Source organism: Blastocatellia bacterium (genome assembly GCA_016713405.1).
GTDB lineage: Bacteria > Acidobacteriota > Blastocatellia > Chloracidobacteriales > JADJPF01 > JADJPF01.
In genome coordinates, this window is record JADJPF010000027.1 from 115343 (window position 1) to 230685 (window position 115343).

Annotated in this window: 99 protein-coding genes, 2 tRNA genes, 1 other RNA gene and 5 pseudogenes (2 of these 107 running past the window's edge); 68 read left to right on the plus strand and 39 right to left on the minus strand. The window is 33.9% G+C overall.

The window, feature by feature from the left end; all coding sequences use genetic code 11:
* Nucleotides 1-946 carry the 3' portion of an FHA domain-containing protein gene (locus IPK14_26230; GenBank protein ID MBK7996742.1) on the plus strand. Its footprint begins 284 nt before the window's first position, so 946 of the gene's 1230 nt are visible here — the last part of the coding sequence; its start codon lies beyond the left edge, outside the window; it ends in the stop codon at nt 944-946.
* Nucleotides 947-949: 3 nt separating this feature from the next.
* Here IPK14_26230 and IPK14_26235 read toward each other — a convergent pair whose 3' ends face one another.
* Nucleotides 950-2104, minus strand: coding sequence for an ankyrin repeat domain-containing protein (locus IPK14_26235; GenBank protein MBK7996743.1), 1155 nt, complete (start codon nt 2102-2104; stop codon nt 950-952).
* Between the two features lie 366 nt (nt 2105-2470).
* Between IPK14_26235 and mgtE the strand changes: the two genes are divergently transcribed.
* A complete protein-coding gene (mgtE, locus tag IPK14_26240; GenBank protein ID MBK7996744.1) occupies nt 2471-3865 on the plus strand; it encodes a magnesium transporter in 1395 nt (464 codons plus the stop codon).
* A gap of 73 nt (nt 3866-3938) precedes the next feature.
* On the opposite strand, the gene IPK14_26245 is transcribed toward mgtE, so the two are convergent.
* Nucleotides 3939-4928 (minus strand): DUF4349 domain-containing protein, encoded by a 990-nt coding sequence (locus IPK14_26245; GenBank protein ID MBK7996745.1) that lies wholly within the window; start codon nt 4926-4928, stop codon nt 3939-3941.
* A gap of 132 nt (nt 4929-5060) precedes the next feature.
* Here IPK14_26245 and trpC point away from each other — a divergent pair, with 132 nt between their 5' ends.
* The 15 genes and pseudogenes from trpC (at nt 5061) to IPK14_26320 (ending at nt 19989) form a co-directional block, all read left to right on the plus strand.
* Nucleotides 5061-5843 (plus strand): indole-3-glycerol phosphate synthase TrpC, encoded by a 783-nt coding sequence (gene trpC, locus IPK14_26250; GenBank protein ID MBK7996746.1) that lies wholly within the window; start codon nt 5061-5063, stop codon nt 5841-5843.
* Nucleotides 5844-5870: 27 nt separating this feature from the next.
* Complete coding sequence (locus IPK14_26255) at nt 5871-6230, plus strand: hypothetical protein (protein ID MBK7996747.1); 360 nt, start codon at nt 5871-5873, stop codon at nt 6228-6230.
* 61 nt (nt 6231-6291) lie between these two features.
* Nucleotides 6292-6978, plus strand: a complete 687-nt coding sequence (locus tag IPK14_26260) for a phosphoribosylanthranilate isomerase (protein ID MBK7996748.1) — start codon at nt 6292-6294, stop codon at nt 6976-6978.
* A 9-nt stretch (nt 6979-6987) separates the two neighbouring features.
* Nucleotides 6988-8237 (plus strand): annotated as a pseudogene (gene trpB / locus IPK14_26265) (tryptophan synthase subunit beta).
* Complete coding sequence (locus IPK14_26270; protein ID MBK7996749.1) at nt 8234-9022, plus strand: tryptophan synthase subunit alpha; 789 nt, start codon at nt 8234-8236, stop codon at nt 9020-9022. The pseudogene trpB and the gene IPK14_26270 overlap by 4 nt, the downstream one beginning before the upstream one ends.
* Nucleotides 9023-9286: 264 nt before the next feature.
* A complete protein-coding gene (locus IPK14_26275) occupies nt 9287-11827 on the plus strand; it encodes a protein kinase (protein MBK7996750.1) in 2541 nt (846 codons plus the stop codon).
* A gap of 153 nt (nt 11828-11980) precedes the next feature.
* Nucleotides 11981-12574: a metallophosphoesterase gene (locus IPK14_26280; GenBank protein MBK7996751.1), complete on the plus strand. Its 594-nt coding sequence runs from the start codon at nt 11981-11983 to the stop codon at nt 12572-12574.
* Nucleotides 12490-12717, plus strand: coding sequence for a hypothetical protein (locus IPK14_26285; GenBank protein MBK7996752.1), 228 nt, complete (start codon nt 12490-12492; stop codon nt 12715-12717). The genes IPK14_26280 and IPK14_26285 overlap by 85 nt, the downstream gene beginning before the upstream one ends.
* 200 nt (nt 12718-12917) lie before the next feature.
* On the plus strand, nt 12918-13916 hold the full coding sequence (locus IPK14_26290; protein MBK7996753.1) for an FHA domain-containing protein: 999 nt from the start codon (nt 12918-12920) through the stop codon (nt 13914-13916).
* 19 nt (nt 13917-13935) lie between these two features.
* Nucleotides 13936-14271 (plus strand): hypothetical protein, encoded by a 336-nt coding sequence (locus IPK14_26295; protein ID MBK7996754.1) that lies wholly within the window; start codon nt 13936-13938, stop codon nt 14269-14271.
* 163 nt (nt 14272-14434) lie between these two features.
* Nucleotides 14435-15259, plus strand: coding sequence for a TonB family protein (locus tag IPK14_26300; GenBank protein ID MBK7996755.1), 825 nt, complete (start codon nt 14435-14437; stop codon nt 15257-15259).
* A gap of 467 nt (nt 15260-15726) precedes the next feature.
* Nucleotides 15727-16122, plus strand: coding sequence for a hypothetical protein (locus IPK14_26305; protein ID MBK7996756.1), 396 nt, complete (start codon nt 15727-15729; stop codon nt 16120-16122).
* Between the two features lie 38 nt (nt 16123-16160).
* Nucleotides 16161-17216: a PAS domain-containing sensor histidine kinase gene (locus tag IPK14_26310; protein MBK7996757.1), complete on the plus strand. Its 1056-nt coding sequence runs from the start codon at nt 16161-16163 to the stop codon at nt 17214-17216.
* Nucleotides 17209-18600, plus strand: a complete 1392-nt coding sequence (locus IPK14_26315) for a sigma-54-dependent Fis family transcriptional regulator (GenBank protein ID MBK7996758.1) — start codon at nt 17209-17211, stop codon at nt 18598-18600. The genes IPK14_26310 and IPK14_26315 overlap by 8 nt, the downstream gene beginning before the upstream one ends.
* A 225-nt stretch (nt 18601-18825) precedes the next feature.
* Complete coding sequence (locus tag IPK14_26320; GenBank protein MBK7996759.1) at nt 18826-19989, plus strand: response regulator; 1164 nt, start codon at nt 18826-18828, stop codon at nt 19987-19989.
* A 66-nt stretch (nt 19990-20055) separates the two neighbouring features.
* On the opposite strand, the gene IPK14_26325 is transcribed toward IPK14_26320, so the two are convergent.
* Together IPK14_26325 and IPK14_26330 are read right to left on the minus strand one after the other, a co-directional pair.
* On the minus strand, nt 20056-21525 hold the full coding sequence (locus tag IPK14_26325) for an alpha/beta fold hydrolase (protein ID MBK7996760.1): 1470 nt from the start codon (nt 21523-21525) through the stop codon (nt 20056-20058).
* Nucleotides 21526-21690: 165 nt separating this feature from the next.
* Entirely contained in the window at nt 21691-22134 is a 444-nt protein-coding gene (locus IPK14_26330) for a hypothetical protein (protein MBK7996761.1), read from the minus strand.
* A 222-nt stretch (nt 22135-22356) separates the two neighbouring features.
* On the opposite strand from IPK14_26330, the gene IPK14_26335 reads away from it, so the two are divergent.
* Together IPK14_26335 and IPK14_26340 are read left to right on the plus strand one after the other, a co-directional pair.
* Nucleotides 22357-23019, plus strand: coding sequence for a lytic transglycosylase domain-containing protein (locus IPK14_26335; protein ID MBK7996762.1), 663 nt, complete (start codon nt 22357-22359; stop codon nt 23017-23019).
* Nucleotides 23020-23150: 131 nt separating this feature from the next.
* The gene (locus tag IPK14_26340; GenBank protein ID MBK7996763.1) at nt 23151-24758 is read left to right on the plus strand and encodes a ribonuclease J; all 1608 of its coding nucleotides are present in this window, start codon (nt 23151-23153) and stop codon (nt 24756-24758) included.
* A 65-nt stretch (nt 24759-24823) separates the two neighbouring features.
* On the opposite strand, the gene IPK14_26345 is transcribed toward IPK14_26340, so the two are convergent.
* Entirely contained in the window at nt 24824-26851 is a 2028-nt protein-coding gene (locus IPK14_26345) for an SUMF1/EgtB/PvdO family nonheme iron enzyme (GenBank protein MBK7996764.1), read from the minus strand.
* A 370-nt stretch (nt 26852-27221) separates the two neighbouring features.
* A complete protein-coding gene (locus tag IPK14_26350; protein ID MBK7996765.1) occupies nt 27222-29897 on the minus strand; it encodes a patatin-like phospholipase family protein in 2676 nt (891 codons plus the stop codon).
* Between the two features lie 201 nt (nt 29898-30098).
* Between IPK14_26350 and IPK14_26355 the strand changes: the two genes are divergently transcribed.
* From IPK14_26355 to IPK14_26410, 12 genes and pseudogenes are all read left to right on the plus strand, one after another.
* Nucleotides 30099-31013, plus strand: coding sequence for a cobalamin-binding protein (locus IPK14_26355; GenBank protein ID MBK7996766.1), 915 nt, complete (start codon nt 30099-30101; stop codon nt 31011-31013).
* Between the two features lie 2 nt (nt 31014-31015).
* A complete protein-coding gene (locus tag IPK14_26360; protein ID MBK7996767.1) occupies nt 31016-31549 on the plus strand; it encodes an iron chelate uptake ABC transporter family permease subunit in 534 nt (177 codons plus the stop codon).
* Between the two features lie 43 nt (nt 31550-31592).
* Nucleotides 31593-31772 (plus strand): iron chelate uptake ABC transporter family permease subunit, encoded by a 180-nt coding sequence (locus tag IPK14_26365; GenBank protein MBK7996768.1) that lies wholly within the window; start codon nt 31593-31595, stop codon nt 31770-31772.
* The gene (locus IPK14_26370) at nt 31766-32035 is read left to right on the plus strand and encodes an iron chelate uptake ABC transporter family permease subunit (GenBank protein ID MBK7996769.1); all 270 of its coding nucleotides are present in this window, start codon (nt 31766-31768) and stop codon (nt 32033-32035) included. The genes IPK14_26365 and IPK14_26370 overlap by 7 nt, the downstream gene beginning before the upstream one ends.
* 68 nt (nt 32036-32103) lie before the next feature.
* A complete protein-coding gene (locus IPK14_26375; GenBank protein ID MBK7996770.1) occupies nt 32104-34029 on the plus strand; it encodes a DUF4178 domain-containing protein in 1926 nt (641 codons plus the stop codon).
* Nucleotides 34030-34053: 24 nt separating this feature from the next.
* Entirely contained in the window at nt 34054-34239 is a 186-nt protein-coding gene (locus IPK14_26380; protein ID MBK7996771.1) for a hypothetical protein, read from the plus strand.
* Nucleotides 34240-34268: 29 nt separating this feature from the next.
* The gene (locus IPK14_26385) at nt 34269-34475 is read left to right on the plus strand and encodes a DUF350 domain-containing protein (GenBank protein ID MBK7996772.1); all 207 of its coding nucleotides are present in this window, start codon (nt 34269-34271) and stop codon (nt 34473-34475) included.
* Between the two features lie 6 nt (nt 34476-34481).
* Nucleotides 34482-35989, plus strand: a pseudogene (locus IPK14_26390) (polyamine aminopropyltransferase).
* On the plus strand, nt 35986-36438 hold the full coding sequence (locus tag IPK14_26395; protein MBK7996773.1) for an NAD(P)/FAD-dependent oxidoreductase: 453 nt from the start codon (nt 35986-35988) through the stop codon (nt 36436-36438). The pseudogene IPK14_26390 and the gene IPK14_26395 overlap by 4 nt, the downstream one beginning before the upstream one ends.
* Nucleotides 36439-36498: 60 nt before the next feature.
* A complete protein-coding gene (locus IPK14_26400) occupies nt 36499-37125 on the plus strand; it encodes a hypothetical protein (protein MBK7996774.1) in 627 nt (208 codons plus the stop codon).
* Nucleotides 37126-37167: 42 nt separating this feature from the next.
* Nucleotides 37168-37662: a hypothetical protein gene (locus tag IPK14_26405; GenBank protein ID MBK7996775.1), complete on the plus strand. Its 495-nt coding sequence runs from the start codon at nt 37168-37170 to the stop codon at nt 37660-37662.
* A 144-nt stretch (nt 37663-37806) separates the two neighbouring features.
* The gene (locus IPK14_26410) at nt 37807-40551 is read left to right on the plus strand and encodes a response regulator (GenBank protein MBK7996776.1); all 2745 of its coding nucleotides are present in this window, start codon (nt 37807-37809) and stop codon (nt 40549-40551) included.
* Between the two features lie 52 nt (nt 40552-40603).
* Here the strand turns inward: IPK14_26410 and IPK14_26415 are convergent, their stop codons facing one another.
* Entirely contained in the window at nt 40604-41992 is a 1389-nt protein-coding gene (locus tag IPK14_26415; protein MBK7996777.1) for a protein kinase, read from the minus strand.
* A 197-nt stretch (nt 41993-42189) separates the two neighbouring features.
* On the opposite strand from IPK14_26415, the gene IPK14_26420 reads away from it, so the two are divergent.
* On the plus strand, nt 42190-43269 hold the full coding sequence (locus IPK14_26420; protein MBK7996778.1) for a hypothetical protein: 1080 nt from the start codon (nt 42190-42192) through the stop codon (nt 43267-43269).
* Here the strand turns inward: IPK14_26420 and IPK14_26425 are convergent.
* Both IPK14_26425 and IPK14_26430 read right to left on the minus strand, forming a co-directional pair.
* On the minus strand, nt 43244-43723 hold the full coding sequence (locus IPK14_26425) for a hypothetical protein (protein MBK7996779.1): 480 nt from the start codon (nt 43721-43723) through the stop codon (nt 43244-43246). The two genes, IPK14_26420 and IPK14_26425, sit on opposite strands and share 26 nt — an antisense overlap.
* 1 nt (nt 43724) lies before the next feature.
* Nucleotides 43725-44708, minus strand: coding sequence for a KpsF/GutQ family sugar-phosphate isomerase (locus IPK14_26430; protein MBK7996780.1), 984 nt, complete (start codon nt 44706-44708; stop codon nt 43725-43727).
* Between the two features lie 56 nt (nt 44709-44764).
* Between IPK14_26430 and IPK14_26435 the strand changes: the two genes are divergently transcribed.
* The 9 genes from IPK14_26435 (at nt 44765) to dnaX (ending at nt 51901) form a co-directional block, all read left to right on the plus strand.
* The gene (locus IPK14_26435; GenBank protein ID MBK7996781.1) at nt 44765-45721 is read left to right on the plus strand and encodes an SDR family oxidoreductase; all 957 of its coding nucleotides are present in this window, start codon (nt 44765-44767) and stop codon (nt 45719-45721) included.
* A gap of 215 nt (nt 45722-45936) precedes the next feature.
* Nucleotides 45937-46347 carry a hypothetical protein gene (locus tag IPK14_26440; GenBank protein ID MBK7996782.1) on the plus strand — a complete coding sequence of 137 codons (411 nt, stop codon included), beginning with the start codon at nt 45937-45939 and terminating at the stop codon, nt 46345-46347.
* Between the two features lie 23 nt (nt 46348-46370).
* On the plus strand, nt 46371-47417 hold the full coding sequence (locus tag IPK14_26445; protein MBK7996783.1) for a tetratricopeptide repeat protein: 1047 nt from the start codon (nt 46371-46373) through the stop codon (nt 47415-47417).
* An 83-nt stretch (nt 47418-47500) separates the two neighbouring features.
* The gene (locus IPK14_26450) at nt 47501-48961 is read left to right on the plus strand and encodes an NCS1 family nucleobase:cation symporter-1 (GenBank protein MBK7996784.1); all 1461 of its coding nucleotides are present in this window, start codon (nt 47501-47503) and stop codon (nt 48959-48961) included.
* A 130-nt stretch (nt 48962-49091) separates the two neighbouring features.
* Nucleotides 49092-49520 carry a nucleoside deaminase gene (locus IPK14_26455; GenBank protein ID MBK7996785.1) on the plus strand — a complete coding sequence of 143 codons (429 nt, stop codon included), beginning with the start codon at nt 49092-49094 and terminating at the stop codon, nt 49518-49520.
* Nucleotides 49521-49534: 14 nt separating this feature from the next.
* A tRNA-Ser gene (locus IPK14_26460) sits at nt 49535-49616 on the plus strand.
* Between the two features lie 114 nt (nt 49617-49730).
* Nucleotides 49731-49817, plus strand: a tRNA-Ser gene (locus IPK14_26465).
* A 47-nt stretch (nt 49818-49864) separates the two neighbouring features.
* Nucleotides 49865-49961: signal recognition particle sRNA small type (gene ffs, locus IPK14_26470), an RNA gene on the plus strand.
* Between the two features lie 59 nt (nt 49962-50020).
* On the plus strand, nt 50021-51901 hold the full coding sequence (dnaX, locus tag IPK14_26475; protein MBK7996786.1) for a DNA polymerase III subunit gamma/tau: 1881 nt from the start codon (nt 50021-50023) through the stop codon (nt 51899-51901).
* Between the two features lie 25 nt (nt 51902-51926).
* Here dnaX and IPK14_26480 read toward each other — a convergent pair whose 3' ends face one another.
* On the minus strand, nt 51927-53843 hold the full coding sequence (locus tag IPK14_26480; GenBank protein MBK7996787.1) for a tetratricopeptide repeat protein: 1917 nt from the start codon (nt 53841-53843) through the stop codon (nt 51927-51929).
* A 285-nt stretch (nt 53844-54128) separates the two neighbouring features.
* On the opposite strand from IPK14_26480, the gene IPK14_26485 reads away from it, so the two are divergent.
* A complete protein-coding gene (locus IPK14_26485; GenBank protein MBK7996788.1) occupies nt 54129-54983 on the plus strand; it encodes a hypothetical protein in 855 nt (284 codons plus the stop codon).
* Nucleotides 54984-55074: 91 nt separating this feature from the next.
* Nucleotides 55075-56595 carry a phosphate--AMP phosphotransferase gene (locus tag IPK14_26490; protein MBK7996789.1) on the plus strand — a complete coding sequence of 507 codons (1521 nt, stop codon included), beginning with the start codon at nt 55075-55077 and terminating at the stop codon, nt 56593-56595.
* Between the two features lie 77 nt (nt 56596-56672).
* Here the strand turns inward: IPK14_26490 and IPK14_26495 are convergent, their stop codons facing one another.
* Nucleotides 56673-57200, minus strand: a complete 528-nt coding sequence (locus tag IPK14_26495; protein MBK7996790.1) for a hypothetical protein — start codon at nt 57198-57200, stop codon at nt 56673-56675.
* An 11-nt stretch (nt 57201-57211) separates the two neighbouring features.
* Nucleotides 57212-58204, minus strand: a complete 993-nt coding sequence (locus IPK14_26500) for a DUF1521 domain-containing protein (GenBank protein ID MBK7996791.1) — start codon at nt 58202-58204, stop codon at nt 57212-57214.
* A gap of 371 nt (nt 58205-58575) precedes the next feature.
* Here IPK14_26500 and IPK14_26505 point away from each other — a divergent pair, with 371 nt between their 5' ends.
* The gene (locus tag IPK14_26505) at nt 58576-58965 is read left to right on the plus strand and encodes a protein kinase (GenBank protein ID MBK7996792.1); all 390 of its coding nucleotides are present in this window, start codon (nt 58576-58578) and stop codon (nt 58963-58965) included.
* The gene (locus IPK14_26510; GenBank protein ID MBK7996793.1) at nt 58938-60233 is read left to right on the plus strand and encodes an FHA domain-containing protein; all 1296 of its coding nucleotides are present in this window, start codon (nt 58938-58940) and stop codon (nt 60231-60233) included. The genes IPK14_26505 and IPK14_26510 overlap by 28 nt, the downstream gene beginning before the upstream one ends.
* Here the strand turns inward: IPK14_26510 and IPK14_26515 are convergent.
* Nucleotides 60230-62926, minus strand: a complete 2697-nt coding sequence (locus IPK14_26515) for a protein kinase (protein MBK7996794.1) — start codon at nt 62924-62926, stop codon at nt 60230-60232. The genes IPK14_26510 and IPK14_26515 overlap by 4 nt on opposite strands.
* Nucleotides 62927-63209: 283 nt before the next feature.
* Between IPK14_26515 and IPK14_26520 the strand changes: the two genes are divergently transcribed.
* Nucleotides 63210-63347, plus strand: coding sequence for a hypothetical protein (locus IPK14_26520; GenBank protein MBK7996795.1), 138 nt, complete (start codon nt 63210-63212; stop codon nt 63345-63347).
* On the opposite strand, the pseudogene IPK14_26525 reads toward IPK14_26520, so the two are convergent.
* The 4 genes and pseudogenes from IPK14_26525 to IPK14_26540 form a co-directional block, all read right to left on the minus strand.
* Nucleotides 63305-63502, minus strand: a pseudogene (locus IPK14_26525) (hypothetical protein). The gene IPK14_26520 and the pseudogene IPK14_26525 overlap by 43 nt on opposite strands.
* A gap of 11 nt (nt 63503-63513) precedes the next feature.
* Nucleotides 63514-63906 (minus strand): hypothetical protein, encoded by a 393-nt coding sequence (locus tag IPK14_26530; GenBank protein ID MBK7996796.1) that lies wholly within the window; start codon nt 63904-63906, stop codon nt 63514-63516.
* A gap of 45 nt (nt 63907-63951) precedes the next feature.
* Complete coding sequence (locus tag IPK14_26535) at nt 63952-65400, minus strand: hypothetical protein (GenBank protein MBK7996797.1); 1449 nt, start codon at nt 65398-65400, stop codon at nt 63952-63954.
* Nucleotides 65401-65467: 67 nt separating this feature from the next.
* Nucleotides 65468-66643 (minus strand): aminotransferase class I/II-fold pyridoxal phosphate-dependent enzyme, encoded by a 1176-nt coding sequence (locus IPK14_26540; GenBank protein MBK7996798.1) that lies wholly within the window; start codon nt 66641-66643, stop codon nt 65468-65470.
* Between the two features lie 218 nt (nt 66644-66861).
* Between IPK14_26540 and hemB the strand changes: the two are divergent.
* From hemB to IPK14_26585, 9 genes and pseudogenes are all read left to right on the plus strand, one after another.
* Nucleotides 66862-67831 (plus strand): annotated as a pseudogene (gene hemB, locus IPK14_26545) (porphobilinogen synthase).
* Nucleotides 67832-68233: 402 nt separating this feature from the next.
* A complete protein-coding gene (locus tag IPK14_26550) occupies nt 68234-69229 on the plus strand; it encodes an amidohydrolase family protein (GenBank protein MBK7996799.1) in 996 nt (331 codons plus the stop codon).
* Between the two features lie 7 nt (nt 69230-69236).
* Nucleotides 69237-72023: an amidohydrolase family protein gene (locus tag IPK14_26555; GenBank protein MBK7996800.1), complete on the plus strand. Its 2787-nt coding sequence runs from the start codon at nt 69237-69239 to the stop codon at nt 72021-72023.
* Between the two features lie 113 nt (nt 72024-72136).
* Nucleotides 72137-75553 carry a serine/threonine-protein kinase PknK gene (locus tag IPK14_26560; GenBank protein MBK7996801.1) on the plus strand — a complete coding sequence of 1139 codons (3417 nt, stop codon included), beginning with the start codon at nt 72137-72139 and terminating at the stop codon, nt 75551-75553.
* A 38-nt stretch (nt 75554-75591) separates the two neighbouring features.
* Nucleotides 75592-77571, plus strand: coding sequence for an SUMF1/EgtB/PvdO family nonheme iron enzyme (locus tag IPK14_26565; protein MBK7996802.1), 1980 nt, complete (start codon nt 75592-75594; stop codon nt 77569-77571).
* A gap of 54 nt (nt 77572-77625) precedes the next feature.
* Nucleotides 77626-78492, plus strand: a complete 867-nt coding sequence (locus tag IPK14_26570; protein ID MBK7996803.1) for a TIGR02452 family protein — start codon at nt 77626-77628, stop codon at nt 78490-78492.
* Nucleotides 78483-79649 carry a HEAT repeat domain-containing protein gene (locus IPK14_26575; protein ID MBK7996804.1) on the plus strand — a complete coding sequence of 389 codons (1167 nt, stop codon included), beginning with the start codon at nt 78483-78485 and terminating at the stop codon, nt 79647-79649. Before IPK14_26570 ends, IPK14_26575 begins: the two co-directional genes overlap by 10 nt.
* Nucleotides 79650-79704: 55 nt before the next feature.
* On the plus strand, nt 79705-80406 hold the full coding sequence (locus tag IPK14_26580; GenBank protein ID MBK7996805.1) for a hypothetical protein: 702 nt from the start codon (nt 79705-79707) through the stop codon (nt 80404-80406).
* Nucleotides 80407-80491: 85 nt separating this feature from the next.
* Nucleotides 80492-83116: a HEAT repeat domain-containing protein gene (locus IPK14_26585; GenBank protein MBK7996806.1), complete on the plus strand. Its 2625-nt coding sequence runs from the start codon at nt 80492-80494 to the stop codon at nt 83114-83116.
* Here IPK14_26585 and IPK14_26590 read toward each other — a convergent pair.
* Genes IPK14_26590 through IPK14_26610 form a run of 5 tightly spaced genes read right to left on the minus strand, consistent with a single transcriptional unit; the run spans nt 83096 to nt 87118 of the window.
* Nucleotides 83096-84505, minus strand: coding sequence for an alpha-amylase (locus tag IPK14_26590; GenBank protein MBK7996807.1), 1410 nt, complete (start codon nt 84503-84505; stop codon nt 83096-83098). The two genes, IPK14_26585 and IPK14_26590, sit on opposite strands and share 21 nt — an antisense overlap.
* Nucleotides 84502-85494 carry a DUF3108 domain-containing protein gene (locus IPK14_26595; GenBank protein ID MBK7996808.1) on the minus strand — a complete coding sequence of 331 codons (993 nt, stop codon included), beginning with the start codon at nt 85492-85494 and terminating at the stop codon, nt 84502-84504. Before IPK14_26595 ends, IPK14_26590 begins: the two co-directional genes overlap by 4 nt.
* A gap of 18 nt (nt 85495-85512) precedes the next feature.
* Complete coding sequence (locus IPK14_26600; GenBank protein ID MBK7996809.1) at nt 85513-86079, minus strand: isoprenylcysteine carboxylmethyltransferase family protein; 567 nt, start codon at nt 86077-86079, stop codon at nt 85513-85515.
* Nucleotides 86028-86498: a glycosyltransferase family 9 protein gene (locus IPK14_26605; GenBank protein ID MBK7996810.1), complete on the minus strand. Its 471-nt coding sequence runs from the start codon at nt 86496-86498 to the stop codon at nt 86028-86030. The genes IPK14_26600 and IPK14_26605 overlap by 52 nt, the downstream gene beginning before the upstream one ends.
* Nucleotides 86456-87118: a hypothetical protein gene (locus tag IPK14_26610; GenBank protein ID MBK7996811.1), complete on the minus strand. Its 663-nt coding sequence runs from the start codon at nt 87116-87118 to the stop codon at nt 86456-86458. Before IPK14_26610 ends, IPK14_26605 begins: the two co-directional genes overlap by 43 nt.
* A gap of 198 nt (nt 87119-87316) precedes the next feature.
* Here IPK14_26610 and IPK14_26615 point away from each other — a divergent pair, with 198 nt between their 5' ends.
* From IPK14_26615 to IPK14_26630, 4 genes are all read left to right on the plus strand, one after another.
* Nucleotides 87317-87901, plus strand: coding sequence for a histidine phosphatase family protein (locus tag IPK14_26615; GenBank protein ID MBK7996812.1), 585 nt, complete (start codon nt 87317-87319; stop codon nt 87899-87901).
* Between the two features lie 94 nt (nt 87902-87995).
* Nucleotides 87996-89792: an ATP-binding protein gene (locus IPK14_26620; protein MBK7996813.1), complete on the plus strand. Its 1797-nt coding sequence runs from the start codon at nt 87996-87998 to the stop codon at nt 89790-89792.
* 21 nt (nt 89793-89813) lie between these two features.
* Nucleotides 89814-90191, plus strand: coding sequence for an acyl-CoA thioesterase (locus IPK14_26625; GenBank protein MBK7996814.1), 378 nt, complete (start codon nt 89814-89816; stop codon nt 90189-90191).
* Nucleotides 90192-90290: 99 nt separating this feature from the next.
* Complete coding sequence (locus IPK14_26630) at nt 90291-90812, plus strand: hypothetical protein (protein ID MBK7996815.1); 522 nt, start codon at nt 90291-90293, stop codon at nt 90810-90812.
* Here the strand turns inward: IPK14_26630 and nirD are convergent.
* The 9 genes and pseudogenes from nirD to IPK14_26675 form a co-directional block, all read right to left on the minus strand.
* Nucleotides 90809-91117, minus strand: a complete 309-nt coding sequence (gene nirD / locus IPK14_26635; protein MBK7996816.1) for a nitrite reductase small subunit NirD — start codon at nt 91115-91117, stop codon at nt 90809-90811. The genes IPK14_26630 and nirD overlap by 4 nt on opposite strands.
* Before the next feature lie 16 nt (nt 91118-91133).
* On the minus strand, nt 91134-91622 hold the full coding sequence (locus tag IPK14_26640) for an acetyl-CoA carboxylase biotin carboxyl carrier protein subunit (GenBank protein MBK7996817.1): 489 nt from the start codon (nt 91620-91622) through the stop codon (nt 91134-91136).
* 12 nt (nt 91623-91634) lie between these two features.
* Nucleotides 91635-93145: pseudogene (gene accC, locus IPK14_26645) on the minus strand (acetyl-CoA carboxylase biotin carboxylase subunit).
* 33 nt (nt 93146-93178) lie between these two features.
* On the minus strand, nt 93179-93892 hold the full coding sequence (locus IPK14_26650; GenBank protein MBK7996818.1) for a hypothetical protein: 714 nt from the start codon (nt 93890-93892) through the stop codon (nt 93179-93181).
* 35 nt (nt 93893-93927) lie between these two features.
* Nucleotides 93928-94641 carry a CDP-alcohol phosphatidyltransferase family protein gene (locus tag IPK14_26655; protein ID MBK7996819.1) on the minus strand — a complete coding sequence of 238 codons (714 nt, stop codon included), beginning with the start codon at nt 94639-94641 and terminating at the stop codon, nt 93928-93930.
* Nucleotides 94642-94745: 104 nt separating this feature from the next.
* Nucleotides 94746-95231, minus strand: coding sequence for a tetratricopeptide repeat protein (locus IPK14_26660; GenBank protein ID MBK7996820.1), 486 nt, complete (start codon nt 95229-95231; stop codon nt 94746-94748).
* 7 nt (nt 95232-95238) lie between these two features.
* Nucleotides 95239-95769, minus strand: a complete 531-nt coding sequence (locus IPK14_26665) for a hypothetical protein (protein MBK7996821.1) — start codon at nt 95767-95769, stop codon at nt 95239-95241.
* Nucleotides 95711-96967: a serine/threonine protein kinase gene (locus IPK14_26670; protein MBK7996822.1), complete on the minus strand. Its 1257-nt coding sequence runs from the start codon at nt 96965-96967 to the stop codon at nt 95711-95713. The genes IPK14_26665 and IPK14_26670 overlap by 59 nt, the downstream gene beginning before the upstream one ends.
* Complete coding sequence (locus IPK14_26675; protein MBK7996823.1) at nt 96946-97371, minus strand: protein kinase; 426 nt, start codon at nt 97369-97371, stop codon at nt 96946-96948. Before IPK14_26675 ends, IPK14_26670 begins: the two co-directional genes overlap by 22 nt.
* A gap of 245 nt (nt 97372-97616) precedes the next feature.
* On the opposite strand from IPK14_26675, the gene IPK14_26680 reads away from it, so the two are divergent.
* From IPK14_26680 to IPK14_26720, 9 genes are all read left to right on the plus strand, one after another.
* The gene (locus IPK14_26680; GenBank protein ID MBK7996824.1) at nt 97617-98885 is read left to right on the plus strand and encodes a hypothetical protein; all 1269 of its coding nucleotides are present in this window, start codon (nt 97617-97619) and stop codon (nt 98883-98885) included.
* A gap of 75 nt (nt 98886-98960) precedes the next feature.
* On the plus strand, nt 98961-100073 hold the full coding sequence (locus tag IPK14_26685; GenBank protein ID MBK7996825.1) for a hypothetical protein: 1113 nt from the start codon (nt 98961-98963) through the stop codon (nt 100071-100073).
* A gap of 89 nt (nt 100074-100162) precedes the next feature.
* Nucleotides 100163-101272, plus strand: coding sequence for a hypothetical protein (locus IPK14_26690; protein ID MBK7996826.1), 1110 nt, complete (start codon nt 100163-100165; stop codon nt 101270-101272).
* A gap of 30 nt (nt 101273-101302) precedes the next feature.
* On the plus strand, nt 101303-101857 hold the full coding sequence (locus IPK14_26695; GenBank protein ID MBK7996827.1) for a hypothetical protein: 555 nt from the start codon (nt 101303-101305) through the stop codon (nt 101855-101857).
* Nucleotides 101841-102794 (plus strand): hypothetical protein, encoded by a 954-nt coding sequence (locus IPK14_26700; GenBank protein ID MBK7996828.1) that lies wholly within the window; start codon nt 101841-101843, stop codon nt 102792-102794. The genes IPK14_26695 and IPK14_26700 overlap by 17 nt, the downstream gene beginning before the upstream one ends.
* A 68-nt stretch (nt 102795-102862) precedes the next feature.
* The gene (locus IPK14_26705) at nt 102863-103792 is read left to right on the plus strand and encodes a hypothetical protein (GenBank protein ID MBK7996829.1); all 930 of its coding nucleotides are present in this window, start codon (nt 102863-102865) and stop codon (nt 103790-103792) included.
* Between the two features lie 205 nt (nt 103793-103997).
* Entirely contained in the window at nt 103998-106175 is a 2178-nt protein-coding gene (locus tag IPK14_26710) for a VWA domain-containing protein (GenBank protein MBK7996830.1), read from the plus strand.
* A 3-nt stretch (nt 106176-106178) separates the two neighbouring features.
* Complete coding sequence (locus IPK14_26715) at nt 106179-106757, plus strand: TIGR00730 family Rossman fold protein (protein MBK7996831.1); 579 nt, start codon at nt 106179-106181, stop codon at nt 106755-106757.
* A gap of 5 nt (nt 106758-106762) precedes the next feature.
* On the plus strand, nt 106763-108175 hold the full coding sequence (locus IPK14_26720; GenBank protein MBK7996832.1) for an adenylosuccinate synthetase: 1413 nt from the start codon (nt 106763-106765) through the stop codon (nt 108173-108175).
* Nucleotides 108176-108295: 120 nt separating this feature from the next.
* Here the strand turns inward: IPK14_26720 and IPK14_26725 are convergent, their stop codons facing one another.
* From IPK14_26725 to IPK14_26760, 8 genes are all read right to left on the minus strand, one after another.
* The gene (locus IPK14_26725; protein ID MBK7996833.1) at nt 108296-108793 is read right to left on the minus strand and encodes a hypothetical protein; all 498 of its coding nucleotides are present in this window, start codon (nt 108791-108793) and stop codon (nt 108296-108298) included.
* A gap of 103 nt (nt 108794-108896) precedes the next feature.
* Entirely contained in the window at nt 108897-109772 is an 876-nt protein-coding gene (locus IPK14_26730) for an ATP-binding cassette domain-containing protein (protein ID MBK7996834.1), read from the minus strand.
* A 13-nt stretch (nt 109773-109785) separates the two neighbouring features.
* Nucleotides 109786-111183: a M48 family metalloprotease gene (locus tag IPK14_26735; GenBank protein ID MBK7996835.1), complete on the minus strand. Its 1398-nt coding sequence runs from the start codon at nt 111181-111183 to the stop codon at nt 109786-109788.
* 206 nt (nt 111184-111389) lie between these two features.
* Complete coding sequence (locus tag IPK14_26740) at nt 111390-111893, minus strand: phosphatidylglycerophosphatase A (protein MBK7996836.1); 504 nt, start codon at nt 111891-111893, stop codon at nt 111390-111392.
* A gap of 36 nt (nt 111894-111929) precedes the next feature.
* Complete coding sequence (locus IPK14_26745; GenBank protein MBK7996837.1) at nt 111930-112199, minus strand: WG repeat-containing protein; 270 nt, start codon at nt 112197-112199, stop codon at nt 111930-111932.
* Entirely contained in the window at nt 112196-113038 is an 843-nt protein-coding gene (locus IPK14_26750; GenBank protein ID MBK7996838.1) for a WG repeat-containing protein, read from the minus strand. The genes IPK14_26745 and IPK14_26750 overlap by 4 nt, the downstream gene beginning before the upstream one ends.
* Before the next feature lie 41 nt (nt 113039-113079).
* On the minus strand, nt 113080-113847 hold the full coding sequence (locus IPK14_26755) for a hypothetical protein (GenBank protein MBK7996839.1): 768 nt from the start codon (nt 113845-113847) through the stop codon (nt 113080-113082).
* Nucleotides 113848-113851: 4 nt separating this feature from the next.
* A protein-coding gene (locus IPK14_26760) for an Hsp70 family protein (protein ID MBK7996840.1) crosses the window boundary here: on the minus strand, nt 113852-115343 show its 3' end. 2189 nt of this gene lie beyond the right edge of the window; 1492 of the gene's 3681 nt are visible here — the last part of the coding sequence; its start codon lies off the right edge, out of view; its stop codon occupies nt 113852-113854.

A 115343-nucleotide genomic window follows, 5' to 3' on the forward strand; every position in this document is an offset into this window, starting at 1 on the left:
TCAAATAACTTTTACTATTGAAGAAGATCAAGCTGTTCCACAAATGATGAAAGCTCCTGCTGCTACACAAAAGGCTGCTAGTCCAGCTACAGTATCAAACACAACAAATACAGGGTTTGCTGCTGGAGGTTCTCGACCATTAGAAGCAATCAAAACAGATGCTTTAGGTGCAAATGATGATCCAGGAGCTACTTTTGCATCCTTACCTACAAGTTTCCAAGATGTTATTCGTGGCTTAGAACCAGGTGAAGAAAGTTCTTATTTAGTAATGGTAGGTGGAAAAAGAGATGGTCAAAGAGTTGAATTAAAGGGAAGCACAAGTGAAGTATTTGTTGGACGTGGTGCTAATTGCCAAGTACAAATAGATCATGCTTCTATTAGCCCTACACATGCTAAAGTTAGAATGGATTGGGCTGGAATTACAGTTTATGACCTAAATAGCCAAACAGGGGTTTTTATTAATGGGGTACGTATTGCTAGTAGTCGTAAACTTCATAATGGAGATGAAATTTCTTTTGGTATTCCTACTAGTGCTGGTGGCATAAAATTAATACTTTATGACCGCAATTCTATTTCTGGGGACAATTGGATAGGTGTTCCTCCACCAATCACAATAAAAAATAATGAGCCAACAGAAAATAAGGAAAGTAAAGGTTCAGATAAAGCTAAAGTAGAAGAAAAACCTATCAGTAAAGATGCTGCTTCAGCAGCAAAAGCAGAAATTACTGCAAAAGAGCCAGAAAAAGCAGAAAAAAAAGTAGAAAAAACAGAAGCAAAAGCTGATGAAACTCAAGTACAAGCAGGAGAAATAGAAGAGCCTGCAAAAAATATGCTGGATATGAACAGAGTATTAGTTGCTGGTTTAACTATCAGAGATATTTTATTTATTAGTATGCTACTGGTTTTTGTTCTAATTTTCTTTGTTATAGGCTTAAGCTTTTTATAAATTTTACTTGCTTTGCTTTGTTAGAATTTCCAAAAGCTCTGTATTTTCTTCATTTAAGTTTGAAACAATAGAAAAAACATCTTCACCTTGAGAAGTTTTATAACTTGTAGATGCTCCATAATTCAACAATATTTGCATCAATTCTTTATTACCAAAACTAGCTGCAATCATTAGTGGGGTTTTTTCGTTTGTATTATTCTTAAGTTCTGTTACTGGGTTATTACTATCTACTTTAGCCCCTTTAGCAAGTAAACTTAATACTATTTCAGGGTTTTGATTTACTGTTGCCCAATATAAAGCTGTTTCATTTCGATTGTTAGCCATATTTACATCTACGGGATACTGAAGTAGAAACTTTATATTTTCTATTTCCCCTCTTTTACTTTCATGTATTAATGGAGTCATTCCTTGAGGATCTATTAAGTTTGGATCTGCTCCATACTTTAATAACATTTCAGCAATATCAAAACGTTTATTTTTTAATGCAGTAGTTAAAGACGTTGAGTTTAGGGTAGTGTTAGGATCAGCGTTGTGTTTAAGTAAAAATTCTACTATATCCAAATTTCCCCTAGAGACAGCTAAAAATAAAGGGTTATTAATTCTAGTTAGGTTTGGATTAACATTAGCTCCTGCTAAAACCAAAATTTTTGCTAACCAGTTTTGTCTTCTATCTACTGCATAAATTAAAGGTGTTTGGCGAATATTATCAGGCTTGTTTAAGTCAGCACCAGCTATAATTAGCCATAAAGCTGCATTGTAATTTCTAGCATCAATTTGGCAAGCAAGACAATTCTTACTTAAGAAATTTTGCCCAAATAGCCTCATTCCAATTACACTAGCACTCAACATTACAAACAACATTACTAAAACAACAACAAAACGTTGAAAAATATGTTTAATAATAGGGGTTGATTGTTTATCTTTTGTTTCGGAAATAGGAAGAAATTTTTGTGTAAGTGATTTTAAGATTATGCTGCTAGGTAACATTGCAAGCACTATTACTAGTAACCAAATAAAAACTATATTTAACCAACTAGCTGAACCATAATAAACTGCTGGAATAATAGCAAAGATACTTATTGTTGCTAATAACATTTTTTCTAAAAGAAAATTTATTAATCCACTTGAATTATTGCTAATTTTTTTTGCTGTATTCATAAAATCCTCAAAATAAATGGAATACCACCCACACTAAATTAAAACAAACGGCGAATTTAAACTAATCTTAAGAATATTTACTTACTAAAAATAAGAATTGCTATTTGAGATATGTTAGTTGAAACAAAGTTTATCATAATTTATATGCTAAGCGATGATTAAATCTTAAATAAATGGATGAGGAATAGAATATTAATTAAAAACATCAGAAATTGGTTAGCATATATTTACACTCTTATAGAATAAGAGTTAAATTAGAGGTTTTCGTACTGCCGGCCCCATCATTTTAGCTAAATTTTACTTGCCCTAGAAAAATTTAGTATCCCAGTCTAGCTAATGCGGTTGTACACAGAATAAGGAGGTAATATGTCAAAAAGTAAAAACACTATGACTCCTGATCTGCTAGCGCATCTTCGGGAACAAGTTAAATCTAATCCCCAAACCGTTACAGAAGTTATTGATCAAATTAAAGCTCCTGATGCAGCAGAATTAATTAATGAGCTTAACTTAGAAGATGCAGCTATGACATTGATGATGTTACCTATAGAAGAATCATTAGCCATTTTTAATGAACCCAGTTGCGAACGTCGGCATGAAATAATGGAAATCCTAGAAATAGATCGGGCAGCAGAAATCTTAAGAAGAATGTCTTCTGATGAACGTACTTACGTAATTAGAAGAATTTCCCCAGAAAATCGCGCAAAGTTAGTTCCTACACTTCCAGAAAATTTACAAGCTGAAATGCGCTTATTGTTGCAATTTCCTCCTACTACTGCTGGGGGAATTATGTCTACAGAATATGTGCATCTTAGCCCAGATAGTTCTGTTGGAGAAGCTATAAACCATGTTAGAGCTAATAGTAAACAACGCCTTCATATCTATTCTTGTTATGTTTTAGATGATGATGGGCAACTTTTAGGGGCTGTTTCATTACGGGATTTAGTAGTAGCAAATCCATCTAAATCTATTCGGGAAATAATGCGTAAATATCCTATTTCAGTACATTGTTTAGATGACCAAGAAAAAGTTGCTCGTGCTTTGGCTAAGTATAATTTATTAGCTATTCCTGTGGTAGATGACAATAAAAGAGTGCTAGGATTTGTAACTATTGATGATGCTTTAGATGTGATTATTGAAGAACATACAGAAGATTTACATAAGATGGGAGGGATGCAAGCATTAGAAGAGCCTTATTTAGCTAATTCTGTTTTTGATATGGTAAAGAAAAGGGCTGGGTGGTTAGTAATTCTTTTCTTAGGTGAAATGTTGACGGCAACAGCAATGGGATATTTTGAAGAAGAATTATCCAAGGCTATAGTCTTAACTTTATTTATTCCTTTAATTGTATCTAGTGGAGGAAATTCTGGCTCACAAGCTACAAGTTTAATTATTCGCGCTATTGCTCTAAATGAGGCTAAAGCAAGTGATTGGTGGCGGGTAATGTGGAGGGAAATCTGTTCTGGCTTAATGTTAGGTGCTATTTTAGGTGGACTAGGATTTATCCGAATTGCAGCCGTCTCAATGTATTCAACTGCTTATGGCCCATATTGGTTTTATGTTGCATTAACTTTAGCTTTTACTTTAGTAGGAATAGTTTTACTTGGAACTTTAGCTGGCTCAATGCTCCCATTTGTACTTAAACGTGTTGGTTTTGACCCAGCAGCAGCCTCTGCTCCATTTGTTGCTACTTTAGTTGATGTAACAGGTATAGTAATTTACTTTACTATTGCTTCTTTAATTTTAAGAGGAAAACTGTTGTAAATATTTGTTAGTTTTTGCTATTAAGCTTGTAGTCTCAACTAATTACAAGCTTAATAGCGATATAAGTAAAGACTTAATTTTTATCAACATTAATTGGGTTTGACTGGTTTTGTACCGTAGTATTTCGTCTATACCAAGATCTACGAACTAATTTAAAGACAAAATATAAAGGCAAAACAATAAAGATAAATAATGGAACTAATAAGCCAACAAAGCGAATCAAACCTAAGAAAACATCTTGAGCTATTTCAATAGCATCTGAAACAGCATCTTTTAATTTGTACATAAATCCCCTGCTTGTGCCGCTTACCAAAGGCTGAGGAGTTTGTAATGTTATGGTAATAGTTGAAAGACTAGCTTGATTTTCTAAAAAACGCATTCGTCCTTCAATACGTTCAATTTCTGTGCGAACATTATTTAAGTTATTTTGCACTTCTAACATATCAGAAACTTTAGTAGCCTTTTTAAGAATCTCTAAAAATTGGTCTTCTAGTGCGTGTTTAGCTTTAAGACGCGCTGTTAAATCAACAAACTCTTCTGTCACATCTTGACCAGAAGCTTTTTCTCGTAACAATCTACCAGCTAAAGCGCGAATCTGCTTTAATGTGTCGTCAAATTTGGCAGCAGGAACACGAATAATTACAGTCATTCTTTGACCATTTTCCCCTATTTGCTGACTTTCAGAGGTGACAATAAAACCGCCTTGAGTATTGGCAATGGCAGAAATTTGAATATAAGCTTCCGCAGGTTTTTCTAATTCTAGGTCTAATTCAGCATTACGAATAATTTTACGCTCAATAACTTGATTGGTTGATGCTTGAGCCGTTGAAAATGAAGTAGACTCTTCATTTGGTGCAGGCATTGCAGCAGGGCCGCCTTCACTTGCTACACCACCTATAACGCCTTCCGCTTTACCCATAGGCGCAGGCATACTTTTTGCGCCACCACCGCCTTTACCATAAGAGCTATAGTTTTCATTTGAAGGTGCATAAGAATCTTTTGATGAACTACCACAAGAAGTTAGTAAAATTATTAGTGCAATAAAAAGAATGAATTTTTTCATGTTTCCTCCCTAGAAACCTAACTGTAAATCTGACATTTAGGATTAAACATTTTAACCATCTTAAATTATAGTTAACTTTTCATATAGTCGCTTAAGTAAAAAAGTAGTTCCTAGTTTATTGCAGGAGAATTTATGGATATCTTAAATAAAATTATTGCTAAAAAGCGAGAAAGATTAATACTTGCTAAAGAAAAAATGCCTTTGGATGAATTAAAAGAAAAATGTGTAAAACGTGATAAAGCACGTTTTTATAATGCTTTAATAAAATCTCAAGTAAATATAATTGCAGAAATAAAAAAAGCCTCCCCATCAAAAGGCATCATCTGTGAAAATTTTGACCCTACTATGATTGCTAAAGATTATGAAAATGGGGGTGCTAGTGCAATTTCTGTGTTAACAGAAGAAGATTTTTTCCAAGGCTCATTAGATATTCTAAAAAATGTGCGTAACACAGTTAAATTACCAATTTTGCGTAAGGATTTTATTTTTGACCCTTATCAAGTTTATGAAGCTGCCCTTGTAGGAGCAGATGCTTTTTTATTGATAGCAGCAATTTTAGAAGAAAAAGAAATAATTGAATTAGTTGAATTAGGTATAGAACTTGGATTAGACGCATTAGTTGAAATTCATAGTGAACAAGAACTAGAAAAAGTGCTAGACTCTCAAATAAAGATAATTGGTGTTAATAATCGCAACTTAAAAAATTTTACTGTGGATATAGATGTTTCCTTGCAACTTGCAAAACGAATGCCAAAAAATGCTATTTGGGTAAGCGAAAGCGGGATAAATAACGTAGCAGATATAACTAAATTGCAAGAAGTTGGCTACCACGCTTTTCTAATAGGAGAACAGTTGATGCGCTCGCAAAAACCAAAAGAAGCTTTGCAGGAATTGTTACCCAAAAAGCATCTATAGCCAATTAAGTTGTAAGGAGCTAAAAGTATGACAACCCCAAACACCCCAATTCAATTTTCTGAGGATGACCGTCAACTACTAAGGCAAGTTTTAGGAATAGTTCAAAACCTGGATGTAAGACTTTCTATAGTAGAAGAAGACAAAAAATATCAAACTACACCTAGTTTGTTAAATGCTTTTCGGCATGTTTTAGAGGAACAACTAGAAGCACAATTAGAAGCACAACTAGAAGCACATCTAAAACCTATCAAAGAACAATTAAATAAACTAGAAAAGGAATTTCGTCACTATAAGACACAAACTAGATTAGAAATAGCCAACTTGAGTGCAGATCTAAGTATTGTAGAAGAACGTGTAGGAGTCTTAGAAACAACTAATAAATCTTAGGTATATATAATTAGCAATGACTAATTTTATGTACTATTAACCTGTCTGACAAGGAGCAACTATGGTGAAAGTAAAAGTCTGTGGAATAACTAGTTATGACGATGCTATAGCTGCATTAGATTTAGGTGCAGAAGCAATAGGTTTTAATTTTTATAGTAAAAGCTCTCGCTATGTTGCTCCAGCAAATGCACGCGAAATTGTAGATAAACTGCCTCCATTTGTAAATTTAGTAGGCGTATTTGTTAATGAATTTAACCTAAGTGCAGTTAAAAGTATTGCAGAAATGGTTAAATTAAGCACAATTCAACTTCATGGAAATGAAAGTGCAGAATATTGCTCACAATTAACAGGTTGGCGAGTAATTAAAGCATTAAGAGTAAATGAAAATTTTGATCCAGGGCATGTTAAAGATTTTCGTGTTAGTGCTATTTTGTTAGATGCTTATTCAGCCGACACTTATGGAGGAACAGGAACGCTTTTTGACTGGCGTTTAGCTTTGGCAGCAAAACATTATTGCCCTAGAATAATTCTAGCTGGTGGCTTAAAACCAGAAAATGTTGTAGCAGCAATTAGAACTGTAAAGCCTTATGCTGTTGATGTTTGTAGCGGTGTAGAAGAATCTCCAGGACGTAAAGATAAAGTCTTGCTTCATACTTTTATGCAGGAAGTCCAACGTGGTCGTCAAGAAATGATGAAATCAACTACATCAAAATTATCCAGAGCTATTATTGATGAAGCACTTAGGTAGGTTTATTTAATGGACATATTAGAAAAAAATACTGACAAGGAAATAAAAGTTAATGATTTTACTAGCTGGCCTGATAGTAGTGGTCATTTTGGGCGTTATGGTGGTTGTTATGTCCCGGAAATCTTGATGTATCCATTAGAAGAGCTAATTTTAGCTTATCAGGAAGCACAAAAAGATCCAAAATTTATTACTGAACTAAGACATTTACTTAAGGTTTATGTTGGTCGTCCTACCCCATTATTCTTTGCTAGCCGTTTAAGTGAATATGCTGGTGGTGCAAAAATTTACTTGAAACGAGAAGACCTTAATCATACAGGCGCACATAAAATTAATAATGCACTCGGGCAAATTTTGCTTGCTCGTCGTATGGGTAAAGAAAGAATTATTGCTGAAACAGGTGCAGGCCAACATGGAGTTGCTACAGCAACAGTTTGTGCTTTAATGAACATGAAATGCCGTATTTATATGGGTACAGAAGATATGCGCCGACAAGCATTAAATGTTTTTCGTATGCGGTTATTAGGTGCAGAAGTTGTAGGAGTGGAGTCTGGTAGTCGTACTCTAAAAGATGCTATTAATGAAGCTTTACGTGATTGGGTGACAAATATTAATTCTACCTATTATTTATTAGGTTCTGCTCTAGGCCCTCATCCTTATCCTAAAATGGTTAGAGATTTTCAAGCTATCATTGGTCAAGAAGCTAGAATGCAAATTTTAGAAATAGCTGGACATCTGCCAGAGCTTTTAATTGCTGGTGTTGGTGGTGGAAGCAATGCTATAGGGCTATTTTCTGCTTTTTTAGCTGACAAGGAAGTTTCTATTGTTGGTGTAGAAGCTGGCGGACGAGGTGATAAACTTGGCGAACAGTTGCCAGGTTTCATACTGATGGAGGTGGACGGCCCGGAGTTTTGCAAGGTACTTTTAGCTATTTGCTACAAAATGAAGAAGGTCAAATTGCTACTACACATTCAATTTCTGCTGGGCTAGATTATCCAAGTGTTGGCCCTGAACATGCTTATTTACACGACACAGGACGTGTTAAGTATGTTAGCGCATCTGATAAAGAAGCTTTAGAGGCATTTCAATTATTAGCTAAATTAGAGGGAATAATTCCTGCTTTAGAATCTGCTCATGCTGTTGCTTACTCAATAGAGGCAGCAGCAAAATTAAGTAAAGATGCAAGTGTAATAGTCAATTTATCTGGACGCGGTGATAAAGATGTTCATACTGTGGCAGATGTTTTAGGAGTAGGTTTATGAGTAGAATTTCAGCAAAATTTCAAATGCTAGCAGAGAAAAAACAAAAAGCTTTAATACCTTATATTACGGCTGGAGATCCTGATTTAGAGACTACAGAAGCTTTGATACTTGCAATGGAAAGGCAAGGAGCAGATATTATTGAGCTAGGCATTCCATTTTCTGATCCAATGGCTGATGGGCCAGTAATTCAACGTGCTACCGAACGAGCATTGACAAAAGGAGTAAAATTGATAGATATTCTCCGTTTGGTTGAACGAATAAGAAAAGTTAGCCAAATACCAATAGTTTTATTTAGCTACTTTAACCCATTGCTACAATTTGGTTTGGAAAAATTAGCTCAAATGGCTAAAGAGGTTGGAGTAGATGCTATTTTAGTAACAGACCTTGCTCCAGAAGAAGCAAGTGATTTTTTAGAAATATTAAAGAAATACCAATTAAATATGATTTTTTTACTAACACCAACTAGCAGTGATCAAAGAATTGAAAAAATAGTAAAACTAGCTAGTGGGTTTCTTTATGTTGTTTCTCGTACGGGTATTACAGGCATACAACAAACTCTTTCAGATTCTATTATTCCATTAGTTAAAAGAATTAGACAATTTTCTTCTCTACCAATAGCAGTGGGTTTTGGTATCTCTTCATCAGAACATATAAGAGAGGTTTGGCAATATGCTGATGGGGCAATAGTGGGTAGCAGAATTGTTTCAGAAATAGAAACTTGTCAAGAAACAACAAAAGTAGTAGAAAAAGTAGAAATATTAGTTAAAGAGTTACTAGGAAAATAGCCTAGGTAGACAAATAGAATCGTAAAGTATTAAATCTATATTTATCTATTAATTATAATAAAGAAGGTTTTTTAGTATAAAGATAAGAAAATTTTTCTCGCTATTAGCAGGAAAATAGTCTAAATTCTATAGTTTCAAGCTTGAGTCTAGAAGTTTCTAAAATTTATTTTAAGCTTGAAGGCATTATTGAAAAGTTTACAAAATATCTACCAGCTAGTAGGTTTGCGTAAAGAAAATTAATAGGCAGCATTTAGCTTTGAGGTTATGACTGGTCAACAAATCTTAAATTACAAGATGGGCAAAAAACTAGGCGAAGGTGGGCAAGGGCAAGTTTACGAAGCTGAAGATATAAAGCTACGCCGCAAAGTTGCAATTAAATTTCTTCCCTCCGAACTGGTTGCCGATGAAAAATCCCGCAAACGTTTCTTAAGAGAAGCACAACTGGCTTCTGCCTTGGATCACCCAAATATATGTACTATTTATGAAATTAATGAGTTTGAAGGCATGCATTTTATTGTAATGCAATACCTAGAAGGCAAACGACTAAAACAAATGGTACGAGGTAATCCTTTAGAAATAGAATTTGCTATTTCTATTGCTTTACAACTAGCTGATGCTTTAGCTGCTGCACATGAAAAAGGGGTTATCCATCGAGATGTTAAAGCTACAAATATTATGGTCAATGACCGGGGTCAGGCAAAAATCCTAGATTTTGGTTTAGCTAAAGCTACTACTAATATTGGAGATCATGCAGTAAGAGATTTAACACAACAAGGAGTTCCATTTGGCACTGCTGGTTATATGTCTCCAGAACAAGCTAGAGGGCTTAATATTGATAGCCGTACAGATGTATTTTCTTTAGGTGTAGTTATCTATGAAATGGTGACAGGTAAGTTGCCATTTTTAGGCAAAAGTAGTGTAGAGATAATGCATGCTGTATTACATAATGAGCCTGTGCCAGTAATGCAAATAGTTCCTGACTTACCATTACGCTTACAGCAAATTATTGAAAAAGCAATGGCTAAGGAAGTTAATCAACGTTATCAATCAATCAGAGAACTTTTTAATGACCTTAAAGCACTAGAACGAGAACTAGGTAAAACAGGAAAATATTATGAACCCACACAATTAGTTAGTCCAAGACATAAAAAGAGTTCTTGGTTAAAAGATGGGATGATGAGTTGGTTATATAAACGTTTTCGTACTTCACGCGAATCAACTATTCCTTCTCAACCTACTCCGACACCTTCAGGTATAGGGGCAAGCAATACGCCTCCAATTCCTACAAATCGTTCTACAATTGATGAACTGCCACCACTTTTTGATACTAGCCCACCATCACAGATTAGGACTAATGATGTAAAAACTAGTGGTACAGAAAAACGTCGTACAGTAGCAATAATGCCTTTTAAGAATTTAAGCGGCAATCCAGAAACAGACTTTTATAGTTTTTCTTTAGCTGATAGCGTTATCACAGAACTAGCTTCCTTAAAATCTTTAGTTGTCCGTCCTTCTAGTTATATTGCTCGTTATCAAAATCAAGAAATAGACCCACAACAAGTAGGAAAAGAATTAGCAGTTGATGCAGTGCTAATCAGCACCTACTTAAAGGCTGGAAATAGATTTCGGGTAACTCCACAACTTGTTGATATTGCTAATAATGAAATTTTATGGAGTGACAAGATTGATGTTGATTATGAAGACATCATTACAATTCAAGATAAAATTTCTCATCACATAGTCCGAGGTTTATGTATAAATATTAGTGATGCAGAAAAAGGAACTCTATTTAAGGCTAGTACTACAAATGCAGAAGCCTATGAGCTTTACTTAAGAGGTCGTAGTAGTTACTATAAATTTATTTCTCAAACCTTAGGTAAAGAAGATATTGATGTAGCAATAGATTTGTTCCAAAAAGCTATTTCTATTGATGAAGGTTTTGCGCTAGCTCACTCTGGACTAGGAAATTGTTATGTTGATTATGTATTAAAAGGTATTGGTGGGGCTAGTTACTATGAACTTGCAGAAGAAGAGTTTAATAGGGCTTTAGAACTAGATTCTCGTCTAGTTGAACCACAACTAGGAATGGTTTATGTCTCATTACTTAAAGGACGTAAAGCCCGCGCACGTGAACAAATTAAAGTTTTGCTACGAACTGCTAGTAATGATTCTAAAGTCCATGAAACAGCAGCCGACATTTTCCGGTTAGATGGACTTTATAAACCAGCAATGCATGAATATGGACAAATGTTAAGAATGAACCCTAATGATATTGTTATGGTTAGTTATAACCGTGCTAGGGTATTTCTTTATCAGCATTTGTTTTCTGATGCTGTTGGAGAGTTAGAGTCTTGTTTAGCCATAGAACCAGGTCATGGATTTACTAGAATGTTTTTAGGCCAGGTTTATTATCATATGGGTGAAGTAGATCAAGCCATTGATTTACTTAATGATGTGCTAGATAAAAATCCTGCAATGTATGGTATGAGGCCGCTTCTAGCTGCATGTTATGTTTCTCGTGGTGAAACTGATAAGGCTAGAGCCTTAATTACTCCTCAAGTTATTGATGCTGCCTCGGCTGATCAAGATGTATCTTATTGGCTGGCTTCGGTTTATGCTTTAGAAGGTTCAAAAGATAAAGCATTAAAATGGTTAAGAAAAGCTATTGAATTAGGTAATGAAAACTATCCTTGGTTTACTAAAGATCGTAATTGGGGAAACTTACGTAAAGATACAGATTATAATCAAATTATAGATGATTTACGTAAGCGGTGGGAAGAGCTAAAAACAGAATTTCAAGAGTAGTTAAGGTTTTATTAGGAAAAAACGCGGAAGTAAAAAATAATTTTTCGTGCAATAAGTTCCAAAAACCGTTAGAATAGCGATAATTACACTTTTCTCAAAAAATAAAAAATCAAAAAATTATTATTTATAGTATATGCACTAGGGGAATCCTGCATGAGAACCTACGTAATCGGTGATATTCACGGCAGATTAAGCCAATTTAAAGCTTTAGTTAATAGTTTAGATTATGATCCATTAAAAGATAGAATAATTTTATTAGGAGACTTAATTGATCGTGGAGAAGATTCTCCTGGAGTTGTTAACTATGCCATAGAATTACAGGAACAAAGCCCAAATTTTATTTGTTTACGAGGCAATCATGAACAAATGCTTTTGGATTTAATTGAATATGGGGATTTACTTTGGCTAGTACCAGAAAATGGAGGTTCAATTACAATTGCCCAATATGGTTGTAAATATATTGAAGAAACCTCAACACTTAGCCTGCAAATTCCTGTTGCCCACCTAGAGTTTTTTAGTTCCACTCAGCCATATTTTGAAGATGAAAATGCCTATTATGTACATGCTGGAATTGCTGTTGGTAAACATCCTGGTGATTGTGATGAAGATACTTTAAGATGGAAACGAGACCCAATGTTTTTCCGACGTTATAATGGGAAACCTTGCTTTTTGGTCATACTCCAACTCGTTATTTACCAGCTAATGGACGTAAGCCACATGATATTTATATCTGTGGTTCAGCCGTAGGTATTGATACAGGTTGCGGGCCTGAAGACCCTTTAAGTTGTGTTAATGTAGAAACTATGAAGGTTTATCAATCTTATATAGATGGGGAAGTTGTTAGCTATCAAGCTAAAACACTTAATATTCCTCGTGTTGCAGTTTCTTAAAATAATTAAGAAAACATAATAGCAATTAACAGAGATTTTATAAAAAACTGAGGCATACACCTCAGTTTTTTATTTTTAAGTCAAGTTTTATTGAAAAAGTGACTTTACAGCACTATTAAATTAGTTGTTTAATGTCTCTTTATTCTTTTTAATATCTAAAAATAATAAATCCCCAAAATTTTGTTTAGGAAGGTCTTTTTATGGCTAGCAATAATAGTCAAATTTTGTCCTCTATTGAAAAATATATTACTGATACTGTACGCCAGAATAATTGCTTAAATTTTGATGATATAGATCCTGTTTTACTTGTACAGCATTTAGCTAATGATTTAGTTACAAAACGTTTTATTTGGTTAGGTAATGAGACTTATGTTCCAAGTAAATTGCTAGGCGTTTTGCCAATACCAGATGCAGATAAACTCGAAGAATTAGAAGTAATGTTTAACTCTAACAAATTTGTTACATTGTTAAATGCGTATATTTCTCAATCAGGATTTAAGATGTTTGGAGTGCTAAAAATAGAAATAAAGTTTGGTTCTCATGAAAGTACTAGAGATGGAAAATTTGCTATGGAATTTTGTTGGCCAGGTGCTGAAGAAGCTGTTGAAGATGTAACTGTTAAACTAGATGAAAGCCAAGGCCGAATATTAGAAGTCTATAACCTTAAACCAGAAATACCTCGTCTAGCTCGTTTGTCTTTAATTAGTGGTGAAGTTTATCGAGATAATTACTTAATTACTAAACGAATTACTAATATAGGTAGATTACGTAATGTTGTAGATAGAGAGACAGGAAATTTAATTAGACGAAATGATTTTGTGTTTGCACGTAATACAGATGATAGTTCTCCAAATAATTCTGTTTCTCGTCAACATGCTACTATTAAATTTCAATCAGAAAAATTTTATGTTTATGATAATGGAAGTGCTAATGGTACTGCAATTGAACGGGCTGGACTTGAGCCAATAGATGTACTTCCAGGAAACCCTCTAGGCATACAATTAGAACATTATGATATTGTTCGTTTTGGAACTGCCTTAGTACGATTTGAAGATAATGCAAAAATTGGAGTTACTATTGATAGGGATGCTGTACAACCACAAGCTGAAAGCGAAGGGCCAGTAGAAACACAAACAACTATTAAGTTGACTAGAGAACAAATTGAAGCAGAAATGCGCAAACTACTTGATTCTGAATAGTAAAATTGTTGGAGTAATAATGCCTAAAAAACCTTTCAAAATTGAAGAAGGCAGTTGTGTTGTACTACATTTACATAACCCTAGGGAAAAGCTGTGGGGATTAATTACAGATATATCTATTTCAGGTATACAAATAAGAGGTATTGATCTACATACTTTTGATGATTGGGTGCGCATGATTATGCGTAATGAGCATAATATTGCTTTAACACATGTATTTTTCCCTATGTGGAGAGTAGAAAGAATAACTTTAGATGAAACTGTTGGAGAAATACCATCTCTACAAAAAGTTTTTGAGCTTAGGGTAGGTATGAGTTTAAGAGACTATTTAGGAGAAGATGACCTAATTAGCTAGAGAAAGATTTTTACTCTTAAAATAATTCTAATAAAAAAGCTCTGGATTATATTTTCCAGGGCTTTTTACTTTTTTATAAAAACCTTGGGAACTTTTTTACTTACTTAGTTGTCTATTGGAAGCAAATAGAAAAACAATCTAACTATTTAATATTGGAGGATTTATGGCACGACGAAGTATCCGACTAGAAAATATTAGTGTATCTGCACCTTGTAAGGCTGACTGGAATAAAATGTTAGGTAATGACCAAGTAAGATTTTGCCAAGAATGTAAACTTAATGTTTATAATCTTTCTGGAATGTCTAGCAAGCAAGCAGAAGATGTTATTCGAGCTAAGGAGGGTAATTTGTGTGTGCGGTTTTATCGTCGTGCTGATGGAACAGTGCTAACTCAAAATTGCCCTGTAGGATTAAAAGCTATAAAACAAAAGGTTGCTCGCACTGCTACAGCTATTATTTCAGCTACAATAGCTTTTTTTACTGGTTTAGGTGGTTGGTATAACTTGCAGCCAAATTTAGAACTAGAAAGTCCTTCTTCAGAACAACTTCTTATTCTAGGAGGCACAACAGTTCCACTCTCACCTTCAGAAAATAAGCAAGCTGATAAGCCTCAAGGAGAAATGCTAATGGGGGTTATAGTTGACACTTCTGTTCCACCACCTCCTGTAGATAATACTAATGATGAATTAGTTAATGAAGTCCCTAGTCTTGTACATCGTAGCGAAGGCATTATCAGAAATAATGCTATTAAGAGAGTTAATCCAGTATATCCAGCTTTAGCAAAAACAGCGCATGTTTCAGGTGATGTAGTTTTGAATATTGTTATTGATGAATCTGGAAAAGTTGAAAATACTTATGTAGTGTCAGGACATCCATTATTACAAAAGACTGCTATGGATGCTGCGCAAAAATGGCAGTTTAGACCAACTTTACTTGAACATACTCCTGTAAAAGTTCAGGGTAAATTAACCTTCAGATTTGTTTTATAAAGCCCAAAAGTTTGCTAATTAGTGACTATTAAAAGACAATCGACTAAGCATTGAGCAAAGGTAGATAGAGCAACTATCTACCTTTTTTGTTTTAAAAACAGAGTTTTGAAAATAATTAAACTAGATAGATATCTTAAAAAATTATAATTAATTATTTACATAGTTATAAAATACTTTATAGAATACTTTAAATATTAATAATTTGTGTTGTTTATTAGTATAAAATGTTTATACTATTTTTTCATTATACTATATTTATGTTAGGTTTTTTATTAATTTAAGTAGGGAAATAGACTAAGCGTTATGGAATTATTTTAGGTGTTATAAACAAAATTGTCTAACTAAAAGTAGAAGCCATTACACAAATAAAAAATAACTTGTCTCCAAAACTAGGTATTTTAAGTAAAGAATATGAGCAAAACCGCAACCTTAAAGTTGTGGTTTTCTTGTCTAAGGAGGATGAAATAATGATCATCAATCCCTTGCAAATAGAATTTATTGAACCTGAAGAAGAACTTTTAATACGTCAGTCAAAGATAGAATGGAGAGAAACAGTAGATACAATTAGAGATTTAATAATAGTAGAAAATATGGATGGGACAATAAGACGATGTAACAGAGTAGTGTGTAAATTTTTTAACCTTAATTTTCAAAGACTTATAGGCTTTTCATTACTAGAGCTTTTTAAGAACCATTTGCAGATTCCAATGGATTTTATAGAAGCTTTTTGGCCTAATGGAATATTTCGTGTAGGAGTTTGTCAGGTTCAAAATATAGAGGGTAATAAATGGTATGAAATAAATAACAACTCTATTGTTCATGGAGGATTTAAAAAACTTCAGTTAACGGTTGGGTACATGTAATAAAAGATATAACTGCTCATAAAACGGCTGAAATGGTTATGAAACACTTAGGTGCAGCTATAGAACAAACTGATGATTCAATATTAATTACAAATGGATGTGGGCATATAGAATATACAAATCCCTCATTTGAAAACTTAACTAATTGGGAATTTGAAGAGGTAAAAGGGCTACATTTTCTTTCCTTATTAGCTCCTTGTTCTGGAGCAGCAAAAATTGAAGCTCTAAACCAAGCTATTGAATTTAAGCAAGTTTGGCGTGGAGTTTGTGTTTTGCTTCGCAAAGATGGTTCAACCTATCAGGCTGAGATGACTGTTTCACCTGTACGCAATGAAAAAAACGATTTATTAAACTTTGTTGTTGTTGGCCGTGATGTTACAGAAAAATCTAGACTTGAATCTATGGCTGAAGCGGTAAATGCAATGGATAATGTTGGTTATATTTTTTCTGGAATTAGACATGAATTAGGTAATCCTATTAATTCCATTAAAACTGCTTTAACTGTTCTTAGAGCGGATATAGATGCTTTACCTGCGGCGCGAGTTGCTGAATTTATTGATAGAACTCTTATAGAAGTTGGCAGAGTTGAGTATTTACTAAGGTCATTAAAGACTTTTAGTATGCATGAAAATCCAAATATCCAAAGTACATCGCTTGTAGCCTTTTTTGAAAAATTCTTATCTCTAATCAAAAATGATTTTATAAAACAAGGGATCTTTATTAATTATTTTATTGAAATACCCATTGCAAATTGCCTAGTAGACCAAAGAGCCTTACATCAAATACTTATTAATTTAATAACTAATGCAGCAGATGCTCTAAAAGAACAGTCTGAGCCTATGATTAATATTGTTGTTTACCCATCTGGCTCTCAGATTGAAATAAAAGTTAAAGATAATGGTTGTGGTATGAGTGATAAGCAAATAGCGAATTTATTTAAACCTTTTTATACTTCAAAACCGCATGGAACAGGTCTAGGGCTTGTTATTGTTAAAAGAATGATAACAAAAATGAATGGAACTATAAGTATAAAAAGTTTATTGGGGATAGGAACTGAAGTAACATTATCTTTGGAGGCTTCATTAAGTGACTAAAAATCTTGTAAAAGCAAAGTTACTTATTTTAGATGATGATCAACTATTTTGTGATACCTTGAAATTGTTTTTTCGACAAGATCCAATATCTATTTCATCTGCCCATTCTATTAAACAGGCCCAAGAACTTTGTTTAGAAAATAAGTACGACGTTGTACTACTTGATAATAACCTTCCTGATGGTAATGGACTAGATCTTTTACCTAGTCTTTTTAAGGTCAATGAAAACACTAAAATTATTCTTATTACAGCTTATCCTAACTTAGATAATGCAATCGCTGCTATAAAGGTGGGAGTATATGATTATGTTTCTAAACCTATTCAACTTGAAGAATTGCGTGTTGTTGTTCAAAGAGCAACAAGAATAAAAGAACTTGAGCAGGTAGAACAAATACAAAACTATAAAGATAACTTTGAAAGTGAAAATAGTATTTTAGTAGGCGGTTCTTTGGTTTTTGATGAGATTAGGCAAATGATAAAAAAGGCTTCAAATAATCTTGCTCCTGTTTTAATAACTGGTGAAACAGGAACAGGAAAAAATATTCTTGCTAAAGCAATTCATTTTGGAAGAGCAGAAAAAACAAATGCTTTTATTAGTGTAAATTGCGCAGCATTACCAGAAAATCTTATAGAAGCAGAACTTTTTGGTGTTGAAAAAGGGGCATTTACTGGGGCCATTCAAACACGTAAAGGTGCTTTTGAAATAGCGGATGGAGGCACTCTTTTTCTTGATGAAATAGGAGAAATGCCATTTTCCTTACAATCAAAACTTTTAACTGTTTTAGAAGATAACAAAATAAAGAAAATAGGTGGAGAAATAGCAAGAAAAGTAAATGTAAGAATTATTGCTGCAACTAATGCTAATCCTGAACAAGCTATTGCTAGAGGACAATTACGTAAAGATATATTTTATCGTTTAAGTGTTATACATATACATTTGCCTCCTCTTAGAGAAAGAAAAGATGATATAGAAGACTTATGTAATTTTTTTATTAGGAAACTTGCTCCAGGACGTAATGTAAGTTTAGAAGAATCGGAAATAGAAATCCTAAAAAATTATTTATGGCCAGGAAATGTAAGAGAGCTAAAAAACTTAATAGAACGTTCTTTAATTCTTCAAGAAGGCGACTGTATTTATCCATCTTCTCTACTATTTAATAATAAAAAATCAGTGCGAAAAAATAAAATAATACAAAAAACAGATTCAGAAACCTTAAAACTTGAAGAAATAGAACGTCAACATATTCTTAAGGTGTTTGAGCTAGAAGAAAAAAACTATTCTCGAACAGCAGAAACCCTTGGAATATCTTTTTCAACTCTAAAAAGAAAATTAACCTTATATGGAATCCGCATACCTGTTCAAAATGAACACCTAGCAAAATAGCCTACTCATTTTGAATAGGTAAAACCTAATAAAACAAGCTTTTATTAAATTCTGGAAAATTCTATAACTTTAGCTCACAAAAAATAGTTTTTATTAGCCATTATTAATCAATAAGTTACACTGTTAAAACTTAAAAAGTATTACTATGTTTTATCTATGGCATAAATATTGCTGTAGGTAATGATATCATTAAACTAGCAGATTATATTGTAGGAAAAATAAATAATGATTACTGTCTTAATAGTAGATGATGAAGCATTATTCTTAGCTAGTTTAGTGGAGGGTCTTTCAAAATACTCAAATGAGTTTCAAGTAAAAACAGCATCAAATGGGCTAGATGCCTTATCAATCCTTGATAGCTATAACATTGATTTAGTAATAACAGACCTAAAAATGCCAACAATGGATGGCTTTCAATTAATAGCAGAAATGATGGAAACCTATCCGCTAATTCCAGTTGTTGTAATGACAGCTTTTGGCACTAGTACAATGGAAGATCAGCTTTCTCAATTTGGAATTCTAGGCTTTCTTGAAAAGCCTATAGATCTTTATGGGCTTACAGAGAAAATACGAAGTTATCGAGCTATTGCAATAAAAGGTCATATTCAAGGAATAACACTTTTTAGCTTTCTTCAACTTGTTGAAATAGAACAAAAAACACTTTCATTAAAAATCTTATCTGAACAAAAAGAAGGATATCTTTTTTTTGTAGAAGGAAAGCTTATACATGCTCGGTATGAAATTTATCAAGGAGAAGAAGCCGCTTGTAAAATAGTTTGTTGGGAAAATGTTGAAATAGAAATAATAGAAAAATTTAAAAAGGTAAAACCTACAATCCAAAATTCTCTTACCAATCTTTTGATGGAAGCAGCTAGGTTAAAAGATGAAGCAGATAGGCAAGCAGAAAATTTTGAAGAAAAAGATTTAATTTTTTTGGAAGATTCTCAAATTAGTACAGAAAATTACTCTAAGAGTATCAGCGAATTAACTTTAATATCCGAAAACACAATAGGAAAGGAAATAAACATGGCAGGCAATATTAATCAAACTCTCAGCGAATTTATGCAAATAGATGGAGCAATGGCAATGGCTCTGGTTGACTCTAAAAGTGGAATGGCTCTTGGAACAATAGGTAGTGGTATAAATCTTGAACTTGCAGCAGCAGGTAATAGTGAAGTAATTCGGGCTAAAATGAAAGTTATGGCAAATTTAGGTCTAAAAGATAAAATTGAAGATATTTTGATTAGTTTAGGAAGCCAATATCATCTTATTAGACCGCTATCAAACCACCCACATCTATTTATTTATATGGTACTTAATAGAGCGCAATCAAACCTTGCTCTTGCACGTCATAAGCTAGCAGAAGGTGAAAAACAACTTGAAGTTTAATTTAATAATTGTAAAAAATAGACCAGTTTCAACTGGTCTATTTTTAGTTTATTTAGTTTATTTAGTTTATTTATTAACACTTACTCTAGCTAAAATCCAATCTCCAACTTCTTTTAATGCTACAGGAGCAAAGGTTTCCTCTATTGAGCCATATTCAGTTGGCGAACCTGTTTTAGCAGTTTGAAATAGGTGATTTAAGTTAGGAAAACTTTTTATTTGAAAATCCTTGTTTTTAGCTTCTTTTAAGGCTTTTTCAATTTCTGATAAGTTTTCTTGGTAAGGAACTTGTAAATCTTTCTCTCCATTAACAGCTAAAACAGGACATTTAACGTTTTTTAATGTTGGTCTAGGGTCATATTCTAAAAAGAAACGAAACCAACTAGAAACAAAACGCCCAAGACTAGACTCTATTTGCGCATCAGTTATATCTGCTGGAATACCAAGAGCTTGTTTTTCTTCTTTGCTAAATTTAGCATAAAATTTCTTAGATTCTTCTACTAGTTTCTTTTTAGCTATAACATCATCTTTTTCTGCTTTTAAGATTTGAAAAGAAATTTCTTGTAACTCTTGACTACTTGCAATGGCCTGATCGCTTGCTCCACCTGCTTTAGCAATTAATGCACCTTGAAGTTTGATAATCTCACTACCTGTTAAACCAGGGCCAGCTAGCAAAACTATAAAAGCAATATCTGTTGACTTAGTTGCTACCATTGGAGCAATAATGCCGCCTTCACTATGACCAATTAGACCTATTTGTTTTGGGTTTATACTTTTATGAGTCTTCAAAAATTCAACACCAGCTAAAACATCTTCAGCATAATTTTCGCTAGTTTCTGTAGCAACATTCTTGGATGAACCTCCAACACCCCTGTCATCAACCCTTAATACTGCAATTCCTTGACGAGTTAAATAATCAGATAAAACTAAAAAGGGCTTATGTCCAAAAATTTCTTCGTCCCGATTTTGAGGGCCTGAACCAGTAATTAAAATTACTGCCGCAAAAGGAGCTTTACTTGCTTTTGGTAAGCTAAGTGTTCCTGCTAGCTTGATTGCATCTTTTTTGTTTTCATAGCTAACTTCTTGTTCCTCATAAGGATAAGGTGTTTTAGGGTGTTGAGGGCGATTTAGTGTAACTGGCGCGTCTTGACGCTTAAAAGTAAGTGGGAATTTACCTTGGCCTTGCTTAAATTCTCCCACAATTTCGCCATTTTCTAACTTTCCAGTAAAAGTAATACCAAATTGCTTGGCTTCAAAATTTACTGCTCCTTCTTGATAAGTAATTTTATCTATTGCTAGATCTTTTGCTCCTTGATCAATACTGTCAAAAGTTGCTGTAAAACTTCCATCATCTTTAGCTACAATCTTTAGCCCTAATCGCAGCTTAATAGCATTTATCTCTAATGTGCCTAACCAATTACCCGCAATCGTTTTCTCTGCTGGCTGTGCTAAAGCTATATTACCTAAAAGCAATATTGTAGATAATATAAAGAATAATGAAATAATCTTAGATATTGCTACTGAACTAGTTATTTGCATTTGCTTTACCTCTAATTTTTAATTGCTATTTTGTATAGTGTATACGGACACTATACACTTAAAATAATTAGAAGGCAATAAAAATATAGAAAAATTATTATAAAGTCATAAAATATTTTTAGTACTTAAAATAAATAGTTGATTATTAGGGGTTTAGTATAAAGACTATTTTTCAAGAATAATCCATTTAGCATCTTTAAGTAAAAACCGCTTTTTCATTTTTTCTAAATCACTTCCTTTGTCAACAGGAATACCAGCTTTAGGTAATTCATTTTCTTTAGGTACAAAAACAGGTAGGTCATCTTTTTCAATTACTATACCTGTAACACGAAGTTTTTTACCTTGACGAGTGCCTAAATAAAATCCTGAGGGCCAAGCATCTAAATTATCAATCCAGATATCTGGGCCATCGCCTATAAGTAAAGCTCCTAGCTTAGCGTCTACTGCTGTACCTTCTACAGTAATTTCTTTATTAAGATAATTTGCCCAATTCATAGGCCAGGCGATCAAGGATGCTCCATTGTTAATATTATTTACAGGTTTATTATTAGCACAATTGCTTAAAGACATTGCTAAAACAGCTATTAAACTAATAAAAAGTAGTTTCATAAAAATTTTTCCTTAAAATTTATCTATATTATTTTCATAAAGTAACAAAAATTTAACAGTAACAACAAGGAAAATATCTGTTAAAATCTTTTTGCCATATAAAAATTTGTTGGGCATTAGTTGACAAGGAATAAATTTAAATTGTAAAACTTACTTTTCATAAGCAACCTTTAACTAAATCCAATAATATAAATAATAACAACTAATAAATTGAGATATTACATGAAGATTTATAAAGTCGCCTTGGTAATATTATTTTTATGTTCAATCATCGCGTTAAGCGGCTATTTTTGGCATTATCATCACATTCATCAATATGATCCAATGATTACACGTATTGCTAGCCGATATGGACTTGACCCATTGCTAGTAAAATCACTTATTTATGAGGAATCATATTTTAAGAAAGATGCTCGTTCTAATGCTGGGGCCATAGGATTAATGCAGGTTACTCCAATTACAGTTAAAGAATGGACTAGACAAACCAATCAAGATGACTTAAATAAAGCTTTTCCTAATGCTAGTGAAAATAGAGATATTAAGACAAGTTCTTCAGATTTGGAAAAATTACTAACATATCCAGAAATCAATTTGCAGTTAGGATGTTGGTATCTAGATAATTTGATGAAAAGATATTCTAATTTAGATGATGCTTTACCTATGGTTTTAGCTAGTTATAATGCTGGGCCATCACATGCTCAACGTTGGCAACAACTTACTTATCAAAAGGAAAAAAATAGAAAAAATAAATATAGAGATCTTTACTTAGAACAAATAGACTTTCCAGAAACAAAACGCTATGTTAATAGTGTTTTAGTACGCTATAACAAACAAAAACAAACCTTTGAAGATTCAAATACTATTAGCTGGATTTTTAAGCAATAGGTTTGTCACCCCATTCTAAGCTATGCTATATTAGCAATTTAACTAAATAAACACTTTGTAAATAAAAGAAAGAAAAACTAGTGTCTAATAGAGTAGAGATTCTTCCAATTGGTGGCCTAGGTGAATTTGGGATGAATTGCCTAGCAATTCGTTATCAAGATGAAATTATTATTGTTGATGCTGGGCTAATGTTTCCTGACCCTCATTACTGGGGTGTAGATATTATTGTTCCAGATTTTAGCTATTTAGAAGAAAACCGCGATAAAGTGCGTGCATTAATTCTGACACATAGTCATGAAGATCATATTGGATCAGTTCCTTTTTTGCTAAAAGCAATAAATATTCCTGTTTATAGCACCCCTTATACTGCTGCCGTGCTTGCTTCTAAACTGGACGAGCATAATTTATTAGATGAAGTATTAATACATACTGTAAAACCAAAGCAAATTATTGACCTTGAACCATTTCAAATTGAATTTATTCGAGTTTCTCATTCCACTACAGATTGTGCTGCTTTAGCTATTCGTACACCTGTTGGAGTAATTATTCATACAGGAGATTTTAAGTTTGATGAAACTCCTGTTTGTGGCAGTCCAATAGATATTGCTTCGCTACGTCGATATGGGGATGAAGGAGTTTTGGCACTGCTTTCAGATTCTACTAATGTTGAACGTCCTGGCCGGATGTACTCAGAAAAAGATGTAATTCCTGCGCTTGAAAATATTTTTGATAAAACTTCAGGTAGAATAATTGTTAGTTGCTTTACTTCAAGTATTCACCGAATACAAATTATTTTTGATTTAGCCAAAACCTTTCGGCGTAGGGTGACTGTTATTGGCCGTAGCATGATCCGTAATATTGATACAGCAGAAAGCATGCGTTATTTAGATATACCTGATGGAATTTTAATTACTCCTGCTGATGCACAGCGTCTTGCACCACATCAAGTAACAATGCTAGTAACAGGTTGCCAGGGTGAACCAATGTCAGCACTTTCACGCATGGCAGTAGATAATCATAAACAAGCCAAAATACTTGCTGGCGATACAGTTGTTCTTTCTGCTAGACAAATTCCAGGTAATGAAAAATCTATTTCTCGTCTAATTAATCATTTATACAAACATCATGCTAAGGTTTATGACTCAACAAGTGGCCGTATTCATGTTTCTGGGCATGGTTCACAAGAAGATTTAGAACTAATGCTAGATGCTGTAAGACCAAAATATTTTATTCCTATTCATGGAGAATATAGACAACTTTACCAACATAAACAATTTGCTTGTCAGCTTGGTTATAAATCTGACGAAGTTCTACTGGTTGAATCTGGTGATGTTATTGAGCTACAAAAAGATTCTGTTTCTGTGGTAGGTAAAATTGCTGTTGGACGTAGATATATTGATTCTACAGGTGTTGGAGAAATAGAAGATTTAATTGTTCGTGACCGTAAGCGTTTAGCTTATGATGGAATTGTTGTTCCTATTGTTGCAATCAATAAAGCTACAGGTTTTATTGATGGAAAATTAGAAATTGTTACTAGAGGAGTTAATATTCCTGATCAAGAAAAAGAATATATAGCCAAACTATCAAACTTAATTACTCAAACAATTGCTACTTCTAGCAAAGAAGAAAAACAAGATGAAATAATAATTAAAGAAAAAATTAGAGTGGAGCTAAAACGCTTTATTCAACGTGGAACAGGATATCGACCAATGATTATCCCTGTTATCTTAGAAACTTAAAAGCCCTAGCAAACTTACTAGGGCTTTGCAAAAAAATGTTAATTTCTAACACTTCTTAGAAGAACTTATGGGGCGTTTTCTACATTAGCTCCCTTGTCATTTTTCTTACTATCTTCAGAAGTTGAATCTGCTGCTACACGAAAACCTACTTTAACATCTTTATAATCTACAGTATTCCAACTACGAAAAGTTGTAGTAACTGATTCTGTAGGAGACTTAAAATGACCTCCACGAACAATTTTATTTCCCTTAAATTTATCCTCTGCTGTAGCTTTTGAGCCTGGATATATTGAATAATCTGAGTTTGTCCATTCTGCTACATTGCCAGCCATAGCAAAAATACGGAATGGACTTTGATCCTGAGAAAGGCCAGAAGCGTTTACTGGTGCTGCTTCACCTTTTATTGCAGATTCACCAGATACGGTTCGGTTAGAAGCCCAAATTTTACCCCAAGGATAAACTCTTTCATCTGTACCCCGTGCAGCATATTCCCATTCTTCCTCTGTAGGTAAACGGAACTTACGACCAGTTTTACCTGAAAGCCATTGACAATAAGCAGTGGCATCAATCCAGCTTATATTTACTACAGGATTATTATCTGTTCCTGGCGCAAACTCATTATTTTGCCACCCTTCAGGAGCTTGATATTTAGCTTCATCTACAAACTTCTTATATTCCTTATTAGATATTTCATAAGCACTTAGCCAAAAGTCTGACACAGATATTGGATGAACAGGAGTTTGGATTAATTCTTCTTTAACTGCAGAATCTTTACCCATCTTAAAAGTATTACCTTTGATCCATACCATACCTAATCTATCAAACTCTGGTGGTAAATCGTTAGACCCACTTGTTTGTGTTGTATTAGATTTAATAACAAAAAAATAAACTCCTGCTGCACCACCACCCAAGAATAATACTAGCAGTATTACTGCTATAAGAGCTTTAGAACCTTTCTTTTCCTCTACTGCCTCTATTTGAGAATTAGTTTTAGTAAGCTTACCTGTTTGACGTGGTGTAGGCAGTGGTCGAGGTGTACTAATAGGTTGTAATGGAGAGTTACCAGTAGTAGGTGGGCCACCGCTAGAAGTAACTGCTGTTAAACCTCCTCCTGAACTAGTAGTTGCTGATTTACCACTAGCAATTAAAGCTTTGTCAAGTTCATCTGAAAGCTCATCTGCTGTTTGTTGACGGTCAGTAGGACGTTTTGCCATGGCCTTCATTACCACAGTTTCTATTTCTAGTGGTATTTTGGCGTTTACTTCTCTTAGAGGGCGAGGTAAAGCATGAATATGTTTTAGTGCTAGTGCCATAGAAGAAGCAGCAGTAAAGGGTAAGCTGCCTGTTAAAACTTGATAAAGTGTAACTCCTAAACTATATATATCTGCACGTTTGTCTAAGTCTAAGCCTTGTGCTTGTTCTGGGGACATATACTGTGGAGTTCCTACTACTAAACCAACTTCTGTAAGTGCGGGGGTGTTAGCATTTTTGTCTGGAGAAGTAACTTTGGCAATAGAGAAATCTAAAACTTTTACTTGTTCATCTGCTTTACCATAATTAAGAATAATAACATTATCAGGTTTTAAGTCTCGATGAATAACATCTTTGTTATGGGCCGCAGCAACAGCAGCACAAATTTGCTTAAAGATTTTAACTGCTTTTGAAACAGACAAAGTTTTTTCGGTTTCTATTACTTTTTGTAAACTAACACCATCAAGCAATTCCATTACAATAAAAACTGTTTGGTCTTCCGTTACCCCAAAATCCATTACTTGTATTGCATTAGGATGGTTAACTGCTAGTGCTGCACGAGCTTCACGACGAAATCTTTCTACTGCTTTAGCATCAGAAACTAAACTAGCATGTAATATCTTTATAGCTACATTAGTTTCCATTTTAGTATGTCTACCACGGTAAACATTACCCATACCACCAGCACCTATACGAGTAACGATTAAGTATTTACCTTCTAGGACTTTGCCTATAAATGGATCACTTTCTGTTGGGGCATCAATCAAAGGTGTGCCATCATTAGCACAAAATGTGTTGTTTTCAGCATAGGCGGTACTACATACGGGACACTGTTTGCTCATAGACTCTCCTGGCTAGAATCATATAGATAAGAGATTTTTTAACTAGCTAAATAGAAAAATTACTAACTTATCCCTCTGTTATGTTGCTTAATAAAACGGTAAATATATGTTTTAGAAGATTTAATAAAAAACCATAAATTGATTTGGTAAAAATTACATTTATCAAATAGGCAAATATAATAATCTATTAAAACCTATATTGCTACTTTAGTTTGTATTTTAATTAAGCGTTAACCAGTTTTTTATCATAATCTAGGTAAAGATTCTTTTCAAAACAAATTAATAATAAATTAAGCTTTTATTAAGCTAAAAATAAGGGCTGGACAAGCTTTAAAGCTCGCCCAGCCCTTATTAAATTTCTAAATCTTACTTATATTCCAAAAACAAATTTTTCACGTGCTACAACAACATCACGTAAACGGAAGCTAAGATCTCCAAAAGAAACATCATCAGCTATCCAATCATTCATTCGATCATTTCCTAAAGCTAGATTGTAGGTTTTGCCATCACTACGTCTAAATGTTACATTGTCAGAGCCTTTTTCATGTGTTGCCGTCCAAGTTGCTCCATTAGCTGTAAATGTGCGGTTAAAAGCATTACTTGCAGGACGTTCACGCAAATTAGTTCCACTAGCTTTTGGATCATTTAGTTTGCCTAAAAATTGACGGAAAAAGTCATGAGTAACTTTTACGGTTTGAGTATCTAGGCCCGGATCAATCTTTTGATCATATTCAAAACCAAATGTAGAGTTTTGTTTTGAGAAATCTTGTAAATTCCAAGTAGGAACAGCTAAAACAAATGTTCCTGGTTTAGGACGCATTGAATCATGAAAATCTCTTTGATCTGTTGCGGCTTTATCTAATAAATCTAGTCCAATTTTGGCATTTCCTATTGGATTACCAGAAATTAAATTGCCTGGAGGGAATGGTTTAGGACTACCAACATTATTTGGATCTTGATTTGCTCCATTTGGCCCATTTAATGATACTGCAATTTGAGGTAAGTTGTTTTTATGAGAATTAACTGGAAGATTGTCTAATACTCCACCATCACATAAACGAATTGTACGACCTGTTGCAGGATCAACCATTTCTACTGGATCAAATGCTCCAGGTATTGATGTAGAAGCTACAACAGCCATTGCTACTGGAGTGTTTGGAGTGTTTTCTTTGCTAAAAATAAAGAGCCGATCTTCAAGTTTAGTCATATCATTAGTTGCTTGGCTATCAGCAAGCTTAGTTGCTGTTAAATAAAGTGGCATTGGTAAATCTGCAAAAGTGACAGGACGATCTGTAATACCAGTAATTTCTCGTAGTTTTTGATCCATATAACGATAAAGCTCACGGCCTTCTAATAGTCCTGGCCCAGCTAAAGTAGCATCAAAGAATTTCTTGACTGCTGGATCCTTAGCTACATCATCAACTTGGCGTGGGTCAATTCCACCTGCTACTAATGCTGCCGCAATTGCACCAGCAGAAGTTCCACTTACACTAGCAGGAACAACTCCTAAGTTATACATTTCTTCAAAAACAGGAGCATAACGCTTGCCTTTACCGCCGCCGCCTTCTAAAGAAAGCTGGATAGGAATTGGTTCACCACCTTGAAGCGGCATCCCTAATTTAGCGCGGTTTTCCGCTACTACCTGTTTATATTCATTCATTGAACCAACTGCGCGAGTTTTACCATCTTTATCAATTAAGGTCATTCCCTTAGAAAATGTTAATGAAGATGTATTGCTGTCATTTTCAAATAACATTTTATTGATATCAGCAGGTTTATGAGGATCGCTAACAGTTGCTCTTTGACCTGCTCCACTAGTTGGGTTACTGGTTGGAAAGTTATTAGACGTTACTTTGCCATTTTCTAGCTCACCAGCAGCAAAATTAGCTGCTACCCACATTGTGCCAGGCTTAGGAAATGTTGATGTATTGTAACCATAAACACTTTGTAATTTAGCTGCTGCACTAGCATTACCATTTTTAGCAGCATTAAATAACTCTCTCATTTCTTTGGTGTTATCTACTAATTTATTTAGGTCTATTGATTTACCTACAGGATTTTTATCAGAACGGAAAATATTAATGATACCTGTTCCAATAGCTTTGCTAATTGGGCCTACATACTCGTCAATATAAGAGCCAGCCTTTTCCTTGACGTTGTAGACAAACTTAAATGCTTTATCTGCTAGATCACCTAAAGCGTCTTTAGCTTTGTTAAATACACCAGTTACAGCATTTTTAGCTTTATCTACTAGGCCCTTAAAACTAAATGAATCTACATCACTTGCTAGGTTTTGAGCTTGAGTAGCTACCGGTTCAACAGCAGTTTGAACACTTTGGGCATAATTTTTTGCTTGTGTGTTAATTTTAGCTGGAGCAAGTGCAATTTCATTATTAGCTGCCAATGCTTTTGGCAACGCCATTGCTTGACCACTAGCAATTAAATTAGTAGCTTTTTCTAATCCAGCTAGCCCAGAATTAAGATCATTTAATGCACGATTGACACCAAAATTAAAATCACCTGTACTAGTTTTGAGGGAATTAGTTAGATCTTGTAAGTTTTTAAGTAAATTATCTAACTTGCCAGCTAAATCCTGTGACTCATTAGCAATAGTTGGGCGAGTTTCAGTTAAGCTTTTTTGAGCGTTGGAAGCATGATGAAGAAAATTACTTGCATCTGTTCTAGTGCTATTTAATGCTTTTTCAATGTGGGACTGATATTTTGATACACCAACAGAAAGACGATTTACACCTTGGAGTAAGTTGTTTATTGCTGGTTGGAACTCTCGGCCAATATTTACACGAGTAGCTTCTTTGCTACCTAACTTGGAATCCAAAGCCGATCTTACAGAACTACTACTTAGATCTGTGCGAGCGCGTAAAGATTTTTCTTGTAGGTTGGTTGATGAAGGGGGAGTGGATTGCTTTTCTGCTACATTTTGTTGAACACTTTGTTCAGCAGTAGGATTTTTAGCCCCTTTAATATCATTTTGAAAATCGCAAATCATGTTTTGATTATCATTATTACCCACATTGTTTACTGACATGAAATACTCTCCTTAGTTATAGATAATTGTTATTAATTAAGGGTCAATTAAAGTTAATGAGTGAATAGCCATTCATCGGCCTGTTTATGATATCGGGGCAAAAAGAAAAAAGTTGTCAATTAACAGTTTTTTCTTTAATAAAGTTCCTCTAACTTTAACAGATTATATAAATGAAAAAACTTATTTTCTTAGAGGTAAAATTTGAAGTCAAAAATTTTTATTGTTCTGTTTTTATTTATTTTATTAGCTTGTCAAGCCGTTCCACAACATAATGATTCTACAGCAGTTAATAAACAGGCTATTGTAGATGAAATTGGCCGACAAGTTAAAATTCCAAAAGATCCTCAAAGAATAATTTCACTTGCTCCTAGCATTACAGAAATGCTTTTTGCCTTAGAATTAGGTGACAAAGTTGTAGGTGTAACTAGCTATTGTAATTATCCACAAGCAGCAACAAAAATTCCTAAAGTTAGCGACACACTTCACCCTAATTTAGAAATGATTATTTCACTAAAACCTGATTTGGTTTTAGTAACAACAGCCAGTCAGTTAGAGCAGTTTACAGCTAAAATGTCAGAGCTTGGAATTGCAGTTTTTGTAATTAAGTCCGACTCTGTAATAGGTGTATTAGGCTCTATTAAATTGTTAGGGCAAATCACAAATAAAGAGCAAGTTGCTAAAAATCTAATTGATTCATTAAATGCTAGACTAGAAAAAGTAAAACAGCAGCATTTAAATCAATCAGCTAAACCAAAAGTATTTTTTATTGTTGGTACTGAGCCATTGATCACAGTTGGACGAAAAGCTTTTGTTACAGATCTAATTAATTTAGCTGGAGGTCAATCTATTTCTGAGGATGTAGAAACGGAATGGCCTGCATATAGCATTGAAACTGCCATTTCACGCGCTCCAGAAATAATTTTATCTCCCGGTTCGCATTCAACAGAAAATGAGCCAAGCAAACTAACTTTACCAAAAGGTTTAGAAGTTACTCCTGCGGCACGCACAGGAAAAATTTATAAGATTGATGGCGACCTGTTACTAAGACCTGGGCCAAGGATTATTGATGGACTTGAGCAAATAGCAAAATTACTTTATTCAGAGGAAAAACGCTAGCTTTGAAAAAATTTGTCTACCTAACACCAAAACTTTTTTTTACTACTCTTAGCCTACTTTTTTTGCTGCTTTTAGCTTGTTTTTCCATCGCAATTTTATTTGGTAGTGAAAAAATTCCTGTCTTAAAAATTTTAGTTGCTAGTAGCAATTATTTGCTAGGTAGTCCAAGCGGTTTATCAATAGAGCTTGAAACCATTCTTTTTAGTGTCAGGCTTCCAAGAGCTATTTTAGCTATAATTGCAGGTGCAGCACTTTCGGTTGCAGGTGCAGCACTTCAAGCTTTGCTACGTAACCCACTAGCAGAACCTTATGTTTTAGGCGTTTCAAGCGGTGCTGCGCTTGGAGCAGTTTTAGCAATTATTTTGGCTGAAACATTTCCCATTAGCCAGCCTTTAGGAGCTTTTTTTGGTGCTGCAATTACAATTTTAGTTGTTTATTTGCTTGGACAAGGTAAAAGAGGCACTTCAACAGATCGATTAATTTTAGCTGGTGTAATTACTACATCATTTTTATGGGCAGCAATTATTTTTTGCTAACTGTAGCAAGTAGCGCGAAACTAAGAGGTATTGCTTTTGGCTAATGGGTGACTTAAGTTCTAGTAATAACACTTTACTTGGTATTACTCTGGTAATTAATTTTTTAGGTATAACAATAATTTTTCTACTTTCACGCTCGCTAAATTTATTAATGGTAGGTGAAGAAAGCGCGTTAAGTTTAGGTGTAAGTGTTGAAAAATTAAAATCGCGCTCTATTTGCTAGCTTCTTTATTAACAGGCGCAACCGTAGCCCTAGTAGGTTCAATAGGTTACATAGGTTTAATAGTTCCGCATATTATTCGTATGGCCGTTTCTAGTGATCATCGTTTGCTAATACCTGCTTCAGCTTTACTTGGGGCAAGTTTGTTACTTCTAGCTGATACTTTAGCGCGAATAGTAATTGCACCTAGAGAACTACCTGTTGGAGCAATCACAGCTTTAATTGGCGCACCATTATTTGTTTATCTTTTGCGTCGAAGTGCTTGATTAGAAAAACTAAGACAGTATAATTGATTTTACTTTCAAGCAAACTTTCTTATTAGCGAGGCGAAATAGTGAGTCCAGTTCAGGCTTCTTGCCCTGCGTGTGGTGCGCCGGTAGTCTTTAATGTTGACACATCTATTGTGGCAATATGTGAGTATTGCAATTCGGCATTGGCTCGTAAAGATCGCAAACTAGAAGACTTAGGAAAAGTTGCTGATCTAACAGAAACCGACTCACCTTTAGATATTGGACTTCGTGGAGTTTACCAAAATATACCTTTTGAAATTACTGGACGCGCTCAACTTGGTCATCAAGCTGGCGGGGTTTGGGATGAATGGTATGCTGCTTTTGCTGATGGTCGATGGGGCTGGATTGCCGAGGCTCAAGGCCGGTTTTATGTAACTTTTCCTTCTAATAATATTTCTCCTCAACAAATTCCAAATTTTGAACAGTTAATTTTAGGTCAAAACATTTCTTTTCCTAATACAGCCCCTTTAATGGTTGCAGAAAAAGGTGTAGCTACTGCACTTTCTGCCAAAGGTGAAATTCCTTATCGGTTTCAACCTAAAAGCCAATACTACTATGGAGATCTTTCTGGTCAGCAAGGTCTATTTGCAACTATTGATTATAGTGAACTACCACCATTAGTTTTTATTGGTCGAGAAGTACCTTTAAGTGCGTTTGGTTTTGCGCCTGGCACAGTTAAAGAAAAGGAACTGCGCCAAGTCTCAGCACTTCAATTAACTTGTCCTCATTGTTCGGGGCCTCTTACTTTACAAGTGCCTGATAAAGCAGAACGTGTTACTTGTCCTAATTGCGGATCTTTTTTAGATGTTAACCAGGGCAAACTACAATACCTAAACTTACCTAAATTACAGCCTTTAACGCCAATTATTCCACTTGGTAAAGAAGGCGATTTTGAAGGTAAGAAAATGAAGGTGCTAGGTTTTGTTGAGCGTAGTGTTACAGTTGATAATATTCGTTATCCTTGGCAAGAATTTCTGCTCTACAATGTAGAAACTGGTTTTCATTGGCTAACCTTTAGCAATAATCATTGGAATTATGTCAAACCTCTCCCACCTGGCACAGTTCAAGCTAATAAATTAATTGGACAAATTAATTTTAGTGATAAAACTTTTAAGATTTTTGATAACAGCAAAGCTTTTGTTGACTATGTTGCAGGGGAGTTTTACTGGAAAGTAACCGTTGGAGAAATGGCAGAAGTAGCGGACTATATTTCTCCTCCATTAATGCTTTCAGAAGAAATTTCTGACACAGAAATTAACTGGTCACTTGGTGCTTACTTGCCAAAAGATCAGGTAGAAAAAGCTTTTGGTTTACCTGCTGGAACATTGCCTGAGCCAATTGGAGTTGGGCCGACACAACCTTTCTATGATCCAAATGCTGGTATTGGAAAATATTGGTTAGCTTTTAGTGGGATCACAATATTTTTATGGATGTTTTTTGCTATTACTGCTAGCAATAAACAAATAATTTCTAAAAATTATACTTTTCCACCTCTTGCTAATAACACAACTGCAACACAAATAATTTTTACAGAACCTTTTGAAATACAAGGAAGAAAAAATATTTATATTACAGCTAAATCTGTTGTAGATAACTCATGGTTTTATTTTGAAGGTGATTTTATTAATGAAGAAACTGGACTTGTGCAAAATTTTTCTATGCCAATTGAATATTATCATGGTGTAGATGGTGGCGAGTCCTGGAGCGAAGGTAGCCAAACGTCGGATATGTTTATTTCTGCTTTACCCGCAGGTAAATACACCTTACGAATAGAAGCACAATGGAGTAAATGGCAAGAACAAGCACCACTTTCTTTAGAAGTACGTCAAGGCAAATCCAGGGCTTGGCACCCTATTTTGATTTTAATCTTTCTTCCAATACTGCCTATTTATGCCTTAATCAGAAGAGGCAGTTTTGAATCACAACGTTGGAAAGATAGCCCTTACAATCTAAGTAACAGCAGTGAATAAATATCTTAAAACTTTGGAAATTCTATGAATGCAAAAAGACTTTTTTTAGTATTTGGCGGCTCGATAGTTTTTCTTTATGCCGTAGCAGGTTTTTACGGCTGGGAGTTTGGCGACAACAAGCGCGAAGTTATCCCGCCTAGCGTTCGTCAATCACCTGGTGGTTATCGCTCTTTTCATTTCTGGCATTCTGGTTATAGCGGAGGAAAATAATGTTATTACTTATGATAGACCCAAATAAAATGTCAGTAGAAAGTATCTTTCTTGCACTGATTTTTGCTTTAATAGGAATGGTTTTATTTGCATTAGCATTTTTTATTATTGTAAAGGTTTGTCCATTCTCTATTCGCAAAGAAATTGAAGAAGATCAAAATATTTCTTTAGGCATTGTTATAGGTTCAGTTATTTTAGGTATTGCTATGATTTTATCGGCAGCAATTCAAGGCTAAATACTAATGATTCGTACCCCAATACTTTTTCTTAATGTGCTGATAATTGCTACTTGTGGTTTAGTTTATGAGTTATTAGCTGGCACATTGGCTAGTTATGTTTTAGGGGATTCGGTTACGCAATTTTCTTTAATTATTGGGATTTACCTTTCTGCTTTAGGTGTAGGTGCTTGGCTTTCTGGCTTTATTGAAACAAACCTAGCACGCAAGTTTATTGAAATAGAAATTGCTGTTGCAATTTTAGGTGGCACTTCAGCCCCGCTTTTATTCCTCTCTTTTGCAAAATTAAGCTACTTTCATATAATCCTTTATCTAATAGTCTTTCTAATAGGTACATTAGTAGGTTTAGAACTGCCTTTGCTAATGCGAATCTTAAAAGATAACCTGGATTTTAAGGATTTAGTCTCTCGTGTCTTAACTGTTGATTATATTGGGGCTTTAGTTGCGTCGCTTTTGTTTCCTATTTTTCTTGTTCCAAAATTGGGCTTAGTTCGTACTTCACTAGTTTTTGGTATCCTTAATGCTGCCATAGGTTTATGGGGAACTTGGACTCTACAATCATTGATAGCAAAAAAAAATTTATTGCTATAAGAATAAAAGCAACAGTTGTTATTGTACTGCTTTTAGTTGGCCTATTTGCAGCTAATAAGCTTACTTCTTTAGCTGAAGATAATATGTTTGCTGATGATATAATTTATTCACGCACAACACAGTATCAGCGAATTGTAATCACAAAAAGCCGCGCAGGATTTCAACTTTTTCTTAATGGTAACTTACAATTTAGCTCGGCTGATGAGTATCGCTATCATGAATCGCTAGTTCATCCAGCAATGTCAATTTTTGGTACACCAAAACGAGTTTTAGTTTTAGGCGGTGGTGATGGTTTGGGACTTAGGGAAGTACTTAAATATAAAGATGTTGAGTCAGTAACGCTTGTAGATCTTGACCCAGGTATGACCAACCTTTCATCTAGTTTTCCTTTAATAGCGGAACTTAATAAAAATTCTTTTGCTGACCCACGAGTAAAAGTTATTAATCAAGATGCGATGATTTGGCTAGAAGATCAAAAAGAAAAGTTTGATGTAGCGATTATTGATTTTCCAGATCCAAATACTTTTGCTTTAGGAAAACTTTATACAACTAGGTTTTATCGGTTGCTAAAAAAATCATTAAACGAAGGTGGAACGGTAGGCATTCAATGCACTTCGCCGCTTTTTGCACGGACTTCTTATTGGTGCATTATTAAAACTATTGAAGCCGCTGGATTTGCTGTCAAACCTTATCAAACGGCTGTTCCTGCTTTTGGTGTTTGGGGTTTTGCTTTAGCTAAAGTTGACCAGGATTTTGAAATTCCAAAAGAAACTCCAAAAGACCTACGGTTTCTTACTAATGAAACGCTAGCATCTCTATTTGTAATTTCTGCTGATATGGCTGCTGTTCCTGTGGAAGTTAACCGGTTAGATAACCAAGTTCTAGTTCAATACTATGAATCTGAATGGCGACGCTGGGAATGAAACTTACACGGCGCGAACTTTTAACAGCTTTTCTAAGCACACCTCTAGCTTTATCTGCTTGTCAAAATAAAAATTCAAATATTTTTCCTGAAGGTGAAATTGTTGGGCCATCAGATGATCTTGGTCATAAAATACGAGATGGACTAAAAATTACCCCACCCTCAGACAATTGGCAAAAAGTTCCGCTTGTAATTGTTGGCGCAGGTGTAGCAGGGCTATCTGCTGCTTGGCGACTACTAAAATCAGGTTTTGAAGATTTTATCTTGCTTGAAATAGAAAAAGCTCCCGGCGGTACATCTCGAAGCGGTGAATCAAAACTAGTGTCTTATCCTTGGGGAGCGCATTATATTCCTGCTCCAATGAAGGAAAACATAGCTTTGCTAGAACTTTTTAATGAAATGGAGCTTTTAGAAGGCCAAGATAGCGAAGGTCAACCCATTGTAGCCTAGCAATATTTATGTAGAGATCCTGAAGAAAGACTCTTTTATCGTGGTCGATGGTATGAAGGCTTGTATCTTTATGCAGGTGCTTCAGAAAAAGATTTAGCAGAATTTAAGGCTTTTCAACAAGAAATCTCTCGTTGGGTCGCCTGGCGAGACTTGCGTGGACGTAGAGCTTTTACTTTACCCATAGCAATGGCTTCTGATGATGCAGAAGTTACAACACTAGATAAAATTACTATGGCTAGTTGGTTAGACAAGCATAATTGGACATCTACAAGACTTCGCTGGTTAGTAGATTATTCTTGTCGGGATGATTATGGCTCAGATCTTGAAAATACAAGTGCTTGGGCAGGAATTTTTTATTTTGCTTCACGTATGAAAAAGCCTGGCGATAATGCCCAACCTTTAATGACTTGGCCTGAAGGCAATGGGCGTTTAGTTAACTATCTTTATGAAAAAGTAAAATCTAAAGTTCGTCTTGGACTTGCTGCTGTTGAAATAATTCCTGACAAAGATAAAAACATAGTTGAAGTAATTACTATTGAAAATAACACTAGTCAAGCTTTTGGATTTCAAGCTAGCCAAGTAATTTTTGCTGCACCACAATTTCTAACTCGTTATATAATCAGACCTTACCGAGAAAATCCACCTCAACATATAGCAGAATTTCAATATGGGACTTGTATCGTGTAAAATCTTTTCTTAAAAGAACGTCCGATAAATAAAAACCGTCAAATGTTTCCTTTATGTTGGGATAATGTTTTTTATGAAAGCCCATCGCTTGGTTATGTAGTAGCTACTCATCAACGAGGCTTAGATTATGGGCCAACAATTTTTACTTATTATTATCCGCTAGCTGATGCTGATGTGAAAGAATCGAGAAAACGCTTATTAAACAATGATTGGCGGGCTTGGGCCGATGTTACGCTTACCGATATTGAACAAGCTCATCCTGAAATTAGAAACTTGACCGAACGTTTAGATATAATGCGATGGGGTCACGCAATGGTTAGGCCAAGACCAGGTTTTATCTGGAGTCAAGCACGTCTTGACGCAGCAAAACCTTATCAAAATATACATTTTGCACACGCTGATTTAAGCGGTGTAGCACTATTTGAAGAAGCTTTTTATAATGGTGTTAGGGCTGCTGAAGAAGTGTTAAATGTCGCTAAAACCTCAGAAAACTTTATTTACAGTGCAGTTAGGCATAACAACATAAATAATTTGTGATAATTAGCTTGCTTATTAATTGTGTAAAAACACAAAAGGTTACTTATGAAATTCTCCTTTCAAGCAATTGTCTATAAGATTTGGCTAAGTTTTTTATTGATATTTATATGTTTTGTTGTTGGTTTGGCAGAAGAAAAAGTAGTTGTGAGTGTTGAAGATCTAGAAAAATCTACTTTACTAGAAAATTGGTCATATCAATTAGGAGATAATTTGCAATGGGCCACACCTACATATGATGATAGTAATTGGGCCAAGGGTTCTTTTCCTCTAATCAAAGAAAAGCACCTTAATCAGCAAGGTTACTGTTGGTTTCGTCTACATTTGGAATTTAGTCAAGATTTGTTAATGTCCAAAAATATTGCTCTTTTAGTTAATCAAGTTGGAGCAATAGAAGTTTATATGGATGGGGAAAAACTTCAAAAGTTTGCATTAACAAATAACAAAGTTGAGGAAAATAAAGCTGATCAGATTAGCAAAAATAATGTTTGTCTTTTTGTTCCTAAAAAGAAACATCAAGTATTAGCAATCCGCTACTTTATAAACACATCAACAGATAATTATTTTACTAATTTAGCTGTGGTCATTTTTGGATTAAGACAAGGGTTTACTGCCCAATTATTAACACCTGAAAAAGTACTAACTCAACTAAATACTTATTATCAATCATTAAACTTACAATATATTTTTATTTTTCTTACCTTTTTATTATTAATTGCTCATCTAATCATTTTTTATGTTTATCCTATAGAAAGAATCAATTTATATTATGGTATATTTCTATTTATTGGCTTAATACAACAAATATTACTTATAACAGTTAGTTTTATAAACACTAGTATACTTACATATTCTATTGCTAACATATTAATTAATCTTTTGACATTACCTTTAGTATTAGCTTTTCGATATTATTATCTTACAGCAATTTTACAAAGAGGATTTTTAGCATACCGACATTTAGCTATATTTGTTCCAATACTATTACTATCTTTGATACCTAATAGTTTTATTTACCAAACATGTATAATAATATTTTTCATTGTTGCTGTAATTTTACTAGTGGAGCTATTTGTAGCCATTAAAAGATCTTATAAAGAAAAAACACCATATATTTGGATATTTACTTCAGCTTTAATATTTTTATTAGTAGATTTAGCATTTGGGATAACTTTGCAATTAAAAGGTCAATATAGTAGTTTAACAATGGCTGTAGTTGATAGTACTTGTGGCATAGGATTTTTTCTTACAATGTCTTTTTATATTGCAGTTAAAATTAAGAGTTATTTAGAAAAACTTTACCTAACATTAGAAGAAAGAGTGCAGGAAAGAACAGAAAATTTATTAGTTTCTGAACAACGGGAAAAAAAGGCTAATCAAGCAAAAAGTATATTTTTAGCAACAATGAGCCATGAAATTCGCACACCTATGAATGCTGTAATAGGTGCAACTACTTTACTTCTCAACACTAAACTTGACTCAGAACAGCAAGATTTACTAAAAACCATACAAATTAGTGGGGAGTCTTTACTTGCTTTGATCAATGATATTTTAGATTTTTCAAAAATAGAATCTGGTAATTTAGAAATAGAAAATATTGATTTTGATTTACGCAATGCTGTTGAGGAAACTTTAGATTTAATTTCTCAAAAATGTGCTGAAAAAAGTATAAATTTAATTTACATTTATGATAATACAGTGCCTAATTTTATTTATGGAGATGTAACTAGATTAAAGCAAATTTTAATAAATTTATTAAGTAATGCTACAAAATTTACTGAAAAAGGGGAGATTATCCTTAAAATTTCATCTATTGAACAAGAAAATAACCTTTATCAAATAAACTTTAGTGTTAAAGATAGTGGTATTGGTATTGCTAAAGAAAAAATTTCTCAGCTATTTCAAGCTTTTAGTCAAGCAGATAAATCTACTACTAGAATTTATGGCGGTACAGGTTTAGGACTAGCAATTAGTAGAAAACTTTCTGAACAAATGGGAGGAAAAATTTTTTTAGAAAGTGTTGAAAAACAAGGAACTACAGCACATTTTACTATACTAGCTAAAAAAGCTAGCAATACAAAATATGATTACCTCTATCAAGAAAATAAAAGTTTGATAAATAAAAATACCTTAGTGTTAATAAATAATGACCAAAACCAACAGTTTATAACAACTAATTTAAATACTTGGGGATTAAAAGTAAAACAGTTAAAAGATATTTCAGAATTACTTAACACCTTTAATAGCGAAGAAAAAATAGGCTTTGTTATTTTGGAAGCATCCAGGGACATAGAAAAAATACTTGATTCAATAAATGAAATAAATAAGGAAAAAACACCTATTTTGTTAATAACTTCTGTTATTGAAATCAAAAATATAGCTGTAAATTATAAACAGATAATTAAGATTACTAAGCCAATAAAACCCACGCAATTATATAGTATTTTAGTGAATTATTTTGATAAAAATTTGTTAGAAGAAAAAAGTATTAATAAACTAACAATAGAAAAAATATCTGAAAATACTAAACCATTAAAAATATTATTAGCGGAAGATAATATTATTAATCAAAAGATAGCTAAAAAATTATTAGAAAAATTAGGATATTCTATAGACATAGTAAATAATGGTATAGAAGTTTTACAAGTATTGAAAGAAAAACAATATGATATTATTTTAATGGATATACAAATGCCAGAAATGGATGGACTAACAACTACAGAAGAAATCATTAAGACTATAGACTTAAAAGTTAGACCAAAAATTGTTGCAATGACAGCGGGTGCAGTAGAAGGAGATAAAGAACAGTGTTTGGCAGCAGGCATGGATGATTACATCAGTAAACCTATTAATTTAGAACAACTTCAAAAGATGTTGACAAGATACCAATAAAAATTCAAAGGTTTTTCATCTGTATTTTTTCTTATAGGTTTGTATTTTATTCTTAGAAATAGAGTTCTAGCTTATTAGCTATACTTTCTAAACTAGGACGCTGTTCAGGGTTTTTTTCTAGCATTGCCATTATCAAATCAGCTAATTTGGGGTTGATTTCAACCATTTTGCTAATATGTGTGGGTGTTTTGCTGACTTGTGCAATTAATATTTGCATTTGATTACCTAAAAAGGGTAAATCACCTGTTAAGAGTTCATAAAAAACTACCCCCAATGAATATATATCGCTTTTCTCATTTATGGAAAGTTTTTGTATTTGCTCAGGGGACATATATTCTGGTGTTCCAACAATGATGTTAGGATCGGTCAAACGTTGAAGGCTAACAACAAAATTTTCTTGTTTGCTTTGTAAAAAAGCGATTCCAAAATCTAACACTTTTATTCTAGGTGCATCATCCATTGGGTTTAATAAAAATATATTAGCTGGTTTTAAGTCTCTATGTATTACGCCTTGTCTATGTGCAGCCAAAACGCCTAGACAGATTTGCCTCATTATTTTTACTGCTTTTCTCTGAGAAGAAATAAAGCCATGTTGAAATAATTCTGCTGTCAAAGAATGGCCTGGTAAAAGTTCCATAGTAATAAAAGCCTGCCCAGATTCAGCCAATCCATACTCATAAATTTGAACTACATTAGGATGATTAATACGTAAAGTTGCTGATGCTTCTCGTGCAAAACGTTCTACTTCAACCATATTGGATATATATTCACGTCTTAAAAGCTTTAATGCAATTTCTTGGTTTTTGGCTAAATCATATGCTTTGTAGACAATACCCATCCCTCCACGACCAATAGGATTTAATAGTTTATATCTACTATTCAATATTCTATCAATATAAAGAAAAGTTTCACTAGGGGCATCAATGGAATTATTTGATGTAGGAGTTTTAGGAAATGAGTTTAAGGATTCAAAAATTACGGGAACTTTAGTTGTAGAATCATTGGATTGTATTTCTGTTAGACTAACTAATTGCATAGTATTATCGTCAACTAAATTTGGGTTGGAATCTAGGTTGGTTAAAAATGTTTTAGTTTTAGCTACTATTTCTATAAGATTAAGAGGTTTACGCCAATAATCTTTTATACCTGTAGTTAGCAAAGCTTTTTTTATCTCTTCATCTTCAGAAATAGTTATAAAAATAAAAGGGATATGCTGCAAACCAGACGAATTTTTAATATGAAAAAATAAATCGATTCCATTAAGTATAGGCATATGCCAGTCAGAAATAATTAAACTAGGGGTATTTTGTAGGCATAAGTTTAATGCTTGCTGTCCATTTTGAGCAGTAAGTATCTGACAATCTAAACTTTGAAATGCTTTCTCAAGTATTTTCAAAGTTGCAATATCATCATCAACAATTAAGATACAATGGTCACTCATAATTTATGTACTAGGGATATTTACTAAAAGTAATTTGCGTCTTAAGTAAATTCTACTCAAGAGTTTAACTTGTGGCAAATAGAACAAGGAAAAAGATTTGTTGACTTTATAATTGAATTTGGAGAATGTTGTAAATAAAAAGTTTGTAGCTCAAGAATAATTTCTATAGAGTTTTCTTAACGGATTAGATTCTTAAAATGAGTAGCACATTAAAGCAAAATTGGTGGCTTTTTTCTCCTCGTGTAGATTTAGCTGTGTTTTTAGGTAGTGCAGTAGTCTCACTACTCGCGCTTTGGATAGGTGCGCGAGTAGGTTTATTAAATGGCTCAACCCCTGATTGGGCTTGGATTCCAGCGGTCTTATTTATTGATGTTGCTCATGTTTATTCAACAGGATTTCGTGTTTATTTAGATTCTGATGAGCTAAAACGACGACCTTGGCTATATGTGCTTGTCCCTACTTTAGCTTTGGTTGCAGGAATTATGCTTTATTCACAAGGTGAATTAACCTTTTGGCGTGTTCTAGCCTATCTAGCAGTTTTTCACTTTGTCCGTCAACAATATGGGTGGGTAGCACTTTACCGGGCCCGCTGTGGTGAAACTAACAAACTAACTTGGTGGATTGATAGCGTTGCTGTTTATATGGCTACAATTTACCCTCTAATTTATTGGCATACTAACTTACCTCGTCTTTTTTGGTGGTTTTTAACCGATGACTTTATTGCTATTCCTCAAATTGTTCAAACTGTCGCGCTACCAATTTATTACATATCGCTAATAGCTTATTTTGCTAAAACTCTTTATTTGGGCTTAGGTAAAAACCATTGGAATCCAGGCAAAGATATTGTCTTAGTTACAACTGCAATTTGTTGGTATGTTGGAATTATTGGTTATAACTCAGATTATGCTTTTACTGTAACAAATGTAATTATTCATGGAGTACCTTATCTAGCTTTAGTTTATTGGTATGGTCGTCAACGCTTGGACGAACAACACCAAAAAGGAATATATCGATTGTTTTCAGATGGGCCGCTAGGCTTTTTAACTTTGCTTTGGGCCTTAGCCTATGTTGAAGAAATGATTTGGGATAGAGGCGTTTGGCATGACCGTAGCTGGTTTTTTGGTCAAGGTTGGGATTTGGATGAGTTTAAGATTATTTTAGTCCCACTGTTAGCCCTGCCGCAAATTACACATTATGTTTTAGATGGTTTTATTTGGCGACGTAAGAAAAACCCTAATTTTTCTTTGGTTTCTAACGTGCAGGAAGTTTCTCGCTAGTCGAAATTTTATACCAACATTTTTCAATTGCTAAACCTTCGATTGTCCCACGAATGTCTATTGCTGAAGGCAAAACAAGTAAATCAGCTTGCTTATCTAGCGGACGTAAAACTAATCCTTCACCACTAGCAAAAATACGTCTAATTAATACCTTTTCTTCGTGCTTAATAATAGCAATTTGTCCATTACGTACCTGATTAGTGCGTCTTACTGCTAGGTAATCTCCAACATTAGCAATTAAAAAATTTATTTGTGTCATTAACTCCAACACTATCCAACTATTAGGTTTAGCATTAAAGCCAATTATATCTAATGGTAAATTGATTTTTTCCTCTGCTAACTCAAAACTGTGATGCTCCCCTAAACTTGTATAAAAAAGTGGGTAATCTATTCCAAGGTCAGAACGACAAAACTTGATACTAATTCCATTACTTAAATCTATGTTTGATAACATGTTAGATAATATCTTGCAGATCTAATAAACCTAGTACGTAATCTTCTGAATCTAGCACGGGTAAGGCGTTGATATGACGCTCAGCCATTAAATTCTTTGCATCTCTAACTAAAGTTCCTGTTTTAATAGCTAGACCAGGTTTGATCATAACCTCACCAACCATAACATTAGCAATATTGTCATTTTCTTCCCAGTGACGACGGAAATCACCATCAGTAAAAATTCCAAGACGTTTTCCAGTTTTATCAGCGACAATTGCTAAACCAGCACGGGCGCGACTTATAGCTATAATTGTTTCTTTAACAGTAGTTTCTGGTGAAACAATTGGGCAACGTGAACCAGTTCGCATAAGCTCTTGGGCTTGGCTAACAAGTTTTCCTAGGCTACCGCCGGGATGAAGTCGAGCATATTCATAAGTTGTAAAGCCTCGTAATTCTAAAACGGTAAGTGCTAGAGCATCACCTAGAGCAAGTAGGGCAGTTGTTGAGCTAGAAGGGGCAAGCTGCAATGGGCAGGCTTCTTCTAAAATACCTATTTCTACCACTAGTTCACAGCCACGACCTAGCGAAGAAGTTTGCTGGGCTGTTAGTGCGATACAAAAAACTTGACGAGTACGTAGATGAGGCAGAAGGCGAATAATTTCTTCACTTTCTCCTGAGTTAGAGAAAATTAATGCTACATCTCCACTACCAGCCATGCCTAAATCACCGTGCAATGCTTCAGAAGGATGAAGAAAAAATGCTGGAATGCCAGTAGATGCAAAAGTTGAAGCTATTTTTTGAGCGATTAATCCAGCTTTACCCATACCAGAACAAATAATTTTGCTTGGACAGTCGGCTATTTTTTCTACTGCTAAGGCAAATTCTTGGCCTAGCAAAGATTCTACCTGGTGGAGTGCTACCGCTTCCATTCGTAATACTCTTTTACCAGCTTTAATTATTTTATTTTTGCTTTGTTTATGTTGCTCGCGTTTGTCTTGTATCATTGCACTAAGCAGATTATTATCCAGAATTTAATAAGTCAAGGAGATAAAGACTTACAATGGCAGGCGAAAAAGTGCTAGTTACTGGTGGTGCTGGGTTTATTGGTAGCCACTTAGTAGATGGTTTATTAGCTAAAAATTATAAAGTAAAAGTATTAGATAATTTTACTACAGGTAAAAAAGGGAACTTATCTAGTGTTCTTTCGGATATTGAACTAATAACAGGAGACATTAGAGACGAAGAGGCTATAAAAAAAGCTGTTTTAGGCGTTGATTTTGTACTTCATCAAGCTGCTTTAGGTTCAGTTCCACGTTCAATTGATGACCCGCTTACCACACATGAATGTAATAGTACAGGAACATTAAAGCTTTTGCTTGCTGCGCGAGATGCAGGAGTACAACGCTTGGTTTATGCTTCTAGTTCTTCAGTTTATGGCAATACTCCAACCTTACCAAAAATAGAAACTATGCCTCCCTCGCCACGTTCGCCATATGCGTTATCTAAATTATCAGGTGAAATTTATTGTCAGCTTTTTAGTTCGCTTTATGGTTTTGAAACTGTGAGTTTACGCTATTTTAATGTCTTTGGCCCTCGCCAAGATGAACATTCTCAATATGCTGCTGTAATTCCTAAGTTTGTTACGGCTTTACTTAAAGGAGAGTCTATAACTATTTTTGGAGATGGCAGTCAAACTAGAGATTTTACTTTTATAGAAAATGTTGTTGCAGCAAATTTACTAGCAATGACAGCACCAAAAGAGACGGCTGCAACAGCCGTAGATATATCTTGTAGCGGCTATTACTCAATTTTATCTGTTGGCGAAAAATTAGCCAATATATTAAATACTTCATTAAAAGTAAATTTTGCTGAGTCAAGACCAGGATGTAAAGATTCCTATGCAGATATTAGTAAAGCAAAAGAATTAATTAAATATATTCCTAAAGTAGATTTTCAAACTGGGTTAAAACAAACTGCTGAATGGTTTCAAGCGCAATATTTAGAATTAGTTAAGTAGATATGTTTATAGTAATGAGATTGGTTTTGTAAGTTATTGATTCTAAAGAAGTATTAAAACCTTAATGCCCTGTAAGGGCATTTTGTAATAGCCTAGTTCTTTAGGGCTGGGCTATATTTTTAAATCTGTAAATTTAACCTTACTGTATTATAATTACACACCCCACTAAAAATCTTTAATCTTAAGGTCTTAGAAATCTAAGTGAGTTTAGAAGTATGCTTAAAAAAAGTTTGATAAAGGCTAAAAAAAGTTTACTTAGCGCAATTCTTTTAAGTTTAATATTTTCTACTAGCACGATAGCTCAAACCCAAAACTTTTTATCTTTTATTCAAGATCCAAGTAAACGTTTTGGAGCAAATTCATCTAGTCCAAGTTTACGTTATATGCCAACAAAGGATTTTTCACCTGCAAAACGCTATGGAGTTCAACAAGTTGGAGAGGCTTCTTTAGAGAAAGTAAAACGTGTAAGTGTCCAAAAGACGGTTGCTGGCCCAGAACAATTAATAGCAAGAGCCGATAAATTAGTTGAAGATAAACAAACTGAAAAAGCAGTAGAAATTTACCAAAAAGTTTTAAGTAATAATAAATCAGCTAGCGCACATTTAGGGTTAGGTACTGCTTTTTAGATTTAGAAAAATATGATGAAGCTATCAAAGAAATTAACTTAGGCTTAAGTCTTGATCCTAATGATAGGGAAGGGCAAATAAATTTAGGTGTTGCACTTTATCGCAGTGGGCAAATTGCTGAATCAACAAGCCATTATGAAAAATTGATAGCTGCAACAAAAGCTGAAAACATAAAAGAAAAAAGAAATCTTGCTTCAATAAATTACAATTTAGCAATAGCTTATGCTCATCAGGGAAATTTTGAGAAAGCCATAAATGCTTATAAACAAGCAATAAGTTTAAGAGAAGACTTTGCAGAAGCTTATAATAATTTAGCTTTAATTTATGAAGTAGAAGGAAACCTAGACGAAGCTAAAAAAAATATTTCAATAGCAATTGAAAAAGGAAAAGGCAATTACCCTTTAGCACACTATAACTTAGCTAGAATTTATTTTAGGCAAGGGAATTATTTGGATGCTGAACAAGAATTTTTACTAGCAGTTAAGCAAAAGACAGATTTTGCAGAAGCTTATTTAGATTTAGGCAACACTTATATCTTGCAAACACGAACAAATATTAGAAATATGCTAACGCAAGCTATAGATAGCTATAAAAAAGCTGTTGAAACTCGCAAAAATTATTATGCTTTGGCACATGAAAATCTAGCTATTGCATTAAGCTTAAATAATCAAGTAGAAGAAGCATATAAACATTATAGAATAGCTATGGATCAATATACAGAAGCTAGTATAAATACTTTATATAATATAATGTCTACTAAACAAAGAAAGACAGCTTTTGCAATAGATAATGAATTAAGTAGATTAGAAGACGTAAGAAATTTAAGAAAAATAGAGAAAAAAGATTTAATAAATAAAATGTTATCAATATTAGAACAGTATGAAGCAATGGATGAAGAATTAAAAGATGTTGCTATTTTGCATTATTGTGCTGGTCATGCTTATGTTAGTGTGGAGAATTGGACAGCAGCAATAGATGAATTTGAGCAAGCCTGGGAACTGTCAAACAGAACAGATCAAGAAGCCTTAAAAGCTTTAATATCAGTCTTAGAATTAGTCAAATATTACTAATAATTATTAGCATAAGGAAAGGGATCAATAAAATGTCGTCTATGCCAATTTCGTCAGATTCAGATAAAGAAGAATTATATGAAATGAAGGAAGATGTTTCTCATAGCTCACTTTGGAATGAGGATCTTGCACCTGTACCAGTAAAAAAACGCGATTGGACGACTTATAATTTTGCCGCCCTTTGGATCAGTATGGCGCATTGTATTCCTACCTATATGCTTGCTTCAGGGCTAATTAGCGCGGGAATGAATTGGTGGCAAGCTTTAGTTACTATTTTACTTGGTAATATAATAGTACTAGTCCCAATTTTACTTAATTCTCATCCTGGTACTAAATATGGAATTCCTTTTCCAGTTTTTGCTCGTGCTAGTTATGGAACGCTTGGATCAAACCTTCCAGCTTTAATGAGGGCTATAGTTGCTTGTGGTTGGTTTGGTATCCAGGCCTGGATTGGTGGACAAGCTTTACAAGTATTTTTCCGTACACTTATGCCAAGTTGGACTACGCTCTTAGGCGATAAAATACAGAGTCCTGCCATTATTGCTGGTTATACTCCAACCGAATATATTTCTTTTCTGCTATTTTGGGCATTAAATATTTTTATTGTCTATAAGGGAATGAATTTACTTAAGCATGTAGAAAATTGGGCTGCACCATTTGTTTTAGTAATGGCTCTTTTTCTAATGATTTGGGCGATTTGGAAAGCTCAAGGCTTAGGTGCAATTATGCAGGATAGCGGCAAATTTAAGAGTTTAAGAGATTTCCTACCAGTTTTTATCCCTTCTTTAACTGCGATGATAGGTTATTGGGCTACACTTTCGCTAAATATGCCAGATTTTACTCGCTTTGGACGAAGCCAGCGCGAACAAATGGTTGGGCAAGTCGTGGCTCTTCCTTCTACTATGACAGTCTTTGCTGCTATGGGTGTAATTATTACTTCTGCCTCTGCAATTATTTATGGAAAAGTGATTTGGGATCCAGTTATCTTAATTGGTGAATTTACTCAGCCTGTAATTGTTGCAGTTTCAATGTTTACAGTAGTAATTGCTACATTATCAGTAAATATTGCTGCTAATGTAGTTTCACCAGCAAACGATTTTGCTAATGCTTTTCCTAAGTGGATTACTTTCCAACGAGGAGGATTATTAACAGGAATTATTGGAATTTTAATGATGCCCTGGAAATTATTAGCAGATCCATCAGGTTATATTTTTACTTGGTTGGTTGGCTATTCTGGCGGACTAGGATCTATTGCAGGGGTAATGATTGCAGACTATTGGCTAATTAGAAGAAAACATTTAGAAGTGCCAGATCTTTACCTTTCCCAAGGTATATACCGCTATATAGGCGGCTGGAATATTGCAGCAATAGTGGCTACTTTGCTAGGCTGCGGCCTGGCCTGGGGCGGAATAGTAATAAAACCTTTAGCTCCACTTTATGATTATGCTTGGTTTGTAGGCTTTTTTGTTTCAGGTGGCACTTATTGGGCTTTGATGATGTTACAAGAAACCAAAATCACCAGATTTTCACCAGAAAAGAAATAAATTCGGCTTAAATCTACTTGACAGCTTTAAGTTATAAAAGATATTATGCCGATTCGCATTTGCCCTAAGCCAAAATTAAAGCTTGAACAATCAAAGTTTTGACAACTTAAAAAAACAAGATTTAGTTTTTATGCACTTAGCATTAGAAGCTGCTCAAACAGCTTATTTACTAAATGAAGTGCCTATTGGAGCAGTGCTGGTCTTTGAACAACAAGTAATAGCAATTGGATATAATCGTACTCGTTTAGATGTTGACCCAACAGCACATGCAGAAATGATTGTGCTAAGAGAAGCATCTAAAAAGCTTGATAACTATCGTTTATTAAATACTACGCTTTATACTACTATTGAACCTTGCTCAATGTGTGCTGGGGCGATGATCTGGGCGCGAGTATCTCGTTTAGTTTATGGTGCGGCAGACTTAAAAGCAGGTGCAATTGACTCTGTTTTTCAACTTTGCAGTAGTAGTAAGTTAAATCATCAAGTTAGTGTTACTAGTAAAATTCTTGAAGAAGAGTGCCGAGCGATTATGCAAAAATTTTTTCGTGCTAGAAGATAGGGCCTTATAAATTAGGAGGGGTAGTCTAATGGTAAGGCACCGGTTTCGAAAACCGGCGCGAGAAATCGCTTGGGGGTTCGAGTCCCCCTCCCTCCGTCAGAAAAAGTTATTAGTAAAAATCTGATGGAAAGCAGCTAAGATTTTCTGCTGAAAATCTGCTAAGAATCTGCTAAAACGATTTTGCAATAAGCTCCCAAGTGTGATATCTTCGGAGAGGTGGGTGAGTGGTTAAAACCACACGCTTGGAAGGCGTGCATACGCTAACGCGTATCGCGGGTTCGAATCCCGCCCTCTCCGTTAGTAGTAAATAAAAATTTTCTTTGAAATAAGAACTGTTTGATCGGGCTCCGGCGCGGTACAACGGCGAAACAGGAACCCCGCCAGGACGGGAACGTAGCAACGGTACTGTGTAGTCGTGTGTTGCCGTTCAACCGGGGCCCGGTCAAACAGTTTTTATTTTTACCCACTTTTTCTACTCTGCTAAACTTTTCAAAAGCATTATGTCTTACCAAGTAATTGCAAGAAAATGGCGACCACAAACCTTTGAAGAAGTAACAGGTCAAGAAGCAATTACCCGTACTCTACAAAACTCAATTCAAATGCAGCGACTCCACCATGCCTTTATTTTTTCTGGGCCACGTGGATGTGGAAAAACTACTACAGCTAGAATCTTAGCTAAAGCAATTAATTGTTTTGAAGGCTTAAGTGCTAAACCTTGTGGTAATTGTTCTTCTTGTCAAGAAATTACAGCAGGTAACGCTATTGATGTACTAGAAATTGATGCTGCTTCAAACACTGGTGTTGATAATGTTCGAGATGTAATTATTAATACCATTGCTATTAATCCTGCACGAGATCGCTGTAAGATTTTTATTATTGATGAAGTTCATATGCTTTCTATTAGTGCTTTTAATGCCTTATTAAAAACACTAGAAGAACCTCCTAAACATATTGTTTTTATTCTTGCTACTACAGAACTACATAAACTACCCCAAACAATACTTTCTCGCTGTCAGCATTTTGAATTTAAGACCATTGCAGCCGAAGCAATTGCAAAACGATTACGAATAATAGCTGATGCTGAAAGTATTGCAATTAGCGATGATGCTTTGATGATGATTGCTTTTGCTGGTCAAGGTAGTATGAGGGATGCTCAATCTGCTTTTGATCAAGTAATTAGCTTTGCTGGAACAGAGATTACAGAATCAGATATTCGTAGCGCGTTAGGAATTATTAATCAGCAAGTTTTAGCAGACTTTACTTTAGCAGTTGCTAATCGTAATGAAGAAAAGTTGATACACTTAGTATCAGATATTACAGCAACAGGTTATGACTTGCGCCAATTTTGTCGAGATCTAATGGTACATTTTCGTAATTTATTGATGTTAAAGACAGTTGGCTATGACCAAGAAATTTTGCCAATAATGAAAAGTGAGCTAGCAAGTTATAAAGAGCAAGCAGAATATTTTTCTAATCAAGATTTAGTAAGGTTTTTTAACTTATTAGCTAATTTAGAACAAGAAATAAAAACAAGTACCCAGCCAAGATTTCATTTAGAGATAGGATTAATTAAACTAGCACAATTAACTAAATTACAAAGTTTAGAAGAAATAGTTTTTTGGCTAAAAGCATTAGAAGAAAAAATTATAAATGGACAACCTGCAAACCAAATAAGCCAAACTTTTTCTAACATTAACAAGGAAGTAAGACCTACTGAACCAATCAGTAGAAGCCTAAATATTCCTACTATTTCTACTCCTACTTCTCCACTCAAGCCTGTTGAAAATGTTACAGACATTACTAGTAAACTTCCTATTAGCAAAACTAAAAAAACACCTGTTAAAGATAGTCCTATTCAAGGTTTCAAAAATGCTACTCAAGTTGAAAGTGAAACTACAAAAGCAAATAAGCCTATAGAAATAAATGAAACAAAGCCAAATATAATAGAATCAATTACTGAAAACATAACAGCACCAAAAGTTGTAACTGGAGATCCAATAGAGCTAATTAAAAAAGAACTTGAAGAGCGCCGTAAATGGATGCTTTTAAGTGCATTAGAACAAGGTGCATTAGAACTAGTGGACGATACATTAAAAATAAATTTTAATCAAAAAGCCAAAGTTTCCCAACAAATGGTAAACAGTAAAGAAAACCGTGAAACTTTGTTGGATGCTGCTAAGACAGCTTTGGGTCGAATACTAAAAATTGAAGCTAAAATAGCTGGAGATAGTAAAGAAGAAAATTTAGAAGAGCAAAAAAAACAACAGTTACTTAAACAAGCTTCAGAACATCCGCTTGTTGATGCTTTTGTAAGAACTTTTAAGGGTGAGTTAGTAAGTGTTGAAATAGAAGAATTACAAGGAAAGAAAGAAAAAAAGTAAACTTCCCATATTCTAAAATAATATCTTATTTAGGGCATTCAACAGCTTTAGCAGGTATTTTCTTATTAAGAGAAGCAATTTCTTCTTTAAGATTCTTTTGTAATGGGTTAAGTTGAAGTGCTAGTAAAAGTTCATAGCGAGCTTGTGAAAAAAGATTCATTTCAATATAAACTAATCCTAAATTGTAATGAGTTTGTGCTAAATTATTATTTAGGGAAATAGATTTGATTAAAAAATCTTTGGCTTCACATAATTTATTTTGAAATAATAAATTAGCACCATAAAGACTATAAATTTCTGCATTTTTAGAATCAAGTGATAGAGCTTTATCTAATACAGAAATAGCCTCATCATAACGATTTTGTTTATGTAAGATATTTGCTAAGCCTATAAGCGCGTCTATAAAAGTAGGGTTTAACTCAATTGCTTTTTTCATTCGTATAGCTGCTTGTTCAAAATCTTCTGCTTTTTCCAACATTAAAGCAGTTTCATATTCTAAACCTGGATCTGGAGCAGAATATTTAATAGCTAAAAGAAAAAACTCGGACGCTTTTTTATAATCTTGTTTTAAGTTATATACCCTACCCATTGTTACATGCCCAATTACAGAGTTAGGAACTAAAGAGAGTTCTTGATTTATTAAAGGCAATGCTTCTTCAATACGTCCCTGATCTATAAAAATTGTTGCTAATATTCCACAAACAGAGAGATAGCTAGGGTCAGAGGCAATAACAGCCTTAAAACATTCCTCTGCTTTAGCAAGGTCTCCTTTTCTTTGATATGCTAGACCTAAGAAAAACCTATGAAATACTAATTTATTGTCATATTTGGCTGCGGAATTTAATACAGATATATCTGTAAGAAAATCTTGGTTACGAAAATAAGTTCGTACAGAAGATAGTAATAGAATAAAAATAGATAATATAATAGATAATTTTTTCCAACCTAATTGATAAAACCAATATAGAGTAATAGCAAAAAGTAAACAAATAGAAAGAGAAGCTAAATATATAACTCTTTCTGCAATCAAGATACCAATAGGGAAAACTATATTTGATATTACACTAGTAACAATAAAGAAAAATAATAAAGAAAAAGCTAAAAGAGGTCTTTTATTTACTTGCCAAATACCTATTAAAATAATAGTAAATATTATTAATAGAGCGAGTATTACGGATAAAGAAAGAGAAGTTTGTTTAGGAATAGTTGTATAGGTATATATTGTAAGTAAATCTTTAGGCCAAGCTAAAATCTTAAAATACATCAAATATCCTAAACTCATTGTGTAAATTCGAGTAAAAATACTGTCACCAGCAAAAAATTGTGCTTGTTCTGAAGTAGGTACTCCTATAGCCTTAACTACATAGCTACGTAGTATTAAGAAAGGAATTGTAATTAAAATATAGCCTATTAATTTACTATTGGGTTTTAGCCTTTTTATCCAAGTTGATTCTGTACAAAATTGTACTAAAAATAAAATACCAATAAAAATAATTCCATTTTCTTTAGAGAAGAGAGAGAGAAAATAAGTAATTAATGATAAAATATAAAAGTATTTATTTTCTATAGACTTTGTATAAAACATCCAAGCAATTAGTATAAAGAAGGTGCATAAAAGTTCTGGTCTACCATATATAGCGGCTACAGCTTCAGAATGTACTGGATGAATAGCAAAGAGTAAAGAAGTAAATAAAGATATAAATATATTTTTACAATAGAAATTACATAACCAATAAATTAACAAACAATTTATAATATGAAGTATTATATTAACTAAATGATAACCATAAGGATCTAAACCATTTACTGCATAATTTAAGGCATAAGATACATTGGTTATAGGTCGATAACCTCCTGCCTTATCATTTTTATTAAAATAAGGTTCAAAGAATAGATCTGGTATAAATGATAAAGACTTAATATTGTATTTTTCTACTATCAAACTATGATCATCAGAAATAAATTCACCTAATAAACTATTTGAAAAACAAACTAAACCTGTTAAAACTATAACTAAAATAATTAATATATTTTGATTATTTTTTTTGAAGAAACAGAATTTTGTTGATTAAAATTAATAGCATCAACAAGAGGTTGTAGAAATTTAAGTTTCATAATAGATTTTAAGTTGTGAAAGTAAGAAAAAGATATTTGTATAGGTTTTAAGCTTTTTAACTAAACATAAAACCTTTAGGAAAAGGTTATTTTAACTTTTATAAGATATAAAATGCAAAAAAAATATTTGGTTTTTATATTATTGATTTTAGTAGCATTAGCACAGGTTTTTGCTAATGAAGACAAAATATTTGGTTATAAAATTAGTCCTAACTTTGAAAAAATACTCCAAAAAAATAAAATCAGTTATGATGTAAAAGATAAAATTGCTATGCGTATACTTGCTGATTATGGAGCAGTCTTTACTGCACAAAATCAAGCAATAGTTCCTGCCTATATAATTTTTCCTGATGCTGAAGCTGTAAATAAATGGCAAGCTAGCGTCAAATCAGAAAAGAAAACTTTAAGTGGTATTTCTATAGAATTGCAAAGCGTAGCAATGAAAGCTTTGTTAGCTGCACAAGTGACAGCTAAGGAGTCAAAATTAACTATTAGTCCAAATGGTTCTACGGCTGCGGCACGTAGCTATGAAGATACAGCTAAATTGTGGCGAAGCCGCGTTGATCCGGGCCTAAGTTTTCATCTTAGGCAAAAACATATTTCTGCTACCGAAGCAGAAACAATTAGGAAACTTTCCCCTAAAGATCAAATTCCAGAAATTCTTAAATTAGAAGCAAAAGGATTTTATTTTAGTAAAAGTTCAGATAAATCTATTTTATATTCTGTTGCTGCTGTTGGTACTTCACAACATATTTCTTTACTAGCTTTAGATGTTAAAGAGCATAATAATCAACAAGTAAGGACAATTTTAGCACAACATGGATGGTTTCAAACCGTTGTTTCTGACCAACCACATTTTACTTATCTAGGAGTAACGGAAGATAAGCTGCCTTCATTAGGGTTAAAAAAAGTTGCTAATGGTGGTAGAATCTATTGGTTGCCAGATATTGAGGTTATTACTAGATAGTAATGCTTATATATATTTAATTAAACTCTACCGCTGTTACTTTCCCAAAAATAAACCCCCCAAAGCCTATTTTTTAAGGAGTTTACCTGCTATGTTGGAAACAGTACTTGATCAAACTATTGCTAAAGAAACTTACGATATAATTTTTCCTCAATTAGAAGCTAGATTAAGCGAGTTACAACGAGAAGCTAGAAATAAAGCTATTCCAGTTGTAGTTGTTTTTGAAGGCTGGGATGCTGCTGGCAAAGGGACACTTATTAATAGTTTAATGCAGCCATTAGATCCAAGAGGATTTAAGGTTTGGTCAATTAATTTACCTACACAAGAAGAGCTTTATCATCCTTTTCTTTGGAGGTTTTGGACAAAATTACCAGCACGAGGAGCTATAAATATCTTTGATCGTTCCTGGTATGGTCGGGTATTGATTGATAGAGTAGAAAAATTAATAGGAAAAAAAACATGGAAAGAATCTTATGAAGAAATTCTTAATTTTGAGCGTCAGCTAACAGATGATGGAATGGTTTTAGTAAAATTTTGGATACATATTGATAAAGAAGAACAATATAAAAGATTTAAGAAAATAGAAAAAAATCCAGCAGAGTCTTGGAAAATAACTAAACAAGATTGGCAACAACATAAAAAATATGATGATTATTTAGTTGCAGTTGAAGAGATGTTAGCACGTACCAGCACACCAGATGCTTCTTGGACAATAGTTAAAAATCATGACAAGCGATATGGGCGGGTTAAAATTTTTCAAACTTTAATAGGTGCAATTGAGCAAGCAATTAATTTACAGGAACAAAATAAATTATTGATAGAAGCTAAACAAAACCTTTCTCAGCCAGAAAAAGCTTCTTATTTGCCTGATGTTGTGGTGGCAGATTCAGTCTTAAAAACTACAGATTTAACAAAGAGGTTACTTAGAGAAGAATATCAAGAGCAAGTAAAAACATTGCAAGAAAAACTTCGAGCATTAGAACATGAGATTCACCGTTACCGAATACCAGTAATTATTACTTATGAAGGTTGGGATGCTGCTGGTAAGGGCGGAAATATCAAACGATTAACAGAAAATCTTGACCCGCGAGGTTACGCTGTAATACCTGTTGCTGCACCTACTAGCGAAGAAAAAGCCCATCATTATGTTTGGCGATTTTGGCGCAGTATTCCTAAAGCAGGACATATTACTATTTTTGACCGTACTTGGTATGGTCGGGTACTAGTAGAAAGGGTAGAAGGTTTTTGTAAGCGTCATGAATGGCAAAGAGCATACAAAGAAATTAATGAATTTGAGCGTCATTTAACTTCTTATGGGACAGTTTTAGTAAAATTTTGGTTACATATTGATCCAAGTGAGCAATTAAAACGCTTTCAGGAACGCCAAGAAACCCTAGTAAAAACATGGAAAATTACTGATGAAGATTGGCGAAATCGTGAAAAATGGGCTGAATATGAAAAAGCTATTTGTGAAATGCTTCAACGAACTAGCACTAGTTATGCACCTTGGACAATTATAGAATCTGTAGACAAATACTATGCACGAATTAAAGCTTTACAAACCGTTGTAGACTCTATTGAGACAGCCTTAAAAGAAAAACGTAAAAAATAATAGAAAAAATAAAATCCCAACAAAGTTAATTTGCCGGGATTTTATTTAAGTAAATAAGACGAAATAAAAATTATAATTTATTCAGTTTGTCCAACTTGTTCAGTTTGTTGACTGGCTTCTCTATGGTTATCAACCACTTCTTTTAATGCTAAAAGTACTGCCCTAGCCCTAACGGAACTTGCAAATTTTCCTTGTGGATCAAGTGAAATAGATTCTTTTAAGTCATGAAAAGCTTCGGTTAGTTTTCCTTGATTAAAATAGATTTCTCCTCGTCCAGCTAAAGCATCAATATTACCAAAGTTAAAATCTAGTGCTTTTGTATATTCTTCACAAGCTTGATCATATTCCTCTAATTTGTGATGAACTGCGGCCAAATGACAATGAAAAACGCTATCATAAGGATCTGCTTCTACTAGACCTCGATAAATTTGTTTGGCTTGTTCTAATTTACCAGAAGAAAGCATTTGATAACCTACACCAGCAATTGCATAAAGTGATTGACGAGAAAGTCCCAAAAATTCAGCAAAAGTAATTTCCCCATTAACTAATTGTTCTGCAAGTTCATAGGGAATTTCAACTTCTGGGGCAGCAGTTTGCTCAGACATAAAAACTCCTACTAGTTAAGGTTTTGGTTAAAGCGACCAAGAGAAATTTGATTAGAAAGATTCATAATCTTAGCTAAGGCAACAAAAATTTCTCCAATAGCTTCTAGTGATTTACCAAGGTCATTTTTGCTGCGTTTTTGTGCAAATGGATTTGGCTTGGATTTTTCTAAAATATCGCCCATTGTGTCAAACATCTTACCTAAAGCATCAAAAATTGCTTTTGCCCATTGTTGACCACCGCCAAATTTTTGGGTAGTTTGAACTAAAGGAGCAATATCTTGACCAAGTTTGAATGATTCACCACCATTGACACTACCAACAATTTCTTTACCCTTAAATGTCCATTGTGCAGTATTACGACCCATTACAATGACATCTTTATTACCAAAATTATTCACATTAGCAAAACCATCTGGAGTAACTTGCCCAATTTTACCTTTACCTTTATCAATGTCTGTTACTAAAACTCGGTCATTACCGCTAATGATTTCTAGTTGTTTGCTAACAGTCATATCTTTACCCCAGGGGGCAGTAGTTACATTGATACGAGTTCCATCACCAAGTACAAAAGTAGTATCACGTTTAAAATCAAAAACTTCTTTACCATCTAATCTTACGTGTGGATCACCCCAAACTTCTGTTTTATGACCATCTGGGCCAGTAATGTTCCAATCAAATTGTCCTACTGGTTCGATTTTATAACCACCAGGTGTAGTAATAACACCATTTTCTGATTTTAAGTTACCTGCTGGATGACAACTATTTTCAACTTTTGGAGGCTGCACTGGAGCAGGTTGACAGGATTGAGGGGGTTGGGATTGTAGTTGGGCAACTAAATCTCCAATGGACTCTAATAAAGAACCAACACTTTCTAATAATTTGCCTACTTCTGCACTAACATTTGTTTCTTCTGCACCGCGTTTTTGCCAACAACCACGAATATTATTGATTTCATTGCGCCAAGGATCCCCTGCCATTGTATTATTAACTTGTCCAAATGCCATAATTATATTCCTCCCAATATGGTTTTATTTAATAATTATCTAAGAATTTAATGAATGTTTACAATTTGTAATTTTGATTTACACCCCCTGTTTTCGGCAAAAGTTAGTTGTAAGTTGCTTACAGCTAGCAAGCTATTAATTTAATATTTTATTTAACAAAATAAATCTAAGCTTGATTTGATTTATCCAAAAGTATAAAATCTTGATGCTTATTTTGACTGATATAAGTTTTATTATAACTCACTAAAAATCAATAAATTACATCTTTAATAAATTAAATATTTTGTAACCTAGTAAACTATTAATTACTTACATTACAAAACTTAATCACTAAAGATTTTACTAAATTAAAATTTGTTAAGGTTAGTTCTATGGAAAATTTTGATCAAAATGTTTTAGCTCCAGGTGAAATTTTAGATGGGCAATATAGAATTGAAAAAGTTTTAGGTAAAGGTGGAATGGGGGTAGTTTATTTAGTTCGCCATACACTTTTAAATGACTTAAGAGCAATAAAATTAGTTTTACCTAATTTAGCTAACCAACAATATATACAACGCTTTTTACGTGAAGGACAGGTTGCTTGTCTAGTACGCCATCCTAATATTATTAATATCTATGATTTACGCGTGACAACAGATGGCACAGTCTATATGGTGATGGAATATTTTGATGGGCATACTTTAGCAGAAGAACTAAAAAGTAGAAAAAATTTACTCCCCAAGATGCTTTTGAAATGCTTGAACCAATTGCTAATGCTTTAGAAATTGCTCATAAAAATGGTGTTATACATCGAGATGTTCATCCTTCTAACATAATGATCAAGGAAATAAGCCAAGGAAAATACCATGCAAAATTGTTAGACTTAGGGCTTGCAAAAGTACGTCCTACAATTTCTTCGGCTGAAGAAGCTAAATTTACTCAACTAACCATGGTAGGGCAAATTCTAGGCACACCTTACTATATGTCACCAGAGCAATGGGAGCCAAAATCTGAGTATGAAGACAATATTGATGGTCGAACAGATATTTATAGTTTAGGAATAGTTTTTTATGAACTTATTTCAGGTCGAAAACCTTTTGTAGGACAAACAATGCAAAATTTAGCTTATCAACATTTTGCTATCACGCCTCCAAGCTTGCATGAGGTTGATCCAAATGTTCCTAAAGCTTTTAGTGATGTGATTTCTCAAGCAATGTCAAAGATGGCTGAACATAGGCAATCAAGTGTTGAAGAGATGTTTACACAATTAAGAGAATCTCTTTTCTCAAAACCTATTACAAATACTGGGCCTCATAAACCTATAGAAAGAAAAATAATAGTTAAACATTTGTCAGGGTCAAAAAAAGGACAAATAGAGGAATTTGTATTAAGTATGACACAAGAAATAACTTTTGGACGAGATCCTATATCAAAAGTTGCTTATGACCCTTATAAAGATGATGTGATTGCACGCAATCAAGCCAAAATAATATTTAATGGAAATGACTTTAATTTAATAGACAATAACAGTCGTAATGGTACATTTGTTAATAATCAGCAAGTTAGAGGTTCCATAAAAATACAAGAAGGAAATAAAATTAGATTTGGCAATACTGGGCCAGAATTTATCTTTGATTTAAGCCCCCTTCCTATTCCTCCTACACAAGTAACAGCAATGCCTATGACAAAATTTGGTGCTAATGATTTGTTTGCTACTTTAACAGAAAGAATAGTAATTAAACATTTAACAGGTTCAAGAGCAGGTCAAGAAGATATTTTTCCTACTAGGGATTTACAAGAAATAATTATTGGACGAGATCCCTTATCAATGATTAAGTATGATTCACTAAAAGATGATTTGGTTAGTACAAAACATGCAAAAATATTTTTAGAACCTAGTGTTCCTATAAAATATGCGCTAGTAGATCTTAATAGTCGTAATGGAACATTCCTTAATAAACAAAGGATTATGGCTAAAACACTTATAAAATCTGGTGATAAGGTTCAACTTGGGGCCAGTGGCCCGGAGTTTGAATTTAATATTTGCTAATTTTTTGAATCTTCTTTTCGCAAAGTAATTTGTTCGGATGGAGTGATTTTCTCTGTTTCAGGTTTTGGTTTGTTTTTTGATTTATTCTCTGAAATTATTATTGTTGCTGACTCACTAGCAACAGTTGAAGTTTTAGTGTTTATTTTTTCTAAAGACTCTGTTTTAGCAATATTAGTTGATAAAGTTATAGAAGTTTTTGCTATCTCACTAAAAACTTCGCCTACCTCTTTTAATGTTGCTCTTTGTTCAGGATTTTTATTAAGTGTTTTAAGAACAATACTTTCTAGTTTCTCATCAATATTTGGGTTAAAACTTTTTAGACTTTTAGGTATTTGCAGTAAGTGTGCTGTTTTAATATCATAAAAACTAGCTAAATTACCTACAAAGGGAAATTGACCTGAAAGCATTTGGTAAATCATTACACCTAAACTATAAATATCTGAACTTTCGTTATAACTTTTAAGCATTAATCTTTCAGGTGCCATATATATAGGCGTACCAATTAAACCTCCTGTTTTAGTAAGATCATTAGCCAAGCCATCAGCCAAGTTATCAGGGGCATTTATTAATTTAGCAATGCCAAAATCTACTACTTTAACAATTTCTCCTTCACTGCTTTGATGTAAAAAAATATTGTCTGGCTTTATATCTCTATGAAGTAGTCCTGTTGCATGAGCTTTTTCTAAAACTTTACAAATAGGTACTATTATTTCTGCACACCTTTCTAGCGTTAATTTACCTTTAGTACGCAGTTCCATTTTTAAGGTTTGTCCTTGTAGTAGTTCCATTACTAAATATGGAATACCTTCAGAAGAAATACCTGAATCTAAAACAGCTACAGCATTTAGATGATTTACTCTACAAGTTGAAATTGCTTCTTGTTGGAAGCGGGCTAAATTTTCTACTGAATCATTACCAGGTGAAGGGGAAAAAACTTTAATTGCTACTTCACGGTTTATATTAAGATTTACTGCTCTATAAACGGCTCCAAAACCACCTGTTCCAATTTTTTCTTCTAAGCGATATTTTCCATCTAATGTTGTACCTGGTAAAGCTTCAGAAAGAGCCGCAAAAATACGGTTAGCTTTTTGGTTTAATTCTAATAATTCAGCATAATTTTTAGCTAATTCTTGGTTCTTTTTAGCTAATACTTCTCTTTGTTTATCTATTTCTGAAGTTCTTTCTTCTACTTTTTTTTCTAATTGCTTATTTCTTACTTCTACTAAATTTAAGTTATAACGGTGAATACCATAGATACTACTAATTGAAAACACTAGGTAAAAAAGATAGGCTCCATTAGTTTGCCAAAATGGTGGGGAAATATGAATTTTAATTGCTACACCGTTTTGATTCCAGAGATCATCATTATTTGAGCCTATGACTTGAAAGGTATAATCACCTGGAGCAAGGCGAGAATATTTAGCAAAACGTTGTTTGTTATCATAAGTTGACCATTGTTTTTCTAAGCCTTCTAATTTGTATAAATAATTATTTTTTTCTGGATGAGTAAAATTAAGTGCTGAAAACTCAAAGAATAAGAAATTTTCATTATAATTTAGGTTTAATTGATAAGAGGATGGCAAGAATTTCTTATCAGAAATAATTTTGGCGTTTTCATCTAAAATCTTAAAATCTGTCAGAACAATGTTAGGAATAAACAAGTTATTTTTTATTTCTTCAGGGTAAAAACGATTAAACCCATTTATACCACCAAAAAACATTTCTCCTGAACTGCTCTTAAAATATGCTCCATAATTAAATTCATTGCTTTGCAACCCATCATTAGCATCATAAGTCCAGAATTGATTATTTTTAGGATTGTATTTTACTAAACCTCTATTAGTGCTTAACCAAAGACATTCTTGGCTATCTTGTAATATTCCATAGATATGATTATTAGGTAACTTATTATTATCCAAAGGTGTAGAAAATTGCTCTTTTTGTGGGTCAAATTTATTTAAACCATTGTTTGTCCCAAGCCACAACACACCATCTTTATCGCTAAAAACTGAGTTTATTTGATTACTGATTATACTATTAGGATTTTCTAGATCATTTAAGTATATTTTAGTAATAGCATTTATTGTTGGATCATAACTACAAAGTCCATTAATAGTAGCAATCCAGATTTTTCCTGTTTTATCTTCGCAAATATCTATAATTCGATTGCTACTAAGACGATTTTTTGCTTCTTTAGAATCTTTTTCATAAATAGATAGACTTAAAGACTTAGGATCAAATAGATAAACTCCTGTGTTTTGAGAACCAAGCCATAGTTTGTCTTTGCTATCTTGATAAATTCTAGTAATCCTAAGAGTTTGTAAGATTGGAGGTAAATTTAATGTGTCTGTAATAAACTTTTCTAGTTTTGTATCATAAGCACTTAAACCTTTATCTGTACCAATCCAAAGTAACCCTGATGAAGTAGCAAAAAAAGATCTAATCCGTTTGCCAGTTAATTCAGGTGATATTTTTGGGTTTGGATGAAAGATTATAGGAGGGCTGTTTTTTGTTTTATATTGTCTTAGTTCATCTAATTTGCTAACCCAAAGCGTTTCTGTTAAATCCTCAACAATTGCTACTACAGAATTATTAGACGAGTATTTTTCATATGGCTTACTGTTAGTGGTCAGAAAACGTTTACTAATAGGATCAAATTTATTAACCCCCCCATCAAGCGTACCTAACCACATAGTGCCAGTATAATCAAAAAAAATCTCATGAATAAAATCGCTGTTTAAGCCTAAAGATGTATTTTTGTCTTTTTGGTAATGTGTAAATTGCTCAGTTTTTGGATCAAACTGTAGTAGCCCTTTAGTTGTACCAATCCAAATAAAACCTAAAGCATCAGCACAAGCAGTATAAATTGTATTAGCTACTTCATCAATTACAGGAATAGAATAGGAAAAAAAGCTGTCTGTTTTTTTATCATACTTACATAAAGTTTCTTTTGTAGTTATCCAAAAAGTTCCATTTTTGTCTTCTAAAATTGATGAAATTAGATCTTTACCAGTATTAGTAATAGGTTTTAAGGAAAAATTTTTAGATTTTTCATCAAATAAATTTAGACCATTACTTGTACCAACCCATAAATTTTCATCTTTGTCTTGGTAAACTGCTGTTATGTGGTTACTACTAATGCTTTTAGAGTTGTTTGGATCATTCTTAAAAATAGATATAGTATTAGTACGCCCATCTAATAAATTTAACCCGCTTCCAGGGGTTGTAAGCCAAATTCTTTCTAGCTTATCAATATATATTTTTACTATAGAATTACCACTTAAACTATTTGCTTTATTTGGTGAAGAGTTAAAACTGTTATTTTTTCTGTTTTAATATCTAGTTTATTTAGTCCACCATTGTTAGTTGCAATCCAAATATTCCCAGCATTATCTATTGCAAGATCAGTAATATAGCTATTAGAAAGCGAATTAGGATTATTTTTTTGGTTTCTAAGAATATAAAAGTTATAACCATCAAATCTATTTAACCCATCATTAGTGCCAAACCATAAATAACCCTGTTTATCTTGGGTAATACAATTAACTGTGTTCATAGATAGACCATCATCTATAGTTAAATTCTCAAAAACTAAAGGTTTTTGCTGTCCATTTACATTATTTGTCAAAATAGTTAACAAAATAAATGTAAACAGTAATCTAGCTATAAACACAAAAACTCCTGTTGATTTTGCTTAATCAACTTTTATATTTTGGGGCTATTTAGTTAATGGAACTAAAATAGTAGAGCTTTCTAAACCTGTAGTTCCAACAAGTTTTAATTCTATATTTGGGTCTTCTCGTAGTTCTACAGGTATAAGTACAGTAATTTGATCAACTATTGAGCTACGAAAATTTCTATCTTCTAAAATATTTAAAAACTTACCATTAGCAGTAACCTTTACACCTCTTGCCAAATCTACACCTAAGAGTTTTAGCTTGAAAAACTTGTTAGAATTATTCTTAACTCGTTTAATATCAATTGCTACTGGTGCTAGAGGCTGAAATGTTGTGCTAGCTGTTAGTCCATTATCTATAAACTGCAATGTAATTTTTTCTTTTAAGTCTGTTGGTAGCAAAATACGTAAATTAGTTTTACTAATAAATTGAACAGGGACTTGTTCTTGTCTTGATGGCGATTTAAGCATCACTTGAGTAGAAAGAGAAAAGTTTTCACCATAAACATCAAGACCTTGAGATTTGTTGCTAATCACCTTTACCGCTTCTGCAAGAGTACGAACTTTTAATTCTGTTTCTACTGGATCTTTAGGATCTGCAACCGTAACAATAAAAGTCTGGAGGTCGGCTTTTCTTCCATCAGATGCAAAGGCAATAAAAACACCTCGACCAGGATCTATAGCCTTTATTTCTGCATTATTGCCAAAGAAACGCCCATTTACTAACCTAGAAGCATAAGCTAAATAAAGAAAATTATAAGTTAACGGACGATTTTCTGGAGACTCAGCAACAAAAAATAGCTTGGCTTTTTCCTTAAGTTGTAGCTTTATATCTTCTAATTTATTAACAAAAGTTGGTGGTAAAGTGTCGTCGTTGTCACCAATTACCCTAAAAGCATAGGCTACAAACTTAATTCGTCCAGCAAAAAGCCTAAATACTCCACCTTCATTGGTAGAAAAAATTTCTGCTATGCTAACAAAAAATATTGCTACACCTGGATTTTGTCCTGTAATGTTCCAGTTAACAATAGAAGGGTCTGGAGAGCCTAAAACATCAATAATTATTGGTGCTTCACGTGCAATTTGTTTTTTAGGCTTACGGCCTGCATCAAGCTCTATTCGCGTATTAAGAGCTATTACACCTCCAAAATAAGGGTCGTTTTCCTCATCACTAAAAGAAAAATTAAAAAGCTTTTGTTCTCCTACTCTTAAAGTCCTGATTTCTGGCGCGATTTCAAAAGTAGGGGCTTGGTTATCGCCTAATAAAGGTTGGATAGATGTTTTATCTAGGTTTAGCTTTTCCAAATTGCCAAACCGAGTTTCTTTTGTTAACTCGCTTGCCCCACTGCCAAAAAGTTGTGTTTGAAATTGTGCCTCTAGTTCTACTTGGGATATAGGCAAGTTAGCCGAGTTTTGCGCTAAGGTTTGGCTAACAAATATAAAAGGTAAAATAGCTAGATAAAATAATTTTATCAATTTAGGTAGTTGCATAAAATACCTCTAAGTTTTATAAAAATTTGCAATTAATTTGTTTTATGGTTAGATGATTTTACCATATTTATTTTATTGAATACTCACCTAATTTTGCAAGTCTCTCTTTAGCTCCAAGCAAAGTTTCATCGCGTTTACAGAAAGCAAATCTAACTTGTTGACTACCTGCTTGCGGGTCAATATAAAATGAGCTACCTGGTACAACAGCCACACCAATTTCTTTAATTAAAAAATGGGTAAACTCCACATCATTTGCAAAACCAAAATTGCTAATATCCGTCATTATGTAATAAGCTCCTTTAGGAGCAAAAACTTGAAATCCAGCCGACACTAACACTTCTAAGAGTAAATCCCGACGAGCTTGATAATGAGCAGCCAAATTATCATAGTAACTTACAGGTAGTGACATTGCTGTTATTCCAGCTTCTTGAAGCGGTGCTGCCGCACCAACAGTAAGAAAATCATGAACTTTGCGAATTGCATTAGTAATGTCTGGCGGTGCAATTGTATAGCCAATACGCCAACCCGTCACAGAATAGGTTTTAGACATTCCATTAATTGTAATTGTACGCTCTCGCATTCCATCTAAAGTAGCAATTGCAATATGTTTAACCCCGTCATAAATAATATGCTCATAAATTTCATCGGTAATTGCTAAAACATTCCACTTTTGGCAAAGTTCAGCAATAAATTGTAATTCTTCTAGAGTAAAAACTTTGCCTGTAGGGTTGTTAGGGTTACAAATAATAATTGCTTTAGTATTGTTATTAAAAGCTTCTGCTAGCTTTTCACGGTCAAAAGACCAATCTGGCGGGGCTAAATCAATAAATTTTGGAGTTGCACCAGACAAAATAACATCAGGCCAATAGTTTTCATAGTAAGGGGAAAAAATAATTACTTCGTCTCCTGGGTTAGTAATTGCCATCATTGCAGCAATCATAGCCTCAGTCGAACCACAAGTAACACAAATTTCACGGTCTGGATCAACATCTAAACCTAAGTACCATTTAACTTTAGTTGCAATTGCGTCACGAAAAAGCTTTGTTCCCCAAGTAATAGCATATTGGTTAACATCAGCCTCAATTGCTTTAATTGCAGCTTGTTTAAGTTCCATAGGAGCAGAAAAGTCAGGGAAACCTTGAGACAAGTTTATTGCTCCATATTTATTAGCCTGACGGGTCATTTCTCTAATTACAGATTCAGTAAATTTTTCTGCCTTATATGAAAGTATTTGTTTAGACATAAATGTCTCCTAGTTGATAAAAGAATTAGTAATCTTAGCAAAAGATATTGATATTGACCATTTCATTAAGTACATGCCAAAATGCTAAGTTTCAATCCGCCAATAATTTTCTTACTTTTTAGGTAGTTGATTTAAAAAAACTATTTGATGTCACATAGTGACATTTGATAATAGCCCTGTCCTTTAGGGTAGGGTGTTAAATTTACAAAAAGGAATATATGAGAAATTTAATTAATCGTCCTCGACGCTTGCGCCGTAGCGAAACTATCCGCGCTTTAGTACGAGAAACACATTTAACGCCAAATGATTTTATTTATCCTCTATTTGTTTGTGAAGGTGAAGGTATACGGCGGGAAATTAGCTCTATGCCAGGTCAATATAACCTTTCCATTGATGAGCTAGTAAAAGAAGCACAAGAAGCACATAGTTTTGGGGTTCGTTCAGTAATTTTATTTGGCTTGCCAAAGGAAAAAGACCCTCACGGCACAGATGCTTTTGCCGAACAAGGTATTGTACAAAGGGCTATCAGAGCCTTAAAACAAGAAGTAAAAAATTTAGTTGTAATTGCCGACAATTGTTTATGTGAATATACTGATCATGGACATTGTGGAGTAGTAGCAGATAATGATGTCTTAAATGACCCTACGTTAGATTTACTAGCTAAGGCTGCTGTAGCACAAGCTCAGGCAGGAGCAGACATTATTGCCCCTTCTAATATGATGGATGGTTTTGTTGAAGCTATCAGAGAGGCTTTAGACGAAAACAATTTTGAACATATTCCTATACTTTCCTACGCTGTAAAATATGCTTCGGGCTTTTATGGCCCATTTCGTGAAGCTGCTGCAAGTGCGCCCCAATTTGGCGATCGCCGTTCTTATCAAATGGATCCAGCCAACTCACGCGAAGCAATGATAGAAGCAATGCTAGACCTAGAACAAGGTGCTGATATGTTAATGGTAAAACCTGCATTAGCTTATTTAGACGTGTTAAGCCGGCTTAGAGAACGCTGCGATTTACCACTAGCTGCTTATCAAGTAAGCGGTGAATATGCAATGATTAAAGCTGCCTCAAAAATGGGTTGGTTAGATGAAACCCGGATTATGTGGGGAGACTCTTACCTCTATTAAACGTGCTGGAGCAGACCTGATTTTAACTTACTATGCTAAAGAAGCTGCTCGCCAACTTTAATTTTTTATAGGGAAAATAAATCATGAAACTTACTAGGCTATTAATTTTATTAATTTGTCTGTTTATAACTACAAGTTATGTTTATGCTGAACGCCCACAAATCTATGCTTTAACCAATGCTAAAATTGTTGTTGCTCCAGGAAAAGTTATTGAAAAAAGGAACAATTGTTTTACGTGATGGACTAATTGAAGATGTTGGAGCAAATATTACTGTTCCTGCTGATGCTGTAGAAATAGATTTAGCTGGCAAAACCATCTATCCTTGGCTTAATTGATATTAATGTTGGGCTTAAGAATTTACGTCGAATTGCTGCAAGTCCAACTACTAGAGGCGCGGCGGCTCAAGCTACCCAAGCACAACGAAATGAACCCGCAGCCGGAGCCGTACACCCTTTAACTAGAGTGCGGCCAGAAAATCGAGTTAGCGAACAGCTTATTCCTTTTGAAGCGGAAAATAAAGATTTAGAATCTTATCGTAGTTTAGGCATTACTACAGTATTGCTAACTCCTGAAACAGGCATCTTTCGTGGCGAAAGTGCTTTAATTAACTTAAAAGAAACCACATCTGTTTCTAACCTGATTTTAAGAGATGCTGTTGCTCAACATGTTGCTTTTGAATTTGGTTTTTTTGGTGCTAGTTATCCATCAAGCTTATTTGGTGCTGTAGCGGCTTTTCGACAAGCAATGCTAGATGCAAATCGCTATAAAACTTGGCAAGAACGCTATAAAGCCAACCCTATAGGAATGAAACGACCAGAGCAATCAACAGCTTTTGATGCTTTAGTTCCTGTGTTAAATCGCTCTAGATTAGTTGTTTTTGAACTTTCAGATAACAAAGATATTTTATTAGCAGATAGACTAGCTAAAGAATTTAACTTAAATACTATAATTTCTAGCTCTGGCAATGAATGGGAGCTTTTAGAAGACATAAAAGGCTTAAAACAAACTTTTGTTTTATCTGTTGCTTTTCCTGACAAACCAAAAATAGATGAAGCAGACGAAGCCACAAATGTTTCATTAAAAGAACTACGTCGTTATGTAAACGCTCCAGAAAATCCTAAACGCCTTTTTGATGCAGGTATTCGCTTTGCGTTTACTACTAATAACTTAAGAAATAAAGCAGATTTTAGTAAAAATATTCGCAAAATAATTGCAGCAGGTCTTTCACTAGACAATGTGCTAGCGGCTTTTACCACAACACCAGCAGAAATCTTGGGCGTTTCTAACTCATTAGGCACACTTGAAAAAGGCAAAATTGCTAATTTAATTGTTGCAAATGGTGAGCTTTTTGGAGAAAAAACCAAAATAGAAAATATCTTTGTTGATGGTGTTAAATATGAGCAAGATAGCAAAAAGCCAATGTTGCCAGAAGCGGCTGAACCAAAGGAAGGGGAATAGAAAATCTATGAAAAAGACAGTTGCACAAATAATTTGTTTCTTTTTAATTATCACTTTGTTTTATCCAATTACTTTGGCTCAAACCAAATCACCAAATGCAAAACAAAAAGCCGAGCAAGCTAAATCTTCAGTTGTTTTAGTTAAAAATGCTACCGTTTGGACTATGGCTAAACAAGGTCTTTTACAGAAGGCTGACTTTTTAGTTCGTAATGGGAAAATTGCTGAAATTGGAGAAAATATAGCTCCACCAGCAGGGGCAATAGTTATTGACGCTACAGGAAAACACTTAACCCCAGGGCTAATTGATTGTCATAGCCATTCAGCCGCACGCGGTGGGGTAAATGAAGCTGTTTATAGCATTAGTCCAGAAGTAAGAGTTGATGATGTTATTGATATGGAAGATCCAGATATTTACCGCCAATTAGCTGGTGGTCTAACTGCTGCTAATGTGCTTCATGGTTCGGCTAATGCTATTGGTGGTCAAAATGCAGTAGTTAAGCTTAAATGGAATGCTACTAGGGAAGATATGTTATTTAAGGATGCACCAGCAGGAATTAAATTTGCGTTAGGTGAAAATCCTAAACGCTCAAATTTTAATCCTCCAGGAGCAGAAAGACGCTATCCTAATACTCGAATGGGTGTAGAAGAATTAGTAAGGGAAAAATTCTTAGCTGCACGTGACTATATGAAAGAATGGGACGACTACAATAAATTAAATGATTCAGAAAAAGCACGTCAGCAACCACCTCGACGAGACTTACAGCTAGATGCGCTCTCAGAAATTTTACAGGGTAAACGCTTAGTGCATTCTCATTGTTATCGTCAAGATGAAATTCTAGCCCTAATTCGCCTAGCAGAAGAATTTGGTTTTCGCATCACAACTTTTCAACACGTTCTAGAAGGCTATAAGGTTGCTGACGAAATGGCACAACACGGGGTTGGCGGCTCAACCTTTAGTGATTGGTGGGCTTTTAAGTTAGAAGCTTATGATGCAATTCCTTACAACGGAACTATTATGAATAGTCGCGGTGTACTAGTTTCCTTTAATTCTGATTCTGGCGAACTAGCCCGACGAATGAATTTAGAAGCTGCTAAAGCTGTTAAATATGGCGGTCTGGATGAGGTAGAAGCACTTAAGTTTGTAACTCTTAACCCTGCTAAACAACTTAAAATAGACAATCGTGTAGGCTCTTTAGAAGTAGGAAAAGATGCTGATTTTGTTATTTGGTCAGGTCATCCACTTTCTGTTTACTCAGTTGCAGAACAAACTTGGGTAGATGGTGCTAAGGAATTTGACCGACAAGCAGACCTTGCCGAACGTGATTCCATTGAACAAGAACGTAAAGATCTAATTGAAAAAATTAAGGCTGAAAATAAAAAGCTAGATAAATCTAAAGCTGACAAACCCACATCTGATAACAAGGATTCAAAGCCAGAGGCTGATAAAAAAGTAGAAGATAAAGCAGAAGCTAAAACAGAAAATACAAAACCAAAGCGTCAAGTTCCATCTGCACAGCAAATCAATTATCAAGACCGATTATCAAAAACTAGCGAGTCATTTGCTATTGTTGGTGCAACAGTTCATCCAGTTAGCGGAGCAGCAATTACTAATGGTACAGTGATTTGTGAACAAGGAAAAATAAAGGCTGTTGGGACTAATTTGCCAATACCAAAAGGAGTAAAAGTTATTGATGGCAAAGGTAAACATCTTTATCCAGGTTTAATTGCTGCTAATACTTCTTTAGGTTTAATAGAAATTGGTTCTGTTAGTGGGAGTGTAGATTTAGCAGAAATAGGTAGTATTAATGCTAATGTCAACACAGAAATAGCTGTTAATCCAGACTCAGAATTAATTCCTGTAACCCGTGCTAATGGAATTACTCACGCGCTAACACGTCCTGAAGGAGGTTTAGTTAGCGGTAAATCGGCGGTAATTCGTTTAGATGGTTGGACTTGGGAAGATTTACGTGCTGGAGGAGATATTGCGCTGCATATCCAATGGCCTGCTATACCTCCACCAACGCGACCAACTACCGACCCAACACAGCTAACCCAACAAGAAGAGCGTAAGAAAGCTTATGAGAGAAATCTTAAGTCAATCAAAAAATCTTTTGAAGATGCAGAAGCTTACTTACAAGCAAAAAATGCTGCTGGTAAAGCAGGGGCTAAAACTTTTAAGGTAGACTCTAACCTTGAAGCAATGATTCCTGTTATTACAGGTAAAACACCTGTAATTATTCATGCTGAGGAAACACGTCAGATAAAAAATGCAATCAAATGGGCTGAAGAAGAAGGAATAAGGATGATTTTAGCTGGTTCAACAGATCTTTGGCGTGTAGCTGACCTGCTAAAAGAAAAACAAATTCCAGTAATTATTACAGGGATTCTTAACACTCCAGCGCGGGACGACGAGCCTTATGATACTGCATATGCTGTTGCTGCAAAGCTACATTCAAAAGGTGTTAAGTTTTGCATTGCTACATCTGGAGGTAATTTTGACACAGCATTTAGCCGTAACTTACCTTATCATGCAGCTATGGCAGCAGCCTTTGGTTTACCCAAAGAGGAAGCCTTAAAAGCAGTAACACTTTATCCAGCAGAAATTCTAGGTTTAGGTGCTAATTTAGGGTCAATTGAAGTAGGCAAATCAGCTAGCTTGATTTTAACTACAGGAGATCCTTTAGAAATTAGAACAAAAATTTTAGCTGAATATATCGATGGTCGAGAAGTTAAATTAAACAATAATAAACATTATCGACTTTATGAAAAATACAATAACCGTCCTAAGTATTAATGTGTTATAAAATAGCACAGAAGCTAAAAATTAAAGAGTAGGCTAGAATTAGTCTACTCTTTAATTTTTTGTTTTAAGTAAAATAGTTAATAAATATTTCAATAGAGATAAGCATGGCTCTAAATGCTGTAAATTCTACAGATCCAATAATTGGGCGCAAATTGGGAGATTTTTTGGTTAAGGAAAAATTAGGTGAAGGTGGTTTTGGTGCTGTTTATAAAGCCACTCAAATTATTTTAGCCCGTAAAGCAGTAATAAAAATCCTTCATACTAGACATCGAACTAACCAAAATATACTTGAGCGTTTTAAGCGAGAGGCTCACCTAGCTTCCCGGCTAGAACACCCATATTGTGCGCATGTTTATTCATTTGGTGCAGAGCCGGATGGATTGCTTTGGATTGCTATGGAAATGGTGCAAGGCACTACTTTAGATACTTGGTTAAAACTTAATGGAGCAATGCCACTAAATCGTTTTATACCTCTTTTTGATAAAATTTGCGAAGTTATACATACAGCACATGAATTAGGGATTATTCACCGAGATATTAAACCTGCTAATATTATGGTTATTTCTCGTGCTGGTCGATTGTTACCTAAATTGCTAGATTTTGGTATTGCTAAAGATTTGTCTTTGATAAGTAATGCTATAGCACAAAATAATGATATCTCTCAGGAAACAAACAATTTATTACCTAGTGGATCTGATGCAGGTACAGGAGAAAGAACCTTATTAAGTGATTTTCCAAAATCATCAGATGCTAGTCAAGTCACCGCATTACAAAAACCTACAACGGAGAAAGAGCCAAAACAGGAAATAGTAAACGATGATGAAAATTCAAACGCTATGACTCTAATTAGTGAAGATGCCCATAAAAAAAATATAGCTAGTAAAACAGCTTTAGATAATGAATTAATAGATTCAAATCAACCTATTACACATACAAAAGGAGTTGTTGGATCACCTAAATATATGTCTCCAGAGCAATGGAAAGGTGCTGTTAAAGTAGGTATACCAAGTGATATATATGCGTTAGGGGTAACTGCTTATGAGATACTTACCTCTAAAGCTCCATTCAAAGGCTCAGGCATAGCTTTGATGACAGCACATCTTAATGATCCTGTGCCAGCACTAGATGTGGGTTTTCCTGAAAAACTGTCTTGGGTTCTAGCAAAGGCAATGGCAAAAGATCCTAAAGAACGTTATCAAAGTGCTTTAGAATTTTCCCAAGAAATTAAAATAGCTGTTTCATTTAATGAAGAACCATATAACTTACCACAATTAAATAATTTATTACTTTCAGAAATACTAAATGATGCTCCTAGGCCAATTGCTGAGTCTGTAGCTAATTTGAATGCTGCAAGAAATGCTTTTCAATTAAGAGATAACATTTTAGTAGTATTTCGTGTAGTAATCCGATATTTAGGACTTTTAGCACTTATCAGCCATAGAAACACCAAACTTATCAATAAAGATTCTGAAAATATTTTAGCTACAATTAAGAAATTACGTCTATCAGGATTAAGTGAAAGTGAGTGGATTAGTTTTATTGGGGTTCTTTGCAATCCTTTTGCTAGCCAAAAAGACCTTCATCCAATCCCAGAATTAGTAGCTTTATTTTTAACAAGCGATAATCAAATACCAAAAAAGTTAAATAGCAGTTTGGTAGCTTTACTAGATTTAACACAAACCCACACTATTATTAAAAAAGAAGAGCAACTGACTCAGGATTTAGTACCTGTTTTAGAAGAGCTAACAAACTTTTTGTCTGCTGTAAGTTTTTTGAATAATTATTATTTAGTGATTCCTAATGATGAAATTCAATCAATTGGGGAAAAATGGATGGGTGCTATCAAACTCAATAAAACAAAAATTTCATTAAAGGGCAAAAACTTTGTAGTTGACCATCCAACCCTAACAGATGCTGAGGGTAATATAATAATTTCTCTTTGGCCTTTAGTACAAATTGCTAGTCCATCTTTGGGACAAAACAAAGAATTATTTTTGTTAGAAGGAAATGGTAGACAATCGGCAAAGCTGATTTCTTTGCCATCTGGTTTTGAGAAAGAGGATGAAGCTCCTTGGCAATGGTTAAAAGAAGTATTTTTTACTGAAGAAGAAAAACAAACTACTTTGGTTATAGAAGAATCTCCATATCCTGGATTAACTACCTTTAAGAGTGAAAATGCTAATTTGTTTTATGGTAGGGAAAGAGAAATAGAAAGTGTACTAAATCGATTAAAAATAACTCCATTTTTGGCTATAGTTGGCCCATCAGGAACAGGTAAAAGTTCTTTTGTTCAAGCTGGAATTATTCCAAATTTAGGAAAAAATTGGCTAACAGTAACTCTTAGACCATCAGTAACACCTATAGCAAATTTACTAGCAAAACTAGATAAACAAGAATTTAATATTAATAAGTTTAATCATCTAAAAAACGATGAAAAATTTTTAAGCTATGTTTTACAAGATGTTGCTAAAAACAAACATGCTTCTATTTTGTTGGTTGTTGATCAATTTGAAGAACTTTTTACTTTATGCTCAGATAAAGATGAACAGCAGCTATATGCAAAATATTTATCTAATGCAGCTTATTCTGAAGAAGAGCCTATTCGCATTATTATTACTTTGCGAGATGACTTTTTGATCAAAGTTAAATCATTATCAGGGTTACAAGATAAAATTACCCAGAATCTAGAATTACTTACTACTCCAGAAACTATGGATCTTCTTAGAATCCTAGTAGAACCAGCTAAAAAGCTAAATTATGTATTTGAAGATTCAGAATTGCCAAAAGAAATAGTTCAAACTGTTAAGCAAGAGGCTAGTGCTTTACCTTTGCTAGCGTTTACGGTTGCAAAATTATGGGAGTTTAGAGATCAACAATTTAAGCAAATACGACGCAAAACCTATGAATCTATGGGAGGTGTTGGGGGTGCTTTAGCTCGTCATGCTGAAAGTATGATAGAACAGATGTCTCAATCAGAACGCTCTTTAGTAAAAGAGGCTTTTAGGCATTTAATAACTAGTGAAGGTACTCGTACCACTTTGACTAGACAAGAGTTATTAGAGCTTTTAGGAAGTAATAAAGATAGTGAAATTGTGCTAGAAAAATTAATTAATAATCGCTTGTTGGTTAGTGCAGAAGGGGAAAAAGGAACAGAGCGCATAGAATTAGTGCATGAAGCTTTATTATCAAGTTGGCCTCGTCTTATTAATTGGCGGCAAGAAATGGCTGAAGGTGCAAGACTTAGAGATCAATTGAGAATAGCCGCCCAGCAATGGCATGAAAGAAATCGTCCAAAAGGGCTACTTTGGCGAGATGAAGCACTAAAAGAATATCAGTTGTGGAGAGAACGCTATCAAGGAAAATTGACAAATTTAGAAGAAGAATTTGCATCAATGAGTTTACAAGAAGCTACTTATAGCCAAAGGTTAAGAAGAAGGCTTGTTGTAAGTGCAATTACTATGTTAGTTATAGGTGTAGCTTTACTTTTTATCAACAACAAAGAACAAAAAAACAATTATTAGAAACCTTAGAACTTTATGAGGAGCAGGGCCGTCAAGAAATGCTAAAAAGTAATTTGGATGGGGCGGCTGTTTATTTAAGTGAAGCTTATGCAAAGGGAAAAGATAGTTTAGCTCTTAAATATATGCTTTCTGTTGCTTTAGCAAAAGCAGAAAATCGACCTACTATTGCGCTATCTAACCATACAGACATAGTAACAATGGCTATATTTAGCCCAAATAATAGTTTAGTAGTAACAACTAGCAAAGATAAAACCGTAAGGATTTGGCAAGCAACTGATGGTAAAGAGCTTTTTATACTAAAAGGCCATCAAGATATTGTAACATCTGCTAGTTTTAGCCCAGATAGCAAGTATTTAGTTACTTCTAGTTTAGATAAAACAGCCTGTCTATGGGATACAAATTCAGGTAATTTAATAAAAACTTTTAATGGTCATAGTGATGGATTACTAAAAGCTATATTTAGCCCAGATGGGAAACAAATTATTACTATAAGCTATGACCATAACGCTAAAATATGGGATACTGTAACAGGTAAACTAATCAATGACTTAGTCCAGCATAAAGGAGTAATATATTCTGTTTGTTATAGTCCAGATGGGAAAACAATAGCTACTGCTAGTGGTGATAAAACAGTAAATGTTTGGGAGAGTGCCACAGGGAAATTAAAAAATACTCTAACAGGACATAAATCTGGAATAATAGCTCTTGCTTTTAGTCCAAATAGCCAACTTCTTATATCAGCAAGTTTAGATAAAACGGCAAAAGTTTGGCAGGCAAAAGATGGAAATCTAATTTACAGCCTAGAACAACATCAATTAGCTGTAACGGATGCTAAATTTAGCCCAGATGGAAAAACAATTTTAACTACTAGCAGTGATTCTAAAGCATATGTTTGGGAAGCGGAAACAGGAAAATTAATTACTACTTTAGAAGGGCATACTGCGGATATTATTAATGGAAATTTTAGCCCAGATGGAAAATTAATTATTACTAATTCTTATGATGGCACTTTAAGAATATGGGAAAAAATTACTGGTAGATTTTTAGTTGCTTTAGTAGGTCACAAAGGGCCTTTGTCAAGCGGATTTTTTGATTACCAAGGAAAAAAAGTTGTTACTGCTAGTGAGGACAAAGAAGCAAAGATTTGGCAAATAGATGTAGAAAATAGACCTCCTTCAGAAGTTTTAGTTATTGTTAAAGAAAAAATCCCTTTCTACCTTCAAGATGGGAGGCTAATAGCGAAAGAGCAACCTAAAATTGAAGTAACAAATGAAAAAATTACCATTAATAATGACAATAACGGAAATGAAATATATATAGAAGACCTAGGAGGGGATATAAAACTAGAAGTGGTCAAAATACCAGGAGGAGTCTTTGAAATGGGATCACCTGCGACAGAAAAAGACCATAACAATGATGAAAAACTGCACAAAGTACAGCTATCTGATTTTTATTTAGGTAAATATGAAGTAACGCAAGCACAATGGCGTATTGTAGCTGCGCTGCCAACAATAAATATTCATCTAAAAGCAGATCCAGCAAAATTTAAAGGAGAATTACTACCTGTTGAAAGTATAAGTTGGGATGAAGCTATAGAATTTTGTGCAAGATTATCAAAAGCAACAGGTAATCAATATCGTTTACCTTCAGAAGCAGAATGGGAATATGCTGCCCGTGCAGGAAATAAAAATGAATATCCTGATAATTTAGAACAAATGGCTTGGTATGACAAAAATTCTGAAAATAAAACACAGGTTGTAGGGCAAAAACAGCCAAATCCTTGGGGATTATATGATATTTATGGAAATATTTATGAGTTTTGTAATGATTGGTATGGAGAATATCCAGAAAACTTGGTGGTAGATCCAAAAGGTGCTAATTCAGGAGATGCTAAAGTTGTTCGTGGAGGTAGTTGGTATTATCCAAACAACTACTGTAGATCAGCACTTCGGAACTTTATCCCTACAAATCGCTCACTTAATTATCTAGGTTTTCGAGTTGTGAAAGTAGTTAAATGATATTTTTTCATTATTAAACAGAATAAGTTTTTTAGAATTAGAAAAGATAAAATTATGTCCCTTAAAGGTATTGCAAAAGAAACATTAGCAATTTTAGATGAAGGAAAATTTCTTACACCTTCTGGAAAAGTAGTTAACTTTAAGCAAGAGCAGCTTTTAGCTGTTAAAAACACGATTCTTTACACACCAGAAAAAGCAGAACAATTGCTTAATAAAGAAAATAATAATTCTTCTAAAAAGCTTCCAAAAATTGAAGTTACTGATGAAACTACACAGGTAGCCGCTAAACGATTGGTTCAAGAAGAAGGCTGTAATGACCTTGTGTTACTTAATTTTGCTTCAGCAAGAAATCCTGGCGGAGGCTTTATCAATGGAGCAAAAGCACAGGAAGAAGATATTTCTAGGTGTTCGGGGCTTTATCCTTGTTTGCTCACACAACCTTTATATTATGAAGTAAACCGTAGGCAAGAATCTTTACTTTATACTGATCATGTAATTTATTCGCCTAAAGTACCGTTTTTTCGTAGCAGAAACCGAGAACTACTAGAAGATTTTTTCTTAGCATCAGTAATTACAGCACCTGCACCAAATGCAGGTCAGCATATCCGCCACACAGAAGATAGCAAAGCAAGATGGTTAGAAGTGGAGCAAACCTTAAAACATAGAGCAGGCATAGTTTTAGCTATTGCTGAGGAAAACAAACATCGTAATCTGCTTTTAGGTGCTTGGGGGTGTGGGGTTTTTGGTAATTCTCCTGCTATGGTTGCAGATGTTTTTGCTAATTGGCTTGCAAATCAGCAATTTCTAGGTTGTTTTGATCGTGTTGTTTTTGGTATTTATGATAATAGCCAAGAAAAAGGACTTTTTCGGCTTTCCAAAGAAGATTTTCTCAAAGTTAACTATAATAAAATATGGATTTAAGAAATAAAGAAGAAAAAATAAAAATAATAAGAGAATTAGTAGAAAAAGATGATTTTAATGCAATAGATTTGTTAATAAAAAGCTTAAAAGATAAGAGTAAAGATGTCCGTCTTGCTGCTGCACAAGCTTTAACAGAACTAGTAAGCCCAAAAGCTAGAGCAGCTTTAGTTGAAGCTTTAGATGACACTAGCGCGGAAGTTCGCTCTATGGTTATAGTTGCATTAGGGGAGATAAAAAGTCCTCAAACCATACCAAATTTAGTTAAAGCTTTGCAGGATAAAAATAAAAATGTTCGTGCTAAAGCTGCTTATGTGCTAAGTAAATTTTCAAATTTAACCCAAGAAGCAATTTTAGCTTTAGTTTTAGCCATAGAAGATAGCAGTGGTCAAGTTCGTATTTTTGCAGCAAAAACACTTAAAGAAATGACACTAGAAAAATGGAAAGCTATAGTAAGGCAATTAACAATAAATGAATATAATAGTGTTGATGATAAAGTAAAACAAAATATACAAGTAGAAAAGATTTTATCTATTTTTATAAAAGCCTTAGACGACAGCGAAAAAATTGTGCGTGAACAGTCTGCTTTAGGATTAGTAGAAATAGTTAGGGCAAATAAAGCATTGTTTTCAAATAAGCTAACGTTTCAAGATATTCTAATTAAAATATTTGAAGGAAATTTTTCACCTTATGCGCGTGCTAATGCTTTAAGGCTATTGGAGATATTCAAAAATTCTAAAACTACAAATATTTTTATAAAAATTTTGGAAGAAGCTAATTATGACTTGTATGATACTGCTATTGAAATGTCAGCCGAAATTGTAAGAGAAAATAAAACTTTGGCTAAACAAATAATCCCTATATTGTACAAAGCTGTAGAAGATAAAGATCACAATGTTCGTAGCTTCGCCATAGATGCACTTGGTCAAATTGCTGAAATAGGAGACAAACTTGCTATAGCTGCTTTAAGCAAAGCTTTGGAAGATGAAGATTTTGATGTTTATTGTGCAGCTTTGGAGACTTTAGCTAAAATAAGTGATAAACAAACCCTTCCAGCATTACTTAAAGTGTTAAAAAAAAATAAAATGGCTAGCTATTATTTTAATAAATACCATCCAAATAAATTAGAAGAAATTATATCAATAGTCGAGAATAGATAAAGTCTTCTATTAATACTAAATATTGCAAAATTTAACAATTAAGAGGTTTTTTAGAATGGAAAAAGCTTGGTGGACAACAAACCTTCCTTTTAGAAAAATTGATGTAACTTATCAACGAATCGCTTATGAAGAAATACCACCTATAAAAGCAAAGCTAGATGAAAAATTTAAGTGGTTAGAAAAAAAGCCAAGAAATGATTATAAAATAAGCAATGAAACCTTTAATACAACTAGGTTATTTCAAATAGAAGCCCAAACTAACATCAAACTTCCTGAATCATTTACAACATTTGTTAAAAATCAAGAATTACATTATAGAATACAATCTTGCACAGATTGTTATTTTACTTTGCCTAATTACGCAGAAAAAACTATAGGAAAATACGAAGGATTTTTAATAACTTTTCTTTCAAATGGTTCCCCATTTTGGAATCTTTATTTTGATAAAACAGGGGAACATTTTATTGTTGCTTCTCAAAGTTATTGTGGTTTTGACTCTCAGGACGAAATGTATAATAAAGGTTTATATGATTTAAGTACACCTACTGGAATAGACCTTGAGCAAAAAGATATTTGTTTTTGCGCTCCTAGTTTTAAGGAGTTTATCTATAGGTTTTGGATTGAAAATGACATTTTTTATAGGTTTTGGATTGAAAATGACATTTTTTATAGAGGTATTAATTCTAAAGAACATAAGCAATATGTGGCAGATTGTTTAGAAATACAAAATAAACTATTTGGAAAAGTAAATGGTTAATGTATCAGATGTTATCAAAAAGTTTATAGCTACTTTAGTGGCAAAAATAAATAAATTCCATCTATTAAGTTATAGAGAAATTTTTTTGATTACAAAATTAGTAAATAATTTGCAGGCAGCTAACTCATACCAGGAAATGGAGTTAAAATCAGCTTACAAATTATTGAACGATGAAATAACTCAAGTAATAGAAAGTAAAATTCCAAAAAATCAGATAAAAGAAAAAGCTGCTCTTGTCCTTATCCATAAAACAATAAAAGGTAAAGTGGTAGGAGAAAGATTAATTCAAGTTTTAAAAGAAACTGTATTAGATAGAAATGCTTTAGTGAGATTTAGTTCAGTTCTGGCATTAAGTAGCGTAATAGGAAAAAACAAAATAAAAGATAAACAAACACTTGAAATGCTATTTTCAATGATTGGAGCAAGTTACCAAGTTTTTTGTTATAGAATATCTGATCTTGATTTAGATAGTTCATTAAGAAATGTATTAAAAATAGAGAAGATAAATAATATTTTTCTGCCAATATTGATTGAAAGATTAAATAAAGAATCTACTTGTTTTTTTGCAATGGTAACTTTAACAAAGTTAAAAGATGAAAAAGGAAATCCTATTTGGATGGATATTGTTTACAACAATCCACTTATTATAAAAAAAGAGCCTGAACGAATCCTATTTGAAATACAAAAATTAGACAAATTACAGAAATATAAAGCTGCTAATTTACTTATAAAACTTGCAGAAAACAAGGATGCTTTCATTGTCAAAGAAGCTATAAGTCAATTGATGGAAATAGATTTGCAAGAAACGATAGATAATCCAAAAATTATCAAAGTTTTGATAAAAGCTCTAAAAAGTGAAGATACACAAATTAATGCAATTGTTGTAATAGGCAATTTGCTAAAAGCAAAAGAAGAAATTAATGCTAAAGAAACAGATTATCAAAGGAAAATCTTAAATAAAAAAGTAAATTCTCTTATTTTACATATAATTGATGAAGCAGATAAATGGACTAAAGAAAAAATTGCTAAAGAGCGAGGAAAAAAAAATAGTAGAGAAATTAGAAAATTTTTTATAGAAGCACTTGATAATAAAGAAGACATATCAGAAATAATGGCTTATGGATTGATCCAAATAGAAGACGAAGAATTAATTTTATTTATTATAGAAAAATTAATAGAAAAATTGAATTTTGATAACTCTAATATTAAATATTGGACAATAAAAGTGTTAGGTATTGTAGCAGATCCAAATAGAAACCGAGATGATATTCAAACATTATGGTCATTTATAAATTCTGATAAATATGAAAATAGTAATGCAGCAGTTGATGAAATAAAAGAAATAACTAACCTTAAATTAATAAATAAATTAATAGAAACATTAAATGATAATGATCTAAAAGTAAAATTAGAGGCTATTAAAACATTAGGAAATATTGGTGATAGACGTTTTGTAAAACCTTTATTAGAAGCTTTTAATGATAAAAATCCTGAAGTTCGTATTGCTGTAGCTAAAAGCTTAAGACAGATTGCAGACCGGCGAACTATACCAACTTTAATTAAAGCCTTAGAAGATGAAAATTTAGATGTGCGGTCTTCTGTTGGCTACACACTTTGTGAAATGGCCGAATTAGGCAAGCTAGATGACCATTGGAAATATATTTTTATATTAGCTAAAGCTTTAAATACAGCAGATGAAACAACATTTCGTTATATTTCAAAAGCTCTAGAAACTTTGTTAGAAGAAATTCCTTTGTCTGACTTGATAAAACAGCTAAAAAATGATGATCCTAAAGTCCGCTATTATGTAGTTTTAAGGCTAACTGATTTGGAAGAAGCTAAAACCGTTCCAAACTTAATTAAAATGTTAAAGGATAGTTATTTTAGGGTTCGTTCCGTTGCTGCTATTGGCCTAGGAACATTAAAAAATCCTATTGCAGTTCAAGGATTGATAAAAAGCCTAGCTGATAACAATGCTCAAGTGCATATTAATGCTGTAAGAGCTTTAGGAAAAATAGCTGACCCGCAAGCTATTCCAGCTTTAATTAAACTTATAAAAGATCCAGATCCAGAAGTCCGCTTTTGTGTAGCTGATTCTTTAACAAAATTAGTTAGCTTAAATAAAGCACCTTACTTAAAATCACTGACAGTTTTAATAAAAGCCTTAAAAGATAACCAAGCTAGCACAAGAGCTAAAATTGCAGAATTGCTTGGAAAAATAGCTGATCCACGCGCTACACAAGCTTTAATTAAAAGTCTCAAAGATCCTTTTGCTTGGGTTCGTGCTGCTTCTGCAAAAGCATTAGGTGAAATAGCGGATCCTAAAGCTTTATCAGCTTTACTTAAGGCAAGTAAAGATAAAGAAGATTTTGTGCGTGAAAAAGTTATTTTTGCTCTAGGAAAGTTAAAAGATAAAAGTGCTTTGCCTACAATAATTAATGCTTTAGATAACAAACAAAAAGAAATAAGGTTAGCCGCTACTTTAGCATTAGGAAATTTAGGACAAGATGAGGCTGTCCCATTTTTAATAAAAGCTCTTAAAGATGAAGAAACTAATGTACAAAAGGGAGCAATAGATTCTTTAGGAAAAATTCCAAATCCTGAAGCTAAAAAAACCTTGGAGGAATTAATAAATGATGAAACAGAAAACCCTTACTTACGCCAAGTTGCTAGAGAGGCTTTATCTAAATTAGTTAGTAAAAATTTCTAATAAAAATCCTCCTGTTTGAGGCCAACTAGCTATTGCTGCTGGAGGTAAGACTAAATTGCCATTATTGTTTGTAGCAAGTTCTACGCTTTGGCCTGTTAAGTGATCTAAACAGCGGATTTGGCTATCAGGAGAAATTTTTAAGTGCATTAATGGAATACTTAAAGCAGGACTGCCTGATTTGCCAGGCTCATTAACAATATCTGCACCAACTAAAATTGTTCGTCCTTCGTATTGTCGCCTAACTAAAATTACTCCAGATTGTTCACCTAAAGTAATCATTTCACCATGTCTAAACACAGGGTCTTTTATAGATTGGAGCAACTGAGCATAGAATTTTTGTAATTTTTCGTCTGCTGTTTCTTGTTTTAGCGGTTTAACTCGTTGGACAGGAATTTTTTCTGTTAAACCATCCATTTGGCCTTGATGGACAAATGGAACACCTAAAATTGCATAACTTAAAATTGCTGCTGGGCGTTGTCTATTGCCAAAACGATTTGCTGCGCGTTCCTCATCGTGGTTTTCTAAAAAGTGTACTGAACGAGATAAATAATCATTAGAAACATTTTGTAGATAATTAACAATTTGGTGAAGTTGAGAATGTTCTAGCAGATCATAAAGCTTTTTATCATAAGTTAGATCAAAGCCAAGTTGTTGTAAATAAGACTCTTTATCCCAATAAACTTCGGCCATAAAAATAAAATCTTTGTGGATTTCTTTAACAGCTTGAATTGCTTCTGACCAAAATTCATTGGGCATATGGTAATTAAAAGCATCCCAACCAACTTTAGGAAACCATTGATTTTTAATTTGTTCGCGTAAAACCAGCATTGCCATATCACAGCGCAAGCCGTCAACTAGGTTGGCTATACGCTTTAACTCATTAATTTGGTGCTTTCTTAGCTCTGGGTGTGTGTAATCAAGTTGTGCTGTATCTGTCCAGCCGGCAAAATAAGGATCTCGTCCATGTGCTAAGTGTTTTCCGCCAGGATGGAAAAAATAATCTCGGTCTAATTCATCGCGTAAATCTCGGTTACTATGAATAAAAAATTCTGGGTTGGAGTCAATCAAAGGGCTATCAATTGCCATATGATTTGGCACAAAATCAGCCATAACTTTTAAGCCTAGTTTATGGGCGCGATTTACCAAATCTTTTAATGCACCCTCGCCACCTAAATCAGGATTTACTTGATAATCAACAATTGCATAGGGTGAGGCTTCAAAATCAGGTTCAATTCCTTGTGCTACAACCTTGCCGCCTTCGCTTGTTCGCCAAATTCCCATTAGCCAAAGCCAATCAAAACCTAAATCTACTAATTGTTGTAGCTCTTGATCACTAATTTGATCAAAGTTCTTTCCATAAACACGGGCATTTAATTCATAGATAATCATAGATTTTTCACATTTTTCATTTCAGTTAAAGTAGCTGTAACAGTGCCAAAAGAGCTTTTAATTTGGGCGCGTAGCGGGACATGGCGGCTATCATCTGTCACCCAAAGAAAAAGTCTTCCTTTACGTCTAATATATTTGCCATTAAATATTTTCATTTCTAGTTTTACAGTAGAAAACTTACCAAAATCAGTTTCTAGACTTTCTTTTTCCAACGCATCAACTTCAATTTCGTAAGTCTCACCTTCATCAGCTAATGGAAAAGCAAAAGTTTTGCCTATTGTAAGTGGTTGCGCTCTCATTACATACCAGCCATTAACAATATCTGTCACCCAACTTAGGCTAGGGTTTTCTTTGCTGCGAACAACTTTTTGAGTTTTTAAGTCTGTATCTATCCATCTTACTTTTTGTTTATTTTGGTCAAAATCAGCTACCATTTCTCGATGTTTCTTGCCTTCATCAATGACTTTTACAGTTTTAGTAACATTAAAATCATTTTTGTTTACAAAGGATGTAAATAAATCATTGACATTGATTCGGAAAATGCTAGTCAAAATACCTTTTGATTTTGCTGTAACGCTAAACTTCCACTGGCTAGGCGTTTTATCAGTAGATTTATTTATAGCAAGGCTTTCTGGGCTAGCTGTTTCTTTGTTTTCTGATAAGGGCTTTTCTGTATTTTCTAGTTTAGGTTCTCTGTTGGTTTTATTATCAACAGCATTGTTAATTACTGTTATAGCTTCCTCATTAACAACAAATGATAATTCTCCAATAGTTCCATAAATTGGAAAACGAGAAAGTCTTAATTCATAGGTAAGCTGCTCATTATTTTGAAAGGGCAAAGAGCTTTTTAATGGCTCTCGGACTGGAGCAAATTTATCTTGTTTTTCTGATTTTTCTACAGGTTGTTCTAAAGCTTTTGGACTGTTCTGCGCACTAACAGCCACAAAACCAAAGGAAATAATTAAAGTTAAAATAAGTATTAGTCTCATAGCCTTCACCATGAAAAATTATTTAAAAGTTAATGGTAGCCAGTAAATTTTTGCTACCAGTATTGCTAAAGCTGCCATTGTGCCTAACAAAGCACGATATTCACGATATCTTAAATATAAACTTAAATCAAAATCCCGTTTTGCTGCTGTTTGCCAAGCACTAAATTTCGGCCAAAATAACGGAACGTTTTTTGCGTAATTTGGATAGTGATCTGGGAAAATTTGTTGCATGTGTTCTGCTTCAGATTTCATAACTGAAGAATAAATAAGTAAATAAAATAGTACAAATACGATTACTATTTCCCATCGTGCAGTTGCTAACGCAAAGCCAGTTCCAAGGAAAAAGCTGCCGAAATACAGCGGATTACGAGTATAAGCATAAGGGCCGCTAATGGCTAGTTGCTCATTTTTTCTTAAATGTCCTGATGCCCAAGCCCGCCAAGCCAGGCCAAATAAAGCTAGTACAGTACCAGCTAAGACGCTCCAAAGAGTAGGTGTAGCTAGTACCAAAGAAGAAAGACCTAATAAAAAGCCTAATGGGACACGCCCGCGGCGTGAGATTTGAGATAAGTTCCAATTTGCCATAACTTTGTTTTTGATAAACGTTTTTCAATAGCTTTTGCTACTGTGTTTAGTGAAATATCCATACATTCATTATTAGTTGGACAACGCCGACGATGACAATTAACCCGACAGGCTAAATCTTCTAGTCCTACGGTTAAATCTGCTTTGTCAAAAGGGCCATTGCGTTTTGGTTGAGTTGGCCCATAAATTCCTACAATTGGTGTTTGACAAGCAGCAGCTAAATGTAACGGGCCAGTGTCACCACCTAAGAATAATGTAGCACGTCGAGCTAGTGCAACAAATTGTTTTAAGTTAGTAGTAACACTATAACAATGACTTGAACGGCTTGCTTTAATAACCCTTTGAGCTAGGTTTTCTTCTCCTGGCCCAAAAGTTACTAAACTTGGTAATTTATAATTTTCCCAAAGCCAATCAGCCATTTGACCAAACTTTTCTGCTGACCAAAGCTTAGTCGGCCAGCCCCACCAGGGTTAATAATTGCAAACTCTGTAACTTGTAAATTTTCAAGCAACTTATCAATATAGAGTTCATCTGTCTTTGGAACTGAAATAGGGAATTGAAAAGGCTGTTTTATATCTATTCCTAAACTTGCTACAAGTTGTAAAGTTTTTTTTTCTATAACGTGTTGTTGGTCGTTAATATCAATTTGATCTGTTAAAAAAAATCGACTAGCTTTTTCTCTTAAACCAATGTTGGAAAAACCTAATATTTTGCTACTACGAGAAAGTCTAGCAATAGAAGCAGATTTTAGTAATCCTTGAAAATCAAGTGCTATATCTACAGGATGTTTTCTAAGTGTTTTTATGGATGATATAAATTCTTGTATTGTAGGAGGTTGCCAAAAGTTTTTCCTCCAACGCCTGGTGTCAATAATAATTAGTTGGTCTATAGTAGGATTATCAAGCAAAATAGCTGATGCAGAGCGTTCAACTACCCAAGTAATACGCTCTTTAGGATAGGCTTGACGCAGTGCTGCCACAGCCGGCAAAGTATGGACAACATCTCCAATAGAGCTTAGTTTTACAATTAAAAAATGCACTTTGTTTAATTCTTTAAGTTAATTTATTTGCTATTTAAGTTACTTTTAGCAGAAAAAACTAATAAATGATAATAGTTTAACCGTTTCGCTGCAAACTACGTTCAACGCTAGTAATAATATTTATCCAAAGGATATTTATGTTATACATAATCAACAAATTAAAATTTGTAAAGTTTAGTAATTTTGAAAGGAAAATTGATGAAAGATAGAATTGGGAGTTTTGGAATTGTTAAAAGGTTAATCATAAAAGCAAATTTAGTGATGTTATTATTATCTTTTATTGTTGGTTATATATACTTTAATAATACAGTAGTTTTATCAGAGGTTGCTAAATCACAAATAACAACAGTCATTTTAGTAAGACATGCAGAAAAAGCAAAATCCAATGACAATAACCCTAATTTAAGCGAGATTGGACAGCAAAGAGCAAAAACATTAGCTCAAATCTTAAAAAATGTTGGTATTAATGCTATATATGCAACTGAGTTTACAAGAACACAAGAAACAGCCAAACCATTATCAGAAATAATCAATATTCCTATAAAAATAATTGAAGCAAAAAACACAGATAAATTACTAAATGAAATAGAAAGTAAGCACAAGGGTGAGAATATATTAGTTGTAGGTCATTCAAATACATTACCATTTATAATTGAAAGATTAGGAAATATAAAAATTCAAGAAATAAATGAGAATGAATATAATAATTTATTTATATTGAATATTAGCAAAAACGATAAGGCAAAGTTATTAGACTTAAAATATGGTGACGAAAGCAAATAGCTTTAAGACTATGGTTTAAGCGTTTTGCTTTTCCTAACCTAATGATAGAATATCGTTTCTTGTTTGAAAATCACCCATATCTGGAGTCTTAATTATGAGTTCTTTACTTAATGTTGAAAGAAAAAAACTATTAGGCGGTAATGAAGAAGAAATTAGGCAATTGCCAAAATGGGCTGCTACTTTGGTGCGTAAGTATAATTCTGGGGAAGCTAGTCGGTTTTTGCTCTATCATAATATTTATGACCTGATTTGGTTAAAAAATAGCTATTCTAATTTGATTAGTTTTCTAGGTTATTTGCTTAAGGATCGCAACTTTTTACTTTATAACCGTAGCAACGGCATACAAGCAAGCAAAAGAGATTTGCTATTTGAAATGGAACGGGTTTTTGCTGCTGATATGAAAGTAGCCGATCCTTTAGCAGCAACTAAAAAACAAATGAATATTACCCCTACCTTACCACGTGATCCAGCAAGAGCAATTCCTTATTTAGAACAGTTTTTTTATGAACAATGGCGCACAGATAAAGGGGATCAAGCAGAGCAATTTTTTGGTGAATGTGGCGTAGTAATTAACTTTTTAGAATCAATTATTCCTGCTAGCGAAGTTAGCTATATGTCAGGTGAAGACCGCAATTTATGGGTGACACTGCAAAAATGGATTACTACTACTCAAGATAAACCTGCTCATAACCCAATTATTTTTATTACTGAAAGTGTTTCAGATGTAAATCAACGAATTAGAGAAAATCCACGCCTTGTAAACATTGAAATTCCTTATCCAGACTATGAAGAACGCTTAAGCTATATTCGTTATTTTCGTGTTATGAATCCTGGTATCCGTTTTGAAATGAATGAAGAACAGTTTTCTCATATGTCTTCAGGCTTAAACCGTATTCATATTACTTCTATGGTTCGTAGTGCTTCAGTAAATGCCGAAGGTTTAACTTACGAAATTGTACGTAATAAGAAAAAAGAAATTATTGAAAGTGAATGTGTTGGACTAGTTGAGTTTGTCACGCCAAAATATGGGCTAGAGCATGTTGGAGGAATGAAGAAGGCAAAAGAATTTTTACGTAATATCGCTAAAATTATTAAGGATGGTATTACAGAAGAAGCACCAATGGGAATTTTACTATCTGGCCCAGTAGGAACAGGTAAAACCTTTTTAGCCGAATGTTTTGCTAAGGATTGTGGCTTAAATGTAATTGAGCTAAAAAATTTCCGTGATAAATGGGTAGGTTCTACAGAAGCTAACCTAGAAAAAATACTTACTCTACTAACTACACTTGCTCCTATTGTTGTACTAATTGATGAAGCAGACGCGACATTAGGAAACCGTGATAGCGGTGGCGGTGGAAGTGATGTTGATTCTCGTATCTTCTCTAAACTAGCAAATGCAATGGGTAGTCCAGAAAATCGAGGTCGTATTTTGTGGATTTTAATGACTTGTCGCCCAGATTTGCTACCTATTGACTTAAAGCGTCAAGGCCGTTGTGAGGAACATATTTCGCTTTTTTATCCAGAACTAGAGGAAGAAAGAATGGAAATTGCTGAGGCGATGGTTAAGAAAAATAACATTGATCATACTATTTCTGATTGGACACCTTTAACCAAACATGAATTATCACTTTCTGGTGCTGATATTGAAGCAATTTTAATTCGTTGCCGTAGAAATGCCCGAAATGCTGGACGTAAAGTTGTTAGTCAAGAAGATTTAATAGAAGTTTCTAATGAATTTACCCCGGCTCGAGATGAATTAGCTATTGAGTATCAAACATTAGTAGCAGTTCGTGAGTCAACTTCTAAGGAAATGCTACCAGAAATGTATAAAAAAATGCCTGTCACTGATATAGCAACTCGAATTGAACAGCTACGGCCTTATGTACGCTAAATTAAACTTTGAAGGAGATTTATGACTCAAGAAAGAATCCCTGCCATTAGGGTAGTAATGATGCCTCGTGATACTAATTCACATGGGACAATATTTGGAGGAGTATTACTTAGCTATATTGACCAGGCCGGAGCAATAGAGGTTCATAAACATAGCAATAAAAAAGTAGTTACAGTAGCAATGCATGAAGTGATTTTTATTGAACCAGTATTTGTAGGAGATTTAGTTAGTTTTTATACCGAAACAGTAAAAATAGGTAGAACTTCAATCACTGTAAAAGTTTATGTTGAGTCTGAGCGCATTATTGCTGCACAAAAACAAAAAGTAAAAGTTACAGAAGCAGAAGTGGTTTATGTAGCGGTTAATGATGAGCGTCGTCCTGTGCCTGTTTTAGATTAAAAGTAAAAACTTAAATGCTCAATAATTCGTTGGTTTTACTTAAAATAAAATCATATAATTATTGGGCATTAGTTATTTTAAAAGCAAAATGGGTAACTTATGGAAAAACAACAAGTTATAGTAAAAAGAGAAAAAGCAGCAACTCGTTGCGAAATTTGTCACCAAACCGATTTTTTTAACCCGATAACGGAAGAGTGCTTACGTTGTAGTAATGTAGAAAAAGATTTTATGGTAAACTCCAAAATAACTACGTCTTTATGGTCGCCTAGATTTGCTTTACTGGAAACACAGAGCGAAGAACAAAACTCAAATAATAGAAGACAGCTAGTAGCTATAACATTAAATGTTATTTTAGCTTTAGTGTGTTTGTCTGCTGGGTTATGGATAGGTGTAGTTATACCTCTAGTTAATGTGATAGTTGCAATTGCTAAATTAATCAAACAATACAGTAAACAGTTTAATTTTAGTAATTTGCAAGAGCCAGATAGTCAACAAATAACAACTTTATTTGATAGATATCCTAATCAACAAGAACATAGAACTTATTATAATTGGCCGAATAATAACAGAGAGATAACAACTTTGTTTGGCAGTGTTAAAAGGAAAAATAAACCTTATTAATTTACTTTAAGAAAAATTTCGTCACCTTCTACTTTTATTTCAAAGCAGGAAATTTTAGCTCTTGGGTTAGTTATACAATTTCCATTGCTAACATCAAATGTCCAAGTGTGCCAAGGACAAATTACCATATTTCCCATAAAAACACCTTCATTAAGAGGCGCACCCTTATGAGGACAAACATTATCAATAGCATAAAAAGAGTCATTATGGTTAAAAATAGCAACGGGACGGCCATTAAGTTCTATTACTTTATTTTTCCCCTTTGCAATATCTTTTATTTTTGCTACTTTTACAAACTCTGACATTAAATAAACTCCAAAATTATTCAACTATTGCTAAAACTTCGCTTGCAACTACAGTTTGACCCACTTTTACTTTAATTGCTTTTACTATACCTGTTTTAGGTGCGCCTAATTCATTTTGCATTTTCATAGCTTCCACAACTACTATACCTTCACCACTTTTGACTTCATCTCCAACATTTTTTAGTACCTGAACCACTCGCCCTGGCATAGGAGCAGTAATGGCTTGGATTCCTGCTAAGGCTGCGTCTGATTTTTGATGCTGCTTTCTATGGTCAACTACTTTAGAGTTAATTACTTGATCACCAATAGAAATTTCAGAATGATTGCTAGCATTAACCCTTAGTTCATAGACTTGATTATCTACTAGTAGCGTATAGGTGTTATTATTTGGTTTAGAGACTTGCACTTCATAATTTGTTCCATCAATGTTAGCAAAGATTTTTTGGTCTTTTTCATGCCAATCTACAACAACTATTTTGTTAGCAATTTCAATTTCTAATTTCATATATTTTGTTGGTTAAAAATTTCTTCCCTTTACTCTAGCACTTAATTTCCAAGCAGATTCCTTCTCTGTATGCTCTTTAGAATCATTTGTTTGAGATTGATTATTTTTTTGGTGGTTAAGTGCTGTTACTAAAGCCGCTAGGTCAAGCAATTTTTTAGAAGTTTCAGAAGGTGATTTTGGTAAATTTTGCCAATTACGTTCAAGATAACCTGTGTCTAAATCACCATTGATAAATTCTGCTTGCTTAATAATTTCCTTAAAGAAAGGAATTGTAGTTTTAATGCCATCGATTTTATACTCATCTAGCACACGAGCTAGACGTGCAATAGCGTCTTGGCGAGTTGATGCCCAAACACATAGTTTTGATAGTAGAGGGTCATAATAAATAGGTACTTCATAACCTGAATAAACCCCGCTATCTTCACGTACACCAGGGCCGCTAGGAGTAGATAGATTAGTTATTTTCCAGGGCTAGGCATAAAGTTTTTATCTGCATCCTCAGCATAAATACGACATTCAATAGCAGCACCTCTTAAGTGAATATCCGCTTGAGTAAAGCTTAAGGGTTTTCCTAGAGCTACATTAATTTGTTCTTTTACAAGGTCAACTCCTGTAACTAGTTCTGTTACAGGATGTTCAACTTGAAGGCGGGTATTCATTTCTAAAAAGTAAAAATTATGGTCTTGGTCAACTAAAAATTCTACTGTACCAGCATTATAATAGTTTGCTTGACGAGCAATACCAATAGCTGCTTCTCCCATTCGTTTTCTTAATTCCGCGCTATTAATTGGGGAAGGGCATTCTTCTATTACTTTTTGGTTACGTCGTTGAATTGAGCATTCACGCTCACCTAAATAAACATAATTTCCATCTTTATCAGCTATTAGCTGTATTTCAATATGTCTTGGACGAACAATATATTTTTCTAAATAAACAGTAGCATCTTTAAAGGCTGCTGAAGCTTCAGAACGAGCTATATTATAGGCCCCTGCTAGCTCTGAAAGTTTATTAACTCGACGCATTCCTTTACCACCACCACCAGCAGCAGCTTTTAGCATTACAGGAAAGCCTATTTCTTGAGCAATTTTTTCAGCTTCAGCTAAAGATTCAAGCGGTTCTTCTGTTCCTGGAACAACAGGAGCTTTAGCTTCTTTAGCTAGTTGGCGGGCGCGGATTTTATCTCCCATCATTTCCATTGCTGAAGCAGATGGGCCAATAAAAACAGCTTGAGTGGTTGAAACAGCCTCAACAAACTTAGCATTTTCTGATAAAAATCCATACCCAGGATGTACAGCATCCGCTTTAGAACGTTCAATAATATCAATAACTCGTTCAATGGATAAATAGCTCTCTATCGAGGGTGCTGGCCCAATATGATAAGCTTCGTCAGCTAAACGAACATGCAAAGCATTAAGGTCGGCATCAGAATAAATAGCTATAGGTGAAATGCCTAGTTCACGACAAGCCCGAATTATTCGGACAGCTATTTCACCTCTATTGGCAATAAGAAGTTTTTTAAACATATATTGTTGTAATTACTGATTCTAAGACTAGATTTATTCTTCAGAAGATTCTTCTTCAGAGATAGTAATTTTAGTAGAACTAGAAATAATGCCGTCCACCATTACTAAATCATCTGCTGTTCCTAGCTTACCATCAGCACCATGCGAAACTAATTGATATTGATTAAAGAAAGGCAATTTGCCAACTTGAGCATCTACAGCAAGTTCTGCTGTAGCTTTGTATTTTAATTTATTTTCCCAAAAATCTACAAGTTCAGCGGTTTCAGCAGTTTCAGATCTTAATTCTTCTAAACTAACAGGATAAGCACCATGTTTTATCTTATACTCATAAAGTGAAGCAGCTAAATGGTACATTTTAGCGCGAGTTGCTGCTTGTTGTTTTTCTTCTTGCACTTTAAAGTACTTAGGTATTCCTAAACCAACATAAGTAAGCATACCAGCAACTATTATAGAAGATAAAACTAAGGCTGTAGTTGCTGTACGTAGTCCACCAAAATGACGTGAATCTACCAATGCTCTTTTACGTGCTGTAAAGGCTAAATATAAAGATAAGATTGTAAAGATAAATAATGATTTCCAAATAAATGCAAAGATGCTAATAACGGCTAGAGTTATTGAGGCTACTGCACGGCCGACTGGAGGGACAAAATAAGCAGGTTCGGTTAAGGGTGGCCCAACTACCTGTGCTCCACAGTTACAACTTAAAGTCTCTTGCAGCATTTTTTGACCACAACAAGGACATACCATAACTTATACCTCACTTTTCTTTCTAGGTTAGATGTTTAAGCACGAGATGCAGCAACATCATTTAAGCCAGATTTAGAACCATCTACTTTTTCTTTTTCTTCTAATGCAGCTTGAGCTTTTGCTTCAATTGCTTCACGTTCTAATTCTCTCCAAGTGTGATAAACTCGATGGATGACTGTCCAATGAGAAAGAACTGCTAAAACCCAAATTACGGCTCTCATCTTGTGTAATAAAGGATGATCAGCCGGGCCAATTTCTGTTAATGAACCAATAATTAATAATACTACTCTTTCTGGTCTTTCTAAGAAACCTACTTTACAACCAGAAATTAAGTTTTCTGCTCTAGCTCTAGTATAACTAACTAGTACAGAACCTACTAAACCAATTCCTGTTAAAGCTACATAAAGGGTACTATGATCAACAGTATCACGAGAGTAATAAATAATTATACCTAATAAAACAATAATATCTGAATAGCGATCCATTACCGAGTCAAAAAAAGCACCAAATTTGGTGACTCTTCCAGTGTAACGAGCTACTCGACCATCCAGAATATCAAAAATATTAGCAAAAAGTAGCACTAAGCCACCTATAAAAAAATATCCAAAGCCAAAAATAATGCCTGCTGCAATATTGATTAATAGACCAGCGAAGGTAAGATGATTGGGGTTGGGTCGTAAACTTGCAATTGCACGCACGATAGCATCTGCGGCACGTATTCCAACATTACCAATTTGTTCGCCGAGCATAGATTTGCTGATGACCTTTCGGAAAAAACACTTTGTGATAACCCCAAATCTTAGTTGACTTAAAAATTGTTTGTCAACAATTGACCGCTTATTACTAAATATTCTTAATTTAATAATTTTTGCATTTTTCTTACAGCTTTAAAGGCTAATGTATAGTTAGGGTTATAGTTTAATGCTTTGCTATAATGTTTAATAGCTTCTAAATATTTTCCTTGCCTCTCTAAGATCCTACCCAAATTATAGTGTGGATAAAAATAACACTCATAACGAGGTGCTATCATAGCTTTTTTTAACCAATCAATAGCTGCACTATAATCACCCTTTTCTATTAAGTATGCTCCAATGTCGTTATAAGGATTGCCAAAGGTGCTATCTACGGCAATTGCTTGATGGCACTCAGCAATTGCTTCCTCTAAGCGGTTTTGAAAGCTATATGCCCAGCCTAAGAATGTATGTGCTTCTGCTGTAGGGAAGATTTCAATAGATTTTTTATAAAGGCTTATAGCTTCGCTTAAATTACCGCTATTTTGGGCCTGAAAGCCTTTCTTAAAATAAGTTAGAGCCGTTTTTTTTAAGTCTGTTTCTAGCATAAAACCTTTATTCTTGTTGTTTAGCTCGAATTGCTTGTCTAATTAAACCTCGACTAGGTAAAATCCCTTTTTCCTGATTTCCTAATTCTAAAATCAAGGCATCTCGCTCATTTAATGGACGATCTGCTACATAACCACTTTGTGCTTTTGCTGCCTCTTCTTCAGCCTTTTTCTTACGATAATCTTCTATTTCATTTTCTGTTACTCCAACTAACTCAATTTTATCTTCTTCAGTAACTTGAAGTAATTGATCCATAGTAATTTTTATATTGCTTTGGCGTTTTACTTCATAACGAATAGGGATAAAAATCAACGGTTGTTTAAAATTAATAGAAACAGCTACATTTTGCTTTTTATAATCAGCTATTACAGCAATTTGATCATCTGGAATATAAACTCTTCTTTCTTTTAGTCTATCTTGAAGTTTTTCTCTAACTGTAGCTACATTGAGTTTATTAGAGAGTAATACATAATAAGTATCATCTTTGACACAAAGATAAGTATAGTATTGAATAAAAAGGGTGATTCCAACATACAACCCAGGCTTCAATAGTTTCTTCAGTTAAATTTTCATGTATTTGACCATCTAAATTAAGTTTCCATAAAAATGCTGATTCTATAATAGTTGCTGCATTAGGTAATGGGCTGGTATTAGGACTAGCATTATTATTTAGTGTGTTGATTTGGGTTGGTAGTTGATCTGTATTAGAAGGTGGTAAATTAGATGAACTTAAGACAGGGGATGAGGAATATGCTTTAGTTCCTATTGTATTAGAAAAATTAACAGTTGCATCTTCTGATAAGTTATCAGTATGTCCTCCTAATTCACCTGTGCTAGCTTTAGCTTTTTCTGTCACATAGGAAAGCATTTTATAGCTATCAGTTTCAAGTAAAGGGTCAACAGTTGGTTCATTGACAGGTGTTTGACCAATTTTGATTGGAGCAATAGTGTTATTAGATGAGTCAAAGGATTTTTCACTTATGATAGATTCAACTTTTACATTAGCTCCAATGCTACGAAGTTTATCAGCAATTTTACAGGCATCTGCTTGGGTTTGAGTTTTCTTTAAGCTCATTCCTTTTGATGAAATTATTTGTTCTGCTTGGGTAGCAGAAATGCCAAAGTCCTGTTGGATACCTTGTAAAAACTTTTGTCTAGTGCTGTCACCTGTATCAAGTAGTCCATAATAAACTACCCGCCATTGACTAGCATTTGGGATAAGGGCGGCTTCTAGCTGTTCTATTAGTTCAACTACAGAACGCTGACGATCATTAGGATTTTTTTCTAGTGTTTGCATTATTACCTTGGCAAGTGGTTCTGGTACACTTGGACAAATTTCTTTTAAGTGTGTCGGGGCCTGGGTAACATGCATAATTATTAATGCTGGAGCATTAACAGCCTTAAAAGGTAATTCTCCAGAAATCATTTGATAAAACATTATACCTAGAGAGTAAATATCTGTACGGTGATCTATGGGGTTGCCTGTACATTGCTCAGGAGACATATAATTAGGAGTCCCTAATAACGCGCCTGTTTCTGTTAAATTTGTATGTTGTTGATTATCTCTAAGTTTAGCAATACCAAAATCTAAAACACGTGCAACTTCTTGATTATCAATAATTTCAACCATTACATTATCAGGCTTTATATCTCGGTGAATAACTCCAGCTTTATGAGCAGCAGAAATTCCAGCACAGATGTGTTTTGCTAAATTTAGAAATGGTCTAAAGGTAATTTTGGCGTTTTATCTAAAAGCCGGCGTAAAGGTGCGCCAGCGACATATTCCATTGCTAGATAAGCTGTTCCCTCATCAGTTTGTCCAAAGTCTGTTACTGATACTGCATTTGGGTGTTTTATACGGCCAGTTGCTTGAGCTTCTCGGCGGAAGCGATCATAAGCAGCAGGATGGGCTTCTATAAGGCTTTTAAGCAAAACTTTAATTGCTACTTTGTTATTAACTTGAATATGTGTAGCAAGATAAACTGCTCCCATACCTCCGCGACCAATACATTTTTCTAGCTTATATTTACCATCTATTGTAATGCCTAAAAGTTCATCAAACAGATGCCTACCACCATCATAAGGACAAGGTTCTGAAGCATTAGAAGATTCTTTCTTACACTTTAAGCACTGTTTCATAAATATAAACTCCATTAAAACTTATTGGAAGCTTTTAACTAACTTTTAATTTATTTTTGGCATAGATATTGTACAGAAAAAAATAATGGAAAGCCAATAGTTAACTATTAGAATATAATCCTTACTTTACAAAAAATATACAATTTATATACATAAAGAATATTAGTTATTAAATATTAGTTAAAGTTCAAGGTTTTTAGATTTCATAAGACTGTTGGTTAATGAAAATGTTGGAGCATCGCGCTATGAATAAACTAAATAAACTTAAAATTTCTATTTCTCAAATGCCAGTTATTGCTGGACGGCCAGATCTAAACCGGGACTATATTATTAAAGAAATTCAACAGGCTAAAGAAACTGCATCAGATATAATTATTTTTCCTGAAATGTGTGTAACAGGTTACATCATTGGCGATTTATACGACGATGAAAGCTTTATTAAAGATGCACAGCGATGTAATGAACAAATTAGAATTGCTACTCAAGGTGAAATTATAGCTATTTGGGGCAATATTACTTTAGAAACAAAAAGTAAGGGTGAAAATGGTCACCTACGTAAATTTAATAGTGCTTTAGTAGCTCAAAATGGTAAATGGGTTGGTTATACTTATAAAACACTTCATCCTAACTACCGTATTTTTGATGATGATAGACATTTTTACTCTATGCGTAAGCTTTTTGAAGAAAAATTACAAACTAGCTCACAAGATAGCGAAATACCTAAAATAACAGACTATTTTTTTCCTTTTGAAATAAATACTCGGCTTGGAATTATAAATATAGGTGTAATTTTATGTGAAGATATGTGGCATGATGATTATTGCTATAACCCTACGAAGTATTTAGTAAATAATGGAGCAGAGCTTATTATCAACTTATCTGCATCTCCTTGGAGTTGGCAAAAAAATAGAAAACGTCATGAGGTAGTAAAAGAATTACTTAAGGAAGCAAAAACGCCTTTTATTTATGTAAATAATGCAGGGCTTCAAAATACTGGAAAAAACTTAGTTGTTTTTGATGGTAGCAGCACAATTTATGATCAATCAGGAAATATTATTTTTTCTATGGGTGCTTACGAAATTGGAACTAAAGAATTTACCTTTAGTGATAATATACAGCCTCTTCCAAATCCTTCTTTAGATGATACAAAAGAGCTTTATCAAGCTGTTAGTTATGCAATTAAAGAGTATTTTCAAACTCTCCCGCCTAATTATAGACGGGTAATAGTTGGTTTAAGTGGGGGAATTGATTCTGCTTTAACTTTAGCTCTTTATGTTGATGTGTTAGGAAAAGAAAATGTTACCGCAATTAACATGCCTTCAAGATACAATAGTAAAGAAACTCGCTCAATTGCCGAAGAAACAGCAAAAAATTTAGAAGTAGCTTATGAAGTCTGCCCAATTCAAGAAATAGTAGACCTAATTGCTCAAAAAACTAATGTTGAGGTAGGTAGCGCGAGTTATCAAAATATTCAAGCTAGGGTAAGAATGGAAATCCTCGCTGCTAAAGCCTAAAATCTACAAGCTGTTTTTAGTTCTAATTGGAACAAAGTAGAAGCAGCGTTTGGTTATGGTACGCTTTATGGTGATATGGCTGGATTTATTGCACCTATTGGAGATCTTGTTAAAAGGGAAGTTTATCAATTAGCAGATTACTTAAATAAAATAATTTATAAAAAAGAAGTTATTCCTCAAAGCTGTTTTGAAATTGCTCCAACAGCAGAACTACGGGAAAATCAAAAAGATCCTTTTGATTATGGCAGTCTAAACCGCAGAGGCTACCATGATGAAATGGTTAGGGCTTTTACAGATTTTCGACTTAATCCAGAATGGTTTTTAGAAAAATATCTGGAAGACAATTTGGAAAAAGAATTAAAACTAGAGCCAGACACTTTACATCGGCTTTTTATCAGTAAACAAGACTTTCTTAATGATTTAGAAAAACATTGGCGACTGTTTCATAGCTCTTATTTTAAGCGTGTCCAAAGCGTTCCAGTTCCTATTGTTAGCAAACGCGCTTTTGGTAGTGATTTACGCGAATCTGTTTTATCTGCCCATTTTACTGAACGTTACCAACAATTAAAAAAAATGATACTTGCTCGACAAACTAAAATTGCAATTTTTGGAGGTAGCTTTAACCCTACTGGCAAACATCATCGTCAAATTGCAGAAAATTTAATTCAGCTTTTTGACTTAGTTGTAGTTGTGCCTTGTGGCATTCGTAGCGATAAATCTTCTGTTTCTGCTATTTCCTTAAATCATCGCAAAGAGCTTGTTAAAAGGGGATTTGCTGGGCTACCTAAAATAGAACTAGATTTTTTTGATTTAGATAATAATACTTATACACCTACTTATTTGCTAGATGAGCGTTATCAAAAACAATTTCCAAATCAACAAATCTGGCATGTTGTAGGCGGCGATATAATAACAGGTGGACGTGAGCAAAAATCAGAAATTCATAGAGTTTGGCAACAAGGTCAAAGAATTTGGCAAGAACTTAAATTTTTGGTTCTTAGCCGTCCTGGTTATCTAGTTGAAAAAGAAGACTTGCCGCTACAAGCGCAAGTTTTACAAATAGATAACCTTTTTGGCTCAGGCAGTCTTATCCGGGAACGACTAGCCAAACATGAGTCTATTGAAGACCTTGTAACTCGTGATGTTGCTGATTATATTAAAGAACATAAGCTTTATCAAAAATTGTGAAAAGTTTCACAATTTCCTCTTGCAGTTTTTTAAATGTTTGTGTATTTTATACACGAAGGTAGAAAGTCAACAAAATAAGAGGTGTTTTGATGAGTAACGAATTAGAGGCTACCTACCAATCTTTGCAAAAGGCCGAAACGTCAGAAGATGTTTTTGGGCTTCTTTCTGGGTTAGATAAAGAAGTACAAAAAGAGCGAGTAAACGCTATTTATAGGCAACTTGCTAAAATTTTGCATCCAGATCGCTACCCCCATAATTCTACTGATCATAAAATGGCAGCAGACGCTTTTCCAATGCTTTCAGCCTTTTATGAAAGAGCAAAAACAAGAATTGAAAAAGAAATTTATGGTTCAAATGCTCCTGATGAAGAAGAGGAAGAAATTGACTTTATTATCAAAACTCGTCAACGTGAATATCATTTGCGTTCGACTTTAGCAGAAGGCGATTTATCAATAATTTATAAAGGTGATTTTACTAGCGAAACAGGCGAAGCAGTACCGATAGTTGCAAAAGTTATAGACGATCCAGCAGATAATGATTTAGCTCAAAATGAAATTAAAGTTCTAAAACTGCTTGTTGGTCAGCCAAATAGATACAGCAAATATCTTCCAACTTTTTATGACCAATTTAAGACTACAGATGGGCAATTTGGCTTGATTTTAGGCTATTTAGCAGATTGCTATGACCTTTATTCAGTTAGAGAAAAATATAAAGATGGTGTAGCGGAAAAACATATGGTTTGGATACTTAACCGCTTACTTACTGTGTTAGGCTATGCTCATAGCAAAGGTATAGTTCATGGAAATATTGAACCTGCTCACCTAATGATTAGACCAAAAGATCATAACTTATTTTTAATTGATTGGAGCTATGCAGCAGTTAACCCTTTTCAAACAGGAGATAAATTTAAGGTATTTAATGAAGATTATAGCGCGCCAGAAGTAGCAGAACGTAAAAAACCTATTCCTGCGTCAGATCTTTACTCAGTAGGAAAATGTATGATCTTTCTACTAGGTGGAGATGTAAAAACCAATACAATTCCTAGTCATATTAATGAGAAACTTCAACGATTAATTAAGTATTTTACTTTACCTAGTCCACTACAGCGCGCTCAAGATGCCTGGCAAATGCATGAGCAACTAGATAAATTGGTAGTGGAACTTTGGGGGCCAAAGAAATTCTTAAAATTTGAAATGTAACTCTGTTTAGTCAAGAAAGGAGATACCACTATGGGTGGTGGATATTATGATGGTGATGTGGCTGAACGTAGCCGTTCAACTCAACAAGATGTTTTTACTTATCAAGGTTATAGTTCAGATCCTAATGCTGCAACTAATAGGCGGGAATGTCACCCTGACCTAAATATCAAAGGTAAAAAACGAGAATGCCGCGATTCTCCACAACATCCTCTTACTACCCCTATTGTGGTTGCTATGGATGTTACACGCTCTCGTGGGGATGATGCAAAAGTAATTTACGGTAAATTACCAATGTTTATTGGGCAAATTATCCTAAAAGGCTATGCTCCAGACCCAGAAGTTAGCTTTGCTGCTATTGGTGATGCTAATTCTGATAATGCTCCAATTCAAGTTGGGCAATTTGAGTCCGATAACCGACTAGATGAAGCTTTAAGTAAAGTTTGGTTAGAAGAAGGTGGTGGTGGAACAGGACAAGAATCTTATGAATTAATGGCATATTATTTTGCTAATCACTCAATTCTTGATGCTACAGCACGAAATAAAAAAGGCTATTTCTTTTTTGTAGGTGATGAAGGTTTTTTATAACAAAGTAGACAAAAATCATATTAAAAATTTAATTGGTGATGATGTTCCAGATGATATTCCAGCAGCACAGGTTTTTGCTCAATTACAAGAAAAATTTCAAGTCTTTTTTATCTATCCACAAAAATCTTGGATAGAAAGAAAAAGCGATATTGATGCAGAAATTAAAAAACGTGTTGAGGCGGCAGGCGGACTTTATGAAGGTGTAGATATTCGTGCATCCCTACTTTGGAATAACCGTAATGACTTGGATTTACACATAGTTACACCAAATAATTATCATATTTATTATGGTGATAAGCGTTCTCCTTGTGGTGGATGGTTGGATGTTGATATGAATGTATCTGGTGAAACTACTAAACCAGTAGAAAATATTCGTTGGAAAAAAGGTGATGCTAAAAAAGGTCATTATAAAATTTATGTGCAAAACTACCGTTTTCATGAACGTAGCCACACGCCAACACCATTTCGACTAGAAGTAGAAATAAATGGAGAAGTTAAACATTTTGAGGGTCAAACACCAGCAAATAAAACAGGCTCAGACAGTAATGTTTATGTCTATGAATTTGATTATGATCCTAATCTGCGACCTGCTGACGAGAACGAGGAAGAAAAATATGCTGGTTATGATGATGAAACAATTAAACGTCAATGGGCAAGCGTAATTTCTCCAGAAAATATTCTATTAATTGATGATCCACAAGCAATTGTTGATGTGATGTTAGGAGCATTAGCACTAGTTGAAGGGACTTCAGACCTAGACACTTATTTAGTAGATATGCAAGGTCGTGGTCAAACTGAAATACGCCAAGGCCAAACTAGAAAAGCACTTGAAGGGCTAGCTGTTAGCACTGCCACTGCCTTAACCAAAATTGAAGGTAGTGGACTACCAAGCCGAGATGCTGGTAAAAAACGTGGTGGAAAATCTAAAAGACTTTAATTTTATGGTGTAAAAACCTTAAAGGGTAAGTAAAACGCTTACCCTTTTTTAACTTTTTAGGATAAAAAATGCTTATTGCAACCTTGCCACCTGTTCATCAAGATAGATTGCTTACTCAAATTATTTCCCATCCATTAGTTGACGAAGTTCGCTATAACACTGGGGTTTGTTCTGCTTATTCTGCAAAAGAGACATTAACTAGAATCTTGGCTTTGACCGAGCGTTTTGAGAAAAAACTCTGGGTGGACTTAAAAGGCCGCCAACTACGCATTGTTAATTGGGCTGTGCCTAACTTTGGAAAAATAATACTTAACCATGAAATAGAGGTTGATTGCCCAGCTAAGGTTTTTTTTCGTGGTAATGAATGGTCAGAAGTAAAAGTTGTAAAAGGAAATGTTATTTATGTTGATCCTGCGCCACGTTATGCCGTAGGCAGCGGACAAGCAATTAATATTCATGGAAATAACTTAAAAATAAAGGGTTATTTTACTAGCGAAGATTTAGAATATATCACGGCTGCTTGTGAGCTAGGAGTAAATAGCTTTATGTTATCTTTTGTAGAAGAATTTTCTGATATAGAAGATTTTCAAGCTTTACTGGCAAAACAACCATTTAAGCTAGATAACACTAATATTGTGTTAAAGATAGAATCACCAAAAGGACTAAATTTTATTGAGCGATTTAATATTAATACAGTTGCAAATTGTTCTTTAATGGCTGCACGAGATGATTTAATGATCAATATTGGAGAAAATAAAGCTAAAATTTTGCCTGCACTAGAGCAAATTATTAAGCGTGATAGTAATGCTATTGTTGCATCACGTATTTTTGCTGGTTTTGAAAGTAAAGGAGAAGTTTCAATAGGTGATTTAGCAGATATAAAACTAATGCAAATACTTGGATATAAGCATTTTATGTTTTCAGATGGGCTTTGTAATCAACATTTTGAAAAAGCAATCCGGGCTTGGGAAGATTTTCTTAATATTTCAGAAAATTAAGTAGAGCTTACACCAGGTAAAATTTCTCTACAATTTTACACCTACAGACAACTAACTTACTTCTTGTCTACATCTCTATCTACCAATTCTAAACTAAGTAAAATGTTTTAATGTTAGAATGGCAGAGTTTTTAATTTCTACTTTATTAATAAAAACTTAAGCTAGTGTTTTGACCAGGGAAAATTACTATAATTGAGGTGATGTTATGTCAAAATTACTTACATATGTTGTTCTTATATCTTTATTATTTTCAACAATTACTACACCTACACTTGCAAAACAAACCTTTCAATCGCCACAAACAGAAGAAGAGCCAGCAGTAAAAATTACTACAGAATTAATTCAATTTGATGTAGTAGTTCAAGATAAAAAGGGAAGAATAGTTAAAGATTTAAAGCCAGAAGATTTTGAAATATATGAAGATGGTAAATTACAAGAGATTACTAATTTTTCATTTATTGATCTTCAGCCTACTAAAACTAGTGAAACAAATCCAGTTATAACTGCCAGCACAGAAATAAATCCAAAAACAAATCCTGAATCAAAAAACTTGCAAACAGCACAAAGAAATCAAGTTGGCCGCACAATTGCTTTTGTAGTTGATGAACTAGGTCTTCCGCTAGATTCAATAGAGCTTGTTAAAGCAAATCTTAAGAAATATGTTGATGATAAATTAGAACCTACAGACCTTGTAGCCATTATTCGTACAGGTGCCGGAGTTGGCGTATTACAACAGTTTACTAGTAACAAACAGCAGCTTTATGCAGCAATTAAAGAAATAAAAGGAAATCTAACAAGATTTAATCGTACAGGCGTTAATTCTGTGGAGGCTGTAGCCTCAACCGCGCTAGATGATCCAGGTGATAGCGGCAACCAAATTTTTAGTTCATACTTGGCTTCTTTAAGAGAAATCAAATTTGTAATTGATGGGTTAAAAAACCTTCCAGGAAGAAAATCTCTAGTTATTTTCTCTGGTAGTTTTCCAGATCCCGCTGATCTTGGCTCAGGGCTTCCTCAAACCAGTAGTTCAATCAATACTGATACAAGAAGAGCAGATGTTCTGAATACTGTTAATTCAACTAATAGGATAGTTACAGAATCAATTAACTCTTTGATAGAAACAGCCAATCGTGCTTCTGTTGTATGTTATACGGTTGATGCTAGGGGATTACTGCCGGGTATAGCACTAAGTGCAGCAGATGATTTTAGCCCTACTTCTACAGTAGGAACTAACGCTTCTAATGATGTAGAGAGACAAATACAAGGTACAATAGAAAACCGAGCAAATTTGCAGATTGGTACTCAAAGAGGGATGAGAACTCTAGCTGGTGCTACAGGTGGAATTTTTAGCGTTGGAAGTGAAACAGGAATTAAAACTTCCTTAGCCGATCAACAAGGTTATTACTTAATTGGTTATAGCCCGCAAGAAGGCACTTTTGATGCTAAAAACCCTTATCATAAATTATCTGTAAAAGTAAAACTTCCCGGCTTAAGCGTAAGAACAAGAACTGGCTTTTATGGTATTAAAGATGAAGAATACAAAGCACTTACACCTACAGAGGAATTAATAAATGCTGCTATTTCTCCATTTGGTGCTAAAGATATTTATTTGCAAGTAACTCCATTATTTAGCTATGACAAGAAAAATGGTAGTTTAGTAAGATCCCTACTTTATATTGATTGTAAAAACCTAACTTTTACTGATGAAGGCGAAGATTTAAAGAAAGCTAACCTAGAATTATTGATTTTTACATTTGGAAAGAATGGCAATTTAATTAATAGGGTAATTCAAACTAGCGATCTAAAAGTAAAGAAAGATAAGCTCCAAGACCTATTAAACAAAGGCTTTGCTATTATCTTAAATACTCCAGCCAAACTATCAGGTACATATCAAGTAAGGGCTGTTGTTAGAGATACTACTACTAAAAAACTTGGTTCTGCTGGTCAATTAGTTGAAATACCTGAAATAAAATCTAACAAACTAACTTTATCAGGTCTTACTTTAGCTGAAGATCGAACAAAAGACCCTAATAGAAATAGCGAACTAGAACTTATTACATTAGCTACTAGAAAATTCCATTCAGGAGCTTTACTTCAATATAGCTATCATATCTACAATCCAAAACTTGATTCTAAAGTAAAGAAACCTATACTTAAACAACAAACAATTCTTTATCGAGAGGGTAAACAAATATTTACTAATGAAGTAATAATTGATACAAAAGGCCAACAAGATTTAGAAAATTTATTAGCTGGCGGCAAATTTGTTTTAGGGACAGAATTAAGTTCTGGTAGATATACCTTTCAGGTTGTTGTTACTGATTTGGCAAACAAAAACCGTGTTCAATCTCAAGAAATGGATTTTGAAATTTTAGGAAAATAGTTTATGAAAAGAATTTGTGTATTTTGTGGCTCAACTTTTGGTGCAAAACAAGAATATAAAAAAGCTGCACAGGAGTTGGGCCAACTTATGGCTAAGAAAAATATAGGTTTAGTTTATGGTGGTGGTAATGTTGGACTTATGGGAGAAATCGCTAATGCAGTGCTAAAAGCAGATGGCAATGTTATAGGCGTTATTCCAAACTTTATGGTAGAAAAAGAACTGGCTCACCGCCAACTAACTGAACTTAAAGTAGTTAATTCAATGCATGAGAGAAAAGCTTTGATGGCCGAGCTTTCCGATGGTTTTATTGCTTTATCTGGTGGAATAGGCACTTTTGAAGAACTTTTTGAAATATTAACTTGGCGACAACTTGGTATTCATAATAAACCTTGTGGAATATTAAATGTTGCTAATTATTATGATAAGTTGATTGATTTCATCAATTACAGTGTTGAAGAAGAGTTTGTTAAAAGTGAAACTAGAGATCTAATTTTTGTGGAATCTGAAAGTACAAAACTACTAGAAAGATTCTTAAATTATCCTACAAAAGATCAAGAAACATTGGATTTAAGCAAAACCTAGCAAAAATGGCAAAACAAGCATTTATTGTAGTTGGTTTAGGTTATGGTGATGAAGGTAAGGGAACTGTTACAGATTACCTTACCCGGAAATTTCAAGCTCATACAATAATTAGATTTAATGGTGGATCGCAGGCTGCTCATCATGTAGTCACAAATGAAGGTTTAACACATTGTTTTGCTCAATTTGGCTCTGGTAGTTTAGTTGCAAATGTAAAAACATATCTTTCTAGCTATATGGTGGTTGACCCCTTATCTTTAATTGTTGAAAACAAAGCCTTAGAGGAAAAAGGCGTTACAGATGCTTTAACTCGGCTTAGCATAGATGGAAACGCTTTAGTAACTACACCATTTCATAAAATTATTAATCAAATGCAAGAAATGTCGCGTGGTGACAATCGTCATGGAAGTTGTGGAAAAGGTGTTGGACAAACAATTTTAGATAGCCATTACTTAAAAGATAAAGCATTGTTTATCAAAGATTTAGCAGATAAACAAATAACTTACCAAAAGTTAAAATTCCTTTGGCAAATTAAATTAGATTTAGCCGAGCAACTTGTTAGCCAACAAAAAGACAACCCAGAATTAATAAAATACTTAGAAAAGTTAAAGCAACCCTATTATATAGAAGAATTAACAGAAGCTTATACTAATTTTATTAGCAAAATAAAGTTAGTTAATGAGAGAAAACTAGAAGAATTTTTTGCTAGCAATGGCACAATAATTTTAGAAGGAGCGCAAGGAGTTTTATTAGATTTTGAGCGAGGTTTTTGGCCGCACGTGACAAAAAGCCAGACTACTTTTGCTAATGCTGATAGGTTGTTAAAGTCGGCTGGTTATCAAGCAGATGTTAAGAAAATAGGCTTACTTCGTGCTTACAGTAGCCGACATGGAGCAGGGCCATTTGTAACAGAAGACTCAGAATTAACTACAAAACTACCTGATTACCATAATGGTAATAATCCATGGCAAAGTGTTTTTCGCGTTGGTTGGTTTGATTTAATTGCAGCTAAATATGCTTGTCAAGTAGTTGAAAATATAGATTTTTTAGCTATTACTAACCTAGATCGTTTATGTGAATTGCCAATAGCTAAAATTTGTACTAGTTATCAATACATTGGTAAAAATATAGATTTAGTAGAAAAATTTTTTGATACATATTTAGATAATAATCAAGTATTTGTTAGCAGTATTAAAGTGCCTAAAGAAACTTCTCAGGAATATCAAAGACAACTAGCAGAATTACTAAAAGATTGTTGTCCAATTTATAAAGAGTTTAAGTTAGCAAAGATGGATAAGATTAAATCTATTTTAGAACTTCCTGCAAATATAAAAGCCTACCTTAATTTTATTAGTGAAAAGTTGGGTATTCCTATAAAAATTATATCTATTGGGGTTACAGCAGAAGACAAAATAAGCTAGATAGGCTAGCCTATTGTCAGAAGCCATTACAGGGCTTAAAAGGTTTAATCTTAAATTCTTTAAGCCCTGTAATGGCTTTTGACCCAACCAGAGTTTTAGCACTCTGGTTGGGTCAAAAATTTAAACTTGAGGAAGATTATAAACAAAAGCAAGCTTATTTAAGTCTCTACGCAAATTCCTCCATTGATTTTGTACATTTGGGCTAAATGGGTTGTTACGCATTCTTGTTGCAACTGGTCTTGCTGAATCAAGTGCGGCTTGGACATTGTTTCTTGATTCCCACCAACTATCATTGCGATCAAATTCACGGCGCAAGCGGTCAAGAGCATCTTCAAACCTTTTTACATCTTCGTTTATTCTGTCTTCTTTTTTGCTTCCATCTAGTCTGCTACGATCTAAATCTCGATCTAAATCTTGGCGGAATCGATCACTACCTTCTTCTACACGTCTTATAATTTCTGACACATCTCGTTTAGCATATCTTTGTTCATAACGTCTATAGTCATTTCTATCATTATCTCTTCCTCTTTGTGCTAGGGATTCACTAGGTAGTAGTGTAATTGTTAATAAAATAGCAATGACTAGTAGAGAAAAATTTTTAACAAGTTTTTTGATCATAGTTATCTCCAATTAATTTATTTTGAACTAATATTAGGTAAATTGGTTTTTAGCGCAAGGAAAACTAACTAAGATTAGTTGTGTGTATTGGTTAGTTAAGTTGCTAGCCATATAAAAACTTGCGAACAAAAGGAATTTCTGAACGCCAAAGCTCTTTTGGCAAATCATCAAAAATAATTTTTCCATTATTTAAGACTAAAAAGCTGATCTTGGTAGAAAGTTTTTCTAAATGCTCATTTTGGGCTACAAAATCTTCCCCGTCATATTTATTAGAAAGAAAACGGATATCATCAAGTTTATGAGTAACAAAAAGAGATGTTACTTTGTTAATATCACGTAGCTTAATTGCCATTTCACAGATTAATCTGGCAGTTGGGGGATCAAGACCGGCTGTAGGCTCATCATAAAAAATTAAACTTGGGTTGTCTACAATTGCTCGTGCTATTGCTACACGCCTACGCATACCACCAGATAAAGCATCAGGTAAAAGATTAGCACTATCTAATAGACCAACAAAGTCTAGGACTTTTTTAACCTCAGAATCAATTTTTTGTTCCTTCCAACCCAGTTCTTGAGGGCGAAAAGCTACATTTTCATAAACAGTTAAACTATTAAATAATGCCCCACTTTGAAAAACCATTCCCATCTTTTGGCGGATTTTGTTTAACTTTGTTTCATTAGCCTGGGTGATATCAAAATCATCAATAAAAATTGCTCCATCATCAGGTTTAATAAGCCCTAGAGCTAATTTTAATATAGTAGATTTTCCACTACCTGATCCCCCAAGGATTACTTTCATTTCTCCTTCTGCTAGAGAAAAGTTTATTTTGTCTAACACAACCTTATCAGCATAAGAAAGAGAAACATCTTGAAAGCAAATTTTAGCTAATTTTTTAGTATCAGGTGTAAGTAGTTGACCTGCTAAACTTGCTAAATTAACAGGTGTTAAAGCTTTTTCAACTAAGATTGTGTTAGACATAATATTTTCTCCTTTAATCACAATCAGGAGTCTTTTTAAGACTAGCTTTAGCTTTATTACTACGAAGTTCTTTAGCTAATTTAGCTAATTTCTCTTTGGCTGAATGAAAATTAGTTGAATCCATAGCCATTTCTGCTTTTTCAGGTAGGTAAGAAATTTCACTAAAGGTGCTAACAATTCTTTCAAAAAATGCTGGGTGAGTACGAAAGAAACTAGCTGATTTTACATAGCCTTTTTCACTAGCCATTTTGTCAAAGAAAGTAATAAAGCCTCTTGGGTCATAGCCTGCATTCCAAGCATACTGCACACCAAGCTGATCGGCTTCCATTTCATAATCTCGGCTAACACCAAGTAATGTTAAGTCTAAAACTAAGCCTAGTCCAAAAAATCCATAGTTAAGAGCATAATACATTCCAATTCCAGCCGCACCACCAGTAAAAATAAGTGCTGCTAGTTGTGCTGCTTGAAAGAAAATACTAGCAATGTTGGCTTTTTTCATAAGCCGCGCACCATGTCGAGCCGACACATGAGCTAATTCATGTGCTAGCACTCCAACAAGTTCTGACTCAGTTGCAGCCTTTTCTATTAGACCACGATTGATGAAAAGATAACCTCCAGGTAAAGCAAAAGCATTTATCTCATCGCTGTCTAGTAAAAATACTCGTATATGAATTGTTAAGTCAGATTTACTTGCAATTAGATTTGCTAAATTTTGTAAATAATCCGTCAACTCTTTGTCTTCAATTATTGGTGGTAGCAGACCTGTAGCTTTAAGTTGTTGTAAGGATTCTTCGCCTAAACGAATATCTTTTTCTTGTCCTTCTCCAACCTTACGAATACCAATATCTTCTACATCACCAAAGCGACGATCCCGCGCACGTCCGCTATTTCGTATTTGCTCGATTTCTCTTTGTTTTGCGGGCCATTGCTCAAGTAAGTCCAGCTTGGCAACTTTATTATCATAGTTTACTGATAAACCATGCTCTCGTTGAGTGTGTTTTTCTTTAATTTGTTTTTCTAAATTAAAGATTTGGCAATGTAAATTTTGCCGTCTTGTTTTCATCTCAACCGTGTCAGCAGAGGATTCTTTATTAAGCTTATCTAGTTTTTCACGCAAAAGCTTAACTTCTTGTTTAAGGGCTTTTTCTTCTTTTTCCAATTGGCTTTTTTCATTAGATTTTTGGTTATCTAAAGCTTTTTTAAAGTCATTAATCTCTTTTGATGAAAAACTTACAGTTGGAGCAATTTCTAATAGCTCAATATAAGATCTGTTAACTAGCTGAGCTAATGTTTCTGCTGGTGCTGTCATCTTGGTATTAATGTTAGCGATTGATGGACAAGCTAATATCGCTACTGTGCTAAACCAAATCATCAGAAGCGATAAGCTAATAGACAGAACTTTTTTCCACATAACCTATCCTCCTAATTATTAATTTATCAAACTTTAGCAAAGCAAACTTTATACCAAATAAATTGATGCTAATTTTATTAGAAAAGATAGTATTTTCTTTGAAAAAGCAAGATATTGAAATTCTATTGATTGAAAAAAGTTAAAAAGATGGGGAATTTTGCACAAAAATATAAATAAAAATGTAATTATTATTGGAGATATAGAAGCTAAAAAATCTGCAAGTATTTTAATAATTGCATTATTAGCAAAGCATAAAGGCCAGCTACGACATCATCCATTACCACACCAAAGCCATTAGCAACATTACGGTCAAAATATCTTACCGGCCAAGGTTTCCAAATATCAAAAATACGAAATAAGGCAAAACCTACTAGTAAAGACGGCCAGCTTAAAGTTATGCCAGTCATAGTCACCAGAAATCCAGCTATTTCATCAATTACAATATGACCTGCATCTACTTGTCCAAAATGTTTGCCTGCGCGTTGTGCAGTAATTGACCCTATAATAATTATAATAAGTGTAAAGATTAAATAACTAATAAGGCTAATTTGTAGATAAAAAGTTAGAAGGATATAAAGTGGGACAGCAAGAATTGTTCCGGCTGTGCCTGGAGCAACAGGACTATAACCACTACCTAGCCCAGTAGCAATAATAACAGCCGCCCAGTCAGTTGCGTTTTTTGCTGGTAGTAGAGTAGTAGCTTTTTTTATTGCCAATGATTGCTCCAAGCAAGAATTAAATGTTGTTTAATGTTCGTAAGTTTCTGGAGCCTCGCCAGTCCAAATAGTTTTTCCAGTATTATCAATATAGCTTGTTTGACTACCATTAAAAACCTGACCAATGCCATTAAATACACGAGCATTTTCATGAATTGGGTTAACTACAAATTTACCTTCTTTGTTGATAAATCCCCATTTTTGGGCTAATTGAACCGCTGCCATACCACCGGAAAAACTTACAGCAAACTCAAATTGTGGTTGAATAACTATTTTTCCAGTTTTATCAATAAAACCTATTTTCCATCTACTTCAACGGATGCTAGACCTTCAGAAAATTCATTAGATGAAACAAACTGAGGGTTAATTATAAATTTTCCAGTCTTATCAATATAACCAAATTTTCCACCATCTCCACCAACTTTAACTCCAGCCAAGCCTTCAGAAAATGAGAGTGCTAAATCAAATTGTGGTTGAATTACCATAATACCGGTTTTATCAATAAAGCCTGTTAGCTGATTTCCATTTGCTTGCGGGAAAGATATTACAGCCATTTCTTCAGCAAAATCTTGGATGCTGCCTTCAGGCTGGCGAAAAATAACATTTCCTTTTTTGTCAACCACCACTGCATCTGCACCATCTTTTAAGCAAACTAAGCCATTATAAAATCTAGGATAACTTTCTTCAAATGGGGAGCTATAGGAAGTGTTTAATACTACAGCACCCGTTTTATCTATAAAACTAGATGCTCCATTAACTACAACATAAGCAAGCCCATCAGAAAAATCACCAGCAGCATCAAAGGTTGGATTAATAACAATTTTTCCACTTGTATCAATAAACCCACATTTTTGACCAATTCTGACACAAGCTAAACCTTCATAAAAATCATTAGCTAAATCATATTGAGGCTCAATAACTATATTTCCAGTTTTATCAATAAAACCATATTTTTTATCTTTAATAACAACAGAAAATTCTGAGAATTTATTAGCAGTTTCATTAGCAATTTCACTTGGCTTTTCAACAACTTTTTGATCAACTTTAGGAGTAGCTTCACTTGTTGAATTATTTACTTTTTTGCCACAAGCAATTGTTAAAAGGGTGATACAGATAAACAAAATAAAAAAACGTTTCATTTTTATACCTCATCAGGGACTTGAGAATTTCTTTATTAAAATTAATTTTGACCAGCACTAATTACTACTTTAGCTTTTTTTAGCACTTTTCCTTGATGTACATAGCCTAATGATTTAGTAGCTAAAATTGTTCCTCTTATTGAAGTGGAAAGTCGTTGCTCTATAACTTCATGAAAATCTGGGCGGTAAGTTTCTCCTGTTTTAGGTGAAATGGCTTCATAACCAATTAAATGAAGTAATTTTTGATGAGCAACAATTAAATTTGGGCTTTCTGGTAAAGCAAGTTGTGCATCAATAGGCAAAATAACTAATTCCAGCCAATTTATTCTTTCATAAGGTAAACGAGCAAAATCTAACAGACCAGCAATCAAATTTTCATTAATTAAATAAGCTGGTAGACTATCATTAAATTGCATTGCTAAATCTTTATCTGCAATCATTAGCTCATTTAGCACAGCTTTTAATTCTAAAAAATGTGGAATACGTTCTTTAAGTAAACTGTTCCAATTGTTTAAGGTAATTCCATTATTGATTTGCTGATATATTTCTGAACGTAAGTTTTCAAGTTCTGCCCAAAGGGTGTTAAATTCTTTGTCTTCTTTTTCAACATTTTCAAGAACTTTTTTTTCTAGTTCTTGGACACGTTTTTGCAGATCTATTAATGGTTTAGCATCAAAAGGTTGCATAGTGTTTAGACTTTCTAATTTTTGTTTTGCAGTTTTTAATTCTTTTTTAGTGGAGTACCAAGTTAACATTAGGCCAATAACCAAACTAGCAAGCAGTATTGTTGATATTAGCAATGGATTCATAGACTTAGCCAGCACCTAATATGGGAGCAGTTTCTTTTATTTCTTTATCCTCAAATCTTACTGTTATTTCTATTCCAGCAGATTCTGGTAGTAACTCAAAAATTATACTTAGATCTTTGCCACTAAATTCTGAAGGACAATTAATAGAATATTCCTTCATTTTAGGATTACCAAATATTTTAGGATCACTTTCATGACCAAAATAATAGTAAAGTCTGATTTTTGTTGTATTTGGAGGTAAATATAAAGTTTTTTCTTGTTTTGATTGGCTATCACTGTTAGTAATACCACGCTCAAAAATTGTCTCAAATCGATAGCCAGAAATTAGCAAACCAACACGACAAGGTAAAGTATGATTTACTTGATCAATTGGAAAAGGTAGTGCTTCTGGTGCAACAGCATAAAGCAAAGCCCCTTTGGTGACACCAAGCTTGATATTTTCTCTATCTAGTAGAACCCTTTCTTTACTGCCATCAAAAAAAGCTTCAGAAAGCATCTCTGTTACTAATGGCAATAGGGAAGAATTTCCACCTAATAAAATCCAATCTAGTCTTCGAGCAGGAATTAATTTTCTATCATAAAGAGCCGTTACCATATCAATTAAAATAGTAATTAATTGCTCAATATAAGGTCTTAACAATATTTCTATTTCTTGAAGACTAAGATCTGAATGGAAGGTTTGACTACCTGTTGAGCTAACTAGATTTTGAGTCAACTCTTGGTTAAAAATTTGGTCTTTAGGATCAAAATGACGTTTTATATATTCAGCTAAAGTAGCTAAACGCTGGTAATTTTCTCTAACAATATCTGAGTTATTAGATAAAAGATCCTCTAAATTACTAGGAAAAGTAAATATATTTCTTTCGTTTATAGGAACTAATTTTTCATATAGAAAGCGTGCTAACTCAAAAGTAAGTAGTTCTCCGCCTAAATCTACACCACTAACATCTAGCAAATGGAATTCAGGCTTATTTTGGCTAGTTTGTGGCTGAATATGAAAAATAGCTAAATCAGTTGTCCCCCCACCAAAATCAAAAACAGCAAAAACCCCTGGTTGAGAAAAAATTTCTCGGTGCAAATAAGCATAATGAATTGCTAAAGCTACAGGTTCGCTAATAGGTGTAATTACTTGTGCTAAACCTACTGACTGAAAGGCTGTTGCTAAACGCTCTCGTTGTATTTTGCCAAATGTAACTGGAAAAGTTATTACTGCTTTTTTAGGAGTAATACCATTACGTAGTTTAATAGCTTCTATAAGTGAATGAGCATAAATGCTTACTAATTGATCTACTGTTTTAGTGTGTGCTTTACCATGTTTTATATCTAAAAAAGTTTGTGAAACAGTTTCATGAGATTTTGAGAGCAATGGCTTAAATGCCCAAGCAGTTGCTTTAAGGGCGCGGGGGCCGGAAAAGCGTTTAGTAAAAGCACTTGCTCCATATTCATAAAATTGAGTGTTTTCATCAACAAACTGTATACAAGTAGGGCTTTCCGTT

Excerpts from the sequence above, each read along its gene's own strand:
- IPK14_26275 (MBK7996750.1), top strand. The coding sequence starts at position 9,287 with ATGACTGGTCAACAAATCTTAAATTACAAGATGGGCAAAAAACTAGGC.
- IPK14_26345 (MBK7996764.1), bottom strand. The coding sequence starts at position 26,851 with ATGAGCAAACAGTGTCCCGTATGTAGTACCGCCTATGCTGAAAACAAC.
- IPK14_26380 (MBK7996771.1), top strand. The coding sequence starts at position 34,054 with ATGAATGCAAAAAGACTTTTTTTAGTATTTGGCGGCTCGATAGTTTTT.
- IPK14_26290 (MBK7996753.1), top strand. The coding sequence starts at position 12,918 with ATGGCTAGCAATAATAGTCAAATTTTGTCCTCTATTGAAAAATATATT.
- IPK14_26500 (MBK7996791.1), bottom strand. The coding sequence starts at position 58,204 with ATGGCATTTGGACAAGTTAATAATACAATGGCAGGGGATCCTTGGCGC.
- IPK14_26625 (MBK7996814.1), top strand. The coding sequence starts at position 89,814 with ATGACTCAAGAAAGAATCCCTGCCATTAGGGTAGTAATGATGCCTCGT.
- IPK14_26435 (MBK7996781.1), top strand. The coding sequence starts at position 44,765 with ATGGCAGGCGAAAAAGTGCTAGTTACTGGTGGTGCTGGGTTTATTGGT.
- IPK14_26330 (MBK7996761.1), bottom strand. The coding sequence starts at position 22,134 with ATGAAACTACTTTTTATTAGTTTAATAGCTGTTTTAGCAATGTCTTTA.
- IPK14_26700 (MBK7996828.1), top strand. The coding sequence starts at position 101,841 with ATGAAGGTTTTTTATAACAAAGTAGACAAAAATCATATTAAAAATTTA.
- IPK14_26580 (MBK7996805.1), top strand. The coding sequence starts at position 79,705 with ATGGAAAAAGCTTGGTGGACAACAAACCTTCCTTTTAGAAAAATTGAT.
- IPK14_26340 (MBK7996763.1), top strand. The coding sequence starts at position 23,151 with ATGAATTGCCTAGCAATTCGTTATCAAGATGAAATTATTATTGTTGAT.
- IPK14_26640 (MBK7996817.1), bottom strand. The coding sequence starts at position 91,622 with ATGAAATTAGAAATTGAAATTGCTAACAAAATAGTTGTTGTAGATTGG.
- IPK14_26415 (MBK7996777.1), bottom strand. The coding sequence starts at position 41,992 with ATGAGTGACCATTGTATCTTAATTGTTGATGATGATATTGCAACTTTG.
- IPK14_26650 (MBK7996818.1), bottom strand. The coding sequence starts at position 93,892 with ATGGTATGTCCTTGTTGTGGTCAAAAAATGCTGCAAGAGACTTTAAGT.
- IPK14_26260 (MBK7996748.1), top strand. The coding sequence starts at position 6,292 with ATGGTGAAAGTAAAAGTCTGTGGAATAACTAGTTATGACGATGCTATA.
- nirD (MBK7996816.1), bottom strand. The coding sequence starts at position 91,117 with ATGTCAGAGTTTGTAAAAGTAGCAAAAATAAAAGATATTGCAAAGGGG.
- IPK14_26735 (MBK7996835.1), bottom strand. The coding sequence starts at position 111,183 with ATGTGGAAAAAAGTTCTGTCTATTAGCTTATCGCTTCTGATGATTTGG.
- IPK14_26510 (MBK7996793.1), top strand. The coding sequence starts at position 58,938 with ATGCTTGAACCAATTGCTAATGCTTTAGAAATTGCTCATAAAAATGGT.
- IPK14_26385 (MBK7996772.1), top strand. The coding sequence starts at position 34,269 with ATGTCAGTAGAAAGTATCTTTCTTGCACTGATTTTTGCTTTAATAGGA.
- IPK14_26595 (MBK7996808.1), bottom strand. The coding sequence starts at position 85,494 with ATGAGACTAATACTTATTTTAACTTTAATTATTTCCTTTGGTTTTGTG.
- IPK14_26605 (MBK7996810.1), bottom strand. The coding sequence starts at position 86,498 with ATGGCTGATTGGCTTTGGGAAAATTATAAATTACCAAGTTTAGTAACT.
- IPK14_26495 (MBK7996790.1), bottom strand. The coding sequence starts at position 57,200 with ATGTCTGAGCAAACTGCTGCCCCAGAAGTTGAAATTCCCTATGAACTT.
- trpC (MBK7996746.1), top strand. The coding sequence starts at position 5,061 with ATGGATATCTTAAATAAAATTATTGCTAAAAAGCGAGAAAGATTAATA.
- IPK14_26300 (MBK7996755.1), top strand. The coding sequence starts at position 14,435 with ATGGCACGACGAAGTATCCGACTAGAAAATATTAGTGTATCTGCACCT.
- IPK14_26440 (MBK7996782.1), top strand. The coding sequence starts at position 45,937 with ATGCTTAAAAAAAGTTTGATAAAGGCTAAAAAAAGTTTACTTAGCGCA.
- mgtE (MBK7996744.1), top strand. The coding sequence starts at position 2,471 with ATGTCAAAAAGTAAAAACACTATGACTCCTGATCTGCTAGCGCATCTT.
- IPK14_26680 (MBK7996824.1), top strand. The coding sequence starts at position 97,617 with ATGAATAAACTAAATAAACTTAAAATTTCTATTTCTCAAATGCCAGTT.
- IPK14_26600 (MBK7996809.1), bottom strand. The coding sequence starts at position 86,079 with ATGGCAAATTGGAACTTATCTCAAATCTCACGCCGCGGGCGTGTCCCA.
- IPK14_26320 (MBK7996759.1), top strand. The coding sequence starts at position 18,826 with ATGATTACTGTCTTAATAGTAGATGATGAAGCATTATTCTTAGCTAGT.
- IPK14_26295 (MBK7996754.1), top strand. The coding sequence starts at position 13,936 with ATGCCTAAAAAACCTTTCAAAATTGAAGAAGGCAGTTGTGTTGTACTA.
- IPK14_26425 (MBK7996779.1), bottom strand. The coding sequence starts at position 43,723 with ATGTTATCAAACATAGATTTAAGTAATGGAATTAGTATCAAGTTTTGT.
- IPK14_26490 (MBK7996789.1), top strand. The coding sequence starts at position 55,075 with ATGTTGGAAACAGTACTTGATCAAACTATTGCTAAAGAAACTTACGAT.
- IPK14_26270 (MBK7996749.1), top strand. The coding sequence starts at position 8,234 with ATGAGTAGAATTTCAGCAAAATTTCAAATGCTAGCAGAGAAAAAACAA.
- IPK14_26450 (MBK7996784.1), top strand. The coding sequence starts at position 47,501 with ATGAAGGAAGATGTTTCTCATAGCTCACTTTGGAATGAGGATCTTGCA.
- IPK14_26255 (MBK7996747.1), top strand. The coding sequence starts at position 5,871 with ATGACAACCCCAAACACCCCAATTCAATTTTCTGAGGATGACCGTCAA.
- IPK14_26555 (MBK7996800.1), top strand. The coding sequence starts at position 69,237 with ATGAAAAAGACAGTTGCACAAATAATTTGTTTCTTTTTAATTATCACT.
- IPK14_26710 (MBK7996830.1), top strand. The coding sequence starts at position 103,998 with ATGTCAAAATTACTTACATATGTTGTTCTTATATCTTTATTATTTTCA.
- IPK14_26430 (MBK7996780.1), bottom strand. The coding sequence starts at position 44,708 with ATGATACAAGACAAACGCGAGCAACATAAACAAAGCAAAAATAAAATA.
- IPK14_26715 (MBK7996831.1), top strand. The coding sequence starts at position 106,179 with ATGAAAAGAATTTGTGTATTTTGTGGCTCAACTTTTGGTGCAAAACAA.
- IPK14_26335 (MBK7996762.1), top strand. The coding sequence starts at position 22,357 with ATGAAGATTTATAAAGTCGCCTTGGTAATATTATTTTTATGTTCAATC.
- IPK14_26505 (MBK7996792.1), top strand. The coding sequence starts at position 58,576 with ATGGAAAATTTTGATCAAAATGTTTTAGCTCCAGGTGAAATTTTAGAT.
- IPK14_26565 (MBK7996802.1), top strand. The coding sequence starts at position 75,592 with ATGCTAAAAAGTAATTTGGATGGGGCGGCTGTTTATTTAAGTGAAGCT.
- IPK14_26245 (MBK7996745.1), bottom strand. The coding sequence starts at position 4,928 with ATGAAAAAATTCATTCTTTTTATTGCACTAATAATTTTACTAACTTCT.
- IPK14_26685 (MBK7996825.1), top strand. The coding sequence starts at position 98,961 with ATGGCTGGATTTATTGCACCTATTGGAGATCTTGTTAAAAGGGAAGTT.
- IPK14_26395 (MBK7996773.1), top strand. The coding sequence starts at position 35,986 with ATGAAACTTACACGGCGCGAACTTTTAACAGCTTTTCTAAGCACACCT.
- IPK14_26695 (MBK7996827.1), top strand. The coding sequence starts at position 101,303 with ATGGGTGGTGGATATTATGATGGTGATGTGGCTGAACGTAGCCGTTCA.
- IPK14_26455 (MBK7996785.1), top strand. The coding sequence starts at position 49,092 with ATGCACTTAGCATTAGAAGCTGCTCAAACAGCTTATTTACTAAATGAA.
- IPK14_26325 (MBK7996760.1), bottom strand. The coding sequence starts at position 21,525 with ATGCAAATAACTAGTTCAGTAGCAATATCTAAGATTATTTCATTATTC.
- IPK14_26365 (MBK7996768.1), top strand. The coding sequence starts at position 31,593 with ATGGGTGACTTAAGTTCTAGTAATAACACTTTACTTGGTATTACTCTG.
- IPK14_26655 (MBK7996819.1), bottom strand. The coding sequence starts at position 94,641 with ATGCTCGGCGAACAAATTGGTAATGTTGGAATACGTGCCGCAGATGCT.
- IPK14_26630 (MBK7996815.1), top strand. The coding sequence starts at position 90,291 with ATGGAAAAACAACAAGTTATAGTAAAAAGAGAAAAAGCAGCAACTCGT.
- dnaX (MBK7996786.1), top strand. The coding sequence starts at position 50,021 with ATGTCTTACCAAGTAATTGCAAGAAAATGGCGACCACAAACCTTTGAA.
- IPK14_26615 (MBK7996812.1), top strand. The coding sequence starts at position 87,317 with ATGAAAGATAGAATTGGGAGTTTTGGAATTGTTAAAAGGTTAATCATA.
- IPK14_26750 (MBK7996838.1), bottom strand. The coding sequence starts at position 113,038 with ATGAAACGTTTTTTTATTTTGTTTATCTGTATCACCCTTTTAACAATT.
- IPK14_26405 (MBK7996775.1), top strand. The coding sequence starts at position 37,168 with ATGTTTCCTTTATGTTGGGATAATGTTTTTTATGAAAGCCCATCGCTT.
- IPK14_26310 (MBK7996757.1), top strand. The coding sequence starts at position 16,161 with ATGAAACACTTAGGTGCAGCTATAGAACAAACTGATGATTCAATATTA.
- IPK14_26350 (MBK7996765.1), bottom strand. The coding sequence starts at position 29,897 with ATGTCAGTAAACAATGTGGGTAATAATGATAATCAAAACATGATTTGC.
- IPK14_26570 (MBK7996803.1), top strand. The coding sequence starts at position 77,626 with ATGTCCCTTAAAGGTATTGCAAAAGAAACATTAGCAATTTTAGATGAA.
- IPK14_26560 (MBK7996801.1), top strand. The coding sequence starts at position 72,137 with ATGGCTCTAAATGCTGTAAATTCTACAGATCCAATAATTGGGCGCAAA.
- IPK14_26420 (MBK7996778.1), top strand. The coding sequence starts at position 42,190 with ATGAGTAGCACATTAAAGCAAAATTGGTGGCTTTTTTCTCCTCGTGTA.
- IPK14_26540 (MBK7996798.1), bottom strand. The coding sequence starts at position 66,643 with ATGTCTAAACAAATACTTTCATATAAGGCAGAAAAATTTACTGAATCT.
- IPK14_26675 (MBK7996823.1), bottom strand. The coding sequence starts at position 97,371 with ATGAAACAGTGCTTAAAGTGTAAGAAAGAATCTTCTAATGCTTCAGAA.
- IPK14_26280 (MBK7996751.1), top strand. The coding sequence starts at position 11,981 with ATGAGAACCTACGTAATCGGTGATATTCACGGCAGATTAAGCCAATTT.
- IPK14_26305 (MBK7996756.1), top strand. The coding sequence starts at position 15,727 with ATGATCATCAATCCCTTGCAAATAGAATTTATTGAACCTGAAGAAGAA.
- IPK14_26725 (MBK7996833.1), bottom strand. The coding sequence starts at position 108,793 with ATGATCAAAAAACTTGTTAAAAATTTTTCTCTACTAGTCATTGCTATT.
- IPK14_26705 (MBK7996829.1), top strand. The coding sequence starts at position 102,863 with ATGCTTATTGCAACCTTGCCACCTGTTCATCAAGATAGATTGCTTACT.
- IPK14_26755 (MBK7996839.1), bottom strand. The coding sequence starts at position 113,847 with ATGAATCCATTGCTAATATCAACAATACTGCTTGCTAGTTTGGTTATT.
- IPK14_26660 (MBK7996820.1), bottom strand. The coding sequence starts at position 95,231 with ATGCTAGAAACAGACTTAAAAAAAACGGCTCTAACTTATTTTAAGAAA.
- IPK14_26235 (MBK7996743.1), bottom strand. The coding sequence starts at position 2,104 with ATGAATACAGCAAAAAAAATTAGCAATAATTCAAGTGGATTAATAAAT.
- IPK14_26535 (MBK7996797.1), bottom strand. The coding sequence starts at position 65,400 with ATGCAACTACCTAAATTGATAAAATTATTTTATCTAGCTATTTTACCT.
- IPK14_26690 (MBK7996826.1), top strand. The coding sequence starts at position 100,163 with ATGAGTAACGAATTAGAGGCTACCTACCAATCTTTGCAAAAGGCCGAA.
- IPK14_26515 (MBK7996794.1), bottom strand. The coding sequence starts at position 62,926 with ATGTGGTTAGGTACGCTTGATGGGGGGGTTAATAAATTTGATCCTATT.
- IPK14_26575 (MBK7996804.1), top strand. The coding sequence starts at position 78,483 with ATGGATTTAAGAAATAAAGAAGAAAAAATAAAAATAATAAGAGAATTA.
- IPK14_26485 (MBK7996788.1), top strand. The coding sequence starts at position 54,129 with ATGCAAAAAAAATATTTGGTTTTTATATTATTGATTTTAGTAGCATTA.
- IPK14_26720 (MBK7996832.1), top strand. The coding sequence starts at position 106,763 with ATGGCAAAACAAGCATTTATTGTAGTTGGTTTAGGTTATGGTGATGAA.
- IPK14_26620 (MBK7996813.1), top strand. The coding sequence starts at position 87,996 with ATGAGTTCTTTACTTAATGTTGAAAGAAAAAAACTATTAGGCGGTAAT.
- IPK14_26730 (MBK7996834.1), bottom strand. The coding sequence starts at position 109,772 with ATGTCTAACACAATCTTAGTTGAAAAAGCTTTAACACCTGTTAATTTA.
- IPK14_26590 (MBK7996807.1), bottom strand. The coding sequence starts at position 84,505 with ATGATTATCTATGAATTAAATGCCCGTGTTTATGGAAAGAACTTTGAT.